The 111,468-nt window shown below is 64.1% G+C and carries 109 protein-coding genes and 1 riboswitch (2 of these 110 cut by a window edge); of the genes, 54 read left to right on the top strand and 55 right to left on the bottom strand.

All coding sequences use genetic code 11. The features are described 5' to 3' along the window. Both P6U30_RS13820 and P6U30_RS13825 read left to right on the top strand, forming a co-directional pair. On the top strand, positions 1-79 hold the 3' portion of the coding sequence (locus P6U30_RS13820; protein WP_407169546.1) for an ArsR/SmtB family transcription factor. 248 nt of this gene lie to the left of the window's left edge; 79 of the gene's 327 nt are visible here — the last part of the coding sequence; the start codon falls outside the window, past its left edge; the stop codon is at positions 77-79. Continuing rightward, positions 79-525, top strand: coding sequence for an SRPBCC family protein (locus tag P6U30_RS13825; RefSeq protein WP_407169547.1), 447 nt, complete (start codon positions 79-81; stop codon positions 523-525). Before P6U30_RS13820 ends, P6U30_RS13825 begins: the two co-directional genes overlap by 1 nt. A 34-nt stretch (positions 526-559) precedes the next feature. On the opposite strand, the gene P6U30_RS13830 is transcribed toward P6U30_RS13825, so the two are convergent. Next, positions 560-1,039, bottom strand: a complete 480-nt coding sequence (locus P6U30_RS13830; protein WP_407169548.1) for a hypothetical protein — start codon at positions 1,037-1,039, stop codon at positions 560-562. 98 nt (positions 1,040-1,137) lie between these two features. Continuing rightward, positions 1,138-1,452, bottom strand: coding sequence for a hypothetical protein (locus P6U30_RS13835; protein ID WP_407169549.1), 315 nt, complete (start codon positions 1,450-1,452; stop codon positions 1,138-1,140). A 217-nt stretch (positions 1,453-1,669) separates the two neighbouring features. Here P6U30_RS13835 and P6U30_RS13840 point away from each other — a divergent pair, with 217 nt between their 5' ends. Together P6U30_RS13840 and P6U30_RS13845 are read left to right on the top strand one after the other, a co-directional pair. After that, complete coding sequence (locus P6U30_RS13840; RefSeq protein WP_407169550.1) at positions 1,670-3,325, top strand: fumarate hydratase; 1,656 nt, start codon at positions 1,670-1,672, stop codon at positions 3,323-3,325. Further along, positions 3,322-3,996 (top strand): DUF429 domain-containing protein, encoded by a 675-nt coding sequence (locus tag P6U30_RS13845; protein WP_407169551.1) that lies wholly within the window; start codon positions 3,322-3,324, stop codon positions 3,994-3,996. Before P6U30_RS13840 ends, P6U30_RS13845 begins: the two co-directional genes overlap by 4 nt. 103 nt (positions 3,997-4,099) lie before the next feature. Here the strand turns inward: P6U30_RS13845 and P6U30_RS13850 are convergent, their stop codons facing one another. The 4 genes from P6U30_RS13850 to P6U30_RS13865 all read right to left on the bottom strand — a co-directional run bounded on the left by P6U30_RS13850 (position 4,100) and on the right by P6U30_RS13865 (position 7,304). Further along, the gene (locus tag P6U30_RS13850; protein WP_407169552.1) at positions 4,100-4,396 is read right to left on the bottom strand and encodes a hypothetical protein; all 297 of its coding nucleotides are present in this window, start codon (positions 4,394-4,396) and stop codon (positions 4,100-4,102) included. Between the two features lie 83 nt (positions 4,397-4,479). Then, positions 4,480-5,034 carry an inner membrane-spanning protein YciB gene (locus P6U30_RS13855; protein WP_407169553.1) on the bottom strand — a complete coding sequence of 185 codons (555 nt, stop codon included), beginning with the start codon at positions 5,032-5,034 and terminating at the stop codon, positions 4,480-4,482. Between the two features lie 96 nt (positions 5,035-5,130). Next, positions 5,131-5,706: a hypothetical protein gene (locus tag P6U30_RS13860; protein WP_407169554.1), complete on the bottom strand. Its 576-nt coding sequence runs from the start codon at positions 5,704-5,706 to the stop codon at positions 5,131-5,133. A 194-nt stretch (positions 5,707-5,900) separates the two neighbouring features. Continuing rightward, on the bottom strand, positions 5,901-7,304 hold the full coding sequence (locus P6U30_RS13865; protein ID WP_407169555.1) for a carotenoid oxygenase family protein: 1,404 nt from the start codon (positions 7,302-7,304) through the stop codon (positions 5,901-5,903). Positions 7,305-7,415: 111 nt separating this feature from the next. On the opposite strand from P6U30_RS13865, the gene P6U30_RS13870 reads away from it, so the two are divergent. Then, the gene (locus tag P6U30_RS13870) at positions 7,416-8,141 is read left to right on the top strand and encodes a TetR/AcrR family transcriptional regulator (protein WP_407169556.1); all 726 of its coding nucleotides are present in this window, start codon (positions 7,416-7,418) and stop codon (positions 8,139-8,141) included. 10 nt (positions 8,142-8,151) lie between these two features. Here the strand turns inward: P6U30_RS13870 and P6U30_RS13875 are convergent, their stop codons facing one another. Then, positions 8,152-8,754 carry a hypothetical protein gene (locus P6U30_RS13875; RefSeq protein WP_407169557.1) on the bottom strand — a complete coding sequence of 201 codons (603 nt, stop codon included), beginning with the start codon at positions 8,752-8,754 and terminating at the stop codon, positions 8,152-8,154. Between the two features lie 164 nt (positions 8,755-8,918). Between P6U30_RS13875 and P6U30_RS13880 the strand changes: the two genes are divergently transcribed. Further along, positions 8,919-9,575, top strand: coding sequence for an SET domain-containing protein-lysine N-methyltransferase (locus tag P6U30_RS13880; RefSeq protein ID WP_407169558.1), 657 nt, complete (start codon positions 8,919-8,921; stop codon positions 9,573-9,575). 252 nt (positions 9,576-9,827) lie between these two features. On the opposite strand, the gene P6U30_RS13885 is transcribed toward P6U30_RS13880, so the two are convergent. Together P6U30_RS13885 and P6U30_RS13890 are read right to left on the bottom strand one after the other, a co-directional pair. After that, on the bottom strand, positions 9,828-10,115 hold the full coding sequence (locus P6U30_RS13885) for a DUF6522 family protein (protein ID WP_407169559.1): 288 nt from the start codon (positions 10,113-10,115) through the stop codon (positions 9,828-9,830). After that, positions 10,112-10,546 (bottom strand): RrF2 family transcriptional regulator, encoded by a 435-nt coding sequence (locus tag P6U30_RS13890; protein WP_407169560.1) that lies wholly within the window; start codon positions 10,544-10,546, stop codon positions 10,112-10,114. The genes P6U30_RS13885 and P6U30_RS13890 overlap by 4 nt, the downstream gene beginning before the upstream one ends. Positions 10,547-10,630: 84 nt before the next feature. Here P6U30_RS13890 and P6U30_RS13895 point away from each other — a divergent pair, with 84 nt between their 5' ends. Together P6U30_RS13895 and P6U30_RS13900 are read left to right on the top strand one after the other, a co-directional pair. Beyond that, a complete protein-coding gene (locus tag P6U30_RS13895; protein WP_407169561.1) occupies positions 10,631-11,092 on the top strand; it encodes a group III truncated hemoglobin in 462 nt (153 codons plus the stop codon). Next, on the top strand, positions 11,089-11,247 hold the full coding sequence (locus tag P6U30_RS13900) for a hypothetical protein (protein ID WP_407169562.1): 159 nt from the start codon (positions 11,089-11,091) through the stop codon (positions 11,245-11,247). Before P6U30_RS13895 ends, P6U30_RS13900 begins: the two co-directional genes overlap by 4 nt. 57 nt (positions 11,248-11,304) lie before the next feature. Here P6U30_RS13900 and P6U30_RS13905 read toward each other — a convergent pair whose 3' ends face one another. Together P6U30_RS13905 and P6U30_RS13910 are read right to left on the bottom strand one after the other, a co-directional pair. After that, complete coding sequence (locus P6U30_RS13905; RefSeq protein ID WP_407169563.1) at positions 11,305-11,703, bottom strand: hypothetical protein; 399 nt, start codon at positions 11,701-11,703, stop codon at positions 11,305-11,307. 30 nt (positions 11,704-11,733) lie between these two features. Beyond that, positions 11,734-11,958, bottom strand: coding sequence for a hypothetical protein (locus tag P6U30_RS13910; protein ID WP_407169564.1), 225 nt, complete (start codon positions 11,956-11,958; stop codon positions 11,734-11,736). A 322-nt stretch (positions 11,959-12,280) separates the two neighbouring features. On the opposite strand from P6U30_RS13910, the gene P6U30_RS13915 reads away from it, so the two are divergent. The 4 genes from P6U30_RS13915 (at position 12,281) to P6U30_RS13930 (ending at position 15,126) form a co-directional block, all read left to right on the top strand. Then, positions 12,281-12,589, top strand: coding sequence for a hypothetical protein (locus P6U30_RS13915; RefSeq protein WP_407169565.1), 309 nt, complete (start codon positions 12,281-12,283; stop codon positions 12,587-12,589). Positions 12,590-12,853: 264 nt separating this feature from the next. Then, positions 12,854-13,678, top strand: coding sequence for a helix-turn-helix domain-containing protein (locus P6U30_RS13920; RefSeq protein ID WP_407169566.1), 825 nt, complete (start codon positions 12,854-12,856; stop codon positions 13,676-13,678). A gap of 61 nt (positions 13,679-13,739) precedes the next feature. Then, positions 13,740-14,405, top strand: coding sequence for a DsbA family oxidoreductase (locus P6U30_RS13925; protein ID WP_407169567.1), 666 nt, complete (start codon positions 13,740-13,742; stop codon positions 14,403-14,405). Positions 14,406-14,487: 82 nt separating this feature from the next. After that, complete coding sequence (locus P6U30_RS13930) at positions 14,488-15,126, top strand: NIPSNAP family protein (RefSeq protein WP_407169568.1); 639 nt, start codon at positions 14,488-14,490, stop codon at positions 15,124-15,126. A gap of 293 nt (positions 15,127-15,419) precedes the next feature. On the opposite strand, the gene P6U30_RS13935 is transcribed toward P6U30_RS13930, so the two are convergent. Together P6U30_RS13935 and P6U30_RS13940 are read right to left on the bottom strand one after the other, a co-directional pair. Continuing rightward, positions 15,420-16,283 (bottom strand): tetratricopeptide repeat protein, encoded by an 864-nt coding sequence (locus P6U30_RS13935; RefSeq protein WP_407169569.1) that lies wholly within the window; start codon positions 16,281-16,283, stop codon positions 15,420-15,422. Between the two features lie 69 nt (positions 16,284-16,352). Continuing rightward, positions 16,353-17,009: a FecR domain-containing protein gene (locus P6U30_RS13940; RefSeq protein ID WP_407169571.1), complete on the bottom strand. Its 657-nt coding sequence runs from the start codon at positions 17,007-17,009 to the stop codon at positions 16,353-16,355. Between the two features lie 445 nt (positions 17,010-17,454). On the opposite strand from P6U30_RS13940, the gene P6U30_RS13945 reads away from it, so the two are divergent. Next, positions 17,455-21,660 carry an Ig-like domain-containing protein gene (locus P6U30_RS13945; RefSeq protein ID WP_407169572.1) on the top strand — a complete coding sequence of 1,402 codons (4,206 nt, stop codon included), beginning with the start codon at positions 17,455-17,457 and terminating at the stop codon, positions 21,658-21,660. Between the two features lie 103 nt (positions 21,661-21,763). Here P6U30_RS13945 and P6U30_RS13950 read toward each other — a convergent pair whose 3' ends face one another. Further along, the gene (locus P6U30_RS13950) at positions 21,764-22,948 is read right to left on the bottom strand and encodes a GNAT family N-acetyltransferase (protein ID WP_407169573.1); all 1,185 of its coding nucleotides are present in this window, start codon (positions 22,946-22,948) and stop codon (positions 21,764-21,766) included. A gap of 191 nt (positions 22,949-23,139) precedes the next feature. Beyond that, a complete protein-coding gene (locus P6U30_RS13955; protein WP_407169574.1) occupies positions 23,140-24,894 on the bottom strand; it encodes an adenylate/guanylate cyclase domain-containing protein in 1,755 nt (584 codons plus the stop codon). Between the two features lie 315 nt (positions 24,895-25,209). Between P6U30_RS13955 and P6U30_RS13960 the strand changes: the two genes are divergently transcribed. Further along, positions 25,210-26,064 (top strand): Bug family tripartite tricarboxylate transporter substrate binding protein, encoded by an 855-nt coding sequence (locus tag P6U30_RS13960; protein ID WP_407169575.1) that lies wholly within the window; start codon positions 25,210-25,212, stop codon positions 26,062-26,064. Positions 26,065-26,288: 224 nt separating this feature from the next. On the opposite strand, the gene P6U30_RS13965 is transcribed toward P6U30_RS13960, so the two are convergent. Next, entirely contained in the window at positions 26,289-26,510 is a 222-nt protein-coding gene (locus tag P6U30_RS13965) for a hypothetical protein (RefSeq protein WP_407151621.1), read from the bottom strand. Positions 26,511-26,673: 163 nt separating this feature from the next. After that, positions 26,674-29,928 carry an AMP-binding protein gene (locus tag P6U30_RS13970; RefSeq protein WP_407169576.1) on the bottom strand — a complete coding sequence of 1,085 codons (3,255 nt, stop codon included), beginning with the start codon at positions 29,926-29,928 and terminating at the stop codon, positions 26,674-26,676. Positions 29,929-30,335: 407 nt separating this feature from the next. Here P6U30_RS13970 and P6U30_RS13975 point away from each other — a divergent pair, with 407 nt between their 5' ends. Together P6U30_RS13975 and P6U30_RS13980 are read left to right on the top strand one after the other, a co-directional pair. Continuing rightward, positions 30,336-30,893, top strand: coding sequence for a GNAT family N-acetyltransferase (locus P6U30_RS13975; protein WP_407169577.1), 558 nt, complete (start codon positions 30,336-30,338; stop codon positions 30,891-30,893). Positions 30,894-30,939: 46 nt separating this feature from the next. Beyond that, positions 30,940-31,794 carry an SDR family NAD(P)-dependent oxidoreductase gene (locus P6U30_RS13980; RefSeq protein WP_407169578.1) on the top strand — a complete coding sequence of 285 codons (855 nt, stop codon included), beginning with the start codon at positions 30,940-30,942 and terminating at the stop codon, positions 31,792-31,794. Positions 31,795-32,198: 404 nt separating this feature from the next. On the opposite strand, the gene P6U30_RS13985 is transcribed toward P6U30_RS13980, so the two are convergent. After that, a complete protein-coding gene (locus P6U30_RS13985; RefSeq protein ID WP_407169579.1) occupies positions 32,199-32,648 on the bottom strand; it encodes a hypothetical protein in 450 nt (149 codons plus the stop codon). A gap of 158 nt (positions 32,649-32,806) precedes the next feature. Between P6U30_RS13985 and P6U30_RS13990 the strand changes: the two genes are divergently transcribed. Together P6U30_RS13990 and P6U30_RS13995 are read left to right on the top strand one after the other, a co-directional pair. After that, complete coding sequence (locus P6U30_RS13990; RefSeq protein WP_407169580.1) at positions 32,807-33,028, top strand: hypothetical protein; 222 nt, start codon at positions 32,807-32,809, stop codon at positions 33,026-33,028. A 35-nt stretch (positions 33,029-33,063) separates the two neighbouring features. Continuing rightward, positions 33,064-35,106, top strand: a complete 2,043-nt coding sequence (locus P6U30_RS13995; RefSeq protein WP_407169581.1) for a pyrroloquinoline quinone-dependent dehydrogenase — start codon at positions 33,064-33,066, stop codon at positions 35,104-35,106. A gap of 17 nt (positions 35,107-35,123) precedes the next feature. On the opposite strand, the gene P6U30_RS14000 is transcribed toward P6U30_RS13995, so the two are convergent. Together P6U30_RS14000 and P6U30_RS14005 are read right to left on the bottom strand one after the other, a co-directional pair. After that, positions 35,124-35,588, bottom strand: coding sequence for a PaaI family thioesterase (locus P6U30_RS14000; protein WP_407169582.1), 465 nt, complete (start codon positions 35,586-35,588; stop codon positions 35,124-35,126). Between the two features lie 36 nt (positions 35,589-35,624). Beyond that, the gene (locus P6U30_RS14005) at positions 35,625-37,100 is read right to left on the bottom strand and encodes an amidase (RefSeq protein ID WP_407169583.1); all 1,476 of its coding nucleotides are present in this window, start codon (positions 37,098-37,100) and stop codon (positions 35,625-35,627) included. A 166-nt stretch (positions 37,101-37,266) separates the two neighbouring features. Between P6U30_RS14005 and P6U30_RS14010 the strand changes: the two genes are divergently transcribed. The 3 genes from P6U30_RS14010 to P6U30_RS14020 all read left to right on the top strand — a co-directional run bounded on the left by P6U30_RS14010 (position 37,267) and on the right by P6U30_RS14020 (position 38,096). After that, positions 37,267-37,398 carry a peptidylprolyl isomerase gene (locus tag P6U30_RS14010; RefSeq protein WP_407151631.1) on the top strand — a complete coding sequence of 44 codons (132 nt, stop codon included), beginning with the start codon at positions 37,267-37,269 and terminating at the stop codon, positions 37,396-37,398. An 86-nt stretch (positions 37,399-37,484) separates the two neighbouring features. Continuing rightward, a complete protein-coding gene (locus P6U30_RS14015; RefSeq protein ID WP_407169584.1) occupies positions 37,485-37,769 on the top strand; it encodes a hypothetical protein in 285 nt (94 codons plus the stop codon). A gap of 96 nt (positions 37,770-37,865) precedes the next feature. After that, the gene (locus tag P6U30_RS14020) at positions 37,866-38,096 is read left to right on the top strand and encodes a hypothetical protein (RefSeq protein WP_407151633.1); all 231 of its coding nucleotides are present in this window, start codon (positions 37,866-37,868) and stop codon (positions 38,094-38,096) included. Between the two features lie 143 nt (positions 38,097-38,239). Here P6U30_RS14020 and P6U30_RS14025 read toward each other — a convergent pair whose 3' ends face one another. Continuing rightward, entirely contained in the window at positions 38,240-38,449 is a 210-nt protein-coding gene (locus P6U30_RS14025; RefSeq protein WP_407169585.1) for a hypothetical protein, read from the bottom strand. A gap of 982 nt (positions 38,450-39,431) precedes the next feature. Between P6U30_RS14025 and recA the strand changes: the two genes are divergently transcribed. Next, a complete protein-coding gene (recA, locus tag P6U30_RS14030; protein WP_280977055.1) occupies positions 39,432-40,517 on the top strand; it encodes a recombinase RecA in 1,086 nt (361 codons plus the stop codon). A 100-nt stretch (positions 40,518-40,617) separates the two neighbouring features. Further along, complete coding sequence (locus P6U30_RS14035) at positions 40,618-41,601, top strand: hypothetical protein (protein ID WP_407169586.1); 984 nt, start codon at positions 40,618-40,620, stop codon at positions 41,599-41,601. A 155-nt stretch (positions 41,602-41,756) separates the two neighbouring features. Here P6U30_RS14035 and P6U30_RS14040 read toward each other — a convergent pair whose 3' ends face one another. The 5 genes from P6U30_RS14040 to gcvT form a co-directional block, all read right to left on the bottom strand. After that, positions 41,757-42,041 (bottom strand): hypothetical protein, encoded by a 285-nt coding sequence (locus P6U30_RS14040; protein WP_407169587.1) that lies wholly within the window; start codon positions 42,039-42,041, stop codon positions 41,757-41,759. A 600-nt stretch (positions 42,042-42,641) separates the two neighbouring features. Beyond that, entirely contained in the window at positions 42,642-43,073 is a 432-nt protein-coding gene (locus P6U30_RS14045) for an acyl-CoA thioesterase (RefSeq protein ID WP_407169588.1), read from the bottom strand. Positions 43,074-43,308: 235 nt separating this feature from the next. Further along, positions 43,309-46,182 carry an aminomethyl-transferring glycine dehydrogenase gene (gene gcvP / locus P6U30_RS14050; protein ID WP_407169589.1) on the bottom strand — a complete coding sequence of 958 codons (2,874 nt, stop codon included), beginning with the start codon at positions 46,180-46,182 and terminating at the stop codon, positions 43,309-43,311. Positions 46,183-46,366: 184 nt separating this feature from the next. Then, the gene (gene gcvH / locus P6U30_RS14055; RefSeq protein ID WP_407151639.1) at positions 46,367-46,732 is read right to left on the bottom strand and encodes a glycine cleavage system protein GcvH; all 366 of its coding nucleotides are present in this window, start codon (positions 46,730-46,732) and stop codon (positions 46,367-46,369) included. Between the two features lie 9 nt (positions 46,733-46,741). Then, the gene (gcvT, locus tag P6U30_RS14060; RefSeq protein ID WP_407169590.1) at positions 46,742-47,887 is read right to left on the bottom strand and encodes a glycine cleavage system aminomethyltransferase GcvT; all 1,146 of its coding nucleotides are present in this window, start codon (positions 47,885-47,887) and stop codon (positions 46,742-46,744) included. 142 nt (positions 47,888-48,029) lie between these two features. Further along, positions 48,030-48,117, bottom strand: a riboswitch (glycine riboswitch). A gap of 200 nt (positions 48,118-48,317) precedes the next feature. Between gcvT and alaS the strand changes: the two genes are divergently transcribed. Then, complete coding sequence (alaS, locus tag P6U30_RS14065; protein WP_407169591.1) at positions 48,318-50,990, top strand: alanine--tRNA ligase; 2,673 nt, start codon at positions 48,318-48,320, stop codon at positions 50,988-50,990. Between the two features lie 15 nt (positions 50,991-51,005). On the opposite strand, the gene P6U30_RS14070 is transcribed toward alaS, so the two are convergent. Both P6U30_RS14070 and P6U30_RS14075 read right to left on the bottom strand, forming a co-directional pair. Beyond that, the gene (locus P6U30_RS14070; protein WP_407169592.1) at positions 51,006-51,506 is read right to left on the bottom strand and encodes a DUF3455 domain-containing protein; all 501 of its coding nucleotides are present in this window, start codon (positions 51,504-51,506) and stop codon (positions 51,006-51,008) included. 38 nt (positions 51,507-51,544) lie between these two features. Next, positions 51,545-52,759, bottom strand: a complete 1,215-nt coding sequence (locus tag P6U30_RS14075; RefSeq protein ID WP_407169593.1) for an NADP-dependent isocitrate dehydrogenase — start codon at positions 52,757-52,759, stop codon at positions 51,545-51,547. Between the two features lie 521 nt (positions 52,760-53,280). Here P6U30_RS14075 and P6U30_RS14080 point away from each other — a divergent pair. Further along, on the top strand, positions 53,281-54,480 hold the full coding sequence (locus P6U30_RS14080; RefSeq protein ID WP_407169594.1) for a TrmJ/YjtD family RNA methyltransferase: 1,200 nt from the start codon (positions 53,281-53,283) through the stop codon (positions 54,478-54,480). 223 nt (positions 54,481-54,703) lie between these two features. On the opposite strand, the gene P6U30_RS14085 is transcribed toward P6U30_RS14080, so the two are convergent. Beyond that, the gene (locus P6U30_RS14085; protein ID WP_407169595.1) at positions 54,704-56,032 is read right to left on the bottom strand and encodes a hypothetical protein; all 1,329 of its coding nucleotides are present in this window, start codon (positions 56,030-56,032) and stop codon (positions 54,704-54,706) included. Between the two features lie 556 nt (positions 56,033-56,588). Between P6U30_RS14085 and P6U30_RS14090 the strand changes: the two genes are divergently transcribed. Further along, on the top strand, positions 56,589-56,885 hold the full coding sequence (locus tag P6U30_RS14090) for a hypothetical protein (protein WP_407169596.1): 297 nt from the start codon (positions 56,589-56,591) through the stop codon (positions 56,883-56,885). A gap of 356 nt (positions 56,886-57,241) precedes the next feature. On the opposite strand, the gene P6U30_RS14095 is transcribed toward P6U30_RS14090, so the two are convergent. After that, the gene (locus tag P6U30_RS14095) at positions 57,242-58,213 is read right to left on the bottom strand and encodes a L,D-transpeptidase (RefSeq protein WP_407169597.1); all 972 of its coding nucleotides are present in this window, start codon (positions 58,211-58,213) and stop codon (positions 57,242-57,244) included. Positions 58,214-58,524: 311 nt separating this feature from the next. Between P6U30_RS14095 and P6U30_RS14100 the strand changes: the two genes are divergently transcribed. Next, positions 58,525-59,388, top strand: coding sequence for a lytic transglycosylase domain-containing protein (locus tag P6U30_RS14100; RefSeq protein WP_407169598.1), 864 nt, complete (start codon positions 58,525-58,527; stop codon positions 59,386-59,388). Between the two features lie 338 nt (positions 59,389-59,726). Here the strand turns inward: P6U30_RS14100 and P6U30_RS14105 are convergent, their stop codons facing one another. The 3 genes from P6U30_RS14105 to P6U30_RS14115 all read right to left on the bottom strand — a co-directional run bounded on the left by P6U30_RS14105 (position 59,727) and on the right by P6U30_RS14115 (position 63,870). Then, positions 59,727-60,119: an NUDIX hydrolase gene (locus P6U30_RS14105; protein WP_407169599.1), complete on the bottom strand. Its 393-nt coding sequence runs from the start codon at positions 60,117-60,119 to the stop codon at positions 59,727-59,729. A gap of 114 nt (positions 60,120-60,233) precedes the next feature. Continuing rightward, a complete protein-coding gene (locus P6U30_RS14110; RefSeq protein ID WP_407169600.1) occupies positions 60,234-61,424 on the bottom strand; it encodes an acetate/propionate family kinase in 1,191 nt (396 codons plus the stop codon). Between the two features lie 28 nt (positions 61,425-61,452). Next, a complete protein-coding gene (locus P6U30_RS14115) occupies positions 61,453-63,870 on the bottom strand; it encodes a phosphoketolase (protein WP_407169601.1) in 2,418 nt (805 codons plus the stop codon). Between the two features lie 228 nt (positions 63,871-64,098). Here P6U30_RS14115 and P6U30_RS14120 point away from each other — a divergent pair, with 228 nt between their 5' ends. Together P6U30_RS14120 and cynS are read left to right on the top strand one after the other, a co-directional pair. Continuing rightward, positions 64,099-64,827 (top strand): SDR family oxidoreductase, encoded by a 729-nt coding sequence (locus P6U30_RS14120; RefSeq protein WP_407169602.1) that lies wholly within the window; start codon positions 64,099-64,101, stop codon positions 64,825-64,827. A 135-nt stretch (positions 64,828-64,962) separates the two neighbouring features. Continuing rightward, positions 64,963-65,451, top strand: coding sequence for a cyanase (cynS, locus tag P6U30_RS14125; protein WP_407169603.1), 489 nt, complete (start codon positions 64,963-64,965; stop codon positions 65,449-65,451). Between the two features lie 96 nt (positions 65,452-65,547). On the opposite strand, the gene P6U30_RS14130 is transcribed toward cynS, so the two are convergent. After that, a complete protein-coding gene (locus P6U30_RS14130; protein ID WP_407169604.1) occupies positions 65,548-66,375 on the bottom strand; it encodes an oxaloacetate decarboxylase in 828 nt (275 codons plus the stop codon). Between the two features lie 111 nt (positions 66,376-66,486). Between P6U30_RS14130 and P6U30_RS14135 the strand changes: the two genes are divergently transcribed. Next, positions 66,487-67,422: a LysR family transcriptional regulator gene (locus P6U30_RS14135; protein WP_407169605.1), complete on the top strand. Its 936-nt coding sequence runs from the start codon at positions 66,487-66,489 to the stop codon at positions 67,420-67,422. Between the two features lie 49 nt (positions 67,423-67,471). Here the strand turns inward: P6U30_RS14135 and P6U30_RS14140 are convergent, their stop codons facing one another. Further along, positions 67,472-67,795: a DUF1476 domain-containing protein gene (locus tag P6U30_RS14140; protein WP_407151657.1), complete on the bottom strand. Its 324-nt coding sequence runs from the start codon at positions 67,793-67,795 to the stop codon at positions 67,472-67,474. A gap of 347 nt (positions 67,796-68,142) precedes the next feature. Between P6U30_RS14140 and purC the strand changes: the two genes are divergently transcribed. From purC to purQ, 4 genes are all read left to right on the top strand, one after another. Then, complete coding sequence (gene purC, locus P6U30_RS14145) at positions 68,143-68,910, top strand: phosphoribosylaminoimidazolesuccinocarboxamide synthase (protein WP_171708996.1); 768 nt, start codon at positions 68,143-68,145, stop codon at positions 68,908-68,910. A 10-nt stretch (positions 68,911-68,920) separates the two neighbouring features. Further along, positions 68,921-69,163: a phosphoribosylformylglycinamidine synthase subunit PurS gene (purS, locus tag P6U30_RS14150; protein ID WP_407169606.1), complete on the top strand. Its 243-nt coding sequence runs from the start codon at positions 68,921-68,923 to the stop codon at positions 69,161-69,163. 67 nt (positions 69,164-69,230) lie between these two features. Further along, positions 69,231-69,755 (top strand): hypothetical protein, encoded by a 525-nt coding sequence (locus tag P6U30_RS14155; protein ID WP_407169607.1) that lies wholly within the window; start codon positions 69,231-69,233, stop codon positions 69,753-69,755. A 4-nt stretch (positions 69,756-69,759) separates the two neighbouring features. Beyond that, positions 69,760-70,461, top strand: a complete 702-nt coding sequence (purQ, locus tag P6U30_RS14160; protein WP_407169608.1) for a phosphoribosylformylglycinamidine synthase subunit PurQ — start codon at positions 69,760-69,762, stop codon at positions 70,459-70,461. A gap of 46 nt (positions 70,462-70,507) precedes the next feature. Here the strand turns inward: purQ and P6U30_RS14165 are convergent, their stop codons facing one another. After that, complete coding sequence (locus P6U30_RS14165; protein ID WP_407169609.1) at positions 70,508-71,491, bottom strand: DMT family transporter; 984 nt, start codon at positions 71,489-71,491, stop codon at positions 70,508-70,510. Between the two features lie 863 nt (positions 71,492-72,354). Beyond that, positions 72,355-72,858, bottom strand: a complete 504-nt coding sequence (locus P6U30_RS14170; RefSeq protein WP_407169610.1) for a PaaI family thioesterase — start codon at positions 72,856-72,858, stop codon at positions 72,355-72,357. 163 nt (positions 72,859-73,021) lie between these two features. Between P6U30_RS14170 and purL the strand changes: the two genes are divergently transcribed. Next, complete coding sequence (gene purL, locus P6U30_RS14175; RefSeq protein ID WP_407169611.1) at positions 73,022-75,241, top strand: phosphoribosylformylglycinamidine synthase subunit PurL; 2,220 nt, start codon at positions 73,022-73,024, stop codon at positions 75,239-75,241. A 135-nt stretch (positions 75,242-75,376) separates the two neighbouring features. Here the strand turns inward: purL and P6U30_RS14180 are convergent, their stop codons facing one another. Together P6U30_RS14180 and soxR are read right to left on the bottom strand one after the other, a co-directional pair. Then, positions 75,377-75,637, bottom strand: coding sequence for a GlsB/YeaQ/YmgE family stress response membrane protein (locus P6U30_RS14180; protein WP_407151667.1), 261 nt, complete (start codon positions 75,635-75,637; stop codon positions 75,377-75,379). 107 nt (positions 75,638-75,744) lie between these two features. After that, on the bottom strand, positions 75,745-76,218 hold the full coding sequence (soxR, locus tag P6U30_RS14185) for a redox-sensitive transcriptional activator SoxR (protein WP_407169612.1): 474 nt from the start codon (positions 76,216-76,218) through the stop codon (positions 75,745-75,747). 124 nt (positions 76,219-76,342) lie between these two features. Here soxR and P6U30_RS14190 point away from each other — a divergent pair, with 124 nt between their 5' ends. Both P6U30_RS14190 and P6U30_RS14195 read left to right on the top strand, forming a co-directional pair. Further along, positions 76,343-77,452: an efflux RND transporter periplasmic adaptor subunit gene (locus P6U30_RS14190; protein ID WP_407169613.1), complete on the top strand. Its 1,110-nt coding sequence runs from the start codon at positions 76,343-76,345 to the stop codon at positions 77,450-77,452. Between the two features lie 29 nt (positions 77,453-77,481). After that, the gene (locus tag P6U30_RS14195; protein WP_407169614.1) at positions 77,482-80,571 is read left to right on the top strand and encodes an efflux RND transporter permease subunit; all 3,090 of its coding nucleotides are present in this window, start codon (positions 77,482-77,484) and stop codon (positions 80,569-80,571) included. A gap of 2 nt (positions 80,572-80,573) precedes the next feature. Here P6U30_RS14195 and P6U30_RS14200 read toward each other — a convergent pair whose 3' ends face one another. Continuing rightward, positions 80,574-81,758 carry an acyltransferase family protein gene (locus tag P6U30_RS14200; RefSeq protein ID WP_407169615.1) on the bottom strand — a complete coding sequence of 395 codons (1,185 nt, stop codon included), beginning with the start codon at positions 81,756-81,758 and terminating at the stop codon, positions 80,574-80,576. Positions 81,759-81,952: 194 nt separating this feature from the next. On the opposite strand from P6U30_RS14200, the gene P6U30_RS14205 reads away from it, so the two are divergent. Continuing rightward, positions 81,953-82,126, top strand: a complete 174-nt coding sequence (locus P6U30_RS14205; RefSeq protein ID WP_024582607.1) for a DUF1328 domain-containing protein — start codon at positions 81,953-81,955, stop codon at positions 82,124-82,126. Positions 82,127-82,239: 113 nt separating this feature from the next. Here P6U30_RS14205 and P6U30_RS14210 read toward each other — a convergent pair whose 3' ends face one another. Further along, positions 82,240-82,599 (bottom strand): DUF427 domain-containing protein, encoded by a 360-nt coding sequence (locus P6U30_RS14210; RefSeq protein ID WP_407169616.1) that lies wholly within the window; start codon positions 82,597-82,599, stop codon positions 82,240-82,242. A 182-nt stretch (positions 82,600-82,781) separates the two neighbouring features. Between P6U30_RS14210 and P6U30_RS14215 the strand changes: the two genes are divergently transcribed. Both P6U30_RS14215 and P6U30_RS14220 read left to right on the top strand, forming a co-directional pair. Continuing rightward, a complete protein-coding gene (locus tag P6U30_RS14215) occupies positions 82,782-83,018 on the top strand; it encodes a BolA family protein (protein WP_407151673.1) in 237 nt (78 codons plus the stop codon). 24 nt (positions 83,019-83,042) lie between these two features. Continuing rightward, positions 83,043-84,227 (top strand): low temperature requirement protein A, encoded by a 1,185-nt coding sequence (locus P6U30_RS14220; protein WP_407169617.1) that lies wholly within the window; start codon positions 83,043-83,045, stop codon positions 84,225-84,227. Between the two features lie 33 nt (positions 84,228-84,260). Here the strand turns inward: P6U30_RS14220 and egtD are convergent, their stop codons facing one another. Together egtD and egtB are read right to left on the bottom strand one after the other, a co-directional pair. Beyond that, on the bottom strand, positions 84,261-85,229 hold the full coding sequence (gene egtD, locus P6U30_RS14225; RefSeq protein ID WP_407169618.1) for an L-histidine N(alpha)-methyltransferase: 969 nt from the start codon (positions 85,227-85,229) through the stop codon (positions 84,261-84,263). A 53-nt stretch (positions 85,230-85,282) separates the two neighbouring features. Continuing rightward, positions 85,283-86,536, bottom strand: coding sequence for an ergothioneine biosynthesis protein EgtB (egtB, locus tag P6U30_RS14230; protein WP_407169619.1), 1,254 nt, complete (start codon positions 86,534-86,536; stop codon positions 85,283-85,285). A gap of 296 nt (positions 86,537-86,832) precedes the next feature. On the opposite strand from egtB, the gene grxD reads away from it, so the two are divergent. The 4 genes from grxD to P6U30_RS14250 are packed head-to-tail and all read left to right on the top strand — an operon-like array spanning position 86,833 to position 90,304. Then, on the top strand, positions 86,833-87,165 hold the full coding sequence (grxD, locus tag P6U30_RS14235) for a Grx4 family monothiol glutaredoxin (protein ID WP_407151676.1): 333 nt from the start codon (positions 86,833-86,835) through the stop codon (positions 87,163-87,165). Beyond that, a complete protein-coding gene (locus P6U30_RS14240; protein WP_407170448.1) occupies positions 87,162-87,713 on the top strand; it encodes an O-acetyl-ADP-ribose deacetylase in 552 nt (183 codons plus the stop codon). Before grxD ends, P6U30_RS14240 begins: the two co-directional genes overlap by 4 nt. 46 nt (positions 87,714-87,759) lie before the next feature. Further along, a complete protein-coding gene (locus tag P6U30_RS14245; protein ID WP_407169620.1) occupies positions 87,760-89,040 on the top strand; it encodes a serine hydrolase domain-containing protein in 1,281 nt (426 codons plus the stop codon). Between the two features lies 1 nt (position 89,041). Continuing rightward, entirely contained in the window at positions 89,042-90,304 is a 1,263-nt protein-coding gene (locus P6U30_RS14250) for a serine hydrolase domain-containing protein (RefSeq protein WP_407170449.1), read from the top strand. 90 nt (positions 90,305-90,394) lie between these two features. Here the strand turns inward: P6U30_RS14250 and P6U30_RS14255 are convergent, their stop codons facing one another. The 3 genes from P6U30_RS14255 to P6U30_RS14265 all read right to left on the bottom strand — a co-directional run bounded on the left by P6U30_RS14255 (position 90,395) and on the right by P6U30_RS14265 (position 93,498). Continuing rightward, complete coding sequence (locus tag P6U30_RS14255; RefSeq protein WP_407169621.1) at positions 90,395-91,462, bottom strand: threonine aldolase family protein; 1,068 nt, start codon at positions 91,460-91,462, stop codon at positions 90,395-90,397. Positions 91,463-91,687: 225 nt separating this feature from the next. Further along, positions 91,688-92,305, bottom strand: a complete 618-nt coding sequence (gene rpsD, locus P6U30_RS14260; RefSeq protein WP_407169622.1) for a 30S ribosomal protein S4 — start codon at positions 92,303-92,305, stop codon at positions 91,688-91,690. Between the two features lie 416 nt (positions 92,306-92,721). After that, on the bottom strand, positions 92,722-93,498 hold the full coding sequence (locus P6U30_RS14265; protein ID WP_407169623.1) for an HpcH/HpaI aldolase family protein: 777 nt from the start codon (positions 93,496-93,498) through the stop codon (positions 92,722-92,724). 280 nt (positions 93,499-93,778) lie between these two features. On the opposite strand from P6U30_RS14265, the gene P6U30_RS14270 reads away from it, so the two are divergent. Next, entirely contained in the window at positions 93,779-94,924 is a 1,146-nt protein-coding gene (locus tag P6U30_RS14270; RefSeq protein ID WP_407169624.1) for an FAD-dependent oxidoreductase, read from the top strand. A gap of 10 nt (positions 94,925-94,934) precedes the next feature. Here the strand turns inward: P6U30_RS14270 and murI are convergent, their stop codons facing one another. Then, entirely contained in the window at positions 94,935-95,732 is a 798-nt protein-coding gene (gene murI, locus P6U30_RS14275; RefSeq protein WP_407169625.1) for a glutamate racemase, read from the bottom strand. A 180-nt stretch (positions 95,733-95,912) separates the two neighbouring features. On the opposite strand from murI, the gene P6U30_RS14280 reads away from it, so the two are divergent. Beyond that, the gene (locus P6U30_RS14280; protein WP_407169626.1) at positions 95,913-96,542 is read left to right on the top strand and encodes a cytochrome b; all 630 of its coding nucleotides are present in this window, start codon (positions 95,913-95,915) and stop codon (positions 96,540-96,542) included. 19 nt (positions 96,543-96,561) lie between these two features. On the opposite strand, the gene P6U30_RS14285 is transcribed toward P6U30_RS14280, so the two are convergent. The 4 genes from P6U30_RS14285 to P6U30_RS14300 all read right to left on the bottom strand — a co-directional run bounded on the left by P6U30_RS14285 (position 96,562) and on the right by P6U30_RS14300 (position 101,579). Next, on the bottom strand, positions 96,562-97,734 hold the full coding sequence (locus P6U30_RS14285) for a M20 aminoacylase family protein (RefSeq protein WP_407169627.1): 1,173 nt from the start codon (positions 97,732-97,734) through the stop codon (positions 96,562-96,564). A gap of 184 nt (positions 97,735-97,918) precedes the next feature. Then, entirely contained in the window at positions 97,919-99,226 is a 1,308-nt protein-coding gene (gene purB, locus P6U30_RS14290) for an adenylosuccinate lyase (protein WP_407169628.1), read from the bottom strand. Between the two features lie 326 nt (positions 99,227-99,552). After that, positions 99,553-100,206, bottom strand: coding sequence for a response regulator (locus P6U30_RS14295; protein WP_407169629.1), 654 nt, complete (start codon positions 100,204-100,206; stop codon positions 99,553-99,555). Next, a complete protein-coding gene (locus tag P6U30_RS14300; RefSeq protein ID WP_407169630.1) occupies positions 100,206-101,579 on the bottom strand; it encodes a histidine kinase in 1,374 nt (457 codons plus the stop codon). Before P6U30_RS14300 ends, P6U30_RS14295 begins: the two co-directional genes overlap by 1 nt. A 368-nt stretch (positions 101,580-101,947) precedes the next feature. Here P6U30_RS14300 and P6U30_RS14305 point away from each other — a divergent pair, with 368 nt between their 5' ends. The 7 genes from P6U30_RS14305 (at position 101,948) to P6U30_RS14335 (ending at position 107,438) form a co-directional block, all read left to right on the top strand. Further along, positions 101,948-102,703: a MotA/TolQ/ExbB proton channel family protein gene (locus tag P6U30_RS14305; protein ID WP_407169631.1), complete on the top strand. Its 756-nt coding sequence runs from the start codon at positions 101,948-101,950 to the stop codon at positions 102,701-102,703. Further along, a complete protein-coding gene (locus P6U30_RS14310) occupies positions 102,700-103,371 on the top strand; it encodes a hypothetical protein (RefSeq protein ID WP_407169632.1) in 672 nt (223 codons plus the stop codon). Before P6U30_RS14305 ends, P6U30_RS14310 begins: the two co-directional genes overlap by 4 nt. After that, on the top strand, positions 103,364-103,972 hold the full coding sequence (locus P6U30_RS14315) for a hypothetical protein (protein ID WP_407169633.1): 609 nt from the start codon (positions 103,364-103,366) through the stop codon (positions 103,970-103,972). Before P6U30_RS14310 ends, P6U30_RS14315 begins: the two co-directional genes overlap by 8 nt. A gap of 387 nt (positions 103,973-104,359) precedes the next feature. Further along, positions 104,360-104,494 carry a hypothetical protein gene (locus P6U30_RS14320; RefSeq protein WP_407151697.1) on the top strand — a complete coding sequence of 45 codons (135 nt, stop codon included), beginning with the start codon at positions 104,360-104,362 and terminating at the stop codon, positions 104,492-104,494. Beyond that, the gene (locus tag P6U30_RS14325; RefSeq protein ID WP_407169634.1) at positions 104,491-105,087 is read left to right on the top strand and encodes a TetR family transcriptional regulator; all 597 of its coding nucleotides are present in this window, start codon (positions 104,491-104,493) and stop codon (positions 105,085-105,087) included. The genes P6U30_RS14320 and P6U30_RS14325 overlap by 4 nt, the downstream gene beginning before the upstream one ends. Positions 105,088-105,213: 126 nt before the next feature. After that, complete coding sequence (locus P6U30_RS14330; RefSeq protein ID WP_407169635.1) at positions 105,214-105,954, top strand: metallophosphoesterase family protein; 741 nt, start codon at positions 105,214-105,216, stop codon at positions 105,952-105,954. Positions 105,955-105,959: 5 nt separating this feature from the next. Then, a complete protein-coding gene (locus P6U30_RS14335) occupies positions 105,960-107,438 on the top strand; it encodes a serine/threonine protein kinase (protein ID WP_407169636.1) in 1,479 nt (492 codons plus the stop codon). A 33-nt stretch (positions 107,439-107,471) separates the two neighbouring features. Here the strand turns inward: P6U30_RS14335 and P6U30_RS14340 are convergent, their stop codons facing one another. Both P6U30_RS14340 and rpe read right to left on the bottom strand, forming a co-directional pair. Continuing rightward, complete coding sequence (locus P6U30_RS14340) at positions 107,472-107,612, bottom strand: hypothetical protein (RefSeq protein ID WP_280977122.1); 141 nt, start codon at positions 107,610-107,612, stop codon at positions 107,472-107,474. Positions 107,613-107,791: 179 nt separating this feature from the next. Beyond that, complete coding sequence (gene rpe, locus P6U30_RS14345; protein WP_407169637.1) at positions 107,792-108,493, bottom strand: ribulose-phosphate 3-epimerase; 702 nt, start codon at positions 108,491-108,493, stop codon at positions 107,792-107,794. Between the two features lie 311 nt (positions 108,494-108,804). Between rpe and P6U30_RS14350 the strand changes: the two genes are divergently transcribed. Then, positions 108,805-109,614: an EF-hand domain-containing protein gene (locus tag P6U30_RS14350; protein WP_407169638.1), complete on the top strand. Its 810-nt coding sequence runs from the start codon at positions 108,805-108,807 to the stop codon at positions 109,612-109,614. On the opposite strand, the gene P6U30_RS14355 is transcribed toward P6U30_RS14350, so the two are convergent. Continuing rightward, positions 109,611-110,606: a P1 family peptidase gene (locus P6U30_RS14355; protein ID WP_407169639.1), complete on the bottom strand. Its 996-nt coding sequence runs from the start codon at positions 110,604-110,606 to the stop codon at positions 109,611-109,613. The genes P6U30_RS14350 and P6U30_RS14355 overlap by 4 nt on opposite strands. 168 nt (positions 110,607-110,774) lie before the next feature. Next, positions 110,775-111,468, bottom strand: the 3' portion of a protein-coding gene (locus tag P6U30_RS14360) for a branched-chain amino acid ABC transporter substrate-binding protein (protein WP_407169640.1). It continues 425 nt past the right edge of the window; 694 of the gene's 1,119 nt are visible here — the last part of the coding sequence; its start codon lies beyond the right edge, outside the window; the stop codon is at positions 110,775-110,777.

Below are 111,468 nucleotides of genomic sequence, written 5' to 3' on the forward strand. Positions count from 1 at the left end.
CGACTGGCTCGGTCACTACCAGACGTTCTGGGCCGAGCGGTTCGAGAACCTCGAGAAACTGTTGAAGGAGACCGAGTGATGAGTGCGAAACATGCGATCATGGTCGAGAAGGCGCTGCCCTATGCACCCGAGACAATCTGGCGGACGCTGACGACCAGCGAACGGATCGCGAAGTGGCTGATGCCGAACGATTTCGTTGCCGCCGTCGGCCACAAGTTCAACTTCCGCACCACGCCGATGGGCGACTGGGACGGCGTCGTGCATTGCGAGGTGCTCGACTGCGATCCGCCGCGCCTGTTGCGCTATTCCTGGAAGGGTGGCGCCGACAGCAATCCCGCCTACGGATCGAAGCTCGACTCGGTCGTGACCTGGACGCTGACGCAGGTCGAGGGCGGCACCCACTTGCGCATGGTGCATGACGGCTTCGTCTTCCCGGGCAACCAGATCGCCTTCGACATGATGAGCCCGGGTTGGGGCAGGGTGCTCGATGGCATCGCGCGCGTCAGTGCCGAAGCCGGAAGCTAGCGCAGCCCGATTCTGGTGAGCCAGACCGCAGTGTTCACTCGCCCTTGCTGCGCCGGACCGTGATCGAAGCTTCGGTCCTGGTGCGCGTGCATTCCAGATTGAGGCGGCGATAGCGCATCGTGATGGTGTTGCCGCGCAGGATGCCCATGCGCTTCAGGCAGCGAGAGGTGCCGGTCATGGTGTCGTCCTTCGGCACGGTGAACACCAGCGCCGTGGCGGAGCCGACCAAGTTGAAGAATTCCGGCTTCATCTTGCGGTCGGTCTTGGCGTAGAGCTCGATCGAGTAGTCCTTGCCGCGGCAGCCGAGCGACAATTCCTTCGCCGCCGGATGCGTCAGGTACGTGATGTTGCCGGCGGAGAAATTGATCTTCAGCCCTTCGATCTGGCCGGCGAGCTGCTTTGCGATATCCGCGCAGGGGTCGGCATGCGCCGGCGCGGCAGCAAAGGCTGCGGCTAGCGCCAGCAGCGCACCTGACAGGGTGGAGCGAATGTTGAACGGCGATCGTCCGGTCATGAATACCCCCGCGGTATGAAATGCGCGAAGGTTCATGCAGGCTCGCGCGCGGCGCGTCAATACGCCGTCAACCTCAGGTAATGTGGCGGACCAGCACATTACGAGGTGCACTTGCCCTCGTGCGCCTTGGACGTCCCGGCCGTCATGCGCTCGCAATCATTGCCATAGGTCTTGCCGTCGCAGCCGCACACGGGCTTGAAGATCTTGTTGCAGAACCTCGGCTTGCGCGTGCAGATGCCGGACCGATCGGCGCGGCCGCATGTCCCGGACCTGAACTGGCAGAACTGGTCGGAGCGGCATTGCAGGCCCGCGATGCCGCCGCAGCGTTGGCCGAGGATGGCGGCGCTGGAGCCCGTCGACACCGCGATTAGCAATGCCAGCGCTGCGAATGAGGCGAACAGCCCTGCCTTCATGATGGCCTCCTTCCGAATTCTGGCGTGCTCGCGGCCGGCAACCAGAGATTACATGGCCGCGAAGGATAGCACACTGATTGCCGTTCCCCGCGCATGGCTGGGGGCAGCCGGCTTCCCTTTCCTTTGTCCGAAAAATGCTTAGAACGGCTCTATGTCGCCGGCGGCCGCCCTGGCCGATGCGGACTTTCGAGCAGACTTGCAGCCCAAAGAGCAGCCCATGAACGCCCCCACCGCCTTTCCCGACCAGCAGAAGCCTGTTCCGCCTTACAAGCATACGCCGCTGTTCCCGCTCGGCGCGGATACCACGCCCTACAAGAAGGTCACGAGCGACGGCGTTCGGGTTGAGAAGGTGCTCGGCAAGGACATGCTGGTGGTGTCGCGCGAAGCGCTGCGGGCGCTCTCGGAGGCCGCGTTCGGCGAGATCAACCATTACCTGCGCCCCGGTCACCTGAAGCAGCTCCGCTCGATCCTCGAGGACAAGGAAGCCAGCGACAACGACAAGTTCGTCGCCTTCGACTTCCTCAAGAACGCCAATATCGCGGCCGGCGGCGTGCTGCCGATGTGCCAAGACACCGGCACCGCGATCATCATGGGCAAGAAGGGCTGCAACGTCATTACCGACGGCGACGACGAGGCCGCGCTCTCCGAAGGCGCGCGCGATGCCTATCTGCGTCGCAATCTGCGCTATTCGCAGGTCGCTCCCTTGTCGATGTATGAGGAGAAGAACACCGCCAACAACATGCCGGCGCAGTGCGAGATTTACGCCGAGGGCGACGACGCCTACAAGTTCATGTTCATGGCCAAAGGTGGCGGAAGCGCCAACAAGAGCTTCCTGTTCCAGGCGACGCCCTCGGTGCTGACCAAGGATCGCCTGCTGGCGTTCCTGAAGGAGAAGGTGCTGACGCTCGGCACCGCGGCGTGCCCGCCCTATCACCTTGCGATCGTGATCGGCGGCACCTCGGCCGAGCTCTGCATGAAGACGGTGAAGCTCGCCTCCGCGCGCTATCTCGATGCGCTGCCGACCCACGGCTCGGCCGACGGCAACGCGTTCCGCGATCTCGAGATGGAGAAGGAAATTCTCAAGATGACGCAGTCGCTGGGCGTCGGCGCGCAGTTCGGCGGCAAGTATTTCTGCCACGACGTGCGCGTGATCCGGATGCCGCGTCACGGCGCCTCGCTGCCGATCGGGCTTGGCGTCTCCTGCTCGGCCGACCGCCAGGTGCTCGGCAAGATCACCAAAGACGGCGTTTATCTCGAGGAGCTCGAGCACAACCCGGCGCAGTATCTGCCCGCGGTCGATCAGTCGCTCGGCGGCGAAGTGGTGAAGATCGATCTCAACAAGCCGATGAAGGAGATCTTGGCGACGCTGTCGCAATATCCGATCAAGACCCGGGTCTCGATGACGGGAACCATGATCGTGGCGCGCGACTCCGCGCATGCCAAGCTGCGCGAGCGGCTGGAGAAAGGCGAGCCGCTGCCGGATTATTTCAAGAACCATCCGGTGTACTACGCTGGTCCCGCCAAGACGCCTGACGGTTATGCGTCCGGCGCGTTCGGCCCGACCACGGCAGGACGCATGGACTCCTTCGTCGACCAATTCCAGGCCGCGGGCGGATCGATGGTGATGGTCGCCAAGGGCAACCGCGCGGTCGCGGTACGCGAGGCCTGCAAGAAGCACGGCGGCTTCTATCTCGGCTCGATCGGCGGCGCCGCGGCGAATCTCGCCGAGCACTGCATCAAGAAGGTCGAGGTGGTCGAATATCCCGAGCTCGGCATGGAGGCGATCTGGCGCATCGAGGTGGTCGACTTCCCGGCCTTCATCATCATCGATGACAAGGGCAACGACTTCTTCAAGGAGCTGAACCTGGGTTGAGGGTCACAGGCCTCGATGGGTTCTCCAGAGGTTGGGTCGCCGTCACGATCGACGGCGACCGGCGGAGTCTTTCATTCCACGCTGACGTCGCGGACGCGCTGGCGGCTCCGTTCGATCGTGCCGGCATCGATATTCCGATCGGCATGACCGACGACGGCGCGCGCGCTTGCGATCGGCTGGCGCGCGAGAGGCTGCGGCCGCACGGCTCGCGCGTCTTCACCGGAGCGCGGCGCTGGCTCTGGCAGGAGTTTCGCGATCCCGACAAGGCGAACGAGGACGCGCTGCGCCGTGGCGAGACGCGCATCTCGCGGCAGCTTTGGCACATCGGGATCAAGATCATGGAGGTCGACGCCTTCATGCGCGCAAATCGCACGCGCGACATCCGCGAGGTTCATCCCGAGCTGGTGTTCTTGCGGTTGAATGGCGGCAAGCCGCTGCCGCGTAAGAAGTCCGAAGAGGGCGATGCCCTTCGCCGCAAGCTGCTCAAGCAGGAGGGCTTTCGCGAGATCGATCAGTGGCTCGGCGACGGGCGGATCGGCAGCGGCGCAAAGCGCGATGACGTGCTGGATGCGTGCGCCGTTGCGATCGCCGCACATGAGCCTCACGGCTGCGTTCCCGAGGGGACGCCGCTTAGCGACGCCTGCGGCCTGCCGATGCAGATATGGTTCTAGCGCGGGCGCCCATCGCAGCACTCCAGCCGAGCGTGCGCCGAATACAATGAAGGCCGCGCCGGTGATCGGCGCGACCCTCACGTGTGACGGAGTGTCTGATGACTCAGGCGCGGGTGCCGGTGAACGGGAAGTTGCCCATCGGGCCGATGCCCATCTCGCCAGAGATGCTGTCACCGGTGACCTTGCCGCTGAAGTCGAGCGTCAGCGGCATCGGGTTGGTGATCGAAACCTTCCAGGCGACGTCGTCACCGTTCACGGTGCCGTCGAAGATGTCGGTGGAATTGCCTTCGGCGCCCTGCGTGCCCGTGAGCGTGCCGCCGGCGGCCTTCAGCGACAGCGTCGCCTTGCGCTCGCCCATCGGCGTCGTCATGGTGAGATTCCAGTTTCCGTCCACCGCCATTGATGTCTCCCCTCGAGATGAAAGCGTGCGGGGCGGTATAACCCATCTCGCCACGCAAGCCTAACCCTTTGAGCCTGCGGCGATCAGGCGCGGGCGGCGGCGCGCAGCCGGTTCGTGATCAGGACGCGGAAGGCGAGATACTGGATCGCGAAGGCAGCGATCTTGGCGCCGGCCGCAACCACGGTCACATAGGTCGCCCATAGCTTCATGTCGCCGGTCGCCGCGACGGCGATGGTGCCAGCGCCGAGGGCGAACATCAGCACGGCCCAGGCGTAGCCTGCGGCGGTGACATATTCCGGTATCACCTCGACGACCCGCGGAGGCATGTAGCGCAGCATCCAGCCGCGCTTGAGCATGATGGCCCCGATCGCGACATGCGCGATGGCGGGCTTGGCGAGCACGAAGCGGGGATCGCTCGTCAGCAGCGTCGCGGTACCGAGCACGATGACAAGCGCGAGGCTCGCCCAGGTCATGAAGCCGAGCGTCTCACCCTTGATTCGCGAATAGACCGCCTGTGCGATCGCGCCAGCGATCGCAACGCCGGTGGCGAGCAGCACATTGTCGGTGGCGAGGTAGACCACCAGGAACACGATGGTGGAGAGAAAATCGCTCGCGAGCTTGGTCAATACGCTCTTCATCGTCGTGCCTTCCGTTTCCTCTGGCGCTTGATCGTTGTGGTGGTGCGCTCGTCGCGTCGTGTGGCGTCAGTTCTGGTTCACTCGGAACCGAAATGTTTATGGTGAGGGCAGGGCGTTGGCCGGGTGCGCGCGGTCCCTGGCCTTGCGATATTCCGGATACCATTTGGTGAAGTAGATTGCGCTGTTGCGCACGGCGAAAGCCATCAGCAGGCCCGACCACAGCGGCAAGCCGGGCACGTAGAGCACGGCCATGTTGCCGATCGCCATCAGCAGGAATGCGCCGGTCCAAGTCCAGGTGAGCAGGTAGTTGGTGGGCACGAAGCCGGGATGCTGCATGGTCTCTGGGTCGACCATTTCCCGCGCATATTGCAGCGTGAAGGGGTGGCGGAATGCGATCGACAGCAACGCCACCGAGAGCAGGCCAGCGTTCACGGCGAAGCTCACCGCGTTGATGCTGAGTGTCGCATCGATGAAGGTGAGATAGCAGCCGATCGCGGTGAACACGGCGACCGAGCCGACGGTGAGGATCTTGATCGTGCGGCCGCGCGCTATGTCGAAGGCGATCACGGCAAGGCAGATCAGGGCGGCGCAGAATAGGCTCACGGTGGCCGACGTCAGTAGCGACAGCACGGCGAGGACGCCGTAGGGAGCGAGGATCAGGAAGATCGTCATGAGCCGCCTCAAAGGCCAATCTTTACATCGTAAAGATAGCCTATGGGTTGATCACGAGGTCGTCAAGCGAAATCTTTACAGTGTCAAAATCGTGAAGGGATGTGCAGAAGGGCCGGGGATCAGCGGCGTGGCGGCAATAAGCCGGACGGCGTCAAGGACGCCGCCCCTGTTCGATGTCGCGACCGTCCAGAGTGTTACTCCGCCCCGACCCAGTTGCCGTGGAATCCATCCGGTACGCGGTGGCCGAGATGCACCAGCGCCGCAGGTCCGGCTTCGACATCGGTCGCGTTGAACAAGGCGAGGTCGCTGCGGTTCTCGCGCGCGCGCCAGACCACGGCGAGCAGCCAGCCGTCGCCCTCGGCGGCGTCAGGGCCGCGCTCGACGAACACCGGCTCGGAGATCGTGTCGCCGGCCGGCAGTAGATAGTGGCCGCGCCGCTTGCCTTTGCCGTCGACATGGACGATGCCCGACAGCGCGCCGAACATCGGCAGATCGGGATTGGCGCAGGCGTACCAGCCGTGATGGCTCGTCATGCCGGCACGGCGGTCGTCGACGCGGGGGAATTCGCCGGTGAGGTCGTCGAGATAGGTCTGCATGAAGTAGTCGGTGTTGCCATCGAGATCGAAAGTCCAGCGGCAATAGCGCGCGCGGTTCTTCTTCGGATCGGTCGGCGAGCCGTCGGGATGGTTGAACAGCGGCGCCTCCTCGAACTGCATCACGTCGGCGATAATGCGATTTCCCTCTTCCCACGCATTCATGACGTGAAAGACGTAGCAGGTCTCGGCACGGAACCAGACGATGTCCTTCGACGCGCCGCTGCGCTTCATTACGCCGACATAGGCGCCTTTCTCCGGCTCCCAGGCGTAAGCCGCCTGTCCGCGCATGGCGCGTTGCATGCTCCCGGTGATCGGGAGGATCGGAAACAGCACGTGGTTCTCGGTAACGATGAAGTCGTGCACCATGCTGGCATAGGGCGCCTCAAAGCGCTCGAACCGCGTCACCACGCCGGATGAATTGACCGCGCCGTACGACAGCGCCGGCGTCAGCGGGCCCGCGGCGTTGTAACCGAAGAACACCAGTTCGCCGGTTGCGGGATCGATCTTGGGGTGCGCGGTGAAGGGACCCGAGATCGCGCCCTTGTAGTCGCAATAGCCCAGGCAATTGAGCGTACCCGGCTCGATCTCGGTCGGCAGATGGCCTTCCTCGAGCGCGAGCAGGCGGCCTGCGTGGAAGATGATGTTGGTGTTGGCGACACCGCCATCTGTCGTCGTGGTGGCGGGCGCGTCCGCGAGCTTGCGGCCGAAGCCGCCGAACAACGCGCGGCCGGCGTCGTGCTCGGCCTGCCATTTCGGTGTGCGAACCCAGCGGTTGCGGTAGCTGGCGCGGCCGTTCTCGAGATGGAAGGCGTGCAGCATGCCGTCGCCGACGAACCAGTGCGCACCCGGCGCATCGAACTGCGGGTTGGGGCCGTTGCGATAGAGCGTGCCGTTCAGCTCGCGCGGCAGGTCGCCCGTGATCTTCAGGAACGGCGCATCAGCTTCAAAGGGGATCGGCGCCAGATTGGTTCGCGCCGCATTTGACGTCACCTGGTCAAGCATCTTACGCCTCCTCCATTTTATCTTTACATCGTAAAGATATTGATAGGAGCGAGCCCCGCGAGCGTCAAGCAAAATCTTTACACTGTCAAAATCGCGTCATATAAGAGCGCCATGGCTAGATTCTCCAAGGAAAACAAGGCGAGCCGACCGGCGCCGAGCGTTGCGCGGCGGGCCGGCCGCGTTGCGGCCGATCGTCCCGCCCCACGGCGACGTGCGGGCGACACGCCCTATCATCACGGCGATCTGCACGAGGCGCTGTTGAAGGCCGCCGAGCTGGTGCTCGAGCGCGACGGGCTGGCAGGCCTGACGCTGCGCGCGGTGGCGCGCGAAGCCGGCGTATCTCACGCCGCGCCGACACATCACTTCGGCGATCTCACCGGGCTCGTCAGTGAGCTAGCCGCGATCGGCTTCCGCCAGTTCAACGAGGCGATGATCGCCGCCGGCGCGACCGGCTCAACGCCGAACGAGAAGGGGCTGGCACGCGCCAAGGCTTACATCGCCTATGCGCAGGCGCATCCCGGCATGTACGGGCTGATGTTCCGCACCGAGCGGCTCGACATGAAGCGGCCGTCGCTGCATGAGGCAGCCAATGCCTCGTTCGCCGGGCTCGCCGGCTCGATCGGCGAAAGCCGTCACGAGCAGATCCAGGAAACGGCGCTGTCGCTCGAACAGGCCGCGGCGATCGTGCGGGCCTGGTCGCTGGTCCATGGCTTCACCATGCTGTTGCTCGACGGACGGTTGACCGACGTGCTCAGCCGGATGCCGCCCGGCAGCACACTCGACATGTTGTTCGAGGCGATGCTGAAGGGATCTGTCAGCAAGGCGCCTGGCTGTTAGCGGCGCGCTTCTAGCGCCTGATCAGCGCGGTGCTCCGGCCGCTCTGGCCGATCGTCTTCACCTCATCTTCGCCGCACTTGAAACCGCGGGCGAACTCATCGGCGGCCCGCCGCGCCAGCTCGTTGGCATCGGGATTGGCCGCGACATCGACATAGGCCACGTGACAGACCGCGCCGGGCGGCAGCCGCGTCACGGCGAGCATCGCCCGGTTTTTGGGGCTGCCGCCCTTGTCCTGTTCGCCGTTGTCGGCGATCAGCCAGCGCTGGATGATGGCGAACGGCTTGCCGTCGGCCGCGCGCCACTCGACGGTATCGCGGGTCGAGCTGAATGGGCCGAACCAAGCTTGCGCGGCCGGTTCCTTGGCCGCCGCCTCGCGGTTCCGGCCGACCGAGACCACTTCGCGCAGATCGCCCTCGTTGATCAGCACCACAAACCCGGACTTTCCCGGACAGACCCGGCTCGCACTGCCGTCCTCGTCGTTGGGCTTGCCGATCATGCGGCAATCCTTCGGCGCGGTCGAGGTATAGACGCTATCGATCGTTTCGGCGCCAGCCTGGTCAGCATTGATGCTGATGAGCGCCACAACGGCTGTTGCAAATGTCAGGTATTTCATCGGGAAACGCTGCGATCCGGACCTACTTGTGTGTCTGACATGTACAATCTGGGGAAGGTTCAAGAGACACGTGGGAAAGGCCTGACAGGGGCGCGGAATCGTCCTAGAAGGGCGGCTTCGCCAGTTCCATCGCCTGCGCCTTGCGTGCCGTAGCCTCGATCATCATGCCCACGATATCACCGAACAAGCCCTATCGCGTCGGCCGGTCCCGCACCGGACTTGGCCTCTTCGCCACCAAGCCGATCAAGAAGGGCACCAAGATCATCCGCTATTTCGGACCACTGCTGGACTCGAAAAAGAAGGATGAGGACGCAATCGAGAACAAATATCTGTTCGAGCTGACCAATCGCTGGACCATCGACGGATCGATCCGCGAGAACATCGCCCGCTACATCAACCACGCCTGCAGGCCGAACGCGGAATCCGACGTCAAGCCGCGCAAGCGCAAGGTGTTCATCCGTGCCATCAAGAACATCGAGCCGGGTGAAGAGATCAACTACGACTACGGCACCGACTATTTCAAAGCCTATCTGAAGCCGATCGGCTGCAAGTGCGATGCCTGCGAGAAGAAGCGCAAGAAGAAGCGCGCCGAGGCAAGGGCGGAGCGGATCCGCCTCAAGGAGAAGGCCGAGCGGAAAGCAAAGCGCAAGGCCGAGAAGGTCGCCAAGGAGAACGCCAAAACGCGGGCGAAGGCGAATAATGCCAAGGCCAACGGCAAGACACTAAACGGCAAGCAGCTGAATGGTCACAGCCTGACAAAGGCGGCGGGCAAGAAAGTGGCCGCCTCGAAGCGCGGCGCCGCGCGGGCGCTGCAAGCCTGATCTTCGGAACGGGCCTAAAGCATGATGGGGACTAGGTTGACCTGAAACAGCGTCGGAGTTCACCTCTCCCTTGGGAGAGGTCGATTTGCGCAGCAAATCGGGTGAGGGGTTACGGTCTATCGAGAGCACAAGACCCTCACCCGGATTGCACCCGACGATGCTTCGCATCGCCGAGCGCAATCCGACCTCTCCCCGACGGGGAGAGGTGGACCGAAGCCGCCGCAAGTCGATTCGACCCAGGATCATCCGGCTTTAGCCGGGCCGGTGCGCCGAGCGCGGGATCGGGGTGTTGCCGAAGTCCAGCGTTGAGCGCTGGATGATCGTGCCGTGCTCGTCGATGACGAGACGGAAACGCCGGGTCTCCGAGAAGAATGTCAGCCGATGCCGTCCCTGATCGGCCTCGATCCCACGCTCCGACAGTGTCGTGATCCTGCCCTCGCGCATGCCGGATTGCAGCAGCGGAACCGCGATGCCGAGCCCTTCGGCGACGATCGCGGCGTCGACCTCGAACGCGCCATCCGCGAATGCGATCCTCGTCATGATGCCCTCGCAGGATGGCGGGCGGCGGCCGGCAGGTAGGCGCATTCTGCGAGCGTCGTTCCGTCGAGCTCACGCAGGAAGGCCTCGCGCGCGGCCGCGAGCTTAGCCTTCAGCCGGCAGCGCGGCAGCAGCACGCAACCTCCACCATCGTCCCTGAAACATTCGACCAGCGCGCCGCCGCCTTCGAGCGTGCGCACCACCTGGCCGAGCGTGATGGCCTCAGCCGGCCGCGCCAGCAAAAATCCGCCGCCCACGCCACGCTGGGTGGTGATGAAACCGGCCTCGGCGAGGTCGCGCACCACCTTTGCGAGATGATTGCGGGAGATGCCGAATTCGGCCGCGATCTCGCTCGTCGCAAACGACCGGTCCGGCTCGCCGGCCAGCCGCATCAAGGCGCGAAGCGCGAAATCCGTGAACGATGTCAGGCGCATGGAAGCCCTTCGAAAATCAGCACTTGGCGGATCAACTATAGCAGGCTAAATAGGCATTTGAAATACCGATTTAGGATGTGAGGCATGACAGGAGCTGAGCGCCGCGAGCAGATCACCGCCGAGATCATCGCGCGCACTGGGATCACCGAGGCTGTCATCGAGCGGCTGGTGCACGCCTTCTACGCAAAGGTCCGCAAGGACCCGATGATCGGGCGGGTGTTCGACGCCCGGATTACCAACTGGGGACCGCATCTGGCGCAGATGTGCGCGTTCTGGTCCTCGGTCGCATTGATGACCGGCCGCTATCACGGCACGCCGATGGTCAAGCATATGCCGCTGCCGATCGATGCAGCGCATTTCGACCGCTGGCTCGAACTGTTCGAGGCGACCGCAGCGGAATTATGCACGCCAGTGGCGGCCGCGCATTTCGTCGACCGCGCCCGGCGCATCGCCGCGAGCCTGGAGATGGGTGTCGCCAGCGGGCAGGGCGTCATGCTGGCGGTCGGCGAGCGTTACAGGCGGAGCGAAGCAGGAGCCGCGCAATGAGGGACAGAGCAAAAGCGATCGCGCGTGCAATCGACAGCACGGTGGCTCAACAGGACCAGGCCAATCCGTTTTCCGGCAGCAGCCTCGTGCCGATGCTGATCCTCAGCCTGGTGCTGACCTTTGCAGGCATGATCGTTGCAGTGGCGCTGAGCTGACGAGCGAAACGGCCGCCGCGTGTGCTGCGTCGGCCGCTATCAGGTCCCGCATTCGGCTTAAGCCGCGACTGTCCCGCCGCTCCGGCGCAAGCCGATATATTGCAGCTCGGCGAACAGGCCGGTGGCGATCGCCTGCGCCACGATCACGAGTGTCCCGAGCAGGTTCGGCGACACCGCGCCCGAGAACAGCAATGCGATGCTGGCGAGCGTCCAGGCAGCATTGCCAATGATCACGAGCATCACCAGCACCTTCGGCACCGAGCTCCGCGTGCCGAGCCAGCCGACGAGCAAGGTGTAGGCGATCAGGAACAGGCCGGTCTCGCGCAGCAGCATCTCCGGCAAGTTCAGGAACGGCGCCAGCACGCCGGCATCGAGCGTCATCGCGACCGCGGAGACGCCGCTGAAGACGGCGTCCGCAAGTAGCGCGCGGCGCAGGAACTGGGACAAATGGATCATGGCAGTCTCCTCTCGTTGGGGATTGGGTTGTCAGCCGAACCAGGACCTGAGCTGACGCCAGCGGCGGAGCGGGCAGAGTGCCCGGCCGACCCTCATCTCCGCCGCCTGCACCCGCGCGACCACGAACACGCCGGTGTCGTGCACGAGCGGCTGGGGCACGTTGAGGCTTCGCGCCACCAGCCAGGTGGCCAGATGGAGCAGCCACGGGACGAGGACGGCAGTGGTGCGGATAAGGGACAGCATCAGCATGGTCATCTCCTGTGGTTGCGAAGATGATCCACCACGCGCGCCGATTCGATTACCTCCGGCGTAATGGAGACTGGCCCTTAACCATTTGACTTAGCGTAGCTTCTGTTTGCGGTGGCCGGCCGGAGGCCAACAATGGCTTGCGGCGATAAGGCCAAATGGATCAGCTCCGCGCCGCCGCGCGGCATAGTTCCGCAGGAACGACCAATCCGTCTCCGGCTTGTTCATGGCCCACGTCGACCACGCTGGTCTCCGTGGCCCGGCCGTTCCCATCTCCGCAACTCATCTCCGCGTGCCACGACTTTGTGGCGCTTAAGCAGGGGTTATAGACATGCTCGGATTGGCAATTCTGCTCGCTGCGCTCGTATTGGGCTTCTTGGCAGGCTACGGGACCCGAGGCGTCGTCTCGCGTAGACGACGCGCTGAAGTTCTCGCGTATGCGACCTATTTCGAGCCTCTGCCCAATCCTTCACAGACCGACATTGACGCTGATCGGCCATCATCGGCAAATCAGCCAAGGGCGTCAGTCATGGTCAGAGCCTTGGCGAGCTTGGCTGACGGCGTGAGCTTCGCAGTAGCCTTGGATTTTGCCTTGGCGCTCTTGATGATCTTGCTGTTGTCGGGCCTGCTGCAACGTTAGCGACCGATGGTCGGTGGCTCGACGGCCGCTCCCAGCCAGGCCGTCGTCCGATTGGACCAACGCCCTATCTAAAGCTTCGCGAACGTGGTCACCCGGATAGCTCGCCCGGCGGTCTTCATTGGCTGCCGGGTTTGTTACCGCCGAGGCGATGAACCACGCTAACAGGCCGAGCGATAGGGGCGCTTCCGGGCATGATCGCGAGCACGTGTTTGCTTACCTCAGGCGTAATGGAAGGAGCGAAATCCGCGTGATAGGTTTTGCACCATGAACGCACGTGCATCCACGGTACGGGCCGAGCCCGCAAGACCCATCCATATCGGCGAACACCTGCGCGAGTGGCGGCAGCGCCGCCATCTCAGCCAGCTCGATCTTGCCGTCGACGCCGAGATCTCGGCGCGGCATTTGAGCTTCGTCGAGACCGGCCGCTCGGCACCGTCGCGCGAAATGGTCCTCAAACTGGCGGAGCGGTTGGACGTGCCCCTACGCGAACGCAATGTGCTCCTTGTCTCCGCAGGCTTCGCGCCCGCATTCCCGCAACGCTCGCTGGACGACCCGGCGCTGAAATCGGCACGCGAGGCGATCAACCTGGTGCTGAAGGCGCATGAACCCAATCCGGCGCTCGCCTATGATCGGCACTGGAATCTGGTCTCGGCCAACCGCATGGTGGCGCCGCTGCTCGACGGCGTGCCGCAGCGCCTGCTCGGGCAGCCCTTCAACATCCTCAAGCTCGCCTTCCATCCCGAGGGGCTGGCGCCGCGCACCGTCAATCTGCCGGAGTGGGCCGCGCATCTGCTGGAGCGGTTGCACCGGCAGTGCGAGGCGACCGCCGATCCGGAGCTGCTGAAGCTTTACCAGGACCTGAAATCCTATCCGATCCCGGCGCGCTCGGCGCCGATTACGCCGGACAACAACGTCGCGATCCCGTTCAAGCTGCGCCACAATGGCGAGGTGCTGAGCTTCATCTCGACCACCATGGTGTTCGGCACGCCTGTTGACGTCACGTTGCAGGAACTGGCGCTGGAAACCTTCTTTCCGGCCGACGAGCTGACCGCGGAGCGGATGCGGCAGATGGCAGCCAGTATGAAATAGCGGCTTGTCTCGGGGCGCTTTCGCCTTACCTTTGGGGCTCCACTTCGCGAGGAGCCCTGCCATGAGCGACCTGAAGCCGCTTCGCCTCGACATCGTCTCCGATGTCGTGTGCCCCTGGTGCTACATCGGCAAGCACCGCATCGAGGATGCGCTCAAACTGGTGCCCGATGTGCCGGTCGAGGTGCATTGGCGGCCGTTCTTCCTCAACAACTGGGTGCCGCGCGAGGGCATCAGCCGCGAGGACTATCTCACCGCCAAGTTCGGCTCGGTCGAGGCGTACAAGGGCATTGCCGGCCGGGTGGTCGCGGCCGCAGGCGAGGAGGGGCTGAGCTATCACCCCGAGCTCGTCAAGCGCCAGCCCAACACGATCGACTGCCACCGCCTGATCCATTGGGCCGAGGCCAGCGGCAAGGCCGCCGAGATGAAGCAGCGTCTGATGGAATTGTATTTCCGCGACGGCGGCGATCTCACTGACACCGATGTGCTGGTGCAGGCGGCGAAAGATGTCGGGCTCGATGCCGATGACATCCGCAAGCGCCTTGCCACCGACGAGGACACAGACCTCGTCACGGCACAGGCCCAGGAAGCCTCCGACAAGGGCATCTCGGGCGTTCCGACCTTCGTGTTCGCGCAGAAATACGCGGTATCCGGCGCGCAGCCGGCCGAGCAACTCGCCCGCGCCATCCGCCAGGTCTCGGCCGAGATCAACGCCGAGGCGGCGGAATAGCTCGCCATCCATGCTCGAAGCCCGGTTCACGCCGGGCTTTTCGTTTGCGCCAAGATCAATCAAAGACGATCAGGAGACCAGCATGATCTATGAGCTGCGGACCTACACGGTGCGCCCGGGCGGCGTCGGCGACATGGTCAAGTTCGCGAGCACGCTGTCGCGTGACATCCGCGCCGACAATTTCGGCAAGCTCGAAGGCTACTGGATCACCGAGATCGGCCCGCTCAACCAGGTCATGCACATGTGGAGCTATGCCGACCTCAACGAACGGACCCGGCTGCGCGGCGAGCTCGCCAAGAATTCCCGTTGGACCGGCGAGTACATTCCAGCGATCCGTCCGCTCTTGATGCGCCAGGAGGTTCGCCTGCTCAATGCGATCATCGCGCCGATCGCGCCGGCCGCGTCGGGCAATGTCTACGAATTCCGTAACTATCGCGCCAAACCGCTCGGCGCCGCCAAGCAATGGCTCGACCTCGTCAAGGGCGTGCTGCCGGCGCGCGAGAAATACTCGAAGATCGTCGGCCTCTGGCAGACCGAAACCGGGCAACCCAACGAAGTCTGCCACATCTGGGCCTATCCCAGCCTCAACGCTCGCGCTGATGCGCGGGCCAACGCGATGAAGGATCCGGCCTGGCTGGAATTCCTGAGCAAGGGCACACTGCTCCTCGAAGAGATGCACTCCACCATCATGCTGCCCGCACCGCATTCGCCGTTGCAGTGAGCGGCGCGGGTGGTCGCCTGCATTAGATTTGCAGCCTGAGACCACCGGTCCCGACACATGGGACACCCACTGGGAGAAAATTAGGACAGCCAAAAAGCCTCATCCGATGCTTCCATCGGATGAGGCTTCCAAGGGCTGCGCCGTGCTGAGAACCGGCGCGTTGCAATGCTAGTTGGCCCGGCTGACACTGACCTTACGGCGGAGCCTGTTTGTTTCAGGCTGTGTCTGCATGGCTACGAAAGGGTAAACCGTCGGCAGCGGCAGAGAGCCAGCCGTCCGCGCCGTTTTGCCTCCTATCGCACGCCATACCGTTTGAACTCGTTGGCTATGGTGCCGCGGATTGCCTTTGCCGCCGAGATGTCTGCATTGCCCCCGGCCTTGTTGCCCTGTTTGAGCTCGGCAAGCCCGCGTCCATAGAGCGCGCTCGCCAGCTTCGGGTCCAACCGGAGCGCGGAATTGTAATCATCGAGCGCCGCCGAGATCTGGCCCATTTTCAGATGGACCAGGCCGCGCGAGTCATAGATCGCGGCGTTGCCGGAATCCGACTGAATCGCCTTTTCGCAATCCTTCAGCGCCGCGTTCAACGCGCCAAGCACGGCTCGGGTCCAGCAGCGTCCGTTCGACACGCCCGCCAGATCGGGCGCGAGGCGAATGGCTTCATCATAATCCCGCCCGGCACGATCGTATTCGTGCTTTTTCAGGTGAGCTTCTGCGCGGTTGGCGAAGGCTTCCCCGTAGTTGGGATTGAGCTTGATTGCCTGATCGAACGCGCCGATCGCGAGATCGTATTCGCCCTTCTTTAGGAACGCCACGCCGCGATTGTTGAACGGCTTGACGTATTTTGGATTGAGCTTGATCGAGCTATCAAAATCCAGGATGGCGCGATCATAGTCGCGCTCCGCGGCATAGGCGTTGCCACGATTGTTATATGCGATAGCCAAGCCGGTCGTCGTCATGTCAGCGCCGGCATCGATGAGCGCCGTGCAACCGGTGATGCGAGCTTCGAATGGCGTGCGGTTGAGCCCGTTGCAGAGCTCAATGTTGCGGAGATAGCCGTCTTTTTTCGCGTCTTGCGCCGGCAGAGGTGAGGCGAGCAGCAGCACGACGAGAAGCGACGCCAGACCTTCGATGGTCCCGGTGCCTGCACGAATGCCCATATCAGGCTTCCCGCTTCTCGAATGTGCGGCCGCTGGGGCCCGCAAATCGGCCATCTGAAGCCCCAATCTTCAGCACCCTCGGCAGATGCGGGGATTGAACGTGTGGTCGAGCTTTTGGTCAGCAGGCTGCGTCGCGGGTGCCTTGAGCTTTTTCACGATCCTGGCCTTGCCCTCTTCGATGAGCGTTGCGAATTTCACTGTCCCGTCATCCGAAATCTCGATGTGCGGTGTGGTGCCGCGAATTCCCATCGTCGCGACTGGGGTGTCGATCTTCATGTCGCCGGTCTTTGCGATGTTGCCGGCAACAAACGTGAACGTTCCCTTGGTCAGGGTGAGCAAGCTCGAATTCGACTTTCCGTGCGGCGCGTAGACGTATTCGGTCAAAGCCATGCGGGCGTTGCGCGACAGGTTGAACGAGGTGCCATCGGCAAAGTTGATTCCGACCCGGCCATCGGCTCCGGTCTGGACCACGTCGCCCAAATAAACGAGATCGCCAACCTTGGTCTCGGACGCCTGACCGGACACATTTGCCTGAACGACGACGGCATTCACATGTTCGATCGTGACCGAACCGGCGAGGGTGACCACTTTCCCAATCGGCGTCGACGAAGCGTCCTGAGCGGCGGGGCGGGCTGAATCGGCTTGTGCTTGCGCTGAAGCGGGCGCCAGGCTTGCCAGCGCCAAAACGAAACTTGCGGCCAATACGCTCGTCGAATGCATGCGCATGATCCCCTCCTTCTCGAGAAGACCTTATGGTGTGGCGCTCGATAGGATCGGACCCCCGAGCCAAATAACTTTCACATCAAAAAGGCGCTTTAGCCGGGCTCGTCGAGAGCCAGGCATCGCGCATTTAACAAGTGGACATTTCGTTCCTAAATTATACTATAATTTTATGGGATGCACCCGCGGGAGAACGACAGCAATACTGTCGGATTGGCGAGGGCGTCCCTGATTGCTGTGAATTAATTCACGACTGAAATTGAATTTAACCAGGACTTTTCGGCGGGCGAGCCCAGGCTGCCTAGCGCCAAGATATTTTGACCTCGTGGCGAGGGCACGTCAGAGCAAGAAGACTGCGGCAGCGCGCTGGGCTTGAGTTACTCGGCAGGCGAGGTCGAAGCCTATGTCAGTTGCGTCCGGCGTAGAGTCGGGGGACGCGGGCACGGCCGTATTGGGCCAGCTTTCCCCGGCATTGGACAATATCATCGGCAATATTCAGACGGCGATCGGCCGCGCCACCATCAGTCGCGCAGGCGGCATTTATTTTCAAGCCAGGCTTGGCGATCCGGTTCGTCCGGGAGACGTCATCGAGACCGCGGCGGACGGACAGATCGAAATTCGCTTCATCGACGGCACCGTATTCAATCTGTCTCACGACGCAGGCGTGGTGCTGGGCGACTTCGAGCGCGACACCAACGGTAGCTTGCGGTCGGGCCTGCTCACAGTGACCAGAGGCGCCTTTGCATTCGCTACGGGTCACCTGGCGAAGGCGGGCTCGCTGATCGTGGACACGGCCGTTGGCAGCATCCGCAGCCGGAGCCAGGTCAGCGGTTTCGGCTTGCTGTCGCTCGCCGCATTGATCTTCTCGTTCGCAAGGGAAGCCCACGCCGCGGACCCGGACGTCACATTCCTGGACGACGACAGCATCACATACAAGGATCTGCATCACGGCGTCTTCGAGCTCGTCACCAAGGAGGCAATCCCGCGACACATCATCGTCGAAGATCCCGGTGAGACGGTGGTCTTGAACAGGACCGGGTCTTCGGTCGGCGTGAGCACCGTCGCCAATACGCCTGCTCAAATGCAGGAGTTGCAGACGGCTCAACAGGACGTGCTGGCCAACTATGCGAAAGGATGGGCAGACAGTGGCTCCGGCACGTCGCCGTTCCCCAATGTGCGGGAGTTGCTGCAGCCGATCAATTTCATTCAGCCTGATCCCACCGAACCGCAAAATCAGCTCCCCGTGTTGGAAACGGCGGTCTTCACGATCCAGCAGGTCTTCTTCCCGATTCAGCCGACGCTGGCGATCACCAGCATTGGGGGGCAGATCAGCGTAGGCGGCGATAACCTCATCAATGCCAGCAAGGCCAATGCCGGGGTCGAGATCGCGGGCGCGACGTCGGGCGTGGAGGACGGAGAGATCGTAACGGTCGCCATCATCGACGCGTCCGACCGCGTCGTTTACAGCGGCACCGCAGCAGTTTCCAACGGGGCTTGGCTGATCAATCTCGGTCCGGCGAATGCCAAGGCGCTGGCCGACGGCGTCTACACGCTGACAGCAACTGTGTCGAATGCGGGCGGCCAGGTGGCCGAGGCCTCGCAGGCGATCAGGGTGGACGAAACCCCGCCAACGATCGCAATCGATCTCATTGCGAGGAGCAACGTCGTCAACGTCGCGGCGGCAAATAACGGGTTCGTCATCGCCGGAACGACGACGGACGCCGAGAACGGCCAGCCGGTGACGGTCAAGATCGTGGACAGCTCCGGCCAGGTCGTCGACATATTCGTCACCACGCTGACGAACAACGGCTGGTCGGTCAACGTCACCTCGGCCGAAGCCAAGTTGCTGCACGACGGTAGCTACACGGTGATCGCGGACGTTTCGGATGCGGCCGGCAATCCGGCGCCGGAAGCCGCGCAAACGCTCACGGTCGACCGGACGCCCCCAACCGTGACCTGGTTGCCGCCCGCCGAGCGAGGCATTGAGGGCATGGCGATCACATTGGGGACGATCGCGGCGACCGCGAACAGCCTGCCGGGCTACGGCAACAGCGTGCAGACGCTTCTGCTGAGCGGCATCCCGGTCGGGGCGGTGCTCACCGACGGTGTGAACAGCTTCGTTGCGACGAGCGGCGACACCTCGATCGATGTGAAGGGCTGGAATCTCGCAAGCCTGAAGATCACTCCGCCGAACGACGTCAACTTCACTCTGACCGTCACGGCGACCGACCAGGATGCCAACACGGCGAGCGCAAGCGAGCTGGTGACGGTCTCTCCCCTCGCGCCCGCCCTTAATCCGGTTGCGGCACAAGGCAATGAGAACACGGCGATTGCCCTGGATCTCGGCGCGACCGTCAGAAGCCTGTCCGGCGCCAACGGCGACGCGTCGCCGAACAGCCTCGCTGCGCTTGTCGTGAGCGACATCCCGGTGGGCGCCACGCTGAGCGACGGCACCGGCGGTCACAGCTTTACGGCGACCGCAGGCCATACCTCGCAGGACGTAGCCGGTTGGAACCTGTCGAGCCTGACGATCGCGCCGCCGACCGAATTCGAGGGAAGCTTCACGCTGAAGATTGCGGCGAGCGAGCGCGATTCGGAAGGTGACGTCAGCGCGACGGTGACGGCAACCGAGTGCGTGACGGTGAACCCGGTCGCCGAGCCGCCGACGGCATGTGCGCCGCCGACGCTGACGCTCGACGAGGACGCCATTTGCGTGGCGGTTGCCGGGCTGAAGGTCGGGCCTCTTGCGGAGGACGCGGACGACACGGTGAGCGCGACGCTGACGGTCTCCCATGGAACGCTACATGTCGCAGGCCTTAGCGGCGTGACCGTGACCGGCGACGACAGCGGGACGCTGACGCTGTCGGGCAACGCGGCAGCCGTGAATACGCTGCTGGCAGGGCTGACCTATACGCCGACCGCAGACTATGAAGGCTGCGACACGCTACGGCTGTCGGTTACGTCGAGCGACGGCTCCAACACCTACCCGGCGGCGGCCACGGCTTCGACCGCGATCACGGTGAATCCGGTTGCCGAGCCGCCGACGGCATGTGCGCCCCCGACGCTGACGCTCGACGAGAACGCCGTTTGCGTGGCGGTTGCCGGGCTGAAGGTCGGGCCTCTTGCGGACGACGCGGACGACACCGTGAGCGCGACGCTGACGGTCTCACATGGGATGCTGCATGTCGCAGGCCTCAGCGGCGTGACCGTGACCGGCGACGATAGTGCGACGCTGACGCTGTCGGGCAGCGCGGCGGCCGTGAATTCGTTGCTGGCCGGGCTGACCTATACGCCGACCACGGAGTACGAAGGCCGCGACACGCTTCGGCTATCGGTCACGTCGAGCGACGGCTCCGATACTTATCCGGCGGCGGCCACGGCTTCGACCGCGATCACGGTGAATCCGGTTGCGGAGCCACCCACGGCATGCGCGCCGCAGACTGCGACCACTTGCGAGAACAAAGCGGTCGAGATTTGCGGTGTCGTCGTGGGGCCGCCGGCGGAAGATGCAGATGATACTGTCAAGGTATCGCTAAGCGTCGCGCACGGCACATTGGCGGTGTGCGCGGTCGGTGGGGTCACGGAGATCGTGAGCGCCCCCGGATGTGTGACGCTGTCGGGGGCGGTGGCCGACGTCAACGCCGTGTTGGCGAGCTTGATCTATACGCCCGACGCGTGTTTCACCGGATGCGACAGGCTGGAGGTCTCCGTCACATCGATCGACGGCAGCAACACCTACCCGACACCAGCGACCGCGGAGACGGCAATATCTGTCGGACTGCATTCGGAAGCGCTGATCGTGGACGGGCCGGGGCCATCGATCCACAGCGACGTTAGTCCCACTTCGAGTATCGGCGCAACGGTCAGTGCGCCCGTCGTTGACGCCACCGCCCAGCCGCAGTCGAGCTTCGTGTTTGATCAGGCGCCGGCGTTCGATGGCGCCAACGCGATGACGATCGACCACGGTGCCGCGCCACTCGATGTGGCACAGGGGAGCAGTAACGAGCTCGCACCATCCGGGACCAAGGACAATTCGGAAGCGGGCACGAAGAGCCAAGGCAGCGCGCCGGTGAAGGACGCCGACGCCACGAATGACAGCAGCGGTCATCCCCATGACAGCGGTGGCGACCCCGACGCAGTATCCGACAACGAAGCCCTGAAAACGCCGACTAGCGGCGCTCACTCGAGCGCAGTGCATGAGGCTCATGCGCATGGCGTCGGGTCATCCTCCCCGGGGCAGGCCAAGTCTGCGGGCGGTGCCGGGACGCCCGGACAGGCATTTCATTTCAAGGATGGGATGTCGGAGGCCGATGCGGCGGGCATTAATCACGACGCAAACTCCAACGATCATCCGCCGAAGAGCCATCACGACGACGCTGCGATGACCCAAGCATCGCAGGCGGCTCCGGGAGGAGGTGAGACGTTCGCTTGGTCTGGCGACACCTTTCACTTCAAGGGCGGAGAGTCCAACCCCAAAAGTTGGGTCGCCGCCGACGTTGCAGAGCTCAGTCTCAAAGGCAGCAACGTGCCCCCGGGATCAGGCGGAGCACAGGTCGTCGGCCTCTCTGCGCACGCGCAGCATCCGGGCGACCATTTCAACGACGTCGCGGGCCAAGGCGCCTACGTGACCCACGTGCTGCACGATCTGATGGTGTGACCGGCCGGCTCGAGCATCCGACAGGTTGTGAGTCTATCCAGCAATCCCTGCTTCCGCGCCGCCGTGCGATGGGTGGCTTCGCAGCGCCCGTCGTCGGGAACGTCTATCCGGACTTGCTGTGCCGGGTGCGGATCAAGCGAATGGCGGCGCGCGCGGCGTCGTAGGCGAGGTTGTTCACGGTCAACGCGGCGTGGATGGCGGGGACCAACGGATCGCGGCGTCGTAAGGGAATGAGCACATCGCCGATCGCGAAGCGCGCGCGCCAGATCGGATCGATCATGGGATGGCCGGGCGCGGCGGTGGAGTCGGCCGAGGAGATCGCGGGATCGGCGCAAAGGTGCCGGGTCAGGTCGAGCGTCAATTGCGTGCCGGGCGACCATTTCGCGAAGCGCTCGTCGATGCCGATCTTGAAGAAGAAGGCGCGGTCCTGATGCCGCAGCACGATCCCACCAGCGACGGGCGTGCCACCCGCGTGCAGCGTAACGATCTCGCAGCGTCCGATTTCGGCCATCGCCGATGTCGCGCGGCGGATGAATGCGGCGTCGCCGGCATGCTGGCCGAGCGCGGTGCCGCGCTTGCCCTTCCAGCCGCCGGCCTCCAACGCAAGAAACGTCTCGAGCGCGGCCGCGACGGCGCGCGGCGTGCGTGCGACATCGAAGCGCACCGCGCCGTGCTCGGCGAGGCGGTTGCGTTGGCGCCGCAGCTCCTTCAGCTTCTTGGCGCCCAGCGCATCGCGCAGCAATTCGTCGGCATCGCGTGTCGCATCGAGCGCGGCGCGCTGATAGCCGCTGAGCAGGCGCGGATGCAGCCCATCGCTCGCCAGTGCCGCGCGGATCGCGGCCATGGCCGGCCCCTCCAGCGACATCGTGCGCAGGATCAGCGCATGCGCGCCCGCGCTGCGGGCCTGGCCCAGCAATTTAGCCGCGGCATCTTCCGCGGCATCGCGATCGAGCAACGGTGTGCAGAGCGTGCCGTAAGGCTCGGCGCCGACGAGGGCGGGCAGGGGGATTCGATAGACCCGCCGCATCGGCATGACCGGCAGGAGGCCGATCAACCGGCCGGCGTCGCTGAAGGCGCCGAGCACCTTGGCGCCGGTGCGGCCGCGCGCGGAGGCATCGACCGCCAATTCCCAGTCGGGCTGGTAATACCCGTTGGCCTCGATCGCGCGGTCGGCGAGGGCGCGCCACTGGCCGATCGGAGCTGCGGACAATAGCGGCAGGCTCTGCCCATTGGCAGCGCGCTTGCGCGATGCGCCGCGGCTCACTGCCTGATGCGCGATATCGGCCATGTCCCTGTTTCCCCGTGCGCAAGGCCTCTCCCGGTTGGCCTGCGGTCGTCAGGGGCAACGCTAGCGGAAAGAGATGGACAATGCCGTTGGGGCCGCCGGGCAATTTGAGCGGTCAGTTTAACGGGGTATTCAGCATGTCGATCCGGGCTTGGGCGTGGATGGCGGATTGCTGTCTCGCGGATGCGCCAGGGCTATGGCGGAAGGCCGGCTTTTCGCAGCCCGTCAACCAGATGCTCGAGGTCTTCGGCGCGTTTGAGAATGGATACGTGCGTCTGCGTGCCGTTGATGCTGTATCTTGGATTCAGGCGCAGAACCTCGCTTGCCTCTGCACGCGCATCTTCCATTCGTCCGAGTTGAGCGTATGTCGCGGCCAGGAAGGCGTGGCCATACTGATGATTGGGTGCGCGGCCAATCGCCTCAGTCAACCAATGTTGGGCGTCGTGGTACTCTTTGAGGTGGTAATGGGCTACGCCGGCCATCAATGGCGCAAAATGCGGATGGAATGGATCAAGGCGCATTTGCAGCTTGGCGATGGCAATGGCTCTGGCCGGCTCCCCCACCGAGTAGAATATTTGCGCAAGGCGGTAATCCGCGAAATTGGGATTTAGCGCAAGCGCTCGTTCGGCGGCGGCGGTCGCCGCGTCGAAGTCACGCTTCCGGATGATGTTATAGCCCAATTCGGCATAGGCCTCCGGCAGGGTCGGATTGAGCGCAATGGCCGTCCGCGACAATTTGATGGCGAGATCAAGGATCGTCGGGCTCAAATATTCGTCGTTCAGCGGATTGAGCCAGGCCACCCGGTGAGTGCTGGCCAGCATTGCATAGCAACGGGCATATTTCGCGTCGATGGCCAACGAATCTGCAAGATGCCCCCGTGTCCTCAATAATTCCGACATTTGCCACGAGGACTGGAACGATATCCAGGCAGCAGCCGCGCGCATGTAGTGATCGTAGGCCTGCCAGGTTGCGGGCGGCTTGAGCAAGGTGCGTTCGGCTTCTGCCATGTTGACATGCGCGACCAGGATTGCGGCGATCGTCCGCGCAACGTCGTCCTGGATCGTAAATACGTCCTTCAACTTCTGATCATAGCGCTCGGCCCAGCGGTGGACGCCGCTTGCAGCATCGATCAGCAGCGCCGTGATTCGAACCCGGTCATTGCCCCGACGAACGCTGCCCTCCAGAACATAGCGCACGCCGAGTTCTCGACCCACCTGACGCAAATCGACCGCTCTGCCCTTGTATCGAAAGCTCGAATTGCGGGCGATCACGAACAGGTCGGAGAAGCGGGACAATTCGGTGATGATGTCTTCCGAGATCCCATCCGCAAAGTATTCCTGCTCCGGATCGCGACTCATGTTCTCGAAAGGCATGACCGCGACTGATGGCTTGTCGGGAAGCGCAAGCGTCGGTCGCGCCGTAGCATTGCCGAACGACACGCGATAGACCCGCACCGGTCGCGCAATATTCTTCAGTTGATGCTCGCCGCTATCTTCGAATTCGACGTCAACCTTGTCATGCGTATCTTCTCGCACGCGTTGCGACACGCAGATGCCGCCCGGCTCGCAAAGCGCTTCAAGCCGAGCGGCAACATTGACGCCGTCCCCGAAGATATCGCCGCCTTCGATAATGATGTCGCCGGCATTGATGCCGATGCGGAACTCGATCCGCTTCTCAATTCGCACGTCGGCGTTTCGGATGATCATGCCACGCTGTATCGCGATGGCGCATCGCATCGCGCTGACCACGCTGGCAAACTCCACCAGCATTCCGTCTCCGGCGCTTCTGATCAGCCGCCCGCCGTGCTTTTTGATTTCGGGATGGAGCAGCGCGGACAGATGTTCGTTGAGCCGGGCGTGCGTATCCTCCTCGTCAGCACCCATGAGGCGGCTGTAGCCAGCCACATCCGCTACGAAAATAGCACTCAGTCGCCGTTCCACACGGGCCATAAAAGCTCGCCCTGATCCGATCCGATCTTTAATCAAAGTCTATTGTCAGACGCTGGAGGTGTCTATCGGGCCCCTAACACTGCTGTCCTTCGGGCCGCGCCAGCCGGCATCCGAGCGGCGAGATCGGTCTCGGTATCGAATTCTGCCTGTTTTGATGGCGAACCGCGTGCAATTGTCGCACAGACGGGCGCTTCCGCAGTGTGACGGAAAGCACGTAGCCGGTCAGATGGCAGTCGTTCGGAGGTTGTACCGTTGAAGGGCGCGTGGTCCAGTTGTTTCTGGGGATTGCGATACTCGTCGAAAAGGGGCCAGTGCATGACGAGATTCACGCCGCTATTTCTCGCCGCGCTTGTGATGCTCTCCAGTCCCGCACGGCCGAACGATGGGCAAATGACCTTGGTCGTGGGGTTTGCGGCAGGGGGGACCTCTTCAACCGCAGCCAGAATCATTGCTGACGCAGCAGAGCAGGTGACGCGAAGCCCGACGATCGTGGAAAATCGACCGGGCGCGGGAGGGGCGATCGCGGCGGATTGGGTGCTTCGGCAAAAGGGGACTCAGACGCTCCTGTTCATGTCCTCCACGTCGTCGCTCAAAACGTCTCCGCAAAGCGGGCTCGTGCCCATCGGGATTTTGGCGACCTTCCCATACGTTGCTGTCACCCGAAAGGACGCTGCCGCGCATCTTGCGGAATACATGGAGCAAGCCTCGCGCGAGGAGAAATATCGCACGGTCGCCACCGCAGGCGCCGGGAGCATTCCCCACCTCATCGGTACAAAGCTTTTCAACGACTACGGTGTGCCGATGGTGCACGTGCCCTATCAGGGGTCGGCGCCGGCGATCCTCAGTGTCCTCGGCGGGCACGTCGCGGTCGCGATCGTTCCTTTTCCGGACTTCCTCCCGTTCCAGGATTCGCTTCGCGTTCTTGCGCAGACCGGCAGCGGGATCGAGACGGAAGGATGGGTCGGCATCTTCGCGCCGCCGGGAACGTCAGTGGAGGACGTTGCCCGACTCTCCGAGATTTTCCGGCAAGCGTCGCAACGTTCTCAGGAGAAACTGCAAAATGTCGGATTCAAGCATGCATGGCGATCCGGTGCTGAGGCACGCGCGATGCATGAGAAGGATTACGCCCAGTGGGTGCCAATCCTCAAGACACTCGGAATTCAACCCTGAGACCGCCTGCAGCGTTGGCCGGCCCATCACGTGACCAACGGCTTCCACGCCCTGCGGCGCGGAGCAGCGCCGACTTTGCGTACCCTTAAGTCGGGCGCTCCGCCGTGTTCCGCATTCGGCAAGCCCACGTTTGGCGGCTGCCTCGAGCTCCGATCACGGAGCCCCTGCACGGATGAAGCACGAAGATCAGATTGCAGCCTGGCCAGGCGCTGGCGGCTCGGGCGCTAACGGCCCTTTGATACTTTTTGAACCGTCTTGAGCGCCTGGTTGACGCCCTTCAGCGATTCATTGACATCCTGAAGCTGCGCTTGCAGAGCATCCCTGCGCTTCTGCAAATCCTTCAGCAGTGCTTTCTTTTGCGCCGCGGTCAATTCTTCGAAGTCAATGAGATCCACTGCAAATCTACACATCGCCGCCTCCACGTGGCAAAAACTAGATTTGATCAATCCCTTGTCCAATACGCCGCTGAATTGTCCGCAATTTCTGGTGGATAATCAAGCTGGATGATACTCGGATCGGACGAAATTTGGGCGACCTCGCGCATGGCAGGGCACCGGCACAAGGCGTTGCACTTCTTTTCACCGGTCTCGTTCGACTGATCTGACCGTTTCAAGGATCAATCAATCGGCCGAGCTGCGCGTTGGGGTTTGCGGCCGCGTTGGCCAGGATTGCCGTGTAATCGGCAACCCAATTCTGGACAGTGTTGGGCTCGAACAACTCATCCTTGCGCCCGCATATGCCGGTCATCCCCGACGGGGTGTCTTTGAGGGTGATCGACAGCCAGCCGCGATCGATCGGCATGGCAGAGCGTTCTTCCTGGTAGCCGAACGGCCGAACCGTCAGATCGGCTAGTTGGAGCGCTCGGCGGAACGCAATCTGGAGAACGAAATAAACCTGCACGAGCGATGCCGGGCACAAGCCGGTTTCGTCCGCCAGCCGGCTGGCAATGATATCGAACGGAAGGTCTTGTCTGGCGTAAGCCTCCAAGACGGACTTGCGCACGCAGTTCAGCGCTTCGCTGAAGGTCAGGTCCGCATCAAGTTGGGTGCGGATGATCGTTGTGTTCGCGAACGGACCGATCACGCGCTCTGTCCTGCGGCGAGACCGATTGGCCATCAAGGTCGCTACACAAATGTCGCTGCTCTCGCTCCGGAGCAGCAGCAGGGTTTTGAAGCCGGCGAGTAAGCTCATGAACAGAGTTGCGCCCCGGTCGCGGCTCATGGCGCTGAGCTGAGTCACCAGATGGTTCGATATTTGAAATGGTTCCTGGGTCACGCGCGAGCTCAATTCGCGACCAATGCTGCTTTTTGGCGCCGCAAACGGAGGTGACGCCTTGTCGAGGCGCTGCTTCCAATAAGCGAACTGTCTGTTTGCGTCCCCGGTGCCGGACCACACCCGCTGCCAGCGAGCGAAGTCGGCAAACTGAAGCGATGGTTCGGGCAGCTCCGCCTTCGTACCGGCAAGCGAAGCGGCATAGATCTGCAAAAGCTCCTCCAGGAAGATCGCCATCGACCAGCCATCGATGATGATATCGTGCATGACCAGAAGCAAAACATGATCGCTGGTATCGAGCCGGAAGATATAGGCCCGCAACAGTGGCGCCCGGTTCATGTCAATCGGCGCCAGCGAGCAGCGCTCGGCTTCCAACTTCGCCTTTGCCAGCAGGAGCTCCTTGGCCCGGGCATCACCGGTATGCGCTGGGGCTGCATAGTCCTTCACGGTCAGGATTGACCTGACATCGACGTCCGGCACGACGTGAGCGCGGGCAACCTCATCCTGCCAGACAAACACCGTGCGCAGCATGTCGTGCCGACGCACGACCTCGGCAAGGCTCCGCTCGATCACGGGGATGTTGAGTGGGCCCTGCAGTCGATAGGCGAACGGCAGGTTGAACTGGGGCAGGCCGGGCAGCTTTCGCTCGATGCGCAGCATGCGCTCCTGCACGATGGACAACGCCTGTGTGTTATCTCCGTCAGCGCGCGTCATCTCCGTTGGCGGATCGTGCGGGCGCGCCAACGAGCCGGCGCTCGCTTGGGCTGATTCAACGCGAAGCGCGAGAGCCGCAACGGTCGGCGCATTGAAGATATCCTCGAACGATAGGGTGATGCCGAGGCGCTCTTCCACACGCAAAATCATCTGGGTCATGGCAAGTGAATCGACCCCGAGCGCGAAGACGTCCCGGTCAACGCTGACTTGGTCGACATCCAGGATGTCCTTCCAGAGACCTGCCAGTTCAAGCTCCAACTCTGAGCGGGGCGCAACTCCCTTGCCGCCGTCCTGGAGTGGTCGATGCTTTGAAAAGCCGGCCGCAAGTTCGCTGCGCTTGATCTTCCCTCCGGCCCCTTTCGGGATCTCCGGCACAATCAGGATGAGGCCGGGGACCTTGAAGCCGGCCAGGCGCTCCCGAGCAAAGTCTCGCAGAGTTTGTGCACTCAGCTTTGCGTCCTGACGCAGCACGATCGCGGCGGCGACATCCGCGCCCAGTCGCTCGTGAGGGACAGGGAAAACAGCGGCTTCGATCACAGCCGGGTGGCTCAGCAAGGCACCCTCGACTTCGGCGGGCGCAACCTTCTGCCCGCCCTTGTGGATGATCTCCTTGATACGACCGACGATGAAGAGATAACCGTCGGCGTCCAGGTATCCGAGGTCGCCGGTCCGGAACCAGCCATCCTGAAATGCGGACGCGGTAGCGACCGCATCATTGTCGTATCCCCTGGTTATGGTCGGACCCCGCAGCGCGATCTCGCCACGTTTGCCGGATGGCAAGCGTCGACCGCCACGGTCCAGTATCGCGATCTCGGGGCCGGCCGGCCGGCCGACTGAACCGCGCTTTTGCCGTTGCAGGGGATTTGCAGCGATCTGGGTGGCGGCCTCGGTCATGCCGTAGGTGTCGATAACGGGAACGGCAAACAACGCTTCCAGTCCGTCGAGCACATCCGACGACAGAGACGTCGAAGCCGACCGAACGAGCCGCAAGGACGACCGCCGCGCAGCCTGCCTGTTGGGATCCGCCGCCGCCAATATCGCGCGATGGATGGCCGGTACCGCTGTGTACCAGGTTGGTCGAAACTCGGTCAGCCAACCGAAGAACGCCGTTGCATCGAAGCCGGGTGGACAGACGACGCTGGAGCCTGCTGCTAGCGCGGCCAGAAGTCCCGAGATCAAGCCATGCCCATGAAAGAGTGGCAGCACGTTCAGCAGTCGGTCGCGGGCCTCAAGCTCCAGGGCGGCGCCGACATTGTCGGCCGACAGACAGACGCTGGCATGGGTCAGGGGCACCGTCTTGGGCCGCGACGTGCTGCCTGATGTCATCAGGATGAACGCGTCGTCCGCGCTGGAGGCAAACGCGTCGTCGGCAAGGCGCTGCGACGACACATCGACAATTCTGAACGCGCCGGCCCCCTCGTTGGGTCGCATCGACACATCGATCACGGGCACGCCCTGGATGCGGGCGGCGCGTCGGCAGGCCGAATTCAGGCCGGCGTGCGTCAGGAGCGCGGCGAGGTGCAATTCGCCGAAATAACGCTGGTATTCATCACAGGTGAAGCCCGGGTTGAGCGGCACACAAACCGCGCCCGCTGCAACCGCGATCATCGCCACCGCAGCCTCGGGCCCGTCCGGCAACACCACCGCGACCCTGTCGGTTCGGCGCACGCCGATGGTCCGCAAGCCGAAAACCACTTCGTTGGCCTGCATCCACAGCGCGCGATACGTCATCGGCAGGCGTGCGGGAGCCAGAATGGCGTGGCGCTCCGGCGCATTTTCCGCGTGGGCGACGAGGAGATCGCGAATGCACGGAAAGGGGCGTCTGCCGGCGCTCTTACGTGCGATACCGTTCTGCAACTCCTTGACAATATTCGACAACGCCGCCCCCTACGTCAATGTCGCTCCGTATCGTGCGCTGTTGAAGTCATTTCCCAGAATCATCAAAGACATCGAACGGCGAGACTACGCGGATAGCGTCGTCGGGCCATCGACCGCAGGCTCGGCGGCGCTGAGGCAAGTCGTCCGTACTGACGGCAGCCTAAAACGCTCAGCGCTTATAGCAGTATGTCGAGCCGCTGTCCGGCATGGCTGGCGACCGTTTCGGGGCAAGGCTGCGATGGCGGCCGAACTCCGGTCATCGCCGGCTAATCGACGTGCCGATGGTCAAAGGGGGTTAGCTATGGGACATGCTCGTTCGGCGAGCAATGCCCTTGTGGTTTGGCGGCTCACCAGTAGCATTGCGGAGCTCGCACTCTTCCGGAAGGCCTACAAATTTGAGCTCGGATGTGAAATTCCCTGTTTCGCGCAGTTTGACAACCGAGCGCCTGTATCTTCGTCGAGCCGGAGCTGACGATGCGCGGGCGGTGAATGCCGCCGTCGTTGCGAGCTGGACCGAACTGTCACGTTGGATGGATTGGGCGCAAGGAGCACAGCCCACCATCGAAGAGACCATGGAGCGGATCGACCGGAACGAGACCGCCTTCGAGGATCGCTCCGATTTTACTTTTTCGCTTTTTGACAAGCGCACCAACACTTTCATCGGGAATTGCTCGCTGTTCCGGTTTGACTGGACGGTGCCACGAGGCGAGATCGGCTACTGGTGTGCCACCAATAAGGTCGGGCACGGCTACATCACTGAAGCTGTATTGGCACTGACCGAGCTTGCTTGGTCTCTAGGTCTTGTGCGGGTCGAAATCCGCTGTGATGCCAAGAACCTGCGATCGCGGGCGGTGGCAGAGCGGGCTGGCTTCGCCTTGGAGGGCGTTCTCAAGAACGATTGCCGTACTCCGCAGGGAGCTCTTCGAGACAGTTGTGTCTTCGCCCGACTTCCTCGCAACGGGTGAGGCATGGTACGCTGCATGTTTTGGGTAGTCGGCTTGCGGGAGGAGAATGCGCGTGAAAGAACTCGCTGGAAAGACCGCGTTCGTAACCGGTGCAGCGTCGGGCATTGGACTGGGGATCGCGACCGCTTTGGCCCAGGCGGGCGCGAAAGTCATGCTTTGCGATATTGAAGAAGAGGCTCTGTCTGCGGCGCTCAAGCAACTGAGGCTCACCAACGTCGATGTCGACGGCGTGAAAGCAGACGTTTCACTCAAAGCCGAACTCGCTGCGGCGGCAGAAGCCACGACTGCGCGTTACGGCAAGGTGCATATCCTCGTCAACAACGCGGGCGTCAGTGGCGGTGGGCCCTATGGCACCTGGACCGAAGCGTCATGGAATTGGACCCTAAGCGTCAACCTGATGGCGACCATTTGGGGGATCGAGATTTTCGGGCCGTTGATAGAGCAGCATGGCGAGGGCGGACACATCGTCTCCACAGCCTCGATCGCTGGCCTTATTTCAGGGACGAGCACGGCATACAACGTTTCGAAGTATGGCGTTGTCGCGCTGTCCGAGGGCCTGCGGCGCGAACTCGAGCCCCGCGGGATTGGCGTATCGGTGCTGTGCCCCGGGTTCATCCGCACTCAAATCGTGAACTCAAGGCGCAACCTCCCCAAGCGCTTCGAGGGGGCGGTCCGTGCCTTGCCGACTTCGGGCCCAGTTGCCGAGCAGATCAATCTGATCCGGGAACGCGTCTCTCAGGGCATCGATCCCATCTATGTCGGTGAACTCGTCCGCGAAGGCGTCGAAAAGAACTGGCCCTATATCTTCACCGACCTCGAATTTGAGCCGATGATCGAAGCGCGCTTCGCCGCAATCAAGCAAGGCTTCGACAATATCCGCGGGCGCGACCCAAAACGATGAGTGCAGGCCAGCCTGATCGTTGGTTTTGTGTGGCCGTGGCGCCGAGCCGATTTTGCCGGCAGCCACGCCATGTTTGCTCTGGATCAATGCGGTCAACGACGCTCGAATTGAGTGATGTCCGCTCCACCCCCCGACGAGATGACGGACCGAGGGTCAAACTGAGAGTCAGCTACGGGCCATAAGCGGAAGTTCTCGCCTATCGTCGTAACGACGGCAGGATACTCAAAAACTTAGCTTGCCAGTGAACTATTCCGGTAATCCGGCTGCGTCGCAGGCCTTCCGCATATCTCGCAAGATCCTCGGGCCGCCGCATTGGCACGTTGATCCGACAACTCGGACAAATCACGTCGCGAGAAGGCGGAATCATGTTTGCCGTCATCGGCAGCCCGCGGCCGCAGTAGCGCTTAGGATTTGGGATTTCGCGCTTCCATCGGAGCGGAGTCCTTGATCGGTTCGTAATTTTCGACGACGCAGTTGTCATCGGCGTCCACGAGCCGGCGATCCTGGATTGTGCCGCCATCGATGAAGATGCGGTAGGTCTGGGTGCCGAGCGGCTTGCCGATCACCGAGGTCAGCTCGGCGCGCACGCAGGCGGTCCAGCCGGGACCGCGCGGATCGTGCAGCGGCGCCGAGACCCGGACATGGGTCGGCTGCGAGCCTGCGGCGAACACCGAATCGAGCTTCGCGCCGACCAGTTGCTTGATGTCCGGCGGTGCTTCGAGCGGCGGCGGATCGGAGGCCTTCGCCTTCAAGAAATCGGGCCACACCGCGTGGCTGTCCGCCAGTCCGCAGCCGCTCAAGATCAAGGCGGCGCCGGCCAGCAGCGCCGCAATGGAAAGTCGTCCCTGTCCCATGCAAGTCACTTAATGTGCGGCTGCCCAGATTGCGCCCCCCTGAAGGCCTGAATCGTGCCACAAGGCGCGCTTTGTCGATCAACAAATGTCGATGGGCAAGCTATTCTTGCGGTCCCGGTGTTGCCGGATGTTTCTGCGGCGGAGGGGGAGGGGTTGACATGAAGAGTTTCACGATGGCTGCCGTCATTGTTGCGCTGATCGCGACGCCCGCGTTGGCGCAGGGCCGGCGGGGACAGCAGCCGGACAAGGCGACCGAAAAGAAGCCGCAGATTGACGAGAAGGCCTACAAGGCCGCGCTCGATCGGATTCCCGAGCCCAAGGAGAAATACGATCCGTGGGGGATCACCAAGCCGGCCGATGCAAGCAAGAAGCCGAAGTGATTCCGTTCCGGCTCCGCCGTCGGCCTCTGGGTGCGATGCGATCGCTGTTTCGCCTGCTTGCAGCGCTGCTGCTGCTCGTTGCGCCACCCGCGCTGGGCTGGGAGCATTGGGGCGGCGACGCCGGCGGCACGCGGTTCTCGCCGCTGGCGCAGGTCACGCCTGACAATGTCGGCGGCCTCGTGCGCGCCTGGGAGTTTCGCACCGGCGATCTCGAGACCCGGCCGCGCGATGTCATGAAGCGCACCAAGTTCGAGGCGACGCCGCTGTTCGTCGAGGACAGCGTGATCTTCTGCACGCCGTTCAACGAAGTGATTGCGCTCGATCCCGGCACCGGGGCGCAGAAATGGCGCTTCGATCCCAAGATCAGCATCGCGCAGCGGCCGGCCAACCGTTTCGTCTGCCGCGGCGTCGCTTATTGGATCGACGACCGTGCACCTGAGGGCGCGGCCTGCCGGTCGCGGATCTTCACCGGCACCAACGACGTGCGCCTGATCGCGCTCGACGCCAGGACCGGCAAGCCGTGCGCCGATTTCGGGAACGGCGGCGCGATTGCCATTGACGCCGGGATGACGCTGCAATGGCCCGGCGAATTCCAGATCACGTCGGCCCCAGTGACCGGGCGCGGTGTGGTCGTGGTGGGATCGGCGATCGCGGACAACCGAAGGGTCGATGCGCCGGTCGGCGCGGTGCGTGCCTATGACGCGCGCACCGGACGGCCGCGCTGGAGCTTTGATCCGCTGGTGCATGACGGGATTGCCGCCGGCCACAGCAATGTCTGGGCGCCGATGTCGGTGGACGAGGCGCGCGGCCTCGTCTTCCTGCCGACGACGTCGCCCAGTCCCGATTTCTGGGGCGGCAAGCGTCCGGGCAACGACGAGCACGCCGACTCGGTGGTGGCGCTGAAGATCGAGACCGGTGAGCTGGCATGGGCGTTCCAAACCGTTCATCACGACGTCTGGGACTACGACCTGCCGGCGCAGCCGACGCTGGCGCGGATCGACACCGGCGAGGTGATGCGCGATGTCGTGATCGAGCCGACCAAGCAGGGCTTTGTGTTCGTGCTCGACCGCGACACCGGCAAGCCGGTCTGGCCGGTCGAGGAGCGCGCGGTGCCGCAAGGCGGCGCGGAGGGCGAGCGGCTGTCGCCGACGCAGCCGTTTCCGACCCACGTGCCGCCGCTGCTGTCTCAGCACATCTCCGCCGCCGATGCCTTCAGCCTGGTGCCGGGTGTTGGCGGCGCCTGCGAGAAGCTGCTCGCCGAATCTCGCAACGAGGGCCTCTACACCCCGCCATCGACGCAAGGCACCGTGGTCTATCCGATGACCGGCGGCGGCGTGAACTGGGGCGGCGCGGCGTTCGATCCCATCCATCAAATTCTGTACGCCAACACCAGCCATGCGGTGCAAATCGTCAAGCTGATCCCGCGCGAAGAGGCCAAGGGCTTCAATCCGCCGCCGGGCCATGACTTCGGCCGGCAGGAAGGGACGCCGTTTGCAATGTCGCGGGCGGTTGCGATGTCGCCGCTCGGCCTGCTCTGCAACAAGCCGCCATGGGGCGAGATGGTGGCGGTCGACCTCAAGGCCGGCAAGATCCTGTGGCACTCGACGGTCGGCACCAGCGAGGATCTCGCGCCGCTCGGCCTCGCATTCCACTGGGGCACGCCGCTGGTGAGCGGTGTCGTGATCACCGGGGGTGGGCTGGTCTTCACCGGCGCGATGGACGCCTATCTGCGCGCGTTCGATGCGAGGTCAGGCGAGGAGCTGTGGCAGGGCCGTCTTCCGGTGCCCGGTGTCGCCAATCCCATGACCTACCTTTGGAAGGGCGAGCAATATGTCGCGATCGGCGCCGGCGGCCATTCCGAAGGCGGCACCTCGATCGGCGACAGCGTGGTGGCGTTCCGTCTGCCGCGCCAGGGCGAAGGGCCTTCGCTGTGGTCGCGGATGATCGATCGCCCGGGCGGGCGATTTGCGGCGAATGCGGCCGCGGCTGTTGTCGTGCTGATCGTACTCGTCACGCTGCTGTGGCGCTGGCGGCGAAGGCGTCGCGCAAGCGCCGCGCAGCCGAGGTCGGGCGCATGACCTCGCGCGCCGCTCTGCTAGCCCGGCAGCATCGCGAATGCGCTTGACACCATGGCCACCGGCTTGTTGTCGGTGGCCGAGAGCAGCGTGACGCGGCCGAAGCTCATGGTGCGGCCGAGCCTGACCACGCGCGCGTCGGCGAGCACGTCGGACGCGGTCACCGCGCGCATGAAATGGGTGGTCTGGTCGACCGTCGTCATCGGGCGGTAGGCCTTGTTGGCGGCGAGGTTGGCCAGCACCATCGCGGTGTCGGCAAACGCCATCAGCGCCTGACCGCAGACGATGCCGCCGCTGCGGCACAGCCGTTCGGAGAACGGCATGCGCAGCACCGCGCCGGGCTGCCAGTCGGCGGCATTGGCCGAAGGCGGCGCGAAGTCGAATTGCTCGATCGACAGGTTGAGATCCTGCACCCACGGCGCAAACACGTCGCCGAGCACGCGCCGCGCATCGTCGATCCCGAACTCTCCGGCTTGCTGCTGCATGATGATCCGTTTCCTCTCCCGAATGATTGTCTCGTTCTAGTCGCGCGTCACATGCACGCGCGGGGTCTCGCCGCGATTCCACTTGCCGTCGATCGCCCGTTCGATCTGGGCGGCGAGCTGCAACAACAGCCCGTCATTGGCCTGCTTCGCGATCGCCTGGATACCGAGCGGCAGGCCATGCTCGTTGGTGGCGAGCGGCAGCGAGATCGCGGGGATGCCGCAGAGATTGGCGAGCGGCGTGAAGGCGAAGTTGCGCCAGAGATTGCCGAACCAGTCCAGCACCGACGGATTGTTGCTGATCGTGAGATATTCGGTCGTACCGATTTTGGGCGTCGGTAGTGCCGTGACCGGCGTCAGGATGATGTCCCAATCCTCGAAGAACGCGCCGAAGCCGCGCGACGTCGTGTTGAAGACGGCTTGCATCCGGGCGCGATCGGCAAAACTGGTGTGCCGGCCGTGCTCCCAGATCCGGATGTTGATCGGCTCGATCAGATCAGCCGGCGGCCGCTGCAGGCCGCGCGCAGCGAGCATGTTGCTGATCACGACGGCGAAATTACTGATGTAGCAGGTCGTCTGCGCGGCGAAGGCCTCCCGGTAATCGACCGACGGCAAGGCGTGGTCGACGTGATGGCCGAGGCCTTCGAGAAAGCGTCCGACCCGCTCGAGCTCGGCCGTGATATGCGGCGTGGCGCGAAAGTCGCCCCATTGGTGCGACAGCGCGATCTTGAGCCGTGCCGGATCGCGGGTGATGGTGGTGGTGTAGGGTTCGGGCGGTGTCCAGAACGGCATGAACTCGCCCGGGCTAGGGCCGCGGCAGGCATCGACAAAGGCCGCGGTGTCGCGCACCGAGCGCGACTGGCAGCCCTGGATCGAGACCAGCCCGGAGAGATCGGACAGATGCGGCGCCAGCGAGAACACGCCGCGCGAGACCTTCAGGCCGATATTGCCGTTCACGCCGGCCGGAATCCGGATCGATCCGCCGCCGTCGGTCGCATGCGCGATCGGGACGGCGCCGGCGGCGACCATCGCCGCGCTGCCGGCCGACGAGCCGCAGGTGGTGTAATCGGTGTTCCAGGGATTGCGCGTGACATAGACCGCGGGGTTCTCGGCCGAGCTGCACACGCCGAACTCCGGCGTGGTGGTGCGGCCGATCAGGTTGAGGCCGGCCTCGCGCAGCTTCGACGTCAGGAAGGTGTCCTCTGTGGCGCGATTGCCGCGCATCATCAGCGAGCCCATTTCCTGCAGGCGGCCCTTCAGCGTCGGGCCGAGATCCTTCATCAGGAAGGGCAGGCCGGCGAACGGGCCATCGAGATCGGTGCCGTCGCGCGCGGGATCGGCGATCGCGTCCTCGAACAGCTCGACCACGCCGTTGAGCGCGGGATCGACCTTGGCGACGGCGGCGGCAGCCTGGGCGGCCAATTCGCGGGGCGACAGCGCGCCTGTCCTGACGCAGGCCGCGAGCGCCGTTCCGTCGTGCTGCGCCCATTCGTCCCAGCTCATCGCCAAAGTCATGCTGTCGATTCCTTATTCTACTTTGTTTCGCACTGTAAATTGAGCGTGCGCTGGGTCAAACCGTCCGTCCGGTGTGGCGGCGGCGCAGGGCAGGGCGCGACGTCCCGTGGCTTGAAAATGCCCCAGTTTTGAGGCCTATTGCTGCCGTCAGGGGATGGGGCCGCTCATGTTCCGCAGATTGGTGATGCTTGGCAGCGTGATTGCGATCGGGCTTGCGCTTAACGGCTGCACCAAGTGCGGACCGATCTGGGATGACTGGGCGCAGTCACCGAAATCCTGCAAGTCGGACAATCTCTAAGCTCGTGAGAGGTCCGCCGCAGGCGCGCTTGGCGGCGCCTTTTTCGCGGTGATATACCGCTGGCGACAATGCGAGGGAGCGTTCTTATGCGAGTTTTGTGCGCGGTTGCGGTCGCGGTGCTGCTGTCGGCGCCGGCCTATGCGCAGATGCCGAACATCAACCTGATGCCTGAGCTCAAGAGCAAGACCCAGGAAGAGAAGGACCAGGACGCGGTCAACGAGAAGGCCTACAGGGACTCGCTCAGCAAGATTCCAGACGCCAAGACGTCATCCGATCCGTGGGGTGCGGTGCGCAGCGATGCACCCAAGGCGGCCGCCCATCCCGCCAAGCCGAAGGCCAAGACCGGCAGCGCGGCGCAGCGCAGCCAGTAGCCTACGACCCCTCTACCGCAATCGTCTCGCGGACTCGGATTCCATCGGCGCCGTCCTTATATTGGGAGGGTCGTTAGATGGTTCGGAGTTACGACGATGGCTTTTCGCCCGCGCGATCTCGCCAGCCGAATGGCCGAACGGCGGAAGGCGCATGACGGCTATGTGCGCGAGACCTTCACCCTGCCACGCGATGAGGCTCGGTTGCGGGCGCGCGACTTCCTCGCGCGCTACCCGAAGGCCGCCTATATGAGCGCCGTCGAAAGCTGGCGTGAACTGCCCGGTGGCGACATCGAGTTCACGATGCGGCGGCTTGCGAGCGCGGACTAGGACGTTCTCAAGCGATGTGGACGCCGGTTGGTGCGAACACGCGTCGAGACAGGAATCTGCAGCTTCGGCAGCGATTCACCGAGAATCGAAAATGTGCGGGCGCCCTGGATCGCTAGCTCCGAAGATGCCGTGACAATCATGGTTCAATCCGCATTGTCGCGTCCGCGCGGCGGCTGATCCTGCCCGGCCTTCTTCAGCTCGCGATCAATCCGCAACTGCACGCGGCGGATCGCCAATAAGTCCAGATTTGTCTCGGTCCTGCCGGTGAAGATCCGGTCGCCGAGCTGGAATCGCCATGTCCAGACGCCGGCCGCGACCTCGGTGACGCTGAATTCGATGCCCTTGTGGATCATTGATGAGCTCTGCGGAAATCGAAGGCGTGATAAACTAAAAGTTGTATCAATAAACAAAGCTCTTTAAGCGGCAGTGAGATGTCGTCCCCAAGTCGTATTTGGTTTCTTGTTGCGGAGGAAGATCGACGGAACCGGCGCGCTCGCCCGAAGGCTACGGACTTTTTTCGGCACTCAGGAGAGTACCAAGGTAGTACGTGCAAATACGGTTCAGGTGCTTCGATCAGAGGTCCGAGGAGGGGCGAATAGCTCCCCTAAACGTCTCATTCAAATAATGGAAGGCAGGCCCGATTTGTGGCAAGAAACTTTCTTCCTGGGAGAACAACGGGCCGCGATGTCGTCCTCCTGCCGGCTGATGCGCTGCCCGCGGTGTGGGAGCTTTGTGCCGCCGCCACATGCGCCGGGACAACTGCGCGCCTCGCGAAACGCAACGCCGCCCGCTTGAAATGCATGCGAGCGGCGTCGGCTCTAGCCCCAGGAAGGTTGCTGCAAAATCCTGGCCCACATGGGTCTGTACGAACCGCTATAAAGGTTCATGTGTTTGGACTCCGTATGATTGCGGGGGTCGAAGGGCCCGGTCGCGGCCTTCACATGCTCGCCGAATGTTCAGGTCGGTCTTGGAACCTTGTTCACGGCCGGAGAACTACGGAAGCAGCCCTTACTCTTTTGTCCATTCGAACCGTTGATCCCAGGCGGCTCGGCTGCCGGGCGCGATGCGGACGCTTTTCGCCACATAAAAATTAGTCTGCCTGGAACCCGCATTGATATCTCGGTAGTCCTACTGAGATCGCAGTCTAAGCAATTAAGACCATTGGCAGAATCGCCTCGGCCGCCGCAGCTAGAACGGGCCTGCACCCGCGCACCGGAAAGAACATATTGCGAACATAGAACAAACGTGGTACGAAACCATCAACAACGCGTTCTGTCTGATCTCGTCGCCCGTTTGTCCCGCTAGCGAATCCCCGCCATAAGGAGCACATCCCAAATGTCCGCCACTGCACTGCGTATCGTCGAAGGATCCTCCATGGACAAGTCCAAGGCCCTCTCAGCCGCGCTCTCCCAGATCGAGCGCCAGTTCGGCAAGGGCTCGGTGATGAAGCTCGGCAAGAACGACCGCTCGATGGATGTCGAGACGGTGTCGTCTGGGTCGCTCGGGCTCGATATCGCGCTCGGCGTGGGCGGTTTGCCGAAGGGCCGCATCGTCGAGATCTACGGGCCGGAATCATCGGGCAAGACCACGCTGGCGCTGCATACGGTAGCGGAAGGCCAGAAGAAGGGCGGCATCTGCGCCTTCATCGACGCCGAACACGCGCTCGATCCGGTCTATGCGCGCAAGCTTGGCGTCAACATCGACGAGCTCCTGATCTCGCAGCCGGACACCGGTGAGCAGGCGCTGGAGATCGCCGACACGTTGGTACGCTCCGGTGCGGTCGACGTGCTGGTGATCGATTCAGTCGCGGCCCTGGTGCCGAAGGCCGAGCTCGAGGGCGAGATGGGCGATGCGCTGCCGGGCCTGCAGGCCCGTCTGATGAGCCAGGCGCTGCGCAAGCTCACCGCCTCGATCAACAAGTCCAATACCATGGTGATCTTCATCAACCAGATCCGCATGAAGATCGGTGTGATGTACGGCTCGCCCGAGACCACCACGGGCGGCAATGCGCTGAAGTTTTACGCCTCGGTCCGCCTCGACATCCGCCGCATTGGCGCGATCAAGGAGCGCGACGAGGTCGTCGGCAACACCACCCGCGTCAAGGTGGTGAAGAACAAGCTGGCGCCGCCCTTCAAGCAGGTCGAGTTCGACATCATGTACGGCGAGGGCGTCTCCAAGATGGGCGAGATCCTCGACCTCGGCGTCAAGGCCGGCCTCGTCGAGAAATCCGGCGCCTGGTTCTCCTATGACAGCCAGCGGCTCGGGCAAGGACGCGAGAACGCCAAGGCCTTCCTGCGCTCCAACCCGGACATCACCGCCAAGATCGAAACCGCAATCCGTCAGAACTCCGGCCTGATCGCCGAGCAGATCCTCGCCGGCACGCCCGAGCGCGACGCCGACGGCGAAGAGCCGGGAGAGTAAGCGGCAAAGACTGGAATGATTTCGCTGCAAGCGGGCGCTGAGGACGTTGAGTTGCCGACGTCTTCGGTGCCCGTTTCGTTTTGTGCTGAGTGAATGGCCGATGAAGCGCTTGATCATGACCAGTTCGTCCGGCAGCAGCCTCATTCGTTCGGGGCTTGCCGAGGTCGGCATTATATCTTTCTTTCGGTTCGTTGGCGGGCCGCTGCCGTCACCGAAAGAGCTTGAGGTCTACTTCGGATTGCGCTCGGACCAGGATCCGGTCGAACATTGGTCGCACTGGAGCCTGCGGGGCCGGTGGCCTCAGGAAGCCAAGTCGCGTCGGGATCTCGCATTGATCGAGTTTTGCGACCCTTACGAGACGATCGAGCTTTGGTTCGATCCGGATCCAAACGATCAACTGCAACTGATTTGGTTGCTCGACCATTTCCGGGCTTATCCAGCGACGGCGGCCAAGCTGAAATTACGCTTGGTCGCTTTCGGCCTGATGACGACGCACGAGACATGGGGTGAGTGGGACAAGGTGCCGCTTGTCAACGTCCGACCAGCGGACATCGAGACGGCAAGCATGTGCTGGCAGGCGTACCGGACGACAACTCCGGAGGCCTGTTTCGATGTGGTGCATCGCGACCTGAGTGCGTTTCCTTTGCTGAGGCCGGCGCTGCTGGATCTGCTCCAAGAGCTGCCGTGGAGCACATCTGGACTTGGCGCGACCGAGATGCGGCTGCTTGAGCTGATCGCGGCAGGTCTTACGCGCACAAATGCGTTGTTCTATCTTCGTGGCTTTCGCCAGCGCGGCGTGCTCACTGACATGGAGGTCGGCACGCTGCTCCAAGGTCTCGCGCACGGACCTCAGCCGGCGATAGCAGGGCTCGACGATGAGCTGCGCGTCATCGCCCCGGAGAATTTGCGAAATCGGATGGAGGCCTACCGGCGAAGCCGATTGTCGCTGACAGAATTTGGCAAGGCTGTCCTCGCTCACGAGGAAGACTTCAGCAGTTACAACCCGATCGATCGTTGGTGGGGCGGCACCCACCTCACCAACGACAACCTGTGGCGCTGGAGCCCGGCCTTGACGAAGACCTAGCACGTCACGGAGCTTCAAGGATGACAAGTCTGATTCTGACGACGAGCGATCCTGCAGGCACTCTGCTCCGGCAGGCGGGACGGGCTGATATCGTCATCGGATTCAAGCCTCGCTTCGTTTGGGGACGGTTGCCATCTCAGGCCGAGCTTGAGACGTCACTGCAAGCGCGTTCGGCCGAACATCACGAGGTCGGTGCGCACTGGCTCGACTTCACCAGTGCGAAATATGTCGCAGCGGTGGGCGGCAAGAACCTCGGCCTGCTCGAACTCTGCGAACGCTGTGACAGCATCGAGCTGTGGGCTGATCCTGGGGCGAACGACCAGCTTGTCCTGATCTGGCTGCTCGACGTCCTGCGTCCGCACCAAAACATTCTGTCGAAGGTGGCGCTGGTCCAGACCGACGCCGACGTGGCAAGCCACGGTGGCGTGAATCTGGCGCAATGGCGATTGCCAAAGCTTGCGGTCACGGACGATCGTCTGAGGCTAGCCAGCCGTGCCTGGAATGCCTATTGCGCGTCCACACCGGAGTCTTGTTTCGACCTGCTGATGGAGGATTTGACGGCGTTGCCGCGGCTGCGACCGGCGCTCATTGCGCTCCTCGAAGAGCTTCCTCACCAGATAACCGGCCTCGGCGCGACCGAGTACCGGATGCTCGAGCTCTTGTCCGAGGGGTGGGAGGTGCCGGCTCGACTTGTCTCCGATGTCTGCGACGAGCGCGGAGTTTTTGATTCTCAGGAAGCCGAATCGATCCTGGATCGTCTGGCGTACTGCCGGACGCCGGTTGTCGCGGGCTTTCCACCGGAAATGGAAAGGCCTGGCGATGCGAAGGCTCGCTGGGAGTGCTTCCTGCAGAGTCGTCTGACGATGACCGACTTCGGCGAAGAGGTGCTGAAGCACGCGTTGGATTTCAGCCAGTACAACCCCGTCAATCGCTGGTGGGGCGGTACGGAGTTGACCAACGAGCGGCTGTGGCGCTGGGTAGCCGCACTCTGGTCGCACCGTAATGCTTGTTTGCACGACGCCGGCAGGCGTTGCTCGTCCCTATGCCAGCGTCTTCTCCCGGCTTGCAACCAGCGCCCGCAGATCCTCCGTCACCGCGACCGATTGATGGGTCTTCTGGTCGGTCGCAACCCAGACGATCTCGCCGGTGGCGCGAAGATCGTCCGAGCCCTTGGCGAAGATTGCGAGTGCAAGATTGATCGAGGAGCGGCCGATCCGCGCGACTCGCACGCAGACGTCGATGTCCTCGTCGAACCGGATCGGTGCCTTGTACTCGACCACGGAGCGCACCGTGTGAAAATCGATGCCGGTCCTCGCCACCTCACCGAGGTAATCGTAGCCGAGCGCGCGAAAATATTCGGTGATGGCGGTGTCGAAGTAGGTCAGATAGTGGGCATTGAACACCACGGCCTGCGCGTCGACCTCGGAATAGCGGACGCGAAACGGGAAATGAAACCAGAATTGCTCGCGCATGAAGCCTCCTTCCTTGCGCCGGACCGTTCCGTCATTCCGGGGGGCGACCAAGTCGAACCCGGAATCCAGAAGTCGTGGATGCAGATTCCGGATTCTCGCGTCGCGAGCTCCGAAATGACACCGAGTGAATCACGCGTCAGAGACGCAACAGTTCTAGACCGTAGGATGGGTAGAGCCAACGGGTCCGCGCAGCGCGCGGCCCCGTTGGCTCTACCCATCCTACAACAGCCGCCCCTTATTCAGCGGCCTGCGCGTAATCCTCGACCGGCGGGCACGAGCACACCAGATTGCGATCGCCGTAGACGTTGTCGACGCGGCCGACCGGGCTCCAGTATTTGTCGGATCGCGATACTCCGTCTGGGAAGCAGCCCTCGGCGCGGGCGTAGGCCCTGTTCCAGGCATCGTCCGCGATGTCGTGGACGGTGTGGGGTGCGTTACGCAACGGCGAGGCTTCGACCTTGAAGCGCCCATTCTCGATCTCGGCGATCTCGTTGCGGATCGCGATCATGGCGTCGCAGAAGCGATCGATCTCGATCTTCGACTCCGATTCCGTCGGCTCGATCATCAGCGTGCCCGCGACCGGGAAGCTCATGGTCGGCGCATGGAAGCCGTAGTCGATCAGCCGCTTGGCGATGTCGTCGACGGTGACGCCGGCGCTCGTCTTCAGCGGCCGCGGGTCGACGATGCACTCATGCGCGACGCGGCCGCGCGCATTGCGATACAGCACCGGGAAGTGGGGCTGCAGCCGTGCGGCAATGTAGTTCGCGTTGAGGATCGCGATCTCGGTCGCCCGCGTCAGGCCTTCGCCGCCCATCATCAGGATGTAGATGTAGGAGATCGTCAGGATCGACGCCGAGCCGAACGGCGCGGCCGAGACCGGGCCAACCGGATGCGTTACGGCGCCATCGGTCGCGGGGTGACCGGGCAGATAGGACGCCAGATGCGCCTTCACGCCGATCGGGCCCATGCCGGGCCCGCCGCCGCCATGCGGGATGCAGAAGGTCTTGTGCAGGTTGAGATGGCTGACATCGGCGCCGTAATCGCCGGGCCGGGAGAGCCCGACCTGCGCGTTCATGTTGGCGCCGTCGAGATAGACTTGTCCGCCATGCGCGTGAACGATGTCGCAGATCTCGCTGATATGCTCCTCGAACACGCCATGGGTCGAGGGATAGGTGATCATCACAGCGGCAAGGTTGTTCGCGTGCTTCTCGGCCTTGGCGCGGAGGTCGTTGACATCGACGTCGCCGCGCGCATCGCACGCGACCACCACGACATCCATGCCGACCATCGCCGCCGACGCCGGATTGGTGCCGTGCGCCGAGGAGGGGATCAGGCAGACCTTGCGGTGCGGCTCACCGCGAGCGAGGTGATAACCCCGGATTGCGAGAAGTCCGGCATATTCACCCTGCGCGCCGGAGTTCGGCTGCAGCGAGACCGCATCATAGCCCGTGATGTCGCACAGCCACTTTTCCAGCCGCTTGAACAGCGCGTGATAGCCCTTGGCCTGGTCCGCCGGCGCGAACGGATGCAGATTGCCGAATGCCGGCCAGGTCAGCGGGATCATCTCCGTGGTGGCGTTGAGCTTCATCGTGCACGAGCCGAGCGGGATCATCGCGCGATCCAGCGCGAGGTCACGGTCGGCAAGCTTGCGCATATAGCGCAAGAGCTCGGTCTCCGAGCGATGGGTGTTGAACACCGGATGGGTGAGGAAGGCACTGGTGCGCTTCAGATCCTTCGGCAGCGCCTCGCGCGCGCCGGCCTCGATATCGGCATAGTTGAGCTTGCCGCCGAACACGCGCCACACGGCTTCGACGGTCTCGGGCGTCGTGGTTTCGTCGACGGCGATGCCGAGCGTGGTCTCGCCGATGCGCAGATTGATCCGCTCCGCGAGCGCGCGGGCGACCAGCTCGCTCTGCTTCGCGCCGACCTCAACGGTAAGGGTATCGAAGAACGCCTCGCTATCCGGCGCGAAGCCGAGCTTGCGCAGGCCCGCGGCGAGCACCGTGGCGCGGCGATGCACCGACCGCGCGATGTGCATCAGGCCTTCGGGGCCGTGATAGACCGCATACATCGAGGCGATGACCGCAAGCAGCACCTGCGCGGTGCAGATGTTGGAGGTCGCCTTCTCGCGGCGGATGTGCTGCTCGCGGGTCTGCAGCGCGAGCCGGTAGGCAGGCAATCCGCGCGAATCCACCGACAGGCCGACGATGCGGCCGGGCAGTGAGCGCTTCAGCGTATCACGCACCGCCATGTAGGCGGCGTGCGGCCCGCCATAGCCCATCGGCACGCCGAAGCGCTGCGCCGAGCCGACCGCGATGTCGGCGCCGAGTTCGCCGGGCGAGGCGAGCAAGCTCAGCGACAGCAGGTCGGCTGCGATGATCGAGAGCGCGCCCTTCGCGCGCAGCGATGCGATCGCGGGCCTGAGGTCGCGCACTGCACCCGACGTGCCGGGATATTGCAGCAGCGCGCCGATGACGTCGGCCTTGTCGAGCTCGGTCAGGGGATCGCCGACGATCAGGGCCCAGCCCAACGGGGCGGCGCGCGTGCGCATCACCGCTAGCGTCTGCGGATGCACATCCTTGTCGACGAAGAAGGCCTTCGCCTTCACCTGCGAGTGGCGCTCGGCGAGCGCCATCGCTTCCGCCGCCGCGGTCGCTTCGTCGAGCAGCGAGGCGTTGGCGACATCGAGCCCGGTAAGATCGCAGACCATGGTCTGGAAGTTGAACAACGCTTCGAGCCGGCCCTGACTGATCTCCGGCTGATACGGCGTGTACGCCGTATACCAGGCCGGATTCTCCAGGATGTTGCGCTGGATCACGGTGGGCAGAATGGTGCCGGAATAGCCTTGGCCGATCAGCGAGGTGAAGGTCTGGTTCTGCGCGGCGAGCTCGCTCATATGCGCCAGCGCCTCGGGCTCGCTCAGCGCACGCCCGAGATTGAGCGGCGCCTTTTGCCGGATCGACGGCGGCAGCGTCTCGCTCATCAGCGCTTGCAGGCTCTGGGCGCCGACCGTTTCCAGCATCGCGTCGATATCGCGGGGCAATGGGCCGATGTGACGGCGCACGAAATCGGTGGCGGCTTCGTTGCTCGGCTTGAAGGGCGCGTTCATGGGCTGATCCTCATTATTCGCCGTCATACCCCGCGAAAGCGGGGTATCCAGTACGCCGGGACATCAGTGATGAAGCTGAAGCGCTGCGGCGTACTGGGTCGCCCGGTCCAGTGCGCAATTGCGCACAAGGCCGGGCGACGACAGCGAGTGTGCGGTTGAAAAATCGGTTCATTCACTCATTCACTCAGGCGGTGTGCGCGGCGTAGGCGGCCTCGTCCATCAGGCCGTCGAGCTCGCTCTTGTCGGCAATCTTCAGCTTGAAGAACCAGGCCTTGCCGCCGGCGTCCGAGTTGACCAGCGCGGGGTCGGCTGCGAGCGCCTCGTTGACCTCGACGACCTCGCCGGTGATCGGCGCGTAGACGTCGGATGCGGCCTTGACCGATTCGACGACGGCGGCGGCCTCGGCCTTCTTCAGGCTGCGGCCGACCTTGGGCAGTTCGACGAACACAACGTCGCCGAGCTGCGATTGCGCATAGTCGGTGATGCCGACGGTGGCGACGTCGCCCTCGATGCGGAGCCACTCGTGATCGGAGGTGTAGAGCGTCGTCATGGATGTCCTCTAGCGTTTATAGGTGTTGGGGACGAAGGGCGTTGCGGCGACCTTGAGCGGCAGCCGCTGGCCGCGCACTTCGGCGAAAACGGTGGTGCCGATGGCGGAAAGGGCGGTGGGCAGGTAGCCCATCGCAACGGGCGCATTGAGACTCGGGCCGAAGCCGCCCGAGGTCACCTTGCCGATGGGCTCGCCTGAGCCGGCGTCGCCAAACAGTACAGCGCCCTCGCGCACCGGCGCGCGGCCGTCCGGCTTGAGGCCGACGCGGCGACGCGATGCGCCCTGCGCGAACTGCGCGAGGACCTTGTCCGCGCCCGGAAAGCCGCCGGCGCGGGCGCCGCCGCTTCGGCGAACCTTCTGCACCGACCATTCCAGTGCGCCCTCGACCGGCGTCGTCGTGGTATCGATGTCATGACCATAGAGGCAGAGCCCGGCCTCGAGCCGCAAACTGTCGCGCGCCCCGAGCCCGATCGGCAGCACCTCGGGATTGTCGAGCAGCGCGGCGACCAGCGCCTCGGCCTTGTCGGCGGGCACGGAGATCTCAAAGCCGTCTTCGCCGGTGTAGCCGGAGCGTGAGACAAAGCAGTCGATATCACTGACGCGACGCGGTCCGGCGTCCATGAACTTCATCGAGCCGACATCCGCGCAAAACTTCGCCAGCGCCGATTCGGCGTTCGGGCCCTGCAGCGCGATCAGCGCGCGATCGGCGAGCGAGATGATCTCGCAGCTATCGGAAAGGTGTGCGCGGAGATGCGCCTCGTCCTCGGTCTTGCACGCGGCGTTGACCACCAGGAACAGATGATCGCCGAAATTCGCGACCATGAGGTCGTCGAGCAGGCCGCCGTCATCGTTGGTGAACTGCGCGTAGCGCTGCCGTCCGGGCGCAATGCCCAGGATGTCCTGCGGCACCAGCTTCTCCAGCGCCAGCGCCGCGTCGGCAACCTTGCCGGATTTGGGCTTCAGTGCGAGCTGGCCCATATGGGAGACGTCGAACAGGCCCGCCTGGCTGCGGGTGTGCAGGTGTTCTTTCAGGACGCCGGCCGCGTATTGCACCGGCATGTCGTAACCAGCGAACGGCACCATCTTGGCCCCACGCGCGAGGTGCAGCGCGTGCAACGGGGTCTGCTTCAGCGGGGAATGATCGGTTGCAAGCATCACAGGGCCCTTGCGGTTCCCGCCGGGGACCCATTCCCCTTGAGAAACCTGCAGAAAGCCCCATCTGTCGCTTTGCCTGAGAGTATTATCCCGTCGGCGGACGCATCGGGGCCAAGCCCGTCAACGCCTCTTTCCAGATGTCAGACGTCACGCGGTCCTTTTGCCTGAGAGTTTCCGGGGCGGTTGCTCCTTCGGCGCCGGCAAGGCCGGTCTCTCCCGACGTGACTTAACAATAGGTAGGACAGAACCACGCCTTCGCCAAGGCTGTCAACGCGGCCCAAGCTGCTATCAACGGGCTTTGTGCTCCTGCGGCAAGCCCATGATCCGCCTGCACAGTTTCTGGACACCGCGGCTGGCAATGTCTAAAAGCGTTCGGCCGGAAATTGACGTTATTTTGCGCCTGGCCGGCCCATTTTCCGATTGGATGAACATGAGCAGCGTCAACGACATCAGGGCGACATTTCTGAATTTCTTCAAGGAGAACGGTCACGAGATCGTGGCGTCGTCGCCGCTGGTTCCGCGCAACGACCCGACCTTGATGTTCACCAATGCCGGCATGGTGCAGTTCAAGAACGTCTTCACCGGTGTCGAGAAGCGGTCCTACCAGCGCGCCACAACCTCGCAGAAATGCGTGCGCGCCGGCGGCAAGCACAACGACCTCGACAACGTCGGCTACACCGCGCGCCATCTGACCTTCTTCGAGATGCTCGGCAACTTCTCGTTCGGCGACTACTTCAAGGAGCGCGCGATCGAGCTTGCCTGGAACTTGATCACTAAGGAGTTCGGGCTGAAGAAGGACAAGCTGCTCGTTACCGTCTATCACACCGACGACGAGGCGGCAGGCCATTGGAAGAAGATTGCAGGCTTCTCGGATGACCGCATCATTCGCATCGCGACCTCGGATAATTTCTGGGCGATGGGCGATACCGGCCCGTGCGGTCCGTGCTCGGAGATCTTCATCGATCGCGGTGAGCACATCTGGGGCGGGCCTCCCGGCAGCCCGGAGGAGGACGGCGATCGCTTCCTCGAGTTCTGGAACCTGGTCTTCATGCAGTATGAGCAGGTGACGAAGGAGGAGCGCGTGGCGCTGCCGCGTCCCTCGATCGACACCGGCATGGGGCTGGAGCGCATGGCCTGCATCCTGCAGGGCGTCGACAGCGTGTTCGAGACCGACCTGTTCCGCCATCTGATCGATGCCACCGCGTCCGCGCTCGGGCATGGACCGACCGAGCAGACCGTCGCCTCGTACCGGGTGATCGCTGACCATCTGCGTTCGTCGGCGTTCCTGGTCGCCGACGGCGTGCTGCCGTCGAACGAGGGCCGCGGCTATGTGCTGCGCCGGATCATGCGCCGCGCGATGCGGCATGCGCAGCTCTTGGGCGCGCAGGAGCCGCTGATGCATCGTCTGGTGTGGGCCTTGGTCCGCGAGATGGGCCAGGCCTATCCGGACTTGGTGCGCGCGGAGAGCCTGATCGAAGAGACGCTGCGGCTTGAAGAGACTCGCTTCCGCAAGACGCTGGCGCGGGGACTCTCGATCCTCGACGAGAAGAGCGCGGGGCTGAAGAAGGGGGACATGTTCGATGGCGATACCGCCTTCACCCTCTACGACACCTATGGTTTCCCGCTGGATCTGACGCAGGACGCGCTGAAGTCGCGCGGCATCAGCGTCGACCAGGCGGCGTTCGACGATGCGATGAACCGGCAGCGCGAGAAGGCACGCGCCTCCTGGGCTGGCTCGGGCGAGGCGGCGACCGAGAGCGTTTGGTTTCCGCTGCGCGAGAGGCTCGGCGCGACCGAATTCCTCGGCTACGAGACCGAGAGCGCGGAGGGCGCGGTGATCGCGCTCATCAAGGATGGCACCGAGGTCGACAGCCTCAAGGCGGGCGAGGCCGGCGCGATCGTGCTGAACCAGACCCCGTTCTACGCGGAGTCCGGCGGTCAGGTCGGCGACATCGGCGTGCTGAGCGGCGAGGGCGTCACCTTCCGCGTCACCGACACGCAGAAGAAGGCCGGCGATCTGTTCGTGCATCTCGGCACAGTGGAGCAGGGCACGCTGAACGTCGGCGCTGCGCTGCAGCTCGAGGTCGACCACACCAGGCGTTCGGCGATCCGCGCCAACCACTCGGCGACACATCTGTTGCACGAGGCGCTGCGCCAGGTGCTCGGCGACCACATCGCCCAGCGCGGCTCGCTGGTTGCGCCCGACCGGCTGCGCTTCGATTTCGTGCATCCGAAGCCGATCACGGCGGAGGAACTTGCGCGTGTCGAGGACATCGCCAACGACGTCGTGCTGGAGAATGACGAGGTCATCACCCGCATCATGGCCGTCGATGACGCGCGCGAGGCCGGCGCCCGCGCGCTGTTCGGCGAGAAGTATGGCGACGAGGTCCGTGTCGTCTCGATGGGCAAGAGCGCCCGCGAGCATGGCCAGAACGCGCTCGGCTGGTCGGTCGAGCTCTGCGGCGGCACCCATGTGCGTCGTACCGGCGACATCGGCCTGATCTCGGTGACCAGCGAGAGCGCGGTCGCCTCGGGCGTGCGTCGCATCGAGGCATTGACTGGCCGCCACGCGCGCAGGCACGCCAACGACACCATCGCGCTGGCCAAGACCGCCGCGCTCGAACTGCGCACCACCATCGAGGACGTGCCGGCGCGCATTGCGGCGCTGATGGAGGAGCGCAAGAAGCTCGAGCGCGACCTGTCCGACGCGCGCAAGAAGCTCGCGATGGGCGGCGGCACGGCGTCGAACGGCGCGGCCGCCGGCGTCCGCGAGGTCGGCAACGTCAAGCTGCTGGCGCGCGCGATCGAGGGCGTTGAGACCAAGGATCTCAAGAGCCTCGTCGACGACGGCAAGAAGCAGATCGGCTCCGGCGTGGTTGCGATCGTCGGCGTCACCGAGGACGGCAAGGCCGGTATCGTGGTCGGCGTCACCGCCGATCTCACCTCGCGCTTCAACGCGGTCGAGCTGGTGCGCAAGGGCTCCGAAGCCCTCGGCGGCAAGGGCGGCGGCGGCCGGCCCGACATGGCGCAGGCCGGCGGTCCCGACGGCGCCAAGGCGAACGCTGCGCTGACCGCGATCGAGCAGGCGATGGCCGGCGCCTGACGGGCCCGGCCGCGCTCAGCCTTTGCGCAGGAACACGTAATCCGCGGTGTACGGCGCGCTCTTCAGCGCGCCGGCCTTGTCGCAGGCGCCGCTGAGCTGGCCGCCAGACGTGTGGATCCGCTGCACGGTGGTGACGCCGGTGAGCACGCCTTCGCCGCGGCGGGAAATCACCTCGAGCTTCAGCCAGGGGATGTCGGACGCGGTGGCGCCGGGCGCGTCGCCGGCGGTGCGCGCGGTCACGGCGCTGCCGTCGACATGCTCCCAGTTCGGCCCGGCAAAGTGCCGGCCGACGGTGCGGCCGTCGGCGATCAGGGTCGCGATCGGCTCGCGGAACGACCAGGCGAGCTTGCCGTCGGTGACCGGCTTGCACTCGTAAACCTGCACGCCCTCGGCGTGGACGGTGAGCACCGCGGTCTCGCCCGGCGCCGCGACGGCGGCGGGAAGGGGATCGGCGGCGAGCGCCGCCGACCCGGTCAGCAAGAAGGTTGCGAGCGTCGCGCCTTTGAAGAGGGCCATGATGACGCTCGCCGCCAACAGTCCGGAAACGGGAGCCCTCAGGCCGCCATCGCCTTCACGAGGTTGTCGGACACCTTGTCGAGGAATCCGGTGGTCGACAGCCAGCGCTGGTCGGCGCCGACCAGCAGCGCGAGGTCCTTGGTCATGTAGCCGTCCTCGACGGTCGAGACGCAGACCTTCTCCAGGGTCGAGGCGAACTTCGCCAGCTCGGGGTTGTTGTCGAGCTTGGCACGGTGAGCGAGGCCGCGGGTCCAGGCGAAGATCGACGCGATCGAGTTGGTCGACGTCTCCTTGCCCTTCTGGTGCTCGCGGTAGTGGCGGGTCACCGTGCCGTGGGCGGCTTCGGCTTCCACCGTCTTGCCGTCCGGGGTGAGCAGCACCGAGGTCATCAGGCCGAGCGAGCCGTAGCCCTGCGCCACGGTGTCGGACTGCACGTCGCCGTCGTAGTTCTTGCAGGCCCAGACATAGCCGCCGGACCACTTCAGCGCCGAGGCCACCATGTCGTCGATCAGGCGATGCTCGTAGGTCAGGCCCTTGGCGTCGAATTCCTTCTTGAACTCGCGGTCGAACACGTCCTGGAAGATGTCCTTGAAGCGGCCGTCATAGACCTTCAGAATCGTGTTCTTGGTCGACAGATAGACCGGATAGTTGCGCATCAGGCCGTAGTTGAACGAGGCGCGCGCGAAGTCGATGATGGAATCGTCGAGATTGTACATCTCCATCGCGACGCCGGCGCCCGGCGTCTTGAACACTTCCTTCTCGATCACGGTGCCGTCCTCGCCGACGAACTTCAGCGTCAGCGTGCCCTTGCCCGGGAACTTGATGTCGGTGGCGCGGTACTGGTCGCCGTAGGCGTGGCGGCCGATGATGATCGGCTTGGTCCAGCCCGGAACCAGGCGCGGCACGTTCTTGCAGATGATCGGCTCGCGGAAGATCACGCCGCCGAGGATGTTGCGGATGGTGCCGTTCGGCGACTTCCACATCTCCTTCAGGCCGAATTCCTTCACCCGTGCCTCGTCGGGGGTGATGGTGGCGCACTTGACGCCGACGCCGACCTTCTTGATGGCGTTGGCGGCATCGATGGTCACCTGGTCATTGGTGGCGTCGCGGTGTTCCATCCCGAGGTCGTAATAGAGCAGGTCGACATCCAGGAACGGGTTGATCAGCTTGTCCTTGATGTACTGCCAGATGATCCGGGTCATCTCGTCGCCATCGAGTTCGACGACGGGGTTGGACACCTTAATTTTTGCCATGACGGAGAGGCCCTCTTGGGAACAGCGCGCTTTTGACGGCGGGTTGGAATACGCCTGCGCTATAGCACCGCCCGGGGGCGGGCGGAAGCGGACCGGTTATGCAGTTTAAGCCCATCTTTTGGCCTAAAATGCTGCCTGCGTAGCGGTGCCCGCGACGACGTATCACGTCATGACCAGCTCGGTGGTCAGCGCCCAGCCGGCGTCCATCTGCCCCGCATTCGTTTCTCATCTTGCGTCACGCCGTTAAAGTGGCGTCTCAAGCGCGGCTTTACAGCTTCGCTTTGATTGTGGTTGATAGCCCCTTCGAGGACGAAGGGCGCGCAGGGCGCAGCCCGCGGCGGCGGCGCCGGAATTCCGATTGAGGATTCGCAAACGCCGCTAACCCTGTTATCTCCCTGGAGAAAACGGTCTTGGGCGAAACCGGTGCGAAGCCGGTCCGCGGCCTCGACGTAAGGAGTTGAATCAGCCTGTTCGGAAACTGATTCAAAATCTTCAGACGTTGAATCAGAAAGTGAAGTGAGATGTCCGGCACCGACAAGACCAAGGCAGGGCACGACCTTGCCGGTCCCGTCGTCATTCTGGTCGAGCCGCAGCTCGGCGAGAACATCGGCATGGCCGCGCGCGCGATGGGCAACTTCGCGCTGACCAGGCTTCGTCTCGTCAAGCCGCGTGACGGCTGGCCGAACATCGCCGCCCAGCGCGCCGCCGCCGGCGCCGACCACATCATCGGTCACGTCGAGCTGTTCGATTCCGTCGAGCAGGCGATCGCCGACCTCACGCTCGTGTTCGCGACCACAGCGCGAGCCCACGACCAGGCCAAGCCGGTGGTCGGGCCGGAAGGTGCGGCGCGCGAGATCGTCGGCCATGTCGCCCACGGCGGCGGCGCCGGCATCCTGTTCGGGCGCGAGCGATCGGGCCTCACCAACGAGGAGGTCGCGCTCGCCAACCGCATCATCACATTCCCGGTCAATCCGGGTTTTGCCTCGCTCAACCTGGCGCAGGCGGTGCTGCTGATGGGCTATGAATGGTTCAAGCTCTCGATCGGGGGCGCGCTGCCGTTCGCGATGCCTGAGCGGTCCGAGCCGGCATCCCAGCACCAGATCCAGGCCTTCTTCGACAATCTGGTCGCCGAGCTCGACAAGGTCGAGTTCCTGCGCCCGGCCGAGAAGCGCGACACCATGCTGGTCAATCTGCGCAACATCTTCACCCGGATGGACCCGACCAAGCAGGACATGCACACGCTGCACGGGGTGGTGATGGCGATCGCCGAGGGGCGCAAGGGCCCGGCTAAAGGCGGCGTGCTCGACGGCGCCCAGGCCACTCGGCTCCGCGCGCTGCTCGCCGAGCAGGGGCAGGGCGGCGCGACCGCCGACAATAGCAGCACCGTCCGCGGCCTGGCGCGGCTGCTCCGCCGCAACCCGACCGACGCCGAGCGGATCCTGTGGCAGGCATTGACGCGGGACCGCCGCTTTGCCGGCCGGTTCAAGCGGCAGACCCCGGTCGGCCGCCATATTCCTGATTTCGTCTCCTTCACGCACCGGATCGCGATCGAGCTGGTGAACCCGAATGAGAGCGAGACGATCGCCGCCGACCGCGCCAAGCGCCGCGCCTGGCTCGAGGCGCGAGATTATCGAGTGGTGGATATGCAGGTCGCCGATGTCGAGCGCGATCTCGACGGCGAGCTGGCGCGGCTGGAGGGAAGTGTTCGGCAGGGGCGGTGAGCTTTCGCCGCATTCGGCCTGCCTGGTAGGAATGCGTTCGGGGCGCGGCTTTCTCGACACGTCGTCCCTGCGAAAGCATACGAAAGTAGGGACCCATACTCCGCGGCTTGCGTTGTGATTGGGATTCGTCGTTCCGGCGCCGCGCAACAATCGACATTGATGGTTATGGGTCCCTGCTTTCGCGGGGACGACACCGAGATTTGTTGCAACGTGCGAGCGTTGATCAGACCGCCGACACATCCGTCTGAATGTTGTCGACGTCCTGCAGCACCTTCACGTAATCGATGTCCATCACCTGGCCGGTCCGGTCCATCGGCGTGGTGAAGTTGTAGCAAGCCCAGCTGCCGCCGCTGGCGAGGTTCATGATCACGGACATCGGCCCGCTGTCGGAGCCGTCCTGATTGAAGTTCCTGAACTCGCGGGACCCGATCGGGGTGCCGTCGATATAGCAGGTAATCATGCCGGGCTGGCCATTAGGCTGGTCGTCGACCCAGTACAGACTGTAGATGTGGAAGTCGTCGTTGATGAAGCCGTTCGGATCGCCCGAGCCGACATAGTCCCACGGCTTCCACACCCCGCCGTACTCGGTGTCGAGGTATTCGTCCTCATAGTACCAGCACGGGTCTGCCACATAGTCGTTGTGGATATTGCAGGTGTGGATCATGTTGCCGGTCTCAGTCACGCCGTTATAGGCGGACTCGAGCACGTCGATCTCGTTCGGCCACTGGCCTTCGATAAAGGCATCCTTCAACAGCCACAGCGCCGGGAACATGCCGAGTCCTTTCGGACAGCGGACCCGCCACTCAACGTAGCCGAATTTGAAGGTCATGCGCGAACGGACCATCTGCGACGACATGATCGGATAGGTGTAGTTGTCCGGAGGTGGCGACGGCGCGTGCGCCTCCGTGATCGGCTGCTGCGGGATCGCAGTGAAGCGCAGGCAGCCGTCCACGATCTGATGGTTGTCGTCGTAGCGCTGACACTCGTCGCCGTAGTGGTCGAGAGTGCCGCCATAGTCGTGATATCGGGTCCACCAGGCGTTGCGGTCGAGCGCGGGTCCGTCGAAGTCGTCGCGGAATACGGTCTGGAACACGGTGCCGTCATCCGGCACGAAGCCGGTCACCAGCGGGTCAGTGCCGGGGACCGCGGGCCTAAGCAGCACCGGCGCGACGGTCGCGGCGGCGACAGTGAAGTGCGCGCCGCCGGAGCCGGAGGCGTTGAAGTTCGCGGTGTTGCCGCACGCGGTCCAGTCGCTGTTTTCAACGGTGGTGAAGAATGAATAGGGGCCAGGCTCCGCGTCGGCCGGCAGCGCGAAGGCGCGCTGGACATCGGTCGGGGTGCCGCCGGCGCCGGCGACATTCTGGTTGTAATAGGCCTGCTGCGCGCCGATCAGCGTGTCGCCGAGGTAAACGCTCTGCACGATGATGACGTCGGTCGCAGTGTCGCTGGCGGTCGCGCCGATGACGCTGGAGTGCAGCGGGACGGTGGCGCCCGGCTCGAACGAGTCGCCGGCCGGATCGAAGTTGGTCGCATTGAAGGTGGGGGCGGTCATGCTTGTCCTTCCTTTTCCTTCCTTTCGGCTCCTGCTCCTGTGGCGGATGGAGTACGTCGGATTGCTTCGATCGACAGGCTGGCTTTGGCCTCATGCAGTGTTTGTTCAACCAGGTCGGCCGCCTCGTCGCCTGTCGTTGGTTCGCTGCACATCCATCCCCATGAGTCGCCGGATCAGGGTTGTCGTTTTTCAGTTGGCATCCTTAGCGCGAAAGCGCGCCTGAAATGTGCAAGCAGCGAAGGAACCCGCCCCTCGAATGCGCATGGCAGATACTCGCGCGTTGCGTGTTCCATGTTTGTATGCACTTTTAGGTGAACTTGTGGGCGGCAGGAACACGGTACAACCTATGAGCGCACGCCTCGTTCTCGCGACATGAGCTGTCCGAGCTTATTTCGCTCCACCCTCGCTTGATCAGACGGCGCAGCGAAAACGGGCGCCTGCCGGGTTGATCTGTCGCACCCTGCGATGCTCGCAGCCGTGACCGCGCTCCGACTGTTCGGCCTGCTCCGGAATTGGCGTCTCGCTGGGCCTCTCGCCCGGGTCCGCGGGCGATGACATGAAATCACATGCCATCCCCTTTCAAAATCGCTGGGCGAATGGCGCGCATGCCTGGCCATGGCATTGCGAGCTCGAGCCGCTGGGCGTGCCAGCCACCAGGACGATGTACTGCGAGCACGAAGCGCATCATCGCGACGAGTGCTCGGTGGTGTTCGATATCCCTCCGAGATTCGTTCACGACTGGCTGGCATTTCACGACCGGCGCGACGCGCGTCAGCAGCTCGTCTGGCGCGAGAGTATCGTTGCGTTGTGGGCGGTTGCGGCGTCGGGGCTGGTCTTTAGCGCGCTGAAATAGCGGCCCGCTGGGGCAGGAAGCGAAGTGACCGGAGTGAGCTGGTCACTTGCACTGCCATATCGGCTGCTTTTCCGGCCCGAGGTGCCGCAAAGGTGACGGTGATTGGGGCCTGACAGTCCCGCGTCGCAATATCCCGAAAATAGCCCATTTGGGACATGAACCTTGGGCAGGGGTGTGTAGACCTATGGATACCGGGATTTTGCAATCACCTTCCTGGGGCTAGAACCAACGCCGCTCGCACGTATTTCAAGCGGGCGGCGTTGTTGTTGGCGCAGCCGTCATTGCCAGGCGAGGCATCGTCCTGATACGCGCGTTCCGCCTCCTTGCCACGAGGAGATGGCGTTTGTGACGCAGAACTAATCCAGGAAGATCACGGGCGTGCCGCGCTTGACGACGGCAGCCAACGCATGCGCATCCCAATTGGTCAGTCGCACGCAGCCATGCGAGGCCGCCTTGCTGATCCTACCGGGATCGGCCGTGCCGTGAATGCCATAGCCCTCGGCAGAAAGGTTGATCCACATCGAGCCGACCGGATTGTTCGGACCGGGCCTGATGGTGAAGGGCTTCCGCGATTTCACGCCCTTGAAGCGGTATTTCGGGTTGTAGCGATAGATCGGATTCTTGTTGATCGCCGTCACCTTCAGCGTACCGCTCGGCGTCGGCTTCTCCGCGCTGCCGACCGTCGCGGGATAGAACACGAGCAGTTGTCCCTTGGCGTCGAACGCCTTGACCGTCTGCCGCGTCTTGTCGACCTCGACACGTGCGACCGGCGTCGACTGTCCGGTTTGGAGAACGTTCGCGACCGCAATGGTTTCGCCGGCCTTGTCGAACTTCTTGCCGGGATTGATCGCCTGAAGCAGTGCCTCGCTCATGTGGAATTTCTCGGCGAGCGCTTCACGTGGACTGGTATAGTTCAGAGCCGGCAAGCTCTTCATGTTCTCCATTTTTGCCGGCAGCTTCTTCAGGAACGGTCCTTTCACGTCCGCCTCGGCGATCTCGTAGTTGACGATCGCAGGACCATCGCTGGCACCGGCAAGCTTGTCCCAGAGCTCTGTCGTGACTGACTTGTCGAAGGATGATCCATTCGCCTCGGCGAAGGCGACAAGCGCCTTCTGTGCATTCTCGCCAAGCTTGCCATCGATCTCGCCAGGGGAAAAATGCCCGCGATCGAGCAGAATTTCGAGCTTGGCAACGGACGCGTTGATCTGATCGCGGCTCGGCGGTTTCGCCGGCGGCGCGGCGTCATTGATGGAGGCGGCATTGAGCTGCGCTGCAAGCGCTGGCCCGGCCGACACGAGCAGGAGGACAATGGCAAGGGATCGAAACATCGTGCATCCCACGTGTGGATCATTTCCGTAAAGCTACGGAGAGCTTCGAAGTTCCTTCACGTGCAACTACGGAGATCCTGCAATGGAACAAGCAAGATCGCAGCTTCGCCGCAATCGACCCGTTAAAAAGTCGTTATCGGAAGTGCATTTGCGCGCAACTCAAGCACAATCGAGGTTCTCCGAAGCAAATGCGATTCATCGTCGCGGTGCTTGCCGCGTTTCTCGCCTTGATGTTCGATTTCGAACGTTCGCCAAACCCCGTCCCAAGTGACGCCCCAACAACTCAAGCCTCGCCTGTCTCAAAACATTCGGTGCCCGATGTCGTCCCGTTTGCCGCCCGCTTCATCGAAAGCGCGGCCGCCAGCGAGAAGCCGAGTGCGACGGCCGAGCCTGACAAGCCGACACCTGCGGACCAGCCGCAGCAAACCGAGGACAAGCCTCAGGCTTCCGCGATCGATGCGTTCTGTGACGCCCTCAATCAAGCCGCCGAGGCGAGCGAGATTCCCGTCGCGTTCTTTGCGCGTCTGATCTGGCAGGAGAGCCGCTTCCGCTCGAACGAAGTCAGCCACGCGGGCGCGAAGGGCGTTGCGCAGTTCATGCCGGAGACGGCCGCGGAAGTCGGCCTCGACGATCCCTTCGATCCGTTCAAGGCGTTGCCCGCATCCGCAAAGCTGTTGCGCAAGCTGCGCGACGATTTCGGCAATCTCGGTCTTGCGGCTGCCGCCTACAACGCCGGCGCCGGCCGCATCCAGAAGTGGCTCGCCAAGCAGAGCGACTTGCCGCGCGAGACCCGCGACTATGTCCGCATCATCACCGGAACCAAGGCGGAAGACTGGATCGAAGACGCCGACAGGCTTGCAATTCGCGTCGACCTACCACGCGAAGCGCCGTGCGAAGGGGTCGGCGGCTTGTCCAAGGCGAAGGACGTCGCCTTTGTCTCCGCATCGGCAGCGCCCGGCGTGACCACGATCATCCGCAAGGCCGAGTCGGCAGAACTGGCGGCAAGGCTTGCCGCCAGCCGCGTACGCAAGCGGGTCGCGATGCTGGTCAAGAAAGCCACACCGGAGGCTGCCCGGCTTGGCAAGGGCCGCCGCGTCGTCGTTGCACACGCCAAGGCAAAGTCCGCGAAAGGCCGTGCCATTCGCCTGGCCTCGCGTGAGCGTTCGTCGAGCTGATGGATCGGTGAGCGACCGACTTCGGGTTGATCGCGATGCAGAAGCTTGCTGCTGCCACGGCGCTCAAGCAAATGAGACAAGCGTATGCAGGAGCGGCGGCGGTGCTTCACCTCTCCCTTGGGAGAGGCATAGGCCGCCTTCGGCGGCCGTCCTTAGGAGAACGCCGAAGCGCTGCTTCGGCTACGGCGCAGAGCCGGGTGAGGGATTACGGTCTCTCGTTAGCGCCGCGGCCCCTCACCCGATTTGCTGACGCAAATCGACCTCTCCCCATCGGGGAGAGGTGAAGCGAGCCCGCGGCTGCACCAATTCGATCCAAACTGATCATGCCCTGATATCGCCTATCCCCGGCGCCGTTTCCTCGGAAACAGACGGTCGCGGATATAGCGTGAGGTCGGCGTCAGGCGGACTCCGCGGGGCTTCTGCCAGACCGCGCGGTCGATCTCCTTCTTGTCGCCAATGGCGAGCCTGCCCTTGGCGTACTTGGCGATGAAGATCGCGTCGCTCATCTTGCGGCCGGAGCGCTTGTTCCTTGCCTTCACCTCCCTCCAGAGGCTGAGCCTGCCAAGCTTGAGCTTTGGCAGCTCCTCCTTGATCTCGCGCTTGAGACAATCCTTTCCGGATTCGCGAGCGCGCCTGCGCCCGCCGGGGAACATCCACAAACCGTCGGATCGGCGTCGGACCAGAAGAACCTTGCCGCGCTTGGCGGCAACCAGCTTGGATGACTTGGCCATTGCTGCAGTAAATCTAAAAGGAATCGATGACAGTTTAACTTGTCTATTCGGGTAGACAAGTTCAACGGCGCATCGTTCCACTACCGGTTGACGGTCGCTCACGGTACCGGATCTTTACGGAGTTGCTTGCGAACGCAGCAGCGCCGCGCAGTGCCGCGCCATGCTGGTCTCTTCGCTGGTGGGGACAATGAGCACGTCCACCCGGCTGTCGGCTGCCGCGACGCGTGGCTGCGCCTTGGCGTTGGCTGCGGCATCGAGGCGCACGCCGAGCCAGGCGAGACGTTCGCAGACCTGCTGCCTGATCTCGGCGGCATGCTCGCCGATGCCGCCGGTGAACACCAGGCCATCGAGACCGGCGAGCGTGGTCGCCATCACGGCGACCTCGGCTGCGATGCGGAAAGTGAAGAGATCGACGGCTTCGCGTGCGGCGACCTCCCGGCTCGCGAGCAGCGCGCGCATGTCGGCCGACATGCCGGATATGCCGAGCAGGCCGGATTTTTCGTACAGCAAATGCTGCACCTCGTCGGCCGACATCTTCTCTTGCTGCAACAGATACAGCAGCACGCCCGGGTCAATCGTGCCGCAGCGCGTGCCCATCACGAGACCGTCGAGCGGGGTCAGGCCCATGGTGGTATCGACGCTCTTGCCCCGATGCAGGGCGCACAGGCTTGCACCGTTGCCGAGATGCGCCACCACGACGCGCTTGTCGGCCCATTGCGGCGCGATCGCGGCGAGGCGGCCCGCGACATATTCGAAGGACAGGCCGTGAAAGCCGTAGCGGCGGATGCCGCGCGCTTCAAAATTTCGCGGGATGGCAAAGCGGCTTGCCGGTGGCGTCAGGCCGTGATGGAAGGCCGTGTCGAAGCAGGCGATTTGCGTCAGCTCCGGTTGCAGCGATTGCACGGTGCGGATCGGCGCCAGGCAGCGCGGCTGGTGCAGCGGCGCGAGCGGCGTCAACGCATCCAGTGCGGCGAGAGTTTGCTCGGTGACGACGACGGGGCCGGAAAAGTCGCGCCCGCCATGGACGATGCGATGGCCCACCGCGGCGAGCCTGCCGCCCGCAAGATAGTCCTCGATCCAGGCAAATATGTCCGCGAACAGATCGTTGTCCTTTGCCGCGCCGCTCGCACGGCGCTTCTCGAACAACTGATGGCCCGACGCATCGCTCACCACGACGCGCGGGACCTGCTCCTGCTCGTCCAGCAGGCCCTTGCATTTGAGCTCCGGCTCGGTCGGCCCGATGTCGAACAGGCCGAACTTGACGCTGGAGGAGCCGGCGTTGAGCACCAGGACGCTATCGGACATCGGCGGCCTCTTTCGCGTTCGCTGCGCGTCAGTCTCCGGGCTGCCGCGGTGTCGTGCCGGCCGCGCTGTTCGGCCAAACCCAGTCGCGGATTTGCGGCAGGTCCTCGCCATGCTCGCGCACGTAGCGGGAGTGCTCGATCAGGGCGTCGCGGAATTGCTGCTTGACGTGGGCGGCGGCGATGTCGAGCCCCGGCACGCGCTCGATCGCTTCGATGGCGAGATGGAAGCGGTCGAGCTGGTTCAACACCACCATGTCGAACGGCGTCGTGGTGGTGCCTTCCTCCGCAAAGCCGCGCACATGCATGCCCGCGTGATTGGTGCGGTTGTAGGTCAGGCGGTGGATCAGGTAGGGATAGCCGTGATAGGCGAAGATCACCGGCTTGTCGCGGGTGAACAGGCTGTCGAAATCGCGGTCGGGCAAGCCATGCGGATGCTGCTCCTTGGGCTGCAACGTCATCAGGTCGACCACGTTGACGACGCGGATCTTCAAGTCCGGCAGCGCCTTGCGCAGCAGGTCGACGGCGGCGAGCGTCTCCAGTGTCGGGACGTCGCCGGCGCAGGCCATCACCACGTCGGGCTCGGCATCCGCCGGCTCGGTGCCCGCCCATTTCCAGATGCCAATACCCGCCTCGCAATGGGTGATGGCTTCGCGCATCGGAAGCCATTGCGGCGAGGGCTGCTTGCCCGCGACGATCACGTTGATGCGGTTATAGGTGCGCAGGCAGTGATCGGCGACCCAGAGCAGCGTATTGGCATCGGGTGGCAGATAGACGCGGACGATATCGGCTTTCTTGTTGGTGACGAGATCGATGAAGCCGGGATCCTGGTGGCTGAAGCCGTTGTGATCCTGGCGCCAGACATGCGAGGTCAGCAGATAGTTCAGCGATGCGATCGGGCGGCGCCACGGCAGCGCGCGCGACACCTTCAGCCATTTGGCATGCTGGTTGAACATCGAATCGACGATGTGGATGAAGGCCTCGTAGCAGGAGAAGAAGCCGTGCCGGCCGGTGAGCAGGTAGCCTTCGAGCCAGCCCTGGCAGAGATGCTCGCTCAGCACCTCCATCACCCGCCCGTCATGGGCAAGGTGGACGTCGTAGGGCTCGATCCCCTCCATCCAGATGCGGTCGGTCGCCTCGAACACCGCGTCGAGCCGGTTCGATGACGTCTCGTCCGGGCCCATGATGCGGAAATTGCGCGTATCCGCATTTAGCTTCACCACCTCGCGCAGGAGCTTGCCGAGCTCGCGCGTGGCTTCGCCGACGACGCCGCCGGGGCGGGGGACCTCGACGGCATGCTTGCGGAAATCCGGCAACTTGAGCTCGCGCTTGAGCAGGCCGCCATTGGCATGCGGATTGGCGCCCATGCGGCGGTCGCCGGTCGGCGCGAGTGCCTGCAATTGCGACACCAGCCGGCCGTCGGCCTCGAACAGCTTGTCGGGCTCGTAGCCCTTCATCCACTGTTCCAGCAGCTTCAGATGTTCGGGATTGCTGCGCGCGTTCGATATCGGCACCTGATGGGCGCGCCAGAAGCCTTCGACCTTCAGGCCATCGACCTCTTTCGGCCCGGTCCAGCCCTTCGGGCTGCGCAGCACGATCATCGGCCATTTCGGCCGCTTGAAGCCCGCGCGCTGCCGCGCGCTCTGCTGGATCGAGCGGATGCCGGCGAGGGCGCTGTCGAGCGTGTCGGCCATCAGCCGATGCATCGCAGGTGGATCATCACCTTCGACGAACAGCGGCTCGTAACCATAGCCGGTGAAGAGGCTGCGCAGCTCCTCGTCGCTCATCCGCCCCAGCACGGTGGGGTTGGCGATCTTGTAGCCGTTGAGGTGCAGGATCGGCAGCACCGCGCCGTCATGCGCCGGATTGAGGAACTTGTTGGAATGCCAGGAGGCCGCCAGCGGGCCGGTCTCCGCCTCGCCGTCGCCGACAACGCAGGCCACGATCAGGTCGGGGTTGTCGAAGGCGGCGCCGTAGGCATGCACCAGCGCGTAGCCGAGCTCGCCGCCCTCGTGGATCGAGCCGGGCGTCTCCGGCGCGGCGTGGCTCGGAATGCCGCCGGGGAAGGAGAACTGGCGGAACAGCTTGCGCAGGCCGTCCGCATCGCGCGTCACCTCCGGATAGATCTCGGTGTAGGTGCCCTCGAGATATGTGTTGGCGACCATGCCGGGTCCGCCATGGCCGGGCCCGCAGATATAGATGACGTTGAGATCGGACGCGCGGATCGCGCGGTTGAGATGGGCATAGATGAAGTTGAGGCCCGGCGTGGTGCCCCAATGTCCGAGCAGCCGCGGCTTGATGTGCTCGGGCTTGAGCGGCTCTTTGAGCAGCGGATTGTCGAGCAGATAGATCTGGCCGACCGAGAGATAGTTGGCGGCGCGCCAGTAGCGGTCGAGCAGTTCCAGATCGTCGGTGCGGGCTTGCTCGCCAGGGTTCGTCGTCACCTGCATGCCGATCTCCTCGGGATGATGCCAACAAATGACCCCCAAGCCGTCGATCTGTTCCATCGGCGGCGACGTTAGACCGCAAATGTGACGACAGGTTGAGATGGGGCAAAGCCGCTACCCCCGCGGCAGATCGTCCGGTCCAAGGCGGGTGACGGGCCGCGCCCGCCGCCGACAATCGTGAACGGGATTGTTATACTCGCCGCGGAGTGATGGGTTCAGCAGGGTGGATCGATGGCGAGAGAGCTGGAAGGAAAAGTCGCTGCCGTGACCGGAGCCGCCTCGGGCATTGGCCTGGCAAGCACGGAAGCGATGCTGGCGGCGGGCGCACGCGTGGTGATGGTCGATCGCGACCAGGCCGCGCTGCAAGCGCTGCGCGACAAGCACGGCGACGCCGCGATGCCGCTGGTCATCGACCTGCTCGACCCGCAAGCCTGCGCGACGCTGTTGCCGGGCGTGCTGGAGAAGGCCGGCCGGCTCGACATCCTGCATGCCAATGCCGGGACCTATGTCGGCGGCGACCTGGTCGATGCCGACAACGCCGCCATCGACCGGATGCTGAACCTGAATATCAACGTCGTGATGAAGAACGTGCACGACGTGCTGCCGCACATGATCGCGCGCAAGACCGGCGACATCATCGTCACGAGTTCGCTCGCCGCGCATTTTCCGACGCCGTGGGAGCCGGTCTATGCATCGTCCAAATGGGCGATCAACTGCTTCGTGCAGACCGTGCGGCGCCAGGTGTTCAAGCACGGCATTCGCGTCGGCTCGATCTCGCCGGGACCGGTGATTACCACGCTGCTCGCCGACTGGCCGGCGGAGAAGCTGGAGGAGGCCAAGGCTGCGGGAAGCCTGCTGGAGGCCAGCGAGGTGGCCGATGTCGTGATGTTCATGCTGACGCGGCCGCGCGGCATGACCATCCGCGACGTCGTCATGCTGCCGACGAATTTCGATCTCTAGCGGCATCGATCCCGGCTCGTGCCGCTTCGGACAAAGTCGCGGGCATCTTTACCGACTTTGGCCTGCGCAAGCGCTCCGATTGCTGGCATGCTCCTTGCTCGTGGACGGACAGTACAACGCAGAGGGAGACGACCCATGAGACGATCCGACCTCACCGAAAAACTGCTCGACATCAAGCGCGACAAGGGCTGGAGCTGGAAATACATCTGCGAAAAGATCGGCGGCTATTCGGAGGTTCTGATAACCGGCGCGATCCTCGGCCAGATGAAATTGACCAAGCCGCAGGCAGCAAATGCCGGCGAGCTGTTCGGGCTCTCGCCGTCGGAGGTCGCGATGCTGAACGAGACGCCGATGCGCGGGCAGGGCATTCCGATGCCGCCGACTGATCCGCTGATCTATCGCTTCTACGAACTCGTGATGATCAACGGCCCGGCCTGGAAGGCGCTGATCGAGGAAGAGTTCGGCGACGGCATCATGTCGGCGATCGACTTCGACATGGTGATGGAGCGGCTGCCGAACCCGAAAGGCGACCGCGTCAAGCTCACGATGAGCGGCAAGTTCCTGCCTTACAAATATTACGGCGCCAGCGGCAACGTGCCGGAATACGGCTTCAAGGAAGGCTGAGGAGCGAATGGCGGGTAGCGACTGGCCTGTTCGCTGCTCGCCGCTCCCTAGACCTTCGTTTCTGATTGAATCAGAACCGAAGCGCTCGAAAGCGCGCTAGTCGCTTGTCGCGGCGGCGAAGGCCTCGCGAACGTCCTTCACCGGCGCCATGTCGCGCACATAGGTGAACGAGCCCTTGTCCTTCATCTCGCGGGCGCAGCGCAGGAACGCAGCCAGCGCATGGCGCTCCATCGCGCCGCCGACGCTGATGCGCTTGACGCCGGCGGTGGCAAGCTGCTCGACGGTCAGCGTCGGATCGGCGAAGCCCATCACGAGGTTGAACGGCTTCTTCAGGGCCGAGACCACGGTCTTGATGGTGGCGAGGTCGTAGAGGCCCGGTGAATACAAGACGTCCGCGCCGGCCGCTTCGAAGGCCTGCAGCCGCTTGATGGTATCGTCGAGATCCTTGCGGCCGTGCAGAAAGTTCTCGGCCCGCGCGGTCAGCGTGAACGGGAACGGCAACGCACGCGCCGCCTCGACCGCGGCCTCAACCCGCTCGACCGCAAGCGAGAAATCATAGATCGGACGCTGCGGATCGCCGGTCGAATCCTCGATCGAGCCGCCGACCGCGCCGGCTTCCGCGGCGAAGCGGATTGCCTCGGCCGCGAGCTTCGGCATGTCCGCACCGCAATTTTCGAGATCGACACTGACGGGCAGGTCGGTAGCCTGCGCGATCGTCCGGCAATTCTCAATGATGGCATCGAGGGTCACGGTCGACTGGCCGAGCGTGTTGGTGAGCCCGAGGCTCGTGGTCGCCAGCGCCTCGAAACCCATCGCCGCGAGCAGTTTTGCGGTCCCTGCATCCCATGGATTTGGAATGATGAAGGCGCCGGGCCGCTGATGCAGCTCGCGAAACCGTGCTGCCTTGTCCGCCTGGGTGCGCATGGGAGCTCCTGCTGTTGTCAAAGCGACTGACAGCAGCGATAGGGCGGTTTTGTCCATCAGACAAATTTGTTATTTCTCTCCATATCATCAGCTTTTTGCATGAGACCAGAGATGGACAGCGACGCGCTCAACACGTTCCTGGTGGTGCATCGGCGCGGCGGGATCTCGAACGCCGCCAAGGCGCTGCACCGGTCGCAGCCGGCGATCTCAAGGCGCATCGCGCTGCTCGAGCAGGAGCTCGGCGTTCCCTTGTTCGAGCGGATCGCGGGCAAGACGCGGCTGAGCGATGCCGGGCGGGTGATGGTGCCCTATGCCGAGCGCGCGGTGGCGGCGGCGCAGGACGCCGAGAACGCGGTGCGCGCCCTGCTGCGCGACAATTCCGGCCCCGTGGCGCTGGCGGTAACCGGCACGCTCGCCGGCGAACGGCTCTCCAAGGTGCTGAAGCGCTTTGCCGGTCGGCATCCGGACGTCGCGCTGACGTTACGCACCGCGACCAGCGCCGAGGTCAGCGATCTGATCCGGCGCGGCGAGGCGACGATCGGGCTGCGCTACGATCGTGACCGCTCGCGCGATCTCGACTGCGAGGTGTTGTTCGCCGAGCCGCTTCAGGTGGTCTGCGCGCCGGACCATCCGCTGGCCGGGCGCCGGGTCGCCAAGCTCGCCGATCTCTGGAACGAGCGCTGGATCGCCTTCCCCGAGGTGCCGGGACGGCGCGAAATCACTGCCTCGCACGTGTTCGCGCTGTTCCTGACACACGGGCTCGGCGAGGTCGACTGGACGCCGGTCGACAGCCTCACCGCCCAGAAGCGGCTGGTCGAGGCCGGGCTCGGCATCGCGCTATTGTCGCAAAGCAATGCGGCGGAGGAACTGCGCGCGGCGACGATCGCGACGATCCGCGTCGGCAATCTCAGCGCAAGCCATGAGGTTGTCGCGGTGACGCGGCACGGCGGCTTCCTCAGCGCCGCGTCGCGCCGTCTGCTCGACATCATCCGCGCGGAATTTTCAACGAAGCGAAGTAGCAGGAAGCGAATGGTGAACGGCGAATAGCGAACGGAATGGCTCAATTCGCTACTCGCTACGTCCTATTCGCGAGATATCACGTTCCCGCCTTCACCTGGGCCACCGCCTGGATCAACAGCTCGTCCATCTTGGCCCGGATATCGGCCTCGGTGACGGCGTTGCCCTTGGCGGTGAGATCCTTCAACACCTTGTGCAGGACGTCGCGGTCGCCGGCTTCCTCGAAATCGGCGGCCACCACCTCCTTGGCGTAGGTGCTGGCGGCATCGCCTGTGATGCCCAGCTTTTCTGCGGCCCACAGGCCGAGCAGCTTGTTGCGGCGGGCTTCGGCCTTGAACTTCTGCTCCTCGTCGAGGGCGAACTTCTTCTCGAAACCTTCCTCGCGCTTGTTGAATTCGCTCATGGCCGAAGTTCCAATCCCTGCTCAATGGTGGGCCGCAGCTCGTTGCGATAGCCCCGATCCCTGCCTAGATATGCAACAGGAATCGGCAACACAACGAGCCGTTAAGCCGCAGGCAAAACAGGCGGAATCGGCCCTTTAGGATAGGGCGGTATAAGTTAGCCCGATGGGGTCGTATCGATTGTGCTCCATGGGCCAATCGGGTACGTTGCCAACAGGCATGGTTCTTGTTCTGTTTCCTGTTGAAGTACCAGGTTCCAGGCCTCCGCGGCAGCTCCGTCGTGGGTCGCAACCCCAAATCATCCGGAGCACCCAAATTCATGGATTTCAACAAAACACGGTACATCCCAATGAGCCGTCGACGCCGTATCTATGAAGGCAAGGCGAAGGTCCTTTATGAAGGCCCCGAGCCGGGAACCTTGATCCAGCACTTCAAGGACGACGCGACTGCGTTCAATGCCAAGAAACACCAGGTGATCGAGGGCAAGGGCGTCCTCAACAACCGGATCTCGGAGTACCTGTTTCAGCACCTCAACGACATCGGGGTGCCGACCCACTTCATCCGCCGCCTCAATATGCGCGAGCAGTTGATTCGCGAGGTCGAGATCGTGCCGCTCGAGGTAGTGGTGCGGAACGTCGCCGCCGGCTCGCTGTCGCAGCGGCTCGGGATCGAGGAGGGCACCCAGCTCCCGCGCTCGATCATCGAATTCTATTACAAGAACGATCAGCTCAACGACCCCATGGTGTCGGAAGAGCACATCACCGCCTTCGGCTGGGCCACGCCGCAGGAGATCGACGACATCATGGCGCTCGCCATCCGCGTCAACGACTTCCTGACTGGCCTCTTCCTCGGGATCGGCATCCGCCTGGTCGACTTCAAGATGGAATGCGGGCGGCTGTTCGAGAACGAGATGATGCGAATCATCGTCGCCGACGAGATCTCGCCGGACTCGTGCCGGCTGTGGGACATCAAGTCGAACGAGAAGCTGGACAAGGACCGCTTCCGGCGCGATTTGGGCGGCCTGCTCGAGGCCTACACCGAGGTCGCCAAGCGGCTCGGTATTCTCATGGAAAACGAGCGGCCGGCCGGGACCGGCCCGGTGCTGGTGAAAAGTTAAAGGGGCGATCGTGAAGGCACGTGTGACTGTGACGTTGAAGTCGGGCATCCTCGATCCGCAGGGCAAGGCGATCGAGGGTGCGCTCAAATCGCTCGGCGTCGACGGTGTCGCCAGCGTGCGCCAGGGCAAGGTGTTCGACATCGAGCTCGCGGCGACTGACAAGACCAAGGCCGAGGCCGCGTTGAAGGCTGCCGCCGACAAGCTGTTGGCGAACACCGTGATCGAGAATTACCGGGTCGAATTGCTGAGCTAGTCGGGCGAGCCAGATGACAACAGCCGCTCCCGCCATTCCCGGCAGCAACCACGCTTTGATCCGATCGTTGTTGCTCGCCCTGTTCACGGCCGGTGGAATTGGCGGCGCAGTGGCTCAATCATCGCCTGCGCCAACGGCGGGATCGCAGGCACCGCCGGTTTCGGTCAACGGGTGGAGCTATCAGCACGGCGGCTCCGATGTGCACATCTTCCATTGCGAGCAGCCAAGCTGCGGTGCGGGCTCCAAGGTGACCTATCGGCTCTATGCCGCCAAAAATCCGATGACCCTGCAACAGTTCCGTGAAAGCCAGGACCAGATCATCAAGGCACTGGAGCAGCGGAAGCCAGGACAGCGGATCACGCTACTCGGCGTCGATGGCGCCAAAGGCACGGCGGTGCCGCGGATGTACCGGGCTCGGCGCCTGACGGTGACACCCGACGGCACCAGCGAGTATCAAGTCAATGGTTTGCTGTTTGGCACACGCGCCTCGGCTAGCCTGATCAGCTCGGCACGCGACGAGAAGGCCAGCAATGACAATTACGCAAAGTTTGCGGCCGCAGTTATGCTTGCTCTAGCGCCTAAAACCCGGTGACCTCATGAAATCAGCCGTCCTCGTCTTCCCCGGCATCAACCGCGAGCGCGACATGGCGCGCGCGCTCAAGCTCGCCTCCGGCAACGAGACCGCGATGGTCTGGCACGCCGAGACCTCGCTGCCCAAAGGCACCGATCTCGTGGTGGTGCCCGGCGGCTTCTCCTACGGCGATTACCTGCGCTGTGGCGCGATCGCAGCGCGCGCGCCCGTGATGGACGCGGTGCGCGACTTCGCCGCCAAGGGCGGACTTGTGCTCGGCGTCTGCAACGGCTTCCAGATCCTCTGCGAGTCCGGCCTGCTCCCGGGCGTGCTGATGCGCAATGCCGAGCTGAAGTTCGTCTGTCGCGACGCGCATATGCGGGTCGAGCGCTCCGATACGCCGTTCACCCGAGGCTACAATGCCGGCCAGGTGATCCGCGTGCCGGTCGCCCATGGCGAGGGCAATTACGAGGCGGACGAGGAGACGCTGAAGCGTCTCGAAGGCGAGGGGCGGGTGCTCTATCGCTATTGTTCGCCGGCGGGCGTGGTCGACGAGGCCTCCAATTTCAACGGCGCGGCGCATTCGATCGCCGGCATCGTCAACGAGCGCGGCAACGTGCTCGGCATGATGCCGCACCCCGAGAACCACGTCGAAGAGATCATGGGCTGCACCGACGGCCGCGGCCTGTTCGCGGGGCTGGTCCAGCATCACGAGAAGGCTGCGTAAGGTCACCGCGCTTCTCGGGGCCGGCAACGAGAAATAGTCGCCTGCTTCATCCCCGCAACCGACTCAGCGCACGCTTCAGCGTGTCGGCCGGCACGGTCATCGCGGCGACGCCGGCCATCACGAGCACGAGGCCAAGTGCGAGATTGGACGGCACGGATTCTCCAATCAATACCACCGAGAGCGCCACGCCGATCGGAATGCGCAGATAGGCCTGCGCGTTGGTGGCGAGTGTGCCGAGCCGCGTCAAGCACATGTAGAACAGCATCAGGCCGAGCGCACTCGAGAAGATGCCCATGGTGACGGTGGCCACCAGCGCCTGCGGCGTCGGATGCAGCGTCCAGGGTTGTTCGAGAGCCAGGGCGAGCGGCAACAGCACCGTGCCGCCGAATAGCAGCGAGCCGGCCGCGACCACCATCGGATCGTAGTCTGACAGGCGCAGGCCAAAGATCGTGGCGCAGGCAAACGAGATGGTGGCGAGCAGGATCGCGATCTCGGCGGCGATCTCCTTGCCAAAGCCGCTGAGCGCATCGAGACCGATGATCGCGACCGTGCCCGCGAGGCCGAGGATCGCCCCTAGCAGCTTGATGAGCGAGGCCGGCTCGTGCCGCGTGATCGCCCAGGTGATGAGGAAGGCGAAGATCGGCGTCGTCGACGCCAGCACGACGGTGTGTGATGCCTGCACGAATTGCTGGGCCCAGGTGATCACCAGGAACGGAATCGTGGAGTTGATGGTCTGCTGGAAGGCGAATAGCTTCCAGGCCTTCAGGTCGGTCGGGATGCGGATGCCGCGAATCCGCAGCACGACGAGCAGAAAGAGCGCGGCGATCAGCGAGCGGGCCGAGATGAAGGTGACTGGCGGGATCGAGCCGAGCGCGATCTTGGTCAGCGGGTAGGTCGAGCTCCAGCAACAGGCGAGCGCCAGCAGCAGCGCGTAGTCGCGCCAGCCGCGCACGGAGGGTGCTGTCGTGGATGCTGTGGACATTTGCACGGGAGCCGTTACGCCACCCGCTCTAGCTGTGCTCTTCGGCACCTTGATTGGCTCCCCGCGCATTGGCGCGCTGGGAAAACTGATACTTCGGGACCATTGCCGAGGCCAGCGGATAATCGTCCGCGCGTTACAGAGTCATCTCATTGCGGCACAGATCCGAGGTCTCGACAGGTCGGTTTGCCGTGACAAGGAATTCTCGTGGATGCGCGAAGATCGGCAATGGCCTCGGCTCACTCGCTGGTCCTGCTGCGCGTTGTTCCATCCACGTTATTGCGAGCCAACGGGTCGCGCGAATACGCGCGATGACAGGCTCCGCGAAGCAAACCATCGCACGGCGTGCGCGGAAGCATGGATTGCTTCCGCCTTCGCCAAGGCTTCGGCGGACAAGTCGTCGCTTTAGCGCAAATTGCTTTGCAATTTTGTCGCGAGCTCCTCGGAAGAAAGTGGGCGAGTTCCAGGTCGGCGACTTCGCGCCGGTCCGAACCTACAATGATAGGGGCAGGTCCAAGTTCACGCTTGCGCGGTGTCATCACCCGCGCATGCGGGTGATCCAGTATTCCAGAGAGACCGGTGCTCGAACCGAGAGGCCGCGGCGTACTGGATGGCTCGCCGGAGCCTGTCATCGGGCGCGCGTTCGCGCGACCCGGTGGCGGGCCATGATGACTGAGAGAGAATGTGCATCCGCATTCTCGCGACATGATTTGTCCGAGCCTTGCATCTCGTTCCGCCTCCAGGAAGAAAGGGTCAAGTTCGGTCCAGTGCATCCACCCACTTTCATTCAAAGCGGGTCGACGACTTCACGCCAATCCAAACTCGCAATGACGGGCAACAGGTTGCGATACGGCATTTCCGAACGAGAGACGTGCGCGCGGTGGTCTCAATCAGGCCGCGCGTGTTTCACGGAGTTATTGTTCGGCAGGAGCTACGGCCTCCGCCGGCGCCTTGCGCTTCACTCGCTTGATCGTGCCGGAGAAGGTGAACAGGGGCCGCTCGGCGGATGTCAGCATACCTCGCACGAAAATCAGCGACCCACCGGCGCGGGTGACTTCGCCAGTGCATTCGATCAGGTCTCCCTCGCGGGCCGCGTCGAGGAATTCCGAGGAGAATGACACCGTGACGCCGGGACCCTGGAGCGCCGGGGCGGCGAGCGCGAACAGGCAGTAGTCCGCGAAGGTCATGAAGCAGCCGCCGTGGACGTTGCCGGAGCCGTTGAGGTGCTTTTTTCCGACCCGGAACGCGCAGGTGATGACGCCGTTCTCGTTCATGCGGTGGTAGAAGGGGCCGGTATGGGTCTCGAAATTGTCGCGAGTCCAGGTTCGCCAGCCGGCGAATTCGCCCCCGGTTTCGACATGCAGATCGGGGCGGCGGTTGAATGCGGTCTCTATTGCGGTCTTGGCGAGCTCGTTCACGAAATCCGGACCTTCAATTATCGGGTTTCGGTCCTTAAATCCGATCCATCCGCGATGTGCAAATCCCGCGACCCGCGGCCACCTGCCGCAAAGCTCTGGACAGGCCGGAAATGCCTCGTAAAAGGCCTTTTCGCCCCCGTTCGATCTACCTATTAAGGGACCCATGAACGAGCCCAAGAATGAGCCCAAGATCACCCCCGACCTCGTGGCCGCCCACGGGCTGAAGCCGGACGAGTATGAGCGTATCCTGAAGCTGATCGGGCGGGTCCCGACCTTCACCGAACTCGGCATCTTCTCGGCGATGTGGAACGAGCACTGCTCGTACAAGTCCTCGCGCATCCATCTGCGCGGGCTGCCGACCAAGGCGCCCTGGGTGATCCAGGGCCCCGGCGAGAACGCCGGCGTGATCGATATCGGCGACGGCCAGGCGGTGGTCTTCAAGATGGAGAGCCACAACCATCCGAGCTACATCGAGCCCTATCAGGGCGCGACCACCGGCGTCGGCGGCATCCTGCGCGACGTCTTCACCATGGGCGCGCGCCCGATCGCCTGCCTCAACGCCTTGAGCTTCGGCGCGCCCGAGCATCCCAAGACCCGGCACCTGGTGTCCGGCGTGGTCGCGGGCGTCGGCGGCTACGGCAATTCGTTCGGCGTGCCGACGGTCGGCGGCCAGGTGCGCTTCCACACCCGCTATGACGGCAACATCCTGGTCAACGCGATGGCGGTCGGGCTGGCCGACGCCGACAAGATCTTCTACGCGGCGGCCTCCGGCGTGAACATGCCGATCGTCTATCTCGGCTCCAAGACCGGCCGCGACGGCATCCACGGCGCTTCGATGGCCTCGGCCGAATTCGACGACGCTTCCGAGGAAAAGCGCCCGACCGTGCAGGTCGGCGATCCCTTCGCCGAGAAGCTGCTGCTGGAGGCCTGCCTCGAGATCATGGAGCAGGGCTGCGTGATCGCGATCCAGGACATGGGCGCGGCGGGGCTGACCTGCTCGGCGGTCGAGATGGGCGCCAAGGGCGATCTCGGCATCGAGCTCGATCTCAACGCGGTGCCGACCCGCGAGACCGGCATGAGCGCCTATGAGATGATGCTCTCGGAGAGCCAGGAGCGCATGCTCATGGTGCTCAAGCCCGAGAAGGAAAAACAGGCCGAGGCGATCTTCCGCAAATGGGGGCTCGACTTCGCCATCGTCGGCTACACCACGCCGAGCAAGCGCTTCGTGGTCAAGCATGGCGGCGACGTGATGGCCGACCTGCCGATCAAGGAGCTCGGCGACGAGGCCCCCGTCTATGATCGTCCGCACGTCGCCTCGACCGCGCTGCCGGTGATCCGTGCGCAGGACGTGAAGCCGCCGCTCGGCATTGCGCAGGCGCTGGAGAAGCTGATCGGCACGCCCGAGCTCTGCTCGAAGCGCTGGGTATGGGAGCAGTACGACCACGTCATTCTCGGCAATACCGTGCAGCGGCCGGGCGGCGACGCCGCCGTCGTCCGCGTGCAGGAGGGGCCGAAGGGCCTTGCGCTCACCGTCGACGTCACGCCGCGCTATTGCGAGGCCGATCCGTTCGAGGGCGGCAAGCAGGCGGTGGCCGAAGCCTGGCGCAACATCACCGCGGTCGGCGGCCGCCCGCTCGCCATCACCGACAACCTCAATTTCGGCAATCCGGAGCGGCCCGAGATCATGGGCCAGTTCGTCGGGTGCCTGAAAGGCATTTCGGAAGCCTGCCGCGCGCTGGACTTCCCGGTCGTCTCCGGCAACGTCTCGCTCTACAACGAAACCAACGGTCGCGGCGTCCTGCCGACACCTTCGATCGGCGGCGTCGGGCTGCTCGACGACTTCACCAAGTCGGCGACACTGGCCTTCAAGGTCGCCGGCGAGGCGATCCTGCTGGTCGGCGAGACGCATGGCTGGCTCGGCCAGTCGGTTTACCTGCGTGATATCTGCGGCCGCGAGGAGGGTGCTCCGCCGCCGGTCGATCTCGACGCCGAGAAGCGCAACGGCGACGTCGTCCGCGGCATGATCCACGCCGGCACTGCCACCGCGGTGCATGACGTTTCCGACGGCGGGCTTTTGATCGCGCTCGCCGAGATGGCGATCGCGAGCGGCATCGGCGCGCAGCTTCTGGCGGCGCCGAGCGCGATCGTGCCGCATGCCTATTGGTTCGGCGAGGACCAGGCGCGCTACATCGTCACCGTGCCGGAGGCGGAAGCGGGTCGCGTGCTCGCCAAGATGAAGGGCGCGGGCGTGCCCTGCGCGCGGATCGGCACCACCGGCGGTGATGCGGTTGCCATCGCCGGCGAGCAGCCCGTTGCGGTCGACAGCCTCTCCCGTGCCTTCGAGCACTGGCTGCCGAACTACATGCGCGGCGCCGCGGCCTGATCGTCGCGTGCGACGCGCTGCGCACCGCGCGAGATGAGTTTGGATCGAATCGACTCGTGGCGGCGTCAGCTCACCTCTCCCAAGGGAGAGGTGACTTCCGACGCTGTTTTCAGTTCAATCTAATCCCATCGTGCTTTAGGTCGCGCCGCGGATCGCACGCCAGGCAAAGATGATGATGCAGGCGCCGATGAAGCCGGCGACGAGATAGCTGATCCATCCCGCCCCGAGGGACACGCCGAGCAGCCCCAACAGCCAGTTTGCCAGCGCCGCGCCGACGATGCCGAGAATGATGTTCATCACGATGCCCGTTCCGGACTTCATGAACATCTCGGCAAGCCAGCCGGCCAGTCCCCCGACGATGATTGCTGCGATCCATCCGATTTGAGGGTCGTTCATCCTAGGACTCCCTGTGGTCAAGCAGTCCGGCCAGTCTAGCCGAGAATCACCCGCCGACATGTGTCAATCGTCAGGTTGTGCGCAACTTGTCGGTCGCGATTCGGTGGTCAGCCTGTCCGCTTGCGCCGCCGGCGTTCGGCGGCCGTGATCAGGATGCGCGGACCCGGGCCCTCGGCGGCGAGCTTGTCGTCGCGGTTGCGCAGGGGGCATTGGGTCACCGACAGGCAGCCGCAGCCGATGCAGTTGAACAGCTTGTCCCTGAGGTCGGTGAGATCGTCGATCCGCTGCTGCAGCGTCTCGGTCCAGCGGCACATCGCCCGCTCCCATTCGCGGATGCTCGGGGCACGGTCGGGCGGTATCGCGGCGAAAGTCTGCTTGATCTCTTCCAGCGGAATCCCGGCACGCTGCGCGATCCTGATGATCGCAATCCGCCGCAGCACGCCGCGCATGTAGCGTCGCTGATTGCCGCCGGTGCGCCGGCTCGCGATCAGGCCCTTGCTCTCGTAGAAGTGAAGCGTGGACACGGCAAGGCCGCTGCGTCTCGCGACCTCGCCGACCGAAAGCTCAGGAGCGAGCGCCATGGTTTTAGAAATCCTGCAAGCTGGCCGCCTTGACCTCAACTAGACTTGAGGTTCTATATCACTCGCGGGCTTGCACGGGCAAGCTTCCGGCGAAGCCGTCGGATTTGCTGTTCTGGAATTTGAAATGCCGTCCGCATCATTCCTTTCGCGCGAGTCGCTGCGCGCTCGCGTTATGCCGTTCGGCATTGCTTCACTGCTGGTGATCTCCGTTGCCGCCGCGCTGTTCGCTTGGCGCAGTGGCGGCGCCGCCGCCAAACCCACCGGCGATCCGCCGCCGATACCCGTGGCGGCCATGACGGTGCGCGCCGAGGCGCTGCCGCGCTCGATCGAGGCGATCGGCTCGCTGCAGGCGGTGCGCCAGGTGATCCTCGCGCCGGAGGTTGCCGGCCGCGTCACCGCAATCAATTTCGACGCGGGCGCCGAGATCGCCGAGGGTGCGCCGCTGGTGCGGCTCTATGACGCGCCGCTGCGCGCTTCGCGCGCGGTCGCGGTCTCCAAGGGACGCTTTGCACAATTGCAGGAGAAGCGTTCGCAGGGCCTCGCGCCTTCCGGCTTCGTCACCCAGGAGGTGTTGCAGCAGCGGCAGGAGGATCTGAAGCAGGCCGACGCCACGGTCGAGCAGCTCGATGCGCAGATCGCGCAGATGACGATCCGGGCGCCGTTCGCGGGTCAGATCGGCCTCCGCAAGGTCAATCTCGGCCAATACGTCAATGCCGGCGATGCGCTCGCGACGCTGACCGCGCTCGACCAGCTCTATGCCAATTTCACCGTTCCGCAGCAGCGCCTGTCAAATCTGAAGGTGGGAGGCGCGGTGACGATCCGTACCGATGCTTTCCCCGACCGGGTGTTCGAGGCCACGATCAATGCCATCGAACCGCAGGTTGCCGAGGATACTCGCAATGTCCTCGTGCAGGCCCTGTTCAACAATCCCGATCGGCTGCTGCGGCCGGGCTTGTTCGTCACCGTCAACGTCGTGCTGCCGCCGCAGCTCGACGCCATCGTGGTGCCGGTCACCGCGATCCAGACCAGCGCATCCGGCGAGAGTGTGCTCCTGGTGCGCGACAACAAGGCTGTCGGCGTCGCGGTGAAGACCGGGCAACGCATCGGTGAGCGCGTCGTGGTGGAGCAGGGGCTGTCGCCCGGCGACCATATCGTCACCGCAGGTCAGCTCCGTGTCATGCCCGGCGCGGCCGTTCAGATGACGATGGTCGATGCGCCGGAGCAGGCGCGCTAACGCCGGTTGGCGCAGCCGAGGCAATCATCATGCATTTCACCGACATCTTCATCCGCCGGCCGATTCTTGCGACCGTCGTCAGCCTGCTGATTCTCCTTATCGGCTCCGCGGCGATGCTGTCGCTGCCGGTGCGGCAATATCCCAGCATGGAAAGCGCGACCATCCAGGTGGATGTCTCCTTTCCCGGCGCGACCCAGGATGTGATGCAGGGCTTCGTCACTTCGGTAATCGCGCAGTCGATCGCGACCGCCAACGGCATCGAGTACATGACGTCGAATTCGACGCTGGGCTTGAGCTCGATCAAGGCCAAGCTGGTGCTCAACGCCAACGCCGACCGCGCCATGACCGAGGTGCTGGCCAAGGTGCAGCAGGTCAAGTACCGCATGCCGGCCGGCGTATTCGATCCCGTGATCACCAAGATCACCGACGGTGCATCGGCCGTGCAGTACATCGCCTTCAGCAGCGACACGCTGACGCCGTCGGAGGTCACCGACTTTGCCACCCGTGTGGCGCAGCCGCTGTTGACCTCGGTGCCGGGCGTGGCGTCGGCCGACACCTCGGGCGGCTCACCGCTGGCGATGCGGGTGTGGATCGATCCGTTCAAGCTCGCCGCACGCGGCTTGACCGCGGGCGACATCGCCGCGGCCTTGCGCGCCAACAACGTCCAGGCGGCGCCGGGACGGCTGCGCGGCGAGATGACCGTCACCAACATCACCGCGGCGACCGACCTTCGGAATCTCGACGATTTCCGCAGGATGGTAATCAAGACCAGCACGGCCAGCGGCGGCCTGGTGCGGCTCGGCGATGTCGCAATGCTGGAGATCGGCGGCGAGAACTACGACACCAATGCGCGCGACAGCGGCAAGCCGACCGTCTACATCGCGGTGCAGCCGACGCCGGACGGCAACCCGCTGGAGATCGTCGCCGCCACCACCAAGGTGATCGAGGACCTGAACCGGGTGGCGCCGCCAGGGCTCGAGATCGCCGACGTCTTCAACATCGTGCATTTCGTCAAGGCCTCGATCAACGAGGTGCAGCGCTCGCTGATCGAGGCGATCGTGATCGTTGTCGTCGTCATCCTGCTGTTCCTGGGATCGTTCCGCTCGGTGCTGATCCCTGTGGTCACCGTGCCGCTCTCGCTGGTCGGTACCGCCGCGATGATGCTTGGGCTCGGCTTCTCCATCAACCTACTGACCCTGCTCGCCATGGTGCTGGCGATCGGCCTCGTGGTCGACGACGCCATCGTCGTCGTCGAGAACATCCATCGTCACATCGAGGAGGGCTTGAGCCCCGGCGAAGCGGCCCTGATCGGCGCGCGCGAGATCGTCGGTCCCGTGATCGCGATGACGATCACGCTGGCCGCGGTCTATGCGCCGATCGGCCTGATGGGCGGGCTGACCGGCAGTCTGTTCCGCGAATTCGCCTTCACGCTGGCTGGCTCGGTCGTCGTGTCGGGCGTGGTCGCGCTCACCCTGTCGCCGATGATGAGCGCGCAGCTTCTCGGAGAGGCGACCTCGCATGGCCGGTTTGCCCGCTTTGTCGAACATCAGTTCGCGAAGTTGTCGCGTGGTTACAGCCGGCTGCTGGCCGCGACGCTCAGGATGCGTGCCGCGGTGCTGCTGGCCGCGGCCTGCGTGCTGGGGGCGATCGTGGTGCTGTTCCTGGGCAGTCAACGCGAGCTCGCCCCGTCTGAGGACCAGGGCTACGTGTTCACCGTGCTGAGGGCGCCGCAATATGCCAGCGTGGACTACACGACGCGCTATACCGACGAGATCGAGAAGATCTATCGCTCGTTCCCCGAGTATCACGCGAGCTTCGTCCTGAACGGCACCGACGGCCAGAACCACGCTTTCGGCGGCATCACGCTGACCGACTGGGACAAGCGCAAGCGCTCGGCAAACGACATCCAGAACCAGCTCTACGGCATGTCGCACGGCGTGCTCGGCGCCACGGTGACGCCGTTCCAGCCGGCTGCGCTGCCCGCGGCCACCGGCGGCCTGCCGTTCCAGATGGTGGTGCGCTCGGCCGCCGATTTCGCCAGCATCTATCAGGAGGTCGAAACCCTGAAGCAGGCGGCCTGGAAGAGCGGGCTATTTGCCTTTGTCGACAGCGACCTGGCATTCGACAGCCCGACGGCCAGGATCACCATCGATCATGCCAAGGCCGCCGAAGCCGGCGTCAGCATGCAGACCATCGGGGACACGCTGGCCGTACTGGTGGGTGAGAACTACGTCAACCGCTTCAATTTCTTCGAACGCTCCTATGCGGTGATCCCGCAGGTGCGCAAGTCCGACCGGGTCACGCCGGAGAATCTCGGAAGCTTCCTTGTGCGTTCGAAGTCGGGGCAGATGTTCCCGCTGTCGACGGTGATCAAGGTCAATGTCAGCCCCGAGCCGAACCGCCTGCCGCAGTTCAACCAGATGAACGCGGCGACGATCTCGGCGGTGCTCAAGCCCGGCGTGACCATGGGACGGGCGGTCTCATTCATGGAGGCGCAGAAGCTGTCGCCGGGCATGACGATCGACTGGCTGTCGGACAGCCGGCAATATGTCCAGGAGGGCAACCGCCTGATCGTGACGTTCGGCATGGCGCTGATCGTGATCTTCCTGGTGCTGGCGGCGCAGTTCGAAAGCTTCCGCGATCCGCTGGTGATCATGGTCACGGTGCCGTTGGCGGTCTGCGGCGCACTGTTGCCGCTGTATTTCGGCTTCACCACGCTGAACATCTACACCCAGATCGGCCTCGTCACGCTGATCGGCCTGATCTCCAAGCACGGCATCCTGATGGTGAGCTTCGCCAACGAGATCCAGCATCACGAAGGGCTCGATCGGGTTGCGGCGATCCGGAAGGCCGCGGCCGTACGCATGCGGCCGGTGCTGATGACGACGGCTGCGATGGTCGCGGGGCTGGCGCCACTGCTCTATGCCGACGGAGCGGGCGCGGCGAGCCGCTTTGCCATTGGCATCGTTGTGGTGATGGGGATGCTGGTCGGCACGCTGTTCACGCTGTTCGTGCTGCCGACCTTCTACATCCTGATCGCTCGGGATCACCGCGCCGCGGCCGCACCGCGGCTGGAGCGGGACCGCGCAAGTGAGACCCCGAGCGAAATTGCGGCTTGAAGCTACAGCACGTGCTTGGCGCCCGGCAGCTTGCGCAGCGCCGCCGTGGCGGCCCAGCTCAGCGCCACCGTGGCGAAGAATGCGATCGCCGCCTTTGCGATCGCCGGCAGGTCGAAGTCGAACAGCCAGTATTGCAGCCATAGCACGATCGGATAGTGCACCAGGAACATGCCATAGGCGTCGCCCTGCATGCGGTCGAGCAGCGTCGGTCCCGCCGCCTTCGAGTGCAGGAAATAGCCGAGGATCGCGAACAGGATCGAGGCGCTGAACAGAACGAAGAAGGTGCCGTAGAAGACGAGATACCAGCCGGGCAGTGGATCGGGATTGCCGATGATCGCACGCTTGATGTAGATCATGACCCACATCCCGGCGTAGGGGATCAGGGTGACGACCGCCCAGGACCAGGGCATCGCGGTCAGCCGTCCGTTCGCGCTGAGCACCCCGCGTTCGAAGTTTGCCGCACCGATGCCTGCTCCGATGAAGAAATAGGCCGCATAGAGCAGCACGCGGCTTGCCTGCACGGAAAACGCTCCGAACTCGAACCAGCGGTTCTGGCCGTAATAGACCAGCATCGGCAGGTAGACGACGATGCTGACCACGACGATGAACAGCCAGAACGTTGCAGGGCGATCGAATGCTTGCTGCGACAGCCGGTTGATCGGATCGAGCAGGCGCGGCGACACCCGGTAGAGCAGGCTCGCGGTGACGTCGAAGGCCAGCAGCACCCAGACGAACCAGATCGGGCCGCTCGGCCATGGTCCGACCGTCACCGTCTTCCACCAGAATTCTGAGAAGGTCAGCGCCGGCGTCTCGCGCAGCGCAATCGCGTAGTAGGCGAGCGGGATCACGGTAACGGCGCAGATCACAAAGGGCAGGCCGAGCCGCAACAGGCGGTCGCGCAGGAAGATGGGCAGCGGCTTGTGGCCAAGCCCGGGCCAGACGAACAGCCCCGACAGGAGGAAGAACATCGCCATGAAGAAGCTGTCGGTGGCGAGCACCACGCAGTCGAAGCCGATCCACGACGTCGGATCAGTGTGCCCGAAATAGGTGTAGGGGATCACCGAATGATGCAGCAGCACGACCAGGGTCAGGAATGTGCGCGCACGGTCCAGTGCGACGTTGCGGGCGTGAGCCTTCGGGGCTGCCTGAACGTCAACGGCCGGAGCGGCGTGAGCGATCGATTTCATGGTCCCCCCCGCAGGGTGCGTGACCGGATGTTGCAACCGGGAATCCGATTCAGCAAGGCCTATTCGTCCCGATTCCGTGGCGTCGAGGTCCGTCATCTGCGTGCATCTGTTTCGTTTCAGGAACTGTGGTCGCCCGCGGACGTTGTCGCGGTGACTGGCGGCCGCGCATGCCGCGCGGTTTGGAGGAGCTGGTAATGACTATTCTTAAATGGGCGCTGATCTTCCTTGTGGTGTCGATCATCGCGGGCTTGTTGGGCTTCACCGGCATCTCCGCCGCCTCGGCCGACATCGCGCGCTTCCTGTTTTACGTTTTTGTCGTGATCTTCCTGGTGCTTCTGATCCTCGGGCTCACGATATTCAGAGTGTAGCGGGGGTCGATGCTGCTTCAACAAACGCCGTCATTCCGGGGCGCGACGCGAACCCGGAATCTCGAGATTCCGGGCCCGACGCTTCCGCATCGTCCGGGAACGACGAGATTCAACTAAGCCACTTCCTCGATCTTCACCTTGTCCGGGTAGAATGCCAGGTGGCCGGCGATCTCGGTCATCGCCGGGAAGGGCGTCTCATAGGTCCAGATCGCGTTGTCCAGCGTCTTGCCGTTGGCCTTGATGCTGAAATAGCTCGCATCGCCCTTGTACGGGCAGTGCGTGGTCCGCTCGGTGCGGGCGAGCAGCCCCATGTTGGCATCCTGGCGCGGAATATACTGCACGGCGGGATAGCTTGCTTCCTTCAATGTCAGCGCGTGGGTTGTCTCGGCGACGACGACGCCGTCGGCCGTGACGCGGACGCGCTTCGGATTGGGCGTGATCGTGATCGGGTGGTCGGGGCCGGGAAGCTTCATGGTTCTGCGCCCTTTCTGGTCATTTCGGCGTGAATGCTTGTGACCGATTGATGCAGGTTTCAATCGCTGGGAATGGGAATATAGTGCGTCCTGGATGACCTAGAAGACCACTGGCGCTAGGTTTTATCTGCATGGCGGCTGAGCCGGCCATGATTCGAATGACCTGATGGAGGTGGACTGGGATGCCGATGGACGCCCGCGATATCGAATCGTTGATCAAGGCCGCGATTCCGGACGCCGAGGTGACGATCCGCGATCTGGCCGGCGATGGCGACCATTACGCGGCCACTGTCATTTCAGAGTCCTTCCGCGGCAAGTCCCGCGTCCAGCAGCACCAGATCGTCTATCAGTCGCTGAAGGGGCAGATGGGCGGCGTACTGCACGCACTGGCACTGCAAACCGGTGTGCCGGAGGGCTAGGTCCGGCCAGCGGGGGCCTGATCGATGGCGGACAATCCACGTGGCGCGATGTTTCGCGTCATCGAGCCGAATCAGCATGGCCGCGTCACCAACGCGGAGCTATTCTTTGACCTTGTCTTTGTCTTCGCCGTCACGCAGCTCTCGCACACGCTGCTGCACCATTTTGACCCCCTCGGCGCGGTCCAGGTCACTCTGCTGTTCCTGGCGGTCTGGTGGGTGTGGGTCTACACCACCTGGGTCACCAACTGGCTCAACCCCGATCTGACGCCGGTTCGCATCTTGCTCTTCCTGATGATGCTGGGAGGGCTAGTGCTGTCGACGTCGATCCCGACGGCCTTCGAGGGACGCGGGCTGTGGTTTGCCGTCGCCTATGCCGTCATGCAGACCGGGCGGACCCTGTTCTGGCTGCTGGCTACGCCGCGGCACCGGACCGCGGTGCGCCACAACGCGATCCGCATCCTGACCTGGCTCTCCTGCTCGGGCGTGCTCTGGATCTCAGGCGGGCTGTCCGAGGGCGACATCAGGCTGTTTCTGTGGATCGCGGCGCTGCTGATCGAGTACGTCGCGCCGGCCGTGCGGTTCTGGACGCCGAAGCTCGGCTTTTCCTCGATTGAAGCCTGGGCGGTCGAAGGCGGCCACATGGCCGAGCGCTGCTCCGCCTTCATCATCATCGCGCTCGGCGAGGCCATCGTCGTCGACGGCGCGACCTTCGCCGAGCTGACATGGACACCGGAAAATGTCGCTGCCTTCGTTTCCGCTCTGGTCGGCAGTATCGCGATGTGGTGGATCTATTTCCACAAGGGCGCGGAGGCCGGCTCGGAGATGATCTCCAAATCGGAAGAATCCGGGCGGGTGGCGCGGATCGCCTATACGTACCTGCACATGCCGATCGTCGGCGGCATCATCCTCGCCGCAGTTGCCGACGAGCTGGTGTTGAAGCACCCGGGCGGGCATTCCGATATCAAGACGATCGTGAGCTCGGTCGGCGGTCCGTTGCTGTTTCTGGTCGGGACCATCCTGTTCAAGTATGTGATCCGCAATTTCCTGCAGCTCTCGCATGGCGTCGGCATCGTCGCGCTCGCCGTCACCGCCTATTTCGCTAGCGAGCTGTCGCCGCTGATGCTCTCGATCGTCACCACCGCGATCATGATCGTGGTCGCGGCGTGGGAATCGATCTCGCTGGGGTCAGCGGAGCAACAAACGGGCTGATCACCGTAGCGACGCGGCGGCAGGATTTGCGGTTCACTCCGCGACCAGCGCATGCACCGAGAACATCTTGTTGGCGTCGGTCCAGCTCTCACGCACCTGCCAGCCGGAGCTGCGGGCGAGCGCGGTGAAACGATCGAGGCTGTACTTGTAACTGTTCTCGGTGTGGATGCTCTCGCCCGGGCGGAACGCAAAGGTGTTGCCGAGGATGCGCACGGTCTGCGCCTTGTGGCTGATCAGGTGCATCTCGATGCGATGGCGGTCGCGGTTGTAGATCGAGCGGTGCGTGAATCCCGACAGATCGAAGTTGCCGCCAAGCTCGCGGTTGATGCGCACCAGCACATTGAGATTGAAGCGCGCGGTGACGCCGGCCGCGTCGTTATAGGCGTCGTAGAGCACGCGCTCGTCCTTCTCGAGGTCGACGCCGATGATCATCTGCGCGCCGTGGCCGAGGATCTTGCGCGCGCTGCGCAGGAAGGCTGCGGCCTCATGCGGTTCGAAATTGCCGAGCGTCGAGCCCGGGAAGAAGCCGACCTTCGGCATGCCGGCGATGGCTTCGGGCAGGGCGAAAGGCGTGGTGAAATCGGCGGCGACCGGATAGATGCCGAGGCCGGGGAAATCCTTGCGGAGGCCGTCGGCCTGGGCATTGAGGAAGTCACCGGAGATGTCGACCGGCACATAGGCGCCGAACTCGCAATGCTCGAGCAGCAGCCGCACCTTGGTGGTCGCGCCGGCGCCGAACTCGACCAGGGCGGCGCCGCGCGGGATGATCGCGGCGATCTCCTCGCCGCGGTCGTGCAGGATGCCAAGCTCGGTCCGGGTCGGGTAGTATTCCGGCAGCACCGTGATCTGTTCGAACAGCTCGGAGCCGACGGCGTCATAGAAATATTTCGGCGACAGCCGTTTCGGATGACGGGCGAGGTCACCGATCACGTCACCGGCAAATACCGAGGTCGCCTCGTCGAACGGATACGCTTTGGCCAAAGCGGCGGCATGCACATTCATGATACTCTCCCGAACGCGCTTACCGGCGCGCTATTGATGTCGACAGGACTCAATCAGGCGTAATCTGCGAGGCGTAACCCCGTGAATTGCCAGCGATGGTGTGGATAGAAGAAGTTGCGGTAGGTGACGCGGCTGTGGCCGGCCGGCGTCGCCAGCGACGAGCCGCGCAGCACGAGCTGGTTGACCATGAACTTGCCGTTGTACTCGCCGAGCGCGCCGTCGATGGCGCGGTAGCCCGGGTAGGGTGAATAGGAGCTGCGGGTCCACTGCCAGACGATGCCGTAGGCGTCGTCGAGCAGGCCGGCGCGGGCGGCGACCTCCCATTCCATCTCGGTCGGCAGATGCTTGCCGGCCCAGCGGGCGAAGGCGTCGGCTTCGTAGTAGCTGACGTGGCAGACCGGGGCCTGTGGATCGATCGGCTGCAGGCCGCCGAGTGTCATGATCTTCCATTCGCCGTCGATCTCGCGCCAGTGGCCGGGGGCCTGCCAGCCCTCGTTGCTCACAGTGCCGAAACCATCCATCAGCCACAGCGTGGCGGTGGAGTAGCCGCCGTCCTTGATAAAGGCGAGCCACTCGGCGTTGGTGACGAGGTTCTTGGCGAGCTTGACTGGACCGACGAGGGCGCGGTGCGCGGGCTTCTCATTATCGAAGTGGAAGCTGTCGTCAGCGTGGCCCACGGTGTGGATGCCCTCGTTCAGCGTCACCCACTCCCCGGTCGCGCGGCTCGATGCCGGGAAGCGCCATGCCGGATCGTAGGCGGGCGGGATCGGGTTCTGCGCAAAGGCATGCAGGATGTCGGTGAACATCAATTCCTGATGCTGCTGTTCGTGATTGAGGCCGACCTCGACCAGCGGCACCAGCGCTTGAAGCTTTGGCTGTTCGGCGGACTGGAAGAACTTCACCACCTCGGCGTCGACATGGCGGCGGTAGGCGGTGACCTCATCGGCGGTCGGTCGGGTCAGATGGCCGCGCTGATGACGTGCATGACGCGGACCGGCGCTGACATAATAGGAATTGAACAGATAGGCGTAGTCGGGATGGAATGGCGTATAGCCGTCGACATGTTGGCCAAGCAGAAACTGTTCGAAGAACCAGGTCGTGTGGGCGCGATGCCACTTGGCGGGACTGGCATCGGGCATCGACTGAATGAGCTGGTCTTCCGGCGACAGCGGCGCAGCCCGGCGCTCGGTCTCGCCGCGGACCGCAAGGTAGGCGTCCACCAGCCTTTGGGCGAGGGGCCCGGACTCGGATGACAGCGACGGGGGAGCGGTGGCTATGGCGGCCGCAGCAGAGGCTGGTTTCGTCACGGTGGTCTCCGGTTCTTCGGGAGAACGTTGCTTCGGCGAATTGGTTCCTGGCGGACAGTTCGTCCTAGATAGGGGCTGGCGTTCAGGAAAAAAGCCTCCCCCCTCGATTATATTAGTGCCGTCAGACTATGATTTGGCCCGCCGAGGGGCGCTGTCCGGCTTCCGCCGCATGCCAGATTTCCGCCATTTTGCTTTGGATGCACAATGGTTTGGGCTACATATATGGCATGTCACGGGTTAAGCAGGGCGGGCCGGCCCGTTAGGCTTCGGAGCGCCGCCCCATTAAGGAAGCGAAAATGAGCATCGAGCAATTCATCGACAACGAAGTGAAGTCAAACGACGTCGTGCTGTTCATGAAGGGCACGCCGCAATTCCCGCAGTGCGGCTTTTCCGGGCAGGTCGTGCAGATCCTCGATCACATCGGTGTCGGCTACAAGGGGCTCAATGTTCTCGAGTCGGCCGAGCTGCGCAACGGCATCAAGGTCTATTCGAACTGGCCGACCATTCCGCAGCTCTATGTGAAGGGCGAATTCGTCGGCGGTTGCGACATCGTGCGTGAGATGTTCCAGGCCGGTGAGTTGCAGCAGCTCTTCGCCGACAAGGGCATCCCGGTCGACGCGGCGGCCTGATCTTGACCGCGCGCCAGATCGGCAAGGCGCGGCTTGAAGTCATCGTCGCAGACATCACCACCCTGCGCGTTGACGCCATCGTCAACGCGGCCAACTCGTCGCTGTTGGGCGGCGGTGGCGTCGACGGCGCGATCCATCGTGCAGCCGGGCCGGAGCTGCTCGCCGAGTGCCGTGCGCTCGGTGGCTGCGGCACTGGCGACGCCAAGATCACCAGGGGCTATCGGCTTCCCGCCAAGCATGTGATCCATGCGGTCGGTCCGATTTGGCACGGCGGCACGCAGAACGAGGATACGCTGCTCGCGTCGTGCTATCGCCGCAGCATCGAGCTGTGCGAGGCGCACGGGCTCGCCTCAGTGGCATTTCCGGCCATTTCGACCGGCGTCTATCATTTTCCGCCCGATCGTGCGGCCGGCATCGCGGTCAAGGCGGTCGCCGATGCCCTGGCCGCCGCTCCCAAGGTCACGCACGTGATCTTCTGCTGCTTCTCCACCCAAGGCAGCAAGCTGCATCAGGCTGCGTTGTCCCCCTTTGGCAGCCCTTGTGCCTGAGGACGCGCTGGCTACACTTCCCCGTGATTTCCGGGGAGGGAGATAGATGATCTTGTCAGGATTGTTGCGCGCGGCGGCCGCCGGCGCGGTGCTGCTGGCAGCGCCCTTGGCGCATGCCGAAGGCACCTACGAAATTCCAGCGGGCGCGCATTTCAACAAGGAGAAGCTCGCCAAGATCGGTGCGTTCTTCACGAATGAAGTGGCGACCGGCAAGATTCCCGGCGCGATCGTCCTGATCCAGCAGCACGGCAAGCCGGTCTACCACCAGGCCTTCGGCGTGCAGGACGAGGTCAGCAAGGCACCGATCACCGACAAGACGATCTTCCGGCTGTTCTCGATGACCAAGGCGATCACCGCCGTGGTCTCGATGCAGCTCCTGCAGGAAGGCAAGTACAAGCTCGACGATCCCGTGTCGAAATACATTCCCTCCTTTGCCAATGTGAAGGTCGGCGTCGAGAGGAAGAACGAGGACGGCACCAAGACGCTCGAGCTGGTACCACCGAAGCGGCCGATGACGGTCCTCGATTTGATGACGCATACGTCGGGCGTGACCTACGGCTTCTACGGCGACAGTCTGGTGCGCAAAGCGTATCGCGAGGCCAACATCTATGCCGGCGATTTCGATCTCGCCGAGTTCGCCGAGCGGATCGCCAAGCTGCCGCTGCACAACCAGCCCGGCGCGCTCTGGCAGTACGGCCATTCCACCGACATCCTGGCGCGTGTGATGGAGGTCGCGACCGGCCAAAAGCTGTCGACGATCGAGCGCGAGAAACTGCTCGATCCGCTCGGCATGAAGGACACAACGTTCTTCGTCACCGATCCCGAGAAGCAGAAGCTGATGGCCGAGCCGATGCCGAATGACAGCGATTTCCGGGTCGGCCGGATCAACGATCCGACCAAGGTCAAGAAATGGGAGTCCGCGAGCGGCGGCATGGTCTCGACGATGGCCGACTATTCGCGCTTCGCACAGATGCTGCTCAACGGCGGCACCTTCGAGGGGAAGACCATCCTGAAGCCCGAGACCTTCAAGGAGTTGACAACCGATCGTGTCGGCCCGGGCTCCGGCGTCGAGCGCGACTATTTCTATTTCCCCGGTGACGGCTTCGGCTTCGGGCTGGGGCTCGGGGTGCGCACCGATCCCGGCAATGCAAAGCCGCCGCCCCCTGGCGACCTCGGCGAGCTGAAATGGGATGGCGCCAGCGGCTGCTACTTCGTGATTGACCGCAAGCAGGACATGTTCTTCATCCTGCTCGAGCAAACGCCGACCGAGCGCCAACGCATCCAGCGGACCCTGAAGCAGTTGATCTATGAAGCGATGGAGAATTGACCTGCCCGGGCGCCGCGCGACAATCGCGGCGCTCGTGCTTCTGCTGGGCGCAACCGGTGCGAAGGCGGGCTCGGAGGGCTCCGTCGGGCACAGGTTTTCGCCGGAAGGTTTGGCCAAGGTCTCCGATTACATCAGAAACGAGATCGCGACCGGCAAGATTCCCGGCGCGATCCTCTTGCTGCAGCAGCATGGCAAGCCGGTCTACTACCGGAATTTCGGCGTCCGCGATGTCGCAACCGAGCTCTCGATGAGCGCCGACACGATCTTCCGTCTTTATTCGATGTCGAAGCCGATCACTTCGGTCTCGGCGATGATGCTGGTCGAGGAGGGCAAGCTCAGGCTGGACGATCCGGTCTCGAAATACATTCCGGCGTTTGCCGACATGAAGGTCGGCGTGGAGAAACGCGGTGAGGATGGCAAGGCGACGATGACGCTGGAGCCGCTCAAGCGTCCCGTCACCATCGAAGACCTGATGCGCCATACCGCAGGGCTGCCTTACGGCTATTACGGCGGCGGTGTCGTCAACAAGGCCTATGCCGATGCCGGCTTGTTCGACAACGATCCCTCCAATGCCGACCTGGTGGCGCGGCTCACGGCGCTGCCGCTCGCCGAGCAGCCCGGCACGCAATGGGATTACGGCCACGCCACCGACGTGCTCGGCCGCATCATCGAGATCATCACTGGAAAGTCGCTGCTTCAGTTCGAGCAGGAGCGGCTGCTCGGTCCGCTCGGCATGACCGAGACCGCGTTCTATGTCGCCGACAAGGCGAAATGGCCGCTGATCGCCGAGCCGATGCCGAAAGATCGCAGCATCAGTCCGGTCGCCGAAATCCGCGATGTCAGGAAGCCGCTGCGATGGGAATCCGGCGGCGGCGGCATGGTCGGCACCATCGGCGATTATGCGCGCTTTTCGCAGATGCTGTTGAACGGCGGCACCTATGAAGGGCGGCGCTACCTGAAAGCAGAAACCATCGCGCTGATGGCCTCGGATCATATCGGTCCCGAAACCGGGGTCGTCCGCGACAAGAACTATTACCCGGGCCTGAACTCGGGTTTCGGCCTCGGCTTCGCCGTTCGCACCTCGGTTCCCGCGAACACGTCCTGGCCGCTCGGCGAGTATCGCTGGGACGGTGTCGGGGGCACGTTCTTCTTCATCGATCCCGAGGATGACCTGTTCGGGATCTTCATGGTGCAGACACCGTCGCAGCGCGGCCGGATCCAGCTTGAGCTGAAGACGCTGATCTACCAGGCGATGGGGCGGTAGCCCGGATGGAGCGAAGCGTATTCCTGGGCAGTTGTGCCCGCGGCTCACGCGGTCCCGGATTGCGCTGTGCTCCATCCAGGCTACGGGAAGCTACGCCGCGCGCACGATCTCGCGGACGTGGCCGACGGCTTCCTCGATCATCGCGGCGGTCACGTCGAGATGCGTGCAAGCCCTGATCCGGCCGTCCATCATCGCCAGCATCACGCCGCGCTTGCGCAGCTCGGCGACCATCTTGTCGCCGGGCACGCCGGCGCCATCGGGCTTGAAGAACACGAGGTTGGTCTCGGGCGCCTGCACCTCGATGCCGTTGATCTGGGACAGGCCGCGCGCCAGCGCTCGCGCATTGGCGTGGTCGTCGGCGAGGCGGTCGATGTGATGGTCGAGCGCGTAGACGCAGGCCGCGGCGCAGACGCCGGACTGGCGCATCGAGCCGCCGAGCCGCTGCTTCCAGCGCCAGACATCGTCGATGAAGCCGCGCGTGCCGGCGATCACACCGCCGATCGGGGCGCCCAGCCCCTTCGAGAAGTCGATCCAGGCCGAATCCCAGCCTGCCGTCATGTCACGCGGCGAGATGCCTGACGCCACGGTGGCATTGAGCAGCCGCGCGCCGTCCATGTGGGTGGCAAGGCCATGGGCCTTCGCAATGCCGACGACCTCGTCGAGCACCGCCTTCTTCCAGATCGTGCCGCCGCCGATATTGGCGGTCTGCTCGACGCTGACGAGAATTTGCGGCGGCTGATAGCGGGTGCGCGGATGCAGCGCGGCGCGGAGCGCCTCTGCCGTGAACTGGCCATCGTCGCCCGGCAGCGGCGTGATCTGGAAGCCGCCGAGTGCGGCATGCGCGCCGCCTTCGCGCGCGATGATGTGGGCGGTCGCATGCGCCAAAATCTCGTCGCCGGGCCGGCAATAGGCCAGCGTCGCCGCGACATTGCACATCGTGCCCGACGGCATGAACACGGCCGCTTCCTTGCCGAGCAGATCGGCGACCCGGGCACAGAGCTCGTTGGTGGTCGGATCGTCGCCGACCTGCTCATCACCGACCTCGGCTTTGGCCATTGCCTCGCGCATCGCAGGCGTCGGCTTCGTCTGCGTATCCGACAGCAGGTTGATGCGGACAGGCGGAGCCTTGGGATCGGGCGGGGCAGGGGTGTAGTGCATGTCACATTCTCTCCAGTGTCATTCCGGGATCGTCCGAAGGACCAGACCTCAGGGGCGCAATTGCGCGCCGGGGAATCCCGAGATTCCGGGTTCGCGTCTATGACGCGCCCCGGAATGACGTCGCCTCAACAGACTCGCAGATTCGAGTTTGACCGCGCCGATCCTAGCCAAACAAAAAGGCCCCGGCAAAACCGGGGCCTTTCGTATCTCGCATGCGTGCTGTGATCAGCGCGAATAGAATTCGACGATCAGATGCGGCTCCATCTGCACCGGGAACGGCACGTCGGAGAGGCCGGGGATGCGCGCGAACTTCGCGGTCATCTTGGAGTGATCGACCTCGATGAAGTCAGGCACGTCGCGCTCGGCGAGCTGGATCGCTTCCAGCACCGGCGTGAGCTGCTTGGAGGATTCCTTGACTTCGATGGTGTCGCCGACCTTCAGCTTGTAGCTGCTGATGTTGACACGGCGGCCATTCACCTTGACGTGGCCGTGGTTGATGAACTGGCGCGCGGCGAACATCGTGGAGACGAACTTGGCGCGGTAGATCACGGTGTCGAGGCGGCGCTCAAGGAGGCCGATCAGGTTCTCACCGGTGTCGCCCTTCAGGCGGCTGGCTTCGACATAGATGCCGTGGAACTGGCGTTCGGAAATATTGGCGTAGTAGCCCTTGAGCTTCTGCTTGGCGCGGAGCTGCACGCCGAAGTCGGAGAGCTTGCCCTTGCGGCGCTGGCCGTGCTGGCCGGGGCCGTATTCGCGGCGGTTCACGGGGCTCTTCGGGCGGCCCCAGATATTCTGGCCCATGCGGCGATCGATCTTGTACTTCGCCTCACTGCGCTTTGTCATCGCGTCCTCTTTGCATGGCCGTCGCACGGTGCGGCGGCGTTTTGTCAGTTTCAGGTTTGAGGAGACGCGCCCTCCTGTGCACCGGCCCGAAGGCCTGTGCCGACAGATCCGCCTCGAAAGCTCGGGGACGAACCACGGGTCGCGAAACGCTTCGCGGGCCGAAACCGGCCCGCGAGCAGGGGTGGTCTTAAGGACAAAGCGCCGCCATGTCAAACAAATCGGCGCATCTTCCGGCCCGTTTTGCTGCCAAATCGGCCGTTTTGGGCGCTTTGCGGCCGGTTCCGCCCATCCGGACGGGCGGGGAATCGGCCTCTGGCCGGATCGCCCGCAGCTCGGGGGGATTGCGGCGAGAATTGCGAGCCGGCGCTACTGACGCCCAGCGGACGCGGTGCGCCGACTTCGATCGAGATGATCAGTCAGCGCTTGATCCCGGCAAAGGCCGCGGCGATGCCGCGCTGAAACAGCGACCAGTCGAAGCCGAGCGCGAGCGCGAGGTAGCCGCAATCGATCATTGCGTTGGCCTGCTCGGCCGTGCGCGCGACCCCGCCGATCGGCACGCCGCTTTTCATGATGCCTGCCTCGGCGCGCTGCATCAGCGCCACGACCTCGGGATCGTCGGGCAGGCCGCGCTTGTTGATCGAGGTGGCGAGGTCGCCGGGGCCGATCACCGCGAGGTCGATACCGGGCGTTGCCATGATCTCGTCGATGCGGTTCACCGCCTCGACATGCTCGATCGTGATCATGCAGATCATGTCGTCATCGGCGGTCGCCATGTAGTCCGCCATCGAGACGCCCCAGCGGAACGGCGCGTGGAACGGTCCCCACAGCCGGTCGCCCTTCGGCGGATAGCGCACGCTGCGCACAGCCTTCTCGGCGTCCTGCCGGTTGCAGATCATCGGAAAATTGATGCCGAGCGCGCCAAGATCCATCGGCGCCTTGGCAAGGTGCGGCTCGTTGGCTGCGATCCGCACCATCGGCACGCATGATGTCCCCGACGTGGCGACGATCATCGCATGCGCGGTGGTCAGGTCGATCGGCCCGTGCTCGAGGTCGACGATGATCCAGTCCAGCGACTGCGCCATGATCTGCACGGTCTGGATGCTGGGAATGGTCGCGATCGCGCCGAAGGTAGGGCGCTTCTCGCGCCACTGCTTGCGCAGGCGGTTGAGCGGCGTCAGCGGTGCTGAAGTCAATTGCAATCCTCCTTGGACGATCAGAGGAAGCTAGCCGCGCAGCGTGACGGCGGAAAGCCCCCCTGACAAGCGAAGGAAGCTTGTATCGTTCGACCCTCTGATATACCGTTACGGCTGTCGCGAAAAACGACAGCCAATCCTTGGGCCGTCGCGTGCACGTCAACCATGCACCTCGCATGGTTCGGCCAGCGTCTCCGAAAGCAACCGCCTGACGATATCGGGCAATCGCAGTCATCAGCGCTTCAGCGCGCTGCTTGCTTGCGACAACAGGAGCGCAACAATGCGACATACGACGACGATTATCGGCGCGGGACTTGGTGGCCTTACACTCGCCCGCGTCCTGCACCTCCATGGCTTCGAAGCAACGATCTACGAAGCCGAGGCCTCCGTGAGCGCGAGAGCGCAAGGCGGCTTGCTCGATATTCACGAATATAACGGTCAGATCGCCCTTAGAGCCGCCGGGCTCTTCGACGCATTCCTCGGTCTCGTCCGTCCCGGCGAAGATGCCAAACGTATCGTCGACAAGGACGGCAATGTGTTGTTCGATCACCCCGGCAGCCACACGAGCCGTCGCCCCGAAATAGACCGGGGCGATCTTCGGCAAATGCTCATCAATTCGCTACCGCCAGAGACGATCAAGTGGGGTCACAAGGTTACGTCCATCGCAGCACTCGGGGACGGACGGCACGCGGTCAGCTTTTCGTGCGGCCTGACGATCACGTCCAACGTGCTCGTGGGCGCCGATGGTGCGTGGTCAAAGGTCCGTCCGCTTCTTTCAGATTCTAAGCCGACCTACACCGGCACGTCATTCATCGAGACGAGGCTGTTCGACGGCGACGCACGCCACAAGGCGAGCGCTGATGCGATCGGCGGTGGCACGCTGATGGCTGTCGCGCCGGGCAAAGGTATCTTGGCGCATCGTCATGCAGATGGAGCGCTGACCACCTATGTGGCCCTGAACAAGCCGGAAGATTGGATCAACTCCATCGACTTCAGCGATGCAAGAGCCGGCTTGGCCCATATTTCCGAGCAATTCAAAGGGTGGGCTCCGCACCTGATTGCCCTCATTACGGACGGTGAGATCAACCCCGTGCTTCGACCGATCTATGCGCTCCCGTCCGGACATCGATGGAGGCGCGTGCCGGGCGTAACTTTGCTTGGCGACGCGGCGCATCTGATGTCACCTTTCTCAGGTGAGGGGGCCAACCTTGCCATGTACGACGGCGCAGAGCTCGCCCAAGCGCTCATCGCGACTCCCGATGACATCGAAGCCGCGTTCGCCGCGTATGAGAAGGACCTCTACCCCCGAAGCGCCCGAGTTGCGGCAGAAACCGCACAAAACCTCGTGCGGTTTTTCGACGATACCGCACCTCGGGGCGCAATCGATCTGTTCAGCAAGCATCTTGCGAAAACGGAGGGACCTTGAAGACGACGGATCACGCCGGGATGCGGCCGCCGAAGAACGGCGTCAACGCTTCGCTGAGCTTGTGGGGGCGTTTCGATGTGAAGATCATCTCGGCGCCCGCCGCATCGCCCGTGCCGTCGGCCGGGCCGAGCAGGTCGACGACGCGGCGCGCGATCGCGGGCGCCGGATCGATCCAGTCGACCGGCCAGGGCGCGAGCCGTCGCAACCGGTCCAGCAGCAGCGGATAATGCGTGCAGGCCAGCACGACGGTGTCGGTGCGGGCGGGGTCGTCGGCGTTATCGCCGATGAAGCAGGGCGCGAGCTCGGCTGCGATGTCCTCGTCGCGCACCGCCTGTCCGCTCAGCGCGGCTTCCGCCAGCGACGCCAGCTCGCCGGAGCCGACCAGCGTCACCTCGCACCCCTGGGCGAAATCCGAGATCAGCTTGCGGGTGTATTCCCGCTTCACGGTGCCCCTGGTGCCGAGCACCGAGACGCGCCGGGTCTTCGATGCGGCACAGGCCGGCTTGATCGCCGGCACCGTGCCGACGAAAGGCACCCGGTAGGCGTCGCGCAGATGCGACATCACGATCGTGGACGCGGTGTTGCAGGCGATCACCACGAGGTCGGGAGCGTGGGTCTCGATCAGTTCGCCGATCAGCGGCACCACGCGGGCGACGATCTCGTCCTCGCTGTGGTGGCCATACGGAAAAAAGGCATCGTCGGCGACATAAACGTAACGGGCGTCGGGCCGGGCCCGGACGATCTCGCGCAGCACCGTCAGCCCGCCAAGGCCGGAATCGAAGACAAGGATGGTTGAGGAAGTAGACACGTCCGGCAGATTATCCGATCCAGGGTTACCATTCGGTTGTTCTGCCTGTCCGACCATTGGGGCCCGCACAAGGCGGTGAAGTCAGGGAATTTCATACAGCCTTGGCCGATATCTGCCACCATCAAGGCAAGCCATTGCTTTGACGTGTAGAATCCGAACAGGCCGAAGGGCAGACCGATCATGATCCGCAACACCGCCTCGAGCTGGGGCTCACTCGCCCGCGCGTTCCACTGGGTGCTGAGCATCGCCATCCTTGGCATGCTGGCCTATGGCTGGTGGATGAACCACCTCGCGGCGCGGCCGGATCGCTTGTTCTACCGTTCGATCCACGCCGATATCGGCTACCTGGTGCTGCTCCTGACGGTGCTCCGGCTATTATGGCGCGGCGTCAACCCGACGCCCGAGCTGCCGGCGCAGACGCCGGCCTGGCAACGGATCGCGGCCCGCGTCAGCCATATCGCGCTCTATGCCGTCACCATCCTGGTGGCGATGCTGGGCTGGGCGCATTCCGGGGCGCATACGCCTGATTATTCGAGCTTCTTCGGCCTGTTCCACGTGCCGCAGATTACCTCGCCCGACAAGGCTGCGGCGCAGGCCTACGAGGACAGGCACATCTTCTTCGCCTATGTGCTGCTGGCGCTGATCGGGCTGCATCTGGCCGCCGTGGCGTTCCATCAGTTCGTCAAGCGCGATCGCATCGCAGCGCGCATGATCGGTTCGGCGCAAGCCGTCCGCGCGACTGATGACGATTTCAAACGCCCTCGTGCATCAGGCCGCGAGCGGGACCGCGGCCTGATGGTTGATGGCTGAAAGCCGCGGAAAGGCAGTCCTATCCCGCCGGCATCTGCTTCTCGACCAGCCGCACCCAATAGGATGCGCCGTGGCCGAGGATGTTGTCGTTGAATTTGTAGGCCGGGTGGTGGCACATCGGGCCGTCGCCCATGCCGAGAAACACGAAGGCGCCGGGGCGCGCTTCCAGCATGAAGGCAAAGTCCTCGCCGCCCATCACGGGGGTCACGCGCTCGTTGACGCGGTCGGCGCCGACCACGTCGCGGGCGATTTCCGCAGCGATGCCGGCCTCGCGCGCATGGTTCAGCGTGACCGGATAGAGCCGGGTATAGTTCGTCTCGGCGCGCCCGCCATAGGCGCGGGCGGTGTTGTCGGCGACCTCGGCGATCCGGCGCTCGACGAGATCGCGCACTTCAGGGTCGAGCGTGCGCACGGTGCCGGCGAGCTTGACGGTCTCCGGGATGATGTTGAAGGCGGTGCCCGCCTGGAACATGGTGATCGAGATCACCGCCGACTTCAGCGGATCGACGTTGCGCGCGACAATCGACTGCAGCGCATTGATCACCTGCGCGCCGATCAGGACGCTGTCGATCGCCTCGTGCGGGGCGGCGCCGGCGTGACCGCCCTTGCCATGGATCGTGATCTGCACCGTGTCCGACGAGGCGAGCATCGGGCCCGGCGTGGTGGCGAAATGGCCCTCGGGCAGCCCCGGCATGTTGTGCAGGCCGTAGACCTCCTGGATGCCCCAGCGGGTCATCAGCCCGTCGTCGACCATCGCCTTGCCGCCTGCGCCGCCTTCCTCGGCGGGCTGGAAGATCACGATTGCGGTGCCGTCGAAATTGCGCGTTTCGGTCAGGTACTTCGCGGCCCCCAGCAGCATCGCGGTGTGGCCGTCATGGCCGCAGGCGTGCATCTTGCCGGGAATCTTCGAGGCATAGGGCACGCCCGAAGTTTCCTCGATCGGCAGCGCGTCCATGTCGGCGCGAAGGCCGATGGTCTTGCCTGACGTGTTCTTGCGGCCACGGATCACCCCGACCACGCCGGTGCGCCCGATCCCGGTCACCACCTCGTCGCAGCCGAACTCGCGCAAGCGGTCGGCGACGATGCCAGCCGTGCGGTGGACTTCGTAAAGTAGTTCAGGATTCTCGTGGAAGTCATGGCGCCAGGCGGCCATTTCGTCCGAGAGGGCGGCGACGCGATTGACGATGGGCATGGGAAAAGTCCGTTTCTTGTGCGCTTTGCGGGGCCGCGTGAGCCTAGCGTAACCCGCCGCTTTGTCACGCAGAATGGAGCCGTCAATCCGGGGCGCTGCGAAGCATCGAACCCGGAATCCCGTGCCACAATCTCGAGATTCCGGGTTCACGCGCAGTGGGCGTCCCGAAATGACGGAAAGGAGATCAGCTTTCCCCGAACACCCGCTTGAAGATCGTGTCGACGTGCTTGAGGTGGTAGCCGAGGTCGAACTTCTCCTCGATCTCCGCGTCGGTGAGGTATTTCTTCACGTCGGCGTCCTTCTTGAGCAGCGTCTGGAAGTCGCCTTCGCCGCGCCAGACCGGCATCGCGTTGCGCTGCACGAACTTGTAGGCATCCTCGCGGCTCGCGCCCTTCTGGGTCAGCGCGATCAGCACGCGCTGCGAATGCACGAGGCCGCCGAGGCGGTCGAGGTTCTTCTGCATGTTCGCAGGGTACACCAGGAGCTTCTCGATCAGTCCGGCGAGGCGGACCAGGGCGAAGTCGAGCGTCACGGTCGCGTCGGGGCCCATCATGCGCTCGGCGGACGAATGCGAGATATCGCGTTCGTGCCAGAGTGCGACGTTCTCCAGCGCCGGCGTCACATAGGCGCGCACCATGCGCGCGAGGCCGGAGAGGTTTTCCGACAGCACTGGGTTGCGCTTGTGCGGCATCGCGGATGAGCCTTTCTGGCCCTCCGAGAAGAACTCCTCGGCTTCCAGCACCTCGGTGCGCTGCAGGTGGCGGATCTCTACCGCCAGGCGCTCGATCGAGGAGGCGATCACGCCAAGCGTCGCAAAATACATCGCATGGCGGTCACGCGGGATGACTTGCGTCGAGACCGGCTCCGGCCGCAGGCCCATCGCCTTGGCGACATGCTCTTCAACGCGCGGATCGATCTGGGCGAAAGTGCCGACCGCGCCCGAGATCGCGCAGGTCGAGATCTCCTCGCGGGCGGCGACGAGGCGGGCGCGGGCGCGGCTGAATTCGGCATGGGCGTAGGCGAGCTTGAGGCCGAAGGTGACGGGCTCGGCGTGGATGCCGTGCGAGCGGCCGATGGTCGGCGTCATCTTGTGCTCGAAGGCGCGCGTCTTCAGCGCCGCCAGCACCCGGTCGAGATCGGCAATCAGCAGGTCGGCGGCGCGCTTGAGCTGCACGTTGAGGCAGGTGTCGAGCACGTCAGAGGAGGTCATGCCCTGGTGCACGAAGCGCGCCTCGGGGCCGACGATCTCGGCGAGATGGGTCAGGAAGGCGATGACGTCGTGCTTGGTCTCGCGCTCGATCTCGTCGATCCGCTCGACGTTGAAGGTGGCGTCCTTGGCCTTGGCCCAGATCGTCTTCGCGGCCTCCTTGGGGATCACGCCGAGCTCGGCCAGCGCGTCGGCGGCATGCGCCTCGATCTCGAACCAGATCTTGAAACGCGTCTGCGGCTCCCAGATGGAGGCCATTTCCGGGCGGGTATAGCGGGGGATCATCGAAAACTCCGAAGGGGGCGGGGGGCGCGCAAAAAGCAGCGCAGCCGGCCGATTTGTTTTTACGCCGTGCTCTAGCAGATCGGGCCCGGGGAGGCCACCCACATGGGGGATTTCGAGGGGAAAGCCGGGCCAAATGGGCGGCCTGCGGAATGGTGGCCGCGAAGGGACCGGGCTCCCTCTCCCGCTTGCGGGGGAGGGCTGGGGTGGGCGCTCTCACCACGAGTCATGCCGTGGAGAGAGCCCCCACCCGGATCGCATCTTCCGATGCGATCCGGCCTCCCCCGCAAGCGGGAGAGGCCGCGACTGTGGATCGACCGATCATCCCTCTACAAATTCGCCAGTCCGCATTCGACGGCGAGGCGGACGAGCTGGGCGTCGGTCCGCATACCGGTCTTGGCCTTGATGAGGTAGTGGTAGTTCTGCACGGTCTTGGTGCTGAGATTGAGGTTGGCGGCGATCTGTTCCTTGGTGCTGCCTGCCGCGAACTGCCTGAGGATCTCGATCTCGCGTTCGCCAAGCTGGTCGAGCGCCGATTTGGTCGGCAGCAGGCTTTCAATGGCCAGCACCCTCGCGACGTCGTCGCTCATCGCAGGTTCGCCACGCGCAACCGAGCGGATCGCCTTGATCAGCTCGGCCGGTTCGCTGCCCTTGGTGACGAAGCCGCTGGCGCCGGCGCCGAACGCCGCCTTCACCTGGGCCGCCTCGCTGTGCATGCTGAAGACAAGGATACGGGCGGCGGAATCGCGGGCGCGGATGTTGCGGATCGCTTCGAGGCCGCTCGCGCCGGGCATCGAGATGTCCATCACTACGACGTCGGGTGCGTGCGACTTGAACGCGCGGTAGGCGTTGGCGGCATTGTCCGCCTCGGCGACCACGTGGAAATCGTCTTGGTGCTCGAGCACGCGCCGGTAGCCCTGGCGGACGACGGGGTGATCGTCGACCAGCAGGATCGAGATGCCTGTGGTCCTCGCCGTGGTCATCAGGCGGCAAGCGGAATCGTGGCGGCGACGGACAGTCCGCGGCTGGCGCGCGCGATCGATAGCGAGCCGCCGAGCGCGGCCACCCGCTCGCTCACCCCGGTGAGGCCGAAGCCCGCTGACTGCGCCACCTTGGCTGCGTCGCCGTCGCCGTCGTCCTCGACGCGGACCAGGAGCGCGTTCTCCGGCTCGGTGCGCCGCTCGATCCGCAGCACGATCTCGCGCGCGGCGCTGTGGCGCAGCGCATTGGTCAGGCATTCCTGCGCGACGCGATAGGCGGTGGCGGCGACCGTGCCGGAGATATCCGCGAGGTCGCCCTGTAGGTCGAGCTGGATCATCGGCTGGGTCGCGGCGCGCGATCGCCAACTGTCGACCAGATCGACCAGGCTTGCTTCGAGTCCGAGTTCCTCTGCCGGCGGATGGCGCAGGCGGTTCAAGGTATCGCGCAGGCAGGCCATGATGCGGCGCGTGGCCTGCGAGATCATCCGTGCATCCTGCGCGATTTCGGTACCGGCAGCGTATTTGTCCCCGGCGCTCGCCTCGATCGTGCTGGTGAAGGCGAGGATGGCCGTAAGGTTCTGGCCGAACTCGTCGTGCAGCTCGCGGGCCAGCGTGCGTCGTTCGTCGCTGCGGATCTCGAGCAGGCGCCGGGTCAGGACGGCGCGTTCCTCCTCGGCCTGGGCGAGGCGCTCGCCGAGATCGCTGACGGCTTGCCCGATCATCGCCAGCTCCATCGAGCGGATGCGAGGCAGCGTGGTTCGATATTGGCCATCGGCCATGCGCTGCAGCGCCGAGACAATCGAGCGGGCAGGGGCCAGCGTATGCGCGATCGCCAGCGAGGCAAGCAGGGCGATGGCAAAGGCCATCAGCAACGCGACATGGATGTTGTCCAGGATGTGCTGCCAGGCGAGCGCGACCGCGGCGTCCGGATCTGGGTTGGCGAGCACGGTTCCCGCGGTGGCCGCCCGCACACTGATCGGGCGGGCGACGGTCGGGTGATCGCCGAGCAGCGTCTGCACGGCGGCGGCAAACCAGCGCGGCGGTGCCTTGCCGATCCCCTTGCTTTGTCCGCAAAGCGGCCTCTCGAATGCACCGGCCGGTTCGAATTGAACGCAAATGCCGGGCGAGATCAGCCCCATGGTTTCGATGGTGCGCCAGTCCGGCGCGGGCAGCAGTTGCTCGCGCATGCGGTTGCTGCGCAGCAGCAATTCGCGCCAGTAGAGCGCTCCGAGCGCCTGCGAGACGCGCTCGGCCGACGCCGCCGTGGTGCGATCGACGCTGCGATAGGCGTCGATGGCGGCCCAGACGGTGGCCGCGCCGAGGCACAGCGCGACGATGACGAGCAGGCGGCCGACCAGTTGAAGCACGAGGCGCATGCGATCACTCCACAGCCAGAGCTACTGCGTCACAGCGATGGACCCTCATCCCTGAGGAGCCCGCGGAACGCGGGCGTCTCGAAGGATGTAGGCCGCGGATGGGACCTCATGGTTCGCCTGGCGATGCGCAGTATCGTCCAGAGACGCGCTTCGCGCTCCTCACCATGAGGGTGTGTGCCACCGCACAACCATCGTAACAGCACCGTCATTCCTGACCAATTGCAAGCGCGCGTCGCGGTGCAGATCGGGAAATTTGCCCAACAAAGTTTGGGCAGATGTCTTTGGACGGCAAGGCCGGCCTCTGCTCTAACAGCAGGCGGGGCCTTCGCACGGGCGGATCGCCATGGAACAGTGGGGAGCCAATGCAGATGAGTGCCAAGGTCGGTGCCGTGACCCCATCAGGCGGCAAGGACACGGCTGAACGCGGCGTCCTCCTGCTCTGGATGATCTTCACCGGCCTGTCGCTGTTCGCCGCGTTCCTGCTCTGGCGATACGGGCTGATCCGTCTCATGGTCAGCTCGGATCGAACCTACATTTCCAGCGTCATCGCGGTGCTCTACATCGCGACCTCCGTGCACTGCTTCTGGCGGACACGGGCGATCGCGCGGGAGGGCGAGGCAGCGCGCGGCTGTCGCGCGATCCTCGCCGCGCCTGGCGGCGCCAGGGCGCTCGCTGACGAAGCGTCCGACCTGCCGCGCGGGCTGGTGACCGATCACATCAAGAGCCTGGTGCAGAAGGCCGAGGTGCAGGCCAAAGGCCCGATCGACCAGACCCTGCTGCTGCGGACGCTCGCGGACCGCCTGCGCGGTTCGAACGGCTTTGGCGCTTTCGCCTCCGACACGCTGATGAAGCTCGGCCTGCTCGGCACCATCATCGGCTTCATCATCATGCTGGCGCCGATCGCCACGCTCGATGCCGCCGACAAGGTCGCGATGAAATCGTCGATGGGAATGATGAGCGACGGCATGGCGGTCGCCATGTACACGACGCTGGCGGGGCTGATCGGGTCGATCATGGTCCGGATCCAGTACTACATGCTTGATACCGCGACCCAGCGGGTGTTCTCCGACGCCGTCGTGCTGACCGAGACGCACGTCACCCCGGCTCTGGAACGCCGGTCATGATGGATGAGTTCGGCCTCTATCCGCGCGACGAACAGTTCGACCCGCTCGGCGTGATGCTGTTCAAGGCGCTGCAGGTCGTGGCCTTCCTGTTCTTCCTGGCGCTGCTTGCGGTGTCTCCGGATTCCAAGGAAGGCAAGATCGACTCCAAGGCGGAGTTCATCATCACGATGGACTGGCCGGACAATCATCCCGACGATCTCGACCTGTTTGTGCAGGATCCCGCCGGTAACATCGCCTGGTACCGGCATCGCGAGGCCGGATTCCTGACGCTCGACCGCGACGATCGCGGCGGCGCCAACGACTTTATCATGATCAACGGCAAGAAGATCGCGTCGCCGATCCGCGAGGAGATCGTCACCTTGCGCGGCATCGTCCCCGGCGAATACACCGTCAACGTCTCGCATTTTCAGGCCACGACCGGCGAGCCGGTCGCGGCGAACGTGAAGGTGCAGAAGCTCAATCCGACGGCGCAGGTGATCTTCGACGACAAGGTGACCCTCAATCACACCGGCGACGAGAAGACCGCGGTCCGCTTTCGCCTCGATGCCGAGGGCAAGGTGATCAACGTCGACCAGCGGCCGAAATCGCTGCTGGAGACGTTCCGCAATGTCCACGCGAACGGTGCTGATATCGATCCGAAGACAGGGGTGAGGACGCGCCGTGACTAGCTTGCAGTCGATCATCCTCACGCTTGCGGTCGCCTATGCGGTGATCGGCGCATTGTTGTTGATCGTGCTGGTCTATGCGCGGCTGCACTGGTCGCTGAAGGCGCTGGCGATCATCGTGACCAGCACCTTCTACGTCGTCAGTTTCGGTGGGATGCGCGGGCTGCTCGGCTGGGCCACGACGGACAAGCTGCCGGCGTCCTTCAAGCTGCTTGCCGCGCGGATCGTTGAGCCGCATTCGCTGGAGGGCGACCCCGGCGCGATCTACCTGTGGGTCGAGGAGCTCGATGAGGACAATCGGCCGAGCGCCGTTCCGCGGGCCTTTCGCGTGCCCTACAACGACGCGCTGGCCGAGCAGACCCACGCGGCAGAGAACGAGATCAAGGCCGGGCATACGCAAGGAGGGCGGGCGGCCGATTTCGGCGGCGGCGAGGGTAGCCTCACGGACTTCGTCCGGGAGTACGTCACGCCGAAGGCGATCCTGGAGACATCGGGCGGGGATTCCTCGACCGGCGAGTTCAAGGCCCCGCCGGCCGGTGCGCAGGGATCGGTGTTCACGCCGGTGCCACCGCCCCGGATGCCCCCCAAGGACGAGCAGCAATAGGGCTGGCGGGGGCCGAAATTGGTCAGCAGGGTGGACAGTAATCGTCCGGAATCCCCACAATCCACAGAATATGCAAGCTTAGCGCAATCCGGGGCTAGATTTCATTTCGTAACCCATATTTTCCCGGCAAAGGGGCCGCTGCGTGAGCGGCCCCTTTCGTGTCTGGGCCCCGGGCCAAGCCGACCAGCCGCTGCAAAGCCGAAGGAGAGGAACCGCCGCCGCGGTCGAGGTCCTCACGTTCCGACTTAGAAATATTTGATGACAGATATTGAAATCTGTCAGCGAGATGATCTATATTGAACTTGCGCCGGGGCAGGGCGCCAGATGGCTTTTCCGGCGTTTGGTCGGTGAGCCCAGCTTAATTGACTACCTCGAAGGACTACCTCCATGACTATCGAAATCATTCAATTGACCGCCCAGATTCAGAAGTGGCTCAACCATCGCGTCGCCCGCCATTTGGCCGCTCAGGCCGCCAAATTCACCCGCGGGCAGGACAGCGATAATCAGACGGTGAACGTATGAACGAGGCGGTGGTCTTGACACCCGAGCGGATCCTCGAAGCAACCGAGGATGTTTTGCGGCGCTTCGGATTAGCCAAGGCCACCGTCGTCGATGTCGCCCGTGCGCTGGATGTCAGCCACGGCAGCGTCTATCGCCATTTCCCCAGCAAGGCTTCGCTGCGTGACGCGGTGGCCAAGCGGTGGCTCGATCGCGCCAATGAGCCGCTGTGCAAGCTTGCGGCAAGTTCCGGCCCGGCGCCGGAGCGGTTGGAGAAATGGCTCCGCACCGCCTTTGCCATCAAACAGAAGAAGGTCTGCGACGATCCCGAGATGTTCGCGACCTATCTCGCGCTGGCCCAGGAAGCTCGCGAGGTGGTGGAAGCTTACAAAGACAAGCAGGTCGACCTGATCGCGCGGATCCTGTCCGATGGCATCGCGCAGGGTGTGTTCCAGATCGACGACGTCAAGGCAACCGCGCGAGCCGTGTTCGACGCGACTGTCCGCTACCATCACCCGGCGCATGCCGAGGAATGGGCCAAGCCCGAATGTGCGGCGCGGATCGATGCGCTGATGGCCCTGCTGCTGAGGGGCCTCGAAGCGCCGCGCAAGCACTAGCGGCAGCTCTCCAACATTCCGCAATCCCCGCTGGCGCCTTTGGCAGATTGCAGGCTGAAGGCACCCCGTGTTTGATGTTGCCGGGGATCGGGTTCGACCCCACCGGGTCTAGTGCAGCGGATCACAATGCGGCTCGCACTCATTGCCGATATTCATGCCAACCGACAGGCCTTCGCCGCCTGTCTCGAAGCCGCGCGGGCGCGCGGCGCCGAGCGGCTGATTTGCCTCGGCGATATCGTGGGCTACGGCGCCGATCCCGAATGGGCTGTCGATACGGTGATGGACCTCGTGAGCAAGGGCGCCGTCGTCGTGCGCGGCAACCATGACGATGCGGTCGGCTTGCCGAGCGATCGCATGAATGACGAGGCGCAGGCCGCGATCGACTGGACCCGCAACCGGCTCAGCGCGGAGCAGCAGCGCTTCCTCGCCGGCCTGCCAATGATGCGCGAGGAGGACAATCGCCTGTACGTGCATTCCGAGGCGTCGGATCCGGCGAGATGGCGCTATGTCCGCGACACCTCCGATGCCGCGCGCAGCATGATGGCGACCGGTTTGCAGATCACGTTCTGCGGCCACATCCACCGTCCCGGGCTTTATTCGATGTCGTCGGCCGCGAAGATGACGAGCTTTGTCCCGACCGCGGGCGTCGCGGTGCAGTTGCTGACGGGACGGCGCTGGCTCGCGGTGCTCGGGTCGGTCGGTCAGCCGCGCGATGGCGACCCTGCCGCGTCATTTGCGATGTACGACACCGCGAGCCGCGAGATCACCTATCTGCGCGTCGCTTACGACGTCGAGACCGCGGCGGCGCGGATCAGGGCGAACGGGCTGCCGCACTGGCTCGCCGATCGTCTATTCGCTGGCCGGTGATGGCCATGGCAAGGCAGGCGATGCAGCCGGGCGCCGCAATCGATGGCTTCATCATCGGCGAATGCGTCCATCGCGGCGGCATGGCGATGCTATGGAGCGCGACGCATCCAGACATCAACGTGCCGCTACTGATGAAGGTGCCGGTTATCTCGGAAGGCGAGGATCCAGCGGCGATCGTCAGCTTCGAGATGGAGCAAATGATCTTGCCACGGCTATCGGGGCCGCATGTGCCGGCGTGCTTCGGCACCGGCGATTTCGAGCGGCAGGCCTATGTGGTGATGGAGCGGATCCCCGGGCCAACGCTCTACCGGCGGCTCGGGGACCTGCCGATGCCGTACGACGAGGCGAGGGGCATCGCCTACAAGATTGCGTCCGCGCTTGCCAGCCTGCACCGGCAGAACGTCATCCATCACGACATCAAGCCAAGCAGCATCATGTTTCGCGAGCACGGCGAGGCGGTGCTGATCGATTTCGGTCTCTCCCATCACAACCACCTGCCCGATCTGCTGCAGGAGGAGTTTCGCCTGCCTTACGGCACAGCGCCCTATATGGCGCCGGAGCGCCTCAACGGCGTGCGCGACGATCCGCGCAGCGATCTGTTTTCGCTGGGCGTGCTGCTCTATTTCTTCACCACCGGAATTCGCCCGTTCGGCGAGACCGAAACCCTGCGCGGCATGCGCCGCCGGCTGTGGCGCGATCCTTATCCGCCGCGCAAGCTGAGGCCGGACTATCCGGCCTGGTTGCAGGAGATCGTGCTGCGATGCCTGGAGATCGATCCGGCCGCGCGCTATCCGACCGCGGCGCAGCTCGCCTTCGATCTGGGCCACCCCGAGCAGGTGAAGCTGACGGCGCGATCGCAGCGGATCAATCGCGATCCGATCGGCGCGGTCTGGCACCGCCGCTTCAACCTTGGCGCGGTGCAGCCGCACGCGGCGGCCAATGTCGCGGCCCAGCTTGCGGCGAGCCCGATCGTCGCCGTCGCGCTCGACACCGCCGATGGTTCGGAGGCGCTGAACGAGGCCATTCGGATCGCCGCCGAGCAGGTGCTGTCGACATTGCCGTCGGCGCGGCTCGCCTGCGTCACCGTGCTGAAGCTCAATCGCCTGTCGATCGACCGCACGCTCGACGAGCAAGGCCAGAACAAGCATGTCGAGCGGCTGGTGGCACTCCAGCACTGGGCGCGGCCGTTCAGGCTCGACGAGAGCCGGCTCACCGTGCATGTGCTGGAGGCGATCGATCCCGCGGCCGCCATCCTGGAATTCGCGGCGGTCAATCTGGTCGATCACATCATTATCGGCGCGCGGCAGAGCTCGATGATGCGCGCGCTGCTCGGCAGCGTCTCCGCCAAGGTCGCAGCCGAAGCGCCGTGCACGGTGACCGTGGTGCGGCCCTCGCGGCTCGCAGCACAGGCGAACACCAGCGAAAGCGGCGGAACGGATCGCACAACCAATGAGACTGCGGTCACGCCGCCTGGAATGTTCTGATCGCGCGCCTCGGCGTGCGCGGTGGGATCGCCCTCAGGCCCGGCGCAGATGCACGTAGACGATGCGTGCGGCGGCGGCCTGATCGGGCAATGCCACATATGCGCGGCGGGCGACAAAGGCAGCATTCAGGCCAAGCCAGAACGCCAGGCCGGTCCAGACAAGGGTCATCGTCATGATGCGCGCCTCCCTTTTTATTTTATAGAGAGAGTTGTGCATCCGATCGTATGAGTCTGTGAAGCCCTGACGGCCACGATACTCAGCACGAATATTATGCATGCGGCGACGCAGCAGCGTGGTGTGCGCCGCACATGCAGGCACGGCGCACACCACACGTGATGATCGGATCGCGATGGTCAGATCGCTTCGCCGCGCGCCACGGCTGCCGCGTTGCGGATCGCGGAGATGTTGGTCTTGTAGGCCTCGACTGTCCCGCCCTTGAACACCGCGGAGCCTGCAACGAAGGCGTTGGCGCCGGCGGCGGCGAGTTGGCCGGCGACGTCGGGCGCAACGCCGCCGTCAACCTCGATATCGATCGGCCGGCCCGCCGTCATCGCCTTGATGTCGCTGACCTTGCTCAGCGCCGAACGGATGAAGGCTTGGCCGCCGAAGCCGGGATTGACCGACATCACCAGCACCAGGTCGATCAGATCGAGCACGTATTCGATCGCGCTCGGCGGAGTTCCCGGATTGATGGAGACGCCGGCCTTCTTGCCGAGCGCGCGGATCGCCTGCAGCGAACGATGCAGATGCGGGCCTGCCTCGGCATGCACGGTGATGTGGTCGCAGCCGGCCTTGGCGAAGGCTTCGAGATAGGGATCGCACGGCGCGATCATCAGATGCGCGTCGAAGACCTTCTTGGTGTGCGGCCGCATCGCCTTGATGACGTCGGGGCCGTAGGAAATGTTCGGCACGAAGTGGCCGTCCATCACGTCGAGATGGATCCAGTCCGCGCCGGCCTGATCGACGGCACGGACTTCCTCGCCGAGCTTGGAGAAATCCGACGCCAGGATCGACGGAGCGATGACGAGGGGACGCGGAGTGAACGACTGAGTCATATGCGCTGTTCCGAAAGACTTGCGGGAGCGTACGGGCGATTTCCGCCTAACATGCGGATGCGCGGCGGGCAATGCGAGCGGCGGCGCCCGCTGTGGGCGGAAAAATCTGCCGTGGCGGCAGCTCTTGCCGGGTGTGCCGTGTCTCCTTCGTTATCGGAAAGCCCAGATTTGATTGGGCTTTTGCCGTGGCACAGCGCTTGCTGGAATTTGGTCAGGAGTAGAGCCGGCTTTCCTCGGCCGAGGCGCGATCGTGCTCGGGGGAACCGGCACGCGTTGCAGCCGCCTGGGGCGGCGTTGCTTGGAGTATTGCCATGTTGTTTGCCATTGGCGCTGCGTCGTCCGCAATCGACCTTTTGAGCTCCCTGATGTCATCGAAGTCGTCCCAGGCGACGACGCAGACGCAGACGGCTGGGTCCAGCCAGGGCACCGGCTTGTTCGATCCCTCGACGGCCACGTCGATCTCGAGCAGCAGCGCGAGCGCTGGATCGGGCAGCAGCACGACGCAGATCTCGCCGCAGACGATGAGCGCGCTGCTCGCCGCGCAGGGCCAGTCGCAGACCACAGGCCCGACCAGCGCGACCTCGACCAGCCGGTCGGATGCGCTGAAGGATCTGTTCTCCCAGATCGACGCCAACGGCGACGGCCAGATCACCAAGTCCGAATTCGAGAGCGCGCTCGGCGCCGGCGGCACCAACATCGCGCAGGCTGACGACGTATTCTCCAAGCTCGATAGCAACGGCGACGGCACCGTCAGCGTCAACGAGATGGCGCAAGCGCTGCAGGGCCACAGGGGTGGCCATCATCACCATCACATGGCCGGCGGCTCGACCGATGGCGCCGGCTCAAGCGGCGGTGCAGGCGGCTCCGGTGGCGCGGACTCCGATCCGCTGACCCAGTCGCTCGATGGCGCCACCACCACCTCGGTGACCAACAGCGACGGCTCGACCACGACCACCACGACCTATGCCGATGGCTCGAAGGTGACGCTGACAATGCCGGCCGCATCGTCGTCCGCCTCCAGCAACGCGACCTCGTCCTACAATTTCATCGAGCAGCTCATCCAGCGCCAGTCCCGGGCGATCTCCGCGCAGGCGTCGTCGTCGGTTTCGGTCAGCGCCTAGCCGAACCGGCCTTGCCAGCTCGGCAGCGCGCCGGGGAAGGGCAGCGCGGTCGCTGAATAAACGCCGCGTGCAATCGCGCGTGCCACCGTGTTGGCGGCAACTGCGCCGAGACTGGTCAGGCCGAACAACGGGTCGATCGGTTTTGCGCCGGTCGCCGCAGCGAACACCACATCGCCGTCGAGCGGCGCGTGCACCGGATAGATCGCCCGCGCCATGCCGGTCTGCGCGATCATCGCAAGCCGCTTGGCCTGCGGCTTGGTCAGTTGCGCGTCGGTCACGACAACCACGAGCGTGGTGTTCTCCGCGGCGGTGGCATCCGCGCCGCCCTTCAGCCGCATCTTCAGCATGTCCGCCGTGAACGATGGCGGCAGGCCGCGCCCGCCGAACTCGTTGTCGACCTCGAACGGCGCCGCCCAGAACCACGGTCCGCTGCCGATCGTCACGCTGCCGACCGCATTGACCACCGCGAGCGCCGCGACCGTCACGCCGTCGTCGGTCGTGGCCGACGCCGAGCCGAGGCCGCCCTTCAGTCCAGCCGTGGTCGCGCCCATGCCGGCGCCGACGCTGCCGAGCCGGAAGTTGCTCGTTGCCGCATTCGCCGCGGCGTAGCCGAGATCGCGATAGGGCGGAAAGCGTCCCCAGGCCTTGTTGCCGCCGTTGAGCAGATCGAAGCAGATCGCGCCCGGCACGATCGGGATCACCGCATCGCGAATGCGAAAACCACGGCCGCGCTCGGCGAGCCAGGCCTGGACGCCGCCGGCGGCATCGAGCCCGAGCGCGGAGCCGCCGGACAGCGTGATGGCATCGATCGCCTCGACGACGCTCTGCGGCGCAAGCAGAGCATCCTCGCGGGTGCCGGGACCGCCGCCGCGGACATCGATCGAGGCCACGGCCGGCTTGTCGAAGATGATGGCGGTAACACCCGAGGCGATCGCGGCGTCGTCGGCGTGGCCGACGCTGACGCCGGCAATGTCGGTAAGAAGGTTTTTCACGATGCAGTCCGTTCGTGCCTGCTGCCCTGGATCGGATATAGCAGCAGCGGTAGATGCATCAACCGCAATGCGCGCAGACGCGCGGCGGGTATGGCAGGTGCTCATTAAAAAACGCCCCGGCTTGCCGGGGCGTTTTGCGCTGTCATCCGATTCAGGTCAGAACCGATTCTAGGACCCCTTGGGGTTGATCTCGGCGTAGTTGCCCTTGGCGTCCCACTTGTAGACGACGTAATCGATCGCCTTGATGTCGCCCTTGGCGTCGAAGCCCATCTTGCCGAGCACGGTGTCCCAGTCGCCGGCCTTGATGGTCGCCATCACCTTCTTGGCGTCGGTGGTGCCGGCCTTGGCGACGGCCTGCGTCCAGACCTGCATCGCGGCGTAGGTGTAGAGCGTATAGCCCTCGGGATCGATGTTCTTGCTCTTGAACTTCTCGACGATCGCCTTGGCGGTCGGCTTGTTGCGCGGATCGGGGCCGAAGGTGAACAGGGTGCCTTCCGCGGCCGGCCCGGTGATCGAGGCGAATTCCTTGTCGTTCATGGCATCGCCCGCCATCAGTATGGTCTGCAAGCCCTGGTCGCGCATCTGGCGCAGGATCAGGCCGGCTTCCTGATGGTAGCCGCCGACATAGACCAGGTCGATGTTCTCGCGCTTCAGGCGGGAGACGATCGAGTTGAAGTCCTTGTCGCCCTTGTTGTAGGACTCGAACATCTTCTCCTGGAAGCCCGCCTTGTTCAGCGCCTTCTTGGTCTCGTCGGCGAGGCCTTTGCCGTAGGTGGTCTTGTCGTTCAGGATTGCGACGTTCTTGCCCTTGAAGTGCTTGACGATGTAGTCGGCGGCAACCAGGCCCTGCTGGTCGTCGCGG

This window comes from Bradyrhizobium sp. ORS 111 (assembly GCF_045571485.1).
Classification (GTDB): Bacteria; Pseudomonadota; Alphaproteobacteria; order Rhizobiales; family Xanthobacteraceae; genus Bradyrhizobium.

What these genes read in the sequence shown, in the direction of transcription:
- P6U30_RS13825 (WP_407169547.1), top strand. Translation starts at nt 79, where the DNA reads ATGAGTGCGAAACATGCGATCATGGTCGAGAAGGCGCTGCCCTATGCA.
- P6U30_RS13830 (WP_407169548.1), bottom strand. Translation starts at nt 1,039, where the DNA reads ATGACCGGACGATCGCCGTTCAACATTCGCTCCACCCTGTCAGGTGCG.
- P6U30_RS13835 (WP_407169549.1), bottom strand. Translation starts at nt 1,452, where the DNA reads ATGAAGGCAGGGCTGTTCGCCTCATTCGCAGCGCTGGCATTGCTAATC.
- P6U30_RS13840 (WP_407169550.1), top strand. Translation starts at nt 1,670, where the DNA reads ATGAACGCCCCCACCGCCTTTCCCGACCAGCAGAAGCCTGTTCCGCCT.
- P6U30_RS13850 (WP_407169552.1), bottom strand. Translation starts at nt 4,396, where the DNA reads ATGGCGGTGGACGGAAACTGGAATCTCACCATGACGACGCCGATGGGC.
- P6U30_RS13855 (WP_407169553.1), bottom strand. Translation starts at nt 5,034, where the DNA reads ATGAAGAGCGTATTGACCAAGCTCGCGAGCGATTTTCTCTCCACCATC.
- P6U30_RS13860 (WP_407169554.1), bottom strand. Translation starts at nt 5,706, where the DNA reads ATGACGATCTTCCTGATCCTCGCTCCCTACGGCGTCCTCGCCGTGCTG.
- P6U30_RS13865 (WP_407169555.1), bottom strand. Translation starts at nt 7,304, where the DNA reads ATGCTTGACCAGGTGACGTCAAATGCGGCGCGAACCAATCTGGCGCCG.
- P6U30_RS13870 (WP_407169556.1), top strand. Translation starts at nt 7,416, where the DNA reads ATGGCTAGATTCTCCAAGGAAAACAAGGCGAGCCGACCGGCGCCGAGC.
- P6U30_RS13875 (WP_407169557.1), bottom strand. Translation starts at nt 8,754, where the DNA reads ATGAAATACCTGACATTTGCAACAGCCGTTGTGGCGCTCATCAGCATC.
- P6U30_RS13880 (WP_407169558.1), top strand. Translation starts at nt 8,919, where the DNA reads ATGCCCACGATATCACCGAACAAGCCCTATCGCGTCGGCCGGTCCCGC.
- P6U30_RS13885 (WP_407169559.1), bottom strand. Translation starts at nt 10,115, where the DNA reads ATGACGAGGATCGCATTCGCGGATGGCGCGTTCGAGGTCGACGCCGCG.
- P6U30_RS13890 (WP_407169560.1), bottom strand. Translation starts at nt 10,546, where the DNA reads ATGCGCCTGACATCGTTCACGGATTTCGCGCTTCGCGCCTTGATGCGG.
- P6U30_RS13895 (WP_407169561.1), top strand. Translation starts at nt 10,631, where the DNA reads ATGACAGGAGCTGAGCGCCGCGAGCAGATCACCGCCGAGATCATCGCG.
- P6U30_RS13900 (WP_407169562.1), top strand. Translation starts at nt 11,089, where the DNA reads ATGAGGGACAGAGCAAAAGCGATCGCGCGTGCAATCGACAGCACGGTG.
- P6U30_RS13905 (WP_407169563.1), bottom strand. Translation starts at nt 11,703, where the DNA reads ATGATCCATTTGTCCCAGTTCCTGCGCCGCGCGCTACTTGCGGACGCC.
- P6U30_RS13910 (WP_407169564.1), bottom strand. Translation starts at nt 11,958, where the DNA reads ATGACCATGCTGATGCTGTCCCTTATCCGCACCACTGCCGTCCTCGTC.
- P6U30_RS13915 (WP_407169565.1), top strand. Translation starts at nt 12,281, where the DNA reads ATGCTCGGATTGGCAATTCTGCTCGCTGCGCTCGTATTGGGCTTCTTG.
- P6U30_RS13920 (WP_407169566.1), top strand. Translation starts at nt 12,854, where the DNA reads ATGAACGCACGTGCATCCACGGTACGGGCCGAGCCCGCAAGACCCATC.
- P6U30_RS13925 (WP_407169567.1), top strand. Translation starts at nt 13,740, where the DNA reads ATGAGCGACCTGAAGCCGCTTCGCCTCGACATCGTCTCCGATGTCGTG.
- P6U30_RS13930 (WP_407169568.1), top strand. Translation starts at nt 14,488, where the DNA reads ATGATCTATGAGCTGCGGACCTACACGGTGCGCCCGGGCGGCGTCGGC.
- P6U30_RS13935 (WP_407169569.1), bottom strand. Translation starts at nt 16,283, where the DNA reads ATGGGCATTCGTGCAGGCACCGGGACCATCGAAGGTCTGGCGTCGCTT.
- P6U30_RS13940 (WP_407169571.1), bottom strand. Translation starts at nt 17,009, where the DNA reads ATGCGCATGCATTCGACGAGCGTATTGGCCGCAAGTTTCGTTTTGGCG.
- P6U30_RS13950 (WP_407169573.1), bottom strand. Translation starts at nt 22,948, where the DNA reads ATGGCCGATATCGCGCATCAGGCAGTGAGCCGCGGCGCATCGCGCAAG.
- P6U30_RS13955 (WP_407169574.1), bottom strand. Translation starts at nt 24,894, where the DNA reads ATGGCCCGTGTGGAACGGCGACTGAGTGCTATTTTCGTAGCGGATGTG.
- P6U30_RS13960 (WP_407169575.1), top strand. Translation starts at nt 25,210, where the DNA reads ATGACGAGATTCACGCCGCTATTTCTCGCCGCGCTTGTGATGCTCTCC.
- P6U30_RS13980 (WP_407169578.1), top strand. Translation starts at nt 30,940, where the DNA reads ATGCGCGTGAAAGAACTCGCTGGAAAGACCGCGTTCGTAACCGGTGCA.
- P6U30_RS13985 (WP_407169579.1), bottom strand. Translation starts at nt 32,648, where the DNA reads ATGGGACAGGGACGACTTTCCATTGCGGCGCTGCTGGCCGGCGCCGCC.
- P6U30_RS13990 (WP_407169580.1), top strand. Translation starts at nt 32,807, where the DNA reads ATGAAGAGTTTCACGATGGCTGCCGTCATTGTTGCGCTGATCGCGACG.
- P6U30_RS13995 (WP_407169581.1), top strand. Translation starts at nt 33,064, where the DNA reads ATGCGATCGCTGTTTCGCCTGCTTGCAGCGCTGCTGCTGCTCGTTGCG.
- P6U30_RS14000 (WP_407169582.1), bottom strand. Translation starts at nt 35,588, where the DNA reads ATGCAGCAGCAAGCCGGAGAGTTCGGGATCGACGATGCGCGGCGCGTG.
- P6U30_RS14005 (WP_407169583.1), bottom strand. Translation starts at nt 37,100, where the DNA reads ATGACTTTGGCGATGAGCTGGGACGAATGGGCGCAGCACGACGGAACG.
- P6U30_RS14010 (WP_407151631.1), top strand. Translation starts at nt 37,267, where the DNA reads ATGTTCCGCAGATTGGTGATGCTTGGCAGCGTGATTGCGATCGGGCTT.
- P6U30_RS14015 (WP_407169584.1), top strand. Translation starts at nt 37,485, where the DNA reads ATGCGAGTTTTGTGCGCGGTTGCGGTCGCGGTGCTGCTGTCGGCGCCG.
- P6U30_RS14020 (WP_407151633.1), top strand. Translation starts at nt 37,866, where the DNA reads ATGGCTTTTCGCCCGCGCGATCTCGCCAGCCGAATGGCCGAACGGCGG.
- P6U30_RS14025 (WP_407169585.1), bottom strand. Translation starts at nt 38,449, where the DNA reads ATGATCCACAAGGGCATCGAATTCAGCGTCACCGAGGTCGCGGCCGGC.
- recA (WP_280977055.1), top strand. Translation starts at nt 39,432, where the DNA reads ATGTCCGCCACTGCACTGCGTATCGTCGAAGGATCCTCCATGGACAAG.
- P6U30_RS14035 (WP_407169586.1), top strand. Translation starts at nt 40,618, where the DNA reads ATGAAGCGCTTGATCATGACCAGTTCGTCCGGCAGCAGCCTCATTCGT.
- P6U30_RS14045 (WP_407169588.1), bottom strand. Translation starts at nt 43,073, where the DNA reads ATGCGCGAGCAATTCTGGTTTCATTTCCCGTTTCGCGTCCGCTATTCC.
- gcvP (WP_407169589.1), bottom strand. Translation starts at nt 46,182, where the DNA reads ATGAACGCGCCCTTCAAGCCGAGCAACGAAGCCGCCACCGATTTCGTG.
- gcvH (WP_407151639.1), bottom strand. Translation starts at nt 46,732, where the DNA reads ATGACGACGCTCTACACCTCCGATCACGAGTGGCTCCGCATCGAGGGC.
- gcvT (WP_407169590.1), bottom strand. Translation starts at nt 47,887, where the DNA reads ATGCTTGCAACCGATCATTCCCCGCTGAAGCAGACCCCGTTGCACGCG.
- alaS (WP_407169591.1), top strand. Translation starts at nt 48,318, where the DNA reads ATGAGCAGCGTCAACGACATCAGGGCGACATTTCTGAATTTCTTCAAG.
- P6U30_RS14070 (WP_407169592.1), bottom strand. Translation starts at nt 51,506, where the DNA reads ATGGCCCTCTTCAAAGGCGCGACGCTCGCAACCTTCTTGCTGACCGGG.
- P6U30_RS14075 (WP_407169593.1), bottom strand. Translation starts at nt 52,759, where the DNA reads ATGGCAAAAATTAAGGTGTCCAACCCCGTCGTCGAACTCGATGGCGAC.
- P6U30_RS14080 (WP_407169594.1), top strand. Translation starts at nt 53,281, where the DNA reads ATGTCCGGCACCGACAAGACCAAGGCAGGGCACGACCTTGCCGGTCCC.
- P6U30_RS14085 (WP_407169595.1), bottom strand. Translation starts at nt 56,032, where the DNA reads ATGACCGCCCCCACCTTCAATGCGACCAACTTCGATCCGGCCGGCGAC.
- P6U30_RS14090 (WP_407169596.1), top strand. Translation starts at nt 56,589, where the DNA reads ATGAAATCACATGCCATCCCCTTTCAAAATCGCTGGGCGAATGGCGCG.
- P6U30_RS14095 (WP_407169597.1), bottom strand. Translation starts at nt 58,213, where the DNA reads ATGTTTCGATCCCTTGCCATTGTCCTCCTGCTCGTGTCGGCCGGGCCA.
- P6U30_RS14105 (WP_407169599.1), bottom strand. Translation starts at nt 60,119, where the DNA reads ATGGCCAAGTCATCCAAGCTGGTTGCCGCCAAGCGCGGCAAGGTTCTT.
- P6U30_RS14110 (WP_407169600.1), bottom strand. Translation starts at nt 61,424, where the DNA reads ATGTCCGATAGCGTCCTGGTGCTCAACGCCGGCTCCTCCAGCGTCAAG.
- P6U30_RS14115 (WP_407169601.1), bottom strand. Translation starts at nt 63,870, where the DNA reads ATGCAGGTGACGACGAACCCTGGCGAGCAAGCCCGCACCGACGATCTG.
- P6U30_RS14120 (WP_407169602.1), top strand. Translation starts at nt 64,099, where the DNA reads ATGGCGAGAGAGCTGGAAGGAAAAGTCGCTGCCGTGACCGGAGCCGCC.
- cynS (WP_407169603.1), top strand. Translation starts at nt 64,963, where the DNA reads ATGAGACGATCCGACCTCACCGAAAAACTGCTCGACATCAAGCGCGAC.
- P6U30_RS14130 (WP_407169604.1), bottom strand. Translation starts at nt 66,375, where the DNA reads ATGCGCACCCAGGCGGACAAGGCAGCACGGTTTCGCGAGCTGCATCAG.
- P6U30_RS14135 (WP_407169605.1), top strand. Translation starts at nt 66,487, where the DNA reads ATGGACAGCGACGCGCTCAACACGTTCCTGGTGGTGCATCGGCGCGGC.
- P6U30_RS14140 (WP_407151657.1), bottom strand. Translation starts at nt 67,795, where the DNA reads ATGAGCGAATTCAACAAGCGCGAGGAAGGTTTCGAGAAGAAGTTCGCC.
- purC (WP_171708996.1), top strand. Translation starts at nt 68,143, where the DNA reads ATGAGCCGTCGACGCCGTATCTATGAAGGCAAGGCGAAGGTCCTTTAT.
- purQ (WP_407169608.1), top strand. Translation starts at nt 69,760, where the DNA reads ATGAAATCAGCCGTCCTCGTCTTCCCCGGCATCAACCGCGAGCGCGAC.
- purL (WP_407169611.1), top strand. Translation starts at nt 73,022, where the DNA reads ATGAACGAGCCCAAGAATGAGCCCAAGATCACCCCCGACCTCGTGGCC.
- P6U30_RS14180 (WP_407151667.1), bottom strand. Translation starts at nt 75,637, where the DNA reads ATGAACGACCCTCAAATCGGATGGATCGCAGCAATCATCGTCGGGGGA.
- soxR (WP_407169612.1), bottom strand. Translation starts at nt 76,218, where the DNA reads ATGGCGCTCGCTCCTGAGCTTTCGGTCGGCGAGGTCGCGAGACGCAGC.
- P6U30_RS14190 (WP_407169613.1), top strand. Translation starts at nt 76,343, where the DNA reads ATGCCGTCCGCATCATTCCTTTCGCGCGAGTCGCTGCGCGCTCGCGTT.
- P6U30_RS14195 (WP_407169614.1), top strand. Translation starts at nt 77,482, where the DNA reads ATGCATTTCACCGACATCTTCATCCGCCGGCCGATTCTTGCGACCGTC.
- P6U30_RS14200 (WP_407169615.1), bottom strand. Translation starts at nt 81,758, where the DNA reads ATGAAATCGATCGCTCACGCCGCTCCGGCCGTTGACGTTCAGGCAGCC.
- P6U30_RS14205 (WP_024582607.1), top strand. Translation starts at nt 81,953, where the DNA reads ATGACTATTCTTAAATGGGCGCTGATCTTCCTTGTGGTGTCGATCATC.
- P6U30_RS14210 (WP_407169616.1), bottom strand. Translation starts at nt 82,599, where the DNA reads ATGAAGCTTCCCGGCCCCGACCACCCGATCACGATCACGCCCAATCCG.
- P6U30_RS14215 (WP_407151673.1), top strand. Translation starts at nt 82,782, where the DNA reads ATGCCGATGGACGCCCGCGATATCGAATCGTTGATCAAGGCCGCGATT.
- P6U30_RS14220 (WP_407169617.1), top strand. Translation starts at nt 83,043, where the DNA reads ATGGCGGACAATCCACGTGGCGCGATGTTTCGCGTCATCGAGCCGAAT.
- egtD (WP_407169618.1), bottom strand. Translation starts at nt 85,229, where the DNA reads ATGAATGTGCATGCCGCCGCTTTGGCCAAAGCGTATCCGTTCGACGAG.
- grxD (WP_407151676.1), top strand. Translation starts at nt 86,833, where the DNA reads ATGAGCATCGAGCAATTCATCGACAACGAAGTGAAGTCAAACGACGTC.
- P6U30_RS14245 (WP_407169620.1), top strand. Translation starts at nt 87,760, where the DNA reads ATGATCTTGTCAGGATTGTTGCGCGCGGCGGCCGCCGGCGCGGTGCTG.
- P6U30_RS14255 (WP_407169621.1), bottom strand. Translation starts at nt 91,462, where the DNA reads ATGCACTACACCCCTGCCCCGCCCGATCCCAAGGCTCCGCCTGTCCGC.
- rpsD (WP_407169622.1), bottom strand. Translation starts at nt 92,305, where the DNA reads ATGACAAAGCGCAGTGAGGCGAAGTACAAGATCGATCGCCGCATGGGC.
- P6U30_RS14270 (WP_407169624.1), top strand. Translation starts at nt 93,779, where the DNA reads ATGCGACATACGACGACGATTATCGGCGCGGGACTTGGTGGCCTTACA.
- P6U30_RS14280 (WP_407169626.1), top strand. Translation starts at nt 95,913, where the DNA reads ATGATCCGCAACACCGCCTCGAGCTGGGGCTCACTCGCCCGCGCGTTC.
- P6U30_RS14285 (WP_407169627.1), bottom strand. Translation starts at nt 97,734, where the DNA reads ATGCCCATCGTCAATCGCGTCGCCGCCCTCTCGGACGAAATGGCCGCC.
- purB (WP_407169628.1), bottom strand. Translation starts at nt 99,226, where the DNA reads ATGATCCCCCGCTATACCCGCCCGGAAATGGCCTCCATCTGGGAGCCG.
- P6U30_RS14295 (WP_407169629.1), bottom strand. Translation starts at nt 100,206, where the DNA reads ATGACCACGGCGAGGACCACAGGCATCTCGATCCTGCTGGTCGACGAT.
- P6U30_RS14300 (WP_407169630.1), bottom strand. Translation starts at nt 101,579, where the DNA reads ATGCGCCTCGTGCTTCAACTGGTCGGCCGCCTGCTCGTCATCGTCGCG.
- P6U30_RS14305 (WP_407169631.1), top strand. Translation starts at nt 101,948, where the DNA reads ATGAGTGCCAAGGTCGGTGCCGTGACCCCATCAGGCGGCAAGGACACG.
- P6U30_RS14310 (WP_407169632.1), top strand. Translation starts at nt 102,700, where the DNA reads ATGATGGATGAGTTCGGCCTCTATCCGCGCGACGAACAGTTCGACCCG.
- P6U30_RS14320 (WP_407151697.1), top strand. Translation starts at nt 104,360, where the DNA reads ATGACTATCGAAATCATTCAATTGACCGCCCAGATTCAGAAGTGGCTC.
- P6U30_RS14325 (WP_407169634.1), top strand. Translation starts at nt 104,491, where the DNA reads ATGAACGAGGCGGTGGTCTTGACACCCGAGCGGATCCTCGAAGCAACC.
- P6U30_RS14330 (WP_407169635.1), top strand. Translation starts at nt 105,214, where the DNA reads ATGCGGCTCGCACTCATTGCCGATATTCATGCCAACCGACAGGCCTTC.
- P6U30_RS14335 (WP_407169636.1), top strand. Translation starts at nt 105,960, where the DNA reads ATGGCAAGGCAGGCGATGCAGCCGGGCGCCGCAATCGATGGCTTCATC.
- P6U30_RS14340 (WP_280977122.1), bottom strand. Translation starts at nt 107,612, where the DNA reads ATGACGATGACCCTTGTCTGGACCGGCCTGGCGTTCTGGCTTGGCCTG.
- rpe (WP_407169637.1), bottom strand. Translation starts at nt 108,493, where the DNA reads ATGACTCAGTCGTTCACTCCGCGTCCCCTCGTCATCGCTCCGTCGATC.
- P6U30_RS14350 (WP_407169638.1), top strand. Translation starts at nt 108,805, where the DNA reads ATGTTGTTTGCCATTGGCGCTGCGTCGTCCGCAATCGACCTTTTGAGC.